The sequence below is a fragment of the Streptomyces sp. NPDC036764 genome (genome assembly GCF_055609385.1).
In genome coordinates, this window is record NZ_JBVJPT010000003.1 from 263,749 (window position 1) to 375,894 (window position 112,146).

At 71.1% G+C, this 112,146-nt stretch carries 107 protein-coding genes and 1 tRNA gene; 51 read left to right on the top strand and 57 right to left on the bottom strand.

All coding sequences use genetic code 11. From position 1 onward, the window contains the following. Positions 1–146 precede the first annotated feature (146 nt). Positions 147–482, bottom strand: a complete 336-nt coding sequence (locus tag ACZ69Q_RS16115) for a Rieske (2Fe-2S) protein (protein ID WP_030945423.1) — start codon at positions 480–482, stop codon at positions 147–149. A 295-nt stretch (positions 483–777) separates the two neighbouring features. On the opposite strand from ACZ69Q_RS16115, the gene ACZ69Q_RS16120 reads away from it, so the two are divergent. Then, on the top strand, positions 778–1,800 hold the full coding sequence (locus ACZ69Q_RS16120; protein WP_471041926.1) for a helix-turn-helix transcriptional regulator: 1,023 nt from the start codon (positions 778–780) through the stop codon (positions 1,798–1,800). A gap of 11 nt (positions 1,801–1,811) precedes the next feature. After that, on the top strand, positions 1,812–2,825 hold the full coding sequence (locus ACZ69Q_RS16125; protein WP_471041927.1) for a helix-turn-helix transcriptional regulator: 1,014 nt from the start codon (positions 1,812–1,814) through the stop codon (positions 2,823–2,825). Here the strand turns inward: ACZ69Q_RS16125 and ACZ69Q_RS16130 are convergent. After that, a complete protein-coding gene (locus ACZ69Q_RS16130; RefSeq protein WP_471041929.1) occupies positions 2,752–3,843 on the bottom strand; it encodes a helix-turn-helix transcriptional regulator in 1,092 nt (363 codons plus the stop codon). The two genes, ACZ69Q_RS16125 and ACZ69Q_RS16130, sit on opposite strands and share 74 nt — an antisense overlap. Before the next feature lie 461 nt (positions 3,844–4,304). Continuing rightward, positions 4,305–5,429, bottom strand: a complete 1,125-nt coding sequence (locus tag ACZ69Q_RS16135; protein ID WP_471041931.1) for a sugar ABC transporter substrate-binding protein — start codon at positions 5,427–5,429, stop codon at positions 4,305–4,307. A gap of 293 nt (positions 5,430–5,722) precedes the next feature. On the opposite strand from ACZ69Q_RS16135, the gene ACZ69Q_RS16140 reads away from it, so the two are divergent. Next, positions 5,723–7,384: a fibronectin type III domain-containing protein gene (locus ACZ69Q_RS16140; protein WP_471041933.1), complete on the top strand. Its 1,662-nt coding sequence runs from the start codon at positions 5,723–5,725 to the stop codon at positions 7,382–7,384. Between the two features lie 98 nt (positions 7,385–7,482). Here ACZ69Q_RS16140 and ACZ69Q_RS16145 read toward each other — a convergent pair whose 3' ends face one another. The 5 genes from ACZ69Q_RS16145 to ACZ69Q_RS16165 all read right to left on the bottom strand — a co-directional run bounded on the left by ACZ69Q_RS16145 (position 7,483) and on the right by ACZ69Q_RS16165 (position 12,805). Beyond that, positions 7,483–7,929: a heat shock protein transcriptional repressor HspR gene (locus ACZ69Q_RS16145; protein ID WP_471041935.1), complete on the bottom strand. Its 447-nt coding sequence runs from the start codon at positions 7,927–7,929 to the stop codon at positions 7,483–7,485. A gap of 6 nt (positions 7,930–7,935) precedes the next feature. Beyond that, positions 7,936–9,117: a molecular chaperone DnaJ gene (gene dnaJ, locus ACZ69Q_RS16150; RefSeq protein WP_471041937.1), complete on the bottom strand. Its 1,182-nt coding sequence runs from the start codon at positions 9,115–9,117 to the stop codon at positions 7,936–7,938. Positions 9,118–9,153: 36 nt separating this feature from the next. After that, positions 9,154–9,798 carry a nucleotide exchange factor GrpE gene (gene grpE, locus ACZ69Q_RS16155; RefSeq protein WP_471041938.1) on the bottom strand — a complete coding sequence of 215 codons (645 nt, stop codon included), beginning with the start codon at positions 9,796–9,798 and terminating at the stop codon, positions 9,154–9,156. Continuing rightward, positions 9,798–11,645, bottom strand: coding sequence for a molecular chaperone DnaK (gene dnaK / locus ACZ69Q_RS16160; RefSeq protein WP_471041939.1), 1,848 nt, complete (start codon positions 11,643–11,645; stop codon positions 9,798–9,800). Before dnaK ends, grpE begins: the two co-directional genes overlap by 1 nt. 95 nt (positions 11,646–11,740) lie before the next feature. Next, positions 11,741–12,805, bottom strand: coding sequence for an MraY family glycosyltransferase (locus ACZ69Q_RS16165; protein ID WP_471041941.1), 1,065 nt, complete (start codon positions 12,803–12,805; stop codon positions 11,741–11,743). 206 nt (positions 12,806–13,011) lie between these two features. Here ACZ69Q_RS16165 and ACZ69Q_RS16170 point away from each other — a divergent pair, with 206 nt between their 5' ends. Next, a complete protein-coding gene (locus tag ACZ69Q_RS16170; RefSeq protein WP_471041943.1) occupies positions 13,012–15,294 on the top strand; it encodes a (Fe-S)-binding protein in 2,283 nt (760 codons plus the stop codon). A gap of 102 nt (positions 15,295–15,396) precedes the next feature. Further along, positions 15,397–15,690, top strand: a complete 294-nt coding sequence (locus tag ACZ69Q_RS16175) for a zinc-ribbon domain-containing protein (RefSeq protein ID WP_471041945.1) — start codon at positions 15,397–15,399, stop codon at positions 15,688–15,690. A 42-nt stretch (positions 15,691–15,732) separates the two neighbouring features. Here ACZ69Q_RS16175 and ACZ69Q_RS16180 read toward each other — a convergent pair whose 3' ends face one another. The 7 genes from ACZ69Q_RS16180 to ACZ69Q_RS16210 all read right to left on the bottom strand — a co-directional run bounded on the left by ACZ69Q_RS16180 (position 15,733) and on the right by ACZ69Q_RS16210 (position 20,847). Further along, positions 15,733–16,440, bottom strand: a complete 708-nt coding sequence (locus tag ACZ69Q_RS16180) for a DUF2637 domain-containing protein (protein ID WP_471041947.1) — start codon at positions 16,438–16,440, stop codon at positions 15,733–15,735. A gap of 2 nt (positions 16,441–16,442) precedes the next feature. Beyond that, positions 16,443–16,583 (bottom strand): hypothetical protein, encoded by a 141-nt coding sequence (locus ACZ69Q_RS16185; RefSeq protein WP_471041949.1) that lies wholly within the window; start codon positions 16,581–16,583, stop codon positions 16,443–16,445. A 156-nt stretch (positions 16,584–16,739) separates the two neighbouring features. Then, entirely contained in the window at positions 16,740–17,930 is a 1,191-nt protein-coding gene (locus ACZ69Q_RS16190) for an MFS transporter (RefSeq protein ID WP_471041950.1), read from the bottom strand. Positions 17,931–18,080: 150 nt separating this feature from the next. After that, entirely contained in the window at positions 18,081–18,227 is a 147-nt protein-coding gene (locus ACZ69Q_RS16195; RefSeq protein ID WP_471041952.1) for a hypothetical protein, read from the bottom strand. A gap of 74 nt (positions 18,228–18,301) precedes the next feature. Then, positions 18,302–18,928: a Chromate resistance protein ChrB gene (locus ACZ69Q_RS16200; RefSeq protein ID WP_471042611.1), complete on the bottom strand. Its 627-nt coding sequence runs from the start codon at positions 18,926–18,928 to the stop codon at positions 18,302–18,304. 84 nt (positions 18,929–19,012) lie between these two features. Continuing rightward, complete coding sequence (locus tag ACZ69Q_RS16205) at positions 19,013–19,930, bottom strand: calcium-binding protein (protein ID WP_471041954.1); 918 nt, start codon at positions 19,928–19,930, stop codon at positions 19,013–19,015. A 248-nt stretch (positions 19,931–20,178) separates the two neighbouring features. Further along, positions 20,179–20,847: a nitroreductase gene (locus tag ACZ69Q_RS16210; RefSeq protein WP_471041956.1), complete on the bottom strand. Its 669-nt coding sequence runs from the start codon at positions 20,845–20,847 to the stop codon at positions 20,179–20,181. 154 nt (positions 20,848–21,001) lie between these two features. Here ACZ69Q_RS16210 and ACZ69Q_RS16215 point away from each other — a divergent pair, with 154 nt between their 5' ends. Continuing rightward, entirely contained in the window at positions 21,002–21,652 is a 651-nt protein-coding gene (locus ACZ69Q_RS16215; RefSeq protein WP_471042614.1) for an FMN-dependent NADH-azoreductase, read from the top strand. Positions 21,653–21,796: 144 nt separating this feature from the next. Here ACZ69Q_RS16215 and ACZ69Q_RS16220 read toward each other — a convergent pair whose 3' ends face one another. Then, positions 21,797–22,282, bottom strand: coding sequence for a MarR family winged helix-turn-helix transcriptional regulator (locus tag ACZ69Q_RS16220; RefSeq protein WP_471041958.1), 486 nt, complete (start codon positions 22,280–22,282; stop codon positions 21,797–21,799). Positions 22,283–22,448: 166 nt separating this feature from the next. Between ACZ69Q_RS16220 and ACZ69Q_RS16225 the strand changes: the two genes are divergently transcribed. Beyond that, positions 22,449–23,762 carry an FG-GAP repeat domain-containing protein gene (locus ACZ69Q_RS16225; RefSeq protein WP_471041960.1) on the top strand — a complete coding sequence of 438 codons (1,314 nt, stop codon included), beginning with the start codon at positions 22,449–22,451 and terminating at the stop codon, positions 23,760–23,762. Positions 23,763–23,790: 28 nt separating this feature from the next. On the opposite strand, the gene ACZ69Q_RS16230 is transcribed toward ACZ69Q_RS16225, so the two are convergent. From ACZ69Q_RS16230 to ACZ69Q_RS16245, 4 genes are read right to left on the bottom strand one after another with little or no spacing between them, the layout of a single operon-like run. Then, on the bottom strand, positions 23,791–24,396 hold the full coding sequence (locus tag ACZ69Q_RS16230; protein WP_471041961.1) for a hypothetical protein: 606 nt from the start codon (positions 24,394–24,396) through the stop codon (positions 23,791–23,793). Positions 24,397–24,410: 14 nt separating this feature from the next. Continuing rightward, the gene (locus tag ACZ69Q_RS16235) at positions 24,411–25,124 is read right to left on the bottom strand and encodes a hypothetical protein (protein WP_471041963.1); all 714 of its coding nucleotides are present in this window, start codon (positions 25,122–25,124) and stop codon (positions 24,411–24,413) included. 23 nt (positions 25,125–25,147) lie between these two features. After that, positions 25,148–26,449 (bottom strand): hypothetical protein, encoded by a 1,302-nt coding sequence (locus tag ACZ69Q_RS16240; protein ID WP_471041964.1) that lies wholly within the window; start codon positions 26,447–26,449, stop codon positions 25,148–25,150. A gap of 5 nt (positions 26,450–26,454) precedes the next feature. Further along, positions 26,455–26,760: a hypothetical protein gene (locus ACZ69Q_RS16245; RefSeq protein ID WP_471041966.1), complete on the bottom strand. Its 306-nt coding sequence runs from the start codon at positions 26,758–26,760 to the stop codon at positions 26,455–26,457. A 275-nt stretch (positions 26,761–27,035) separates the two neighbouring features. Between ACZ69Q_RS16245 and ACZ69Q_RS16250 the strand changes: the two genes are divergently transcribed. The 9 genes from ACZ69Q_RS16250 to ACZ69Q_RS16290 all read left to right on the top strand — a co-directional run bounded on the left by ACZ69Q_RS16250 (position 27,036) and on the right by ACZ69Q_RS16290 (position 38,023). After that, on the top strand, positions 27,036–27,689 hold the full coding sequence (locus ACZ69Q_RS16250; protein ID WP_471041968.1) for a DUF5701 family protein: 654 nt from the start codon (positions 27,036–27,038) through the stop codon (positions 27,687–27,689). 396 nt (positions 27,690–28,085) lie between these two features. Further along, on the top strand, positions 28,086–29,561 hold the full coding sequence (locus ACZ69Q_RS16255; protein ID WP_471041970.1) for an FG-GAP and VCBS repeat-containing protein: 1,476 nt from the start codon (positions 28,086–28,088) through the stop codon (positions 29,559–29,561). A 124-nt stretch (positions 29,562–29,685) separates the two neighbouring features. Continuing rightward, on the top strand, positions 29,686–31,098 hold the full coding sequence (locus ACZ69Q_RS16260) for an FG-GAP-like repeat-containing protein (RefSeq protein ID WP_471041972.1): 1,413 nt from the start codon (positions 29,686–29,688) through the stop codon (positions 31,096–31,098). Continuing rightward, entirely contained in the window at positions 31,095–32,525 is a 1,431-nt protein-coding gene (locus ACZ69Q_RS16265) for a hypothetical protein (protein ID WP_471041973.1), read from the top strand. Before ACZ69Q_RS16260 ends, ACZ69Q_RS16265 begins: the two co-directional genes overlap by 4 nt. Positions 32,526–32,553: 28 nt before the next feature. After that, the gene (locus tag ACZ69Q_RS16270; protein WP_471041974.1) at positions 32,554–33,984 is read left to right on the top strand and encodes an FG-GAP and VCBS repeat-containing protein; all 1,431 of its coding nucleotides are present in this window, start codon (positions 32,554–32,556) and stop codon (positions 33,982–33,984) included. Positions 33,985–34,033: 49 nt separating this feature from the next. Further along, a complete protein-coding gene (locus ACZ69Q_RS16275; RefSeq protein ID WP_471041976.1) occupies positions 34,034–35,485 on the top strand; it encodes an FG-GAP and VCBS repeat-containing protein in 1,452 nt (483 codons plus the stop codon). A gap of 158 nt (positions 35,486–35,643) precedes the next feature. After that, positions 35,644–36,576 (top strand): Yip1 family protein, encoded by a 933-nt coding sequence (locus tag ACZ69Q_RS16280; protein WP_471041977.1) that lies wholly within the window; start codon positions 35,644–35,646, stop codon positions 36,574–36,576. A gap of 167 nt (positions 36,577–36,743) precedes the next feature. After that, positions 36,744–37,520 (top strand): hypothetical protein, encoded by a 777-nt coding sequence (locus ACZ69Q_RS16285; protein ID WP_471041978.1) that lies wholly within the window; start codon positions 36,744–36,746, stop codon positions 37,518–37,520. Then, positions 37,517–38,023, top strand: coding sequence for a DUF302 domain-containing protein (locus ACZ69Q_RS16290; protein WP_471041980.1), 507 nt, complete (start codon positions 37,517–37,519; stop codon positions 38,021–38,023). The genes ACZ69Q_RS16285 and ACZ69Q_RS16290 overlap by 4 nt, the downstream gene beginning before the upstream one ends. Before the next feature lie 42 nt (positions 38,024–38,065). Here the strand turns inward: ACZ69Q_RS16290 and ACZ69Q_RS16295 are convergent, their stop codons facing one another. Both ACZ69Q_RS16295 and dcd read right to left on the bottom strand, forming a co-directional pair. After that, positions 38,066–38,593, bottom strand: a complete 528-nt coding sequence (locus ACZ69Q_RS16295) for a phosphoribosyltransferase (RefSeq protein ID WP_471041982.1) — start codon at positions 38,591–38,593, stop codon at positions 38,066–38,068. 32 nt (positions 38,594–38,625) lie between these two features. Continuing rightward, positions 38,626–39,201, bottom strand: a complete 576-nt coding sequence (gene dcd / locus ACZ69Q_RS16300; protein ID WP_126901625.1) for a dCTP deaminase — start codon at positions 39,199–39,201, stop codon at positions 38,626–38,628. Between the two features lie 547 nt (positions 39,202–39,748). Here dcd and ACZ69Q_RS16305 point away from each other — a divergent pair. After that, positions 39,749–39,822 (top strand) — tRNA-Gly (locus ACZ69Q_RS16305). Between the two features lie 473 nt (positions 39,823–40,295). Beyond that, positions 40,296–42,164 carry an RICIN domain-containing protein gene (locus ACZ69Q_RS16310; RefSeq protein ID WP_471041983.1) on the top strand — a complete coding sequence of 623 codons (1,869 nt, stop codon included), beginning with the start codon at positions 40,296–40,298 and terminating at the stop codon, positions 42,162–42,164. A 403-nt stretch (positions 42,165–42,567) separates the two neighbouring features. Here the strand turns inward: ACZ69Q_RS16310 and ACZ69Q_RS16315 are convergent, their stop codons facing one another. Further along, positions 42,568–45,033 carry a non-reducing end alpha-L-arabinofuranosidase family hydrolase gene (locus tag ACZ69Q_RS16315; RefSeq protein ID WP_471041984.1) on the bottom strand — a complete coding sequence of 822 codons (2,466 nt, stop codon included), beginning with the start codon at positions 45,031–45,033 and terminating at the stop codon, positions 42,568–42,570. A 76-nt stretch (positions 45,034–45,109) separates the two neighbouring features. Here ACZ69Q_RS16315 and ACZ69Q_RS16320 point away from each other — a divergent pair, with 76 nt between their 5' ends. Then, positions 45,110–45,418: a hypothetical protein gene (locus ACZ69Q_RS16320; RefSeq protein WP_471042616.1), complete on the top strand. Its 309-nt coding sequence runs from the start codon at positions 45,110–45,112 to the stop codon at positions 45,416–45,418. Here the strand turns inward: ACZ69Q_RS16320 and ACZ69Q_RS16325 are convergent. From ACZ69Q_RS16325 to ACZ69Q_RS16335, 3 genes are all read right to left on the bottom strand, one after another. Further along, on the bottom strand, positions 45,309–46,091 hold the full coding sequence (locus tag ACZ69Q_RS16325) for a hypothetical protein (RefSeq protein WP_471041986.1): 783 nt from the start codon (positions 46,089–46,091) through the stop codon (positions 45,309–45,311). The two genes, ACZ69Q_RS16320 and ACZ69Q_RS16325, sit on opposite strands and share 110 nt — an antisense overlap. Continuing rightward, positions 46,088–46,618 (bottom strand): SigE family RNA polymerase sigma factor, encoded by a 531-nt coding sequence (locus tag ACZ69Q_RS16330; RefSeq protein WP_399904229.1) that lies wholly within the window; start codon positions 46,616–46,618, stop codon positions 46,088–46,090. Before ACZ69Q_RS16330 ends, ACZ69Q_RS16325 begins: the two co-directional genes overlap by 4 nt. Positions 46,619–46,685: 67 nt before the next feature. Next, positions 46,686–47,291 carry a hypothetical protein gene (locus ACZ69Q_RS16335; protein WP_471041988.1) on the bottom strand — a complete coding sequence of 202 codons (606 nt, stop codon included), beginning with the start codon at positions 47,289–47,291 and terminating at the stop codon, positions 46,686–46,688. Between the two features lie 410 nt (positions 47,292–47,701). Between ACZ69Q_RS16335 and ACZ69Q_RS16340 the strand changes: the two genes are divergently transcribed. After that, positions 47,702–47,995, top strand: a complete 294-nt coding sequence (locus tag ACZ69Q_RS16340; RefSeq protein WP_471041990.1) for a DUF7336 domain-containing protein — start codon at positions 47,702–47,704, stop codon at positions 47,993–47,995. A 397-nt stretch (positions 47,996–48,392) separates the two neighbouring features. Continuing rightward, complete coding sequence (locus tag ACZ69Q_RS16345; RefSeq protein WP_471041991.1) at positions 48,393–51,509, top strand: FG-GAP-like repeat-containing protein; 3,117 nt, start codon at positions 48,393–48,395, stop codon at positions 51,507–51,509. A 491-nt stretch (positions 51,510–52,000) separates the two neighbouring features. On the opposite strand, the gene ACZ69Q_RS16350 is transcribed toward ACZ69Q_RS16345, so the two are convergent. Next, complete coding sequence (locus ACZ69Q_RS16350; RefSeq protein ID WP_471041993.1) at positions 52,001–52,864, bottom strand: LysR family transcriptional regulator; 864 nt, start codon at positions 52,862–52,864, stop codon at positions 52,001–52,003. 147 nt (positions 52,865–53,011) lie between these two features. On the opposite strand from ACZ69Q_RS16350, the gene ACZ69Q_RS16355 reads away from it, so the two are divergent. Continuing rightward, positions 53,012–53,884, top strand: coding sequence for an aldo/keto reductase family oxidoreductase (locus ACZ69Q_RS16355; RefSeq protein WP_471042619.1), 873 nt, complete (start codon positions 53,012–53,014; stop codon positions 53,882–53,884). 20 nt (positions 53,885–53,904) lie between these two features. Here the strand turns inward: ACZ69Q_RS16355 and ACZ69Q_RS16360 are convergent, their stop codons facing one another. From ACZ69Q_RS16360 to ACZ69Q_RS16375, 4 genes are all read right to left on the bottom strand, one after another. Beyond that, positions 53,905–54,870 carry a CU044_5270 family protein gene (locus ACZ69Q_RS16360; RefSeq protein WP_471041995.1) on the bottom strand — a complete coding sequence of 322 codons (966 nt, stop codon included), beginning with the start codon at positions 54,868–54,870 and terminating at the stop codon, positions 53,905–53,907. Then, positions 54,867–55,625 carry an RNA polymerase sigma factor gene (locus ACZ69Q_RS16365; RefSeq protein ID WP_471042622.1) on the bottom strand — a complete coding sequence of 253 codons (759 nt, stop codon included), beginning with the start codon at positions 55,623–55,625 and terminating at the stop codon, positions 54,867–54,869. The genes ACZ69Q_RS16360 and ACZ69Q_RS16365 overlap by 4 nt, the downstream gene beginning before the upstream one ends. 105 nt (positions 55,626–55,730) lie before the next feature. Beyond that, entirely contained in the window at positions 55,731–56,378 is a 648-nt protein-coding gene (locus tag ACZ69Q_RS16370) for a response regulator (RefSeq protein WP_471041997.1), read from the bottom strand. After that, positions 56,369–57,589 carry a sensor histidine kinase gene (locus tag ACZ69Q_RS16375; RefSeq protein WP_471041999.1) on the bottom strand — a complete coding sequence of 407 codons (1,221 nt, stop codon included), beginning with the start codon at positions 57,587–57,589 and terminating at the stop codon, positions 56,369–56,371. Before ACZ69Q_RS16375 ends, ACZ69Q_RS16370 begins: the two co-directional genes overlap by 10 nt. 109 nt (positions 57,590–57,698) lie before the next feature. Between ACZ69Q_RS16375 and ACZ69Q_RS16380 the strand changes: the two genes are divergently transcribed. Further along, positions 57,699–59,327 carry a serine hydrolase domain-containing protein gene (locus tag ACZ69Q_RS16380; protein WP_471042001.1) on the top strand — a complete coding sequence of 543 codons (1,629 nt, stop codon included), beginning with the start codon at positions 57,699–57,701 and terminating at the stop codon, positions 59,325–59,327. A 208-nt stretch (positions 59,328–59,535) separates the two neighbouring features. Here the strand turns inward: ACZ69Q_RS16380 and ACZ69Q_RS16385 are convergent, their stop codons facing one another. From ACZ69Q_RS16385 to ACZ69Q_RS16405, 5 genes are all read right to left on the bottom strand, one after another. Then, complete coding sequence (locus ACZ69Q_RS16385) at positions 59,536–60,555, bottom strand: NADPH:quinone reductase (RefSeq protein ID WP_471042003.1); 1,020 nt, start codon at positions 60,553–60,555, stop codon at positions 59,536–59,538. A gap of 275 nt (positions 60,556–60,830) precedes the next feature. Then, the gene (locus tag ACZ69Q_RS16390) at positions 60,831–61,724 is read right to left on the bottom strand and encodes an aldo/keto reductase (RefSeq protein WP_471042005.1); all 894 of its coding nucleotides are present in this window, start codon (positions 61,722–61,724) and stop codon (positions 60,831–60,833) included. Then, a complete protein-coding gene (locus tag ACZ69Q_RS16395; RefSeq protein WP_471042007.1) occupies positions 61,721–62,278 on the bottom strand; it encodes a TetR/AcrR family transcriptional regulator in 558 nt (185 codons plus the stop codon). Before ACZ69Q_RS16395 ends, ACZ69Q_RS16390 begins: the two co-directional genes overlap by 4 nt. 469 nt (positions 62,279–62,747) lie before the next feature. After that, complete coding sequence (locus ACZ69Q_RS16400) at positions 62,748–63,371, bottom strand: hypothetical protein (RefSeq protein WP_471042008.1); 624 nt, start codon at positions 63,369–63,371, stop codon at positions 62,748–62,750. 255 nt (positions 63,372–63,626) lie between these two features. Next, positions 63,627–64,076, bottom strand: a complete 450-nt coding sequence (locus tag ACZ69Q_RS16405) for a MarR family winged helix-turn-helix transcriptional regulator (protein ID WP_471042010.1) — start codon at positions 64,074–64,076, stop codon at positions 63,627–63,629. Between the two features lie 105 nt (positions 64,077–64,181). On the opposite strand from ACZ69Q_RS16405, the gene ACZ69Q_RS16410 reads away from it, so the two are divergent. Both ACZ69Q_RS16410 and ACZ69Q_RS16415 read left to right on the top strand, forming a co-directional pair. Beyond that, complete coding sequence (locus ACZ69Q_RS16410) at positions 64,182–64,862, top strand: SgcJ/EcaC family oxidoreductase (RefSeq protein ID WP_471042012.1); 681 nt, start codon at positions 64,182–64,184, stop codon at positions 64,860–64,862. Beyond that, positions 64,862–65,323 (top strand): SgcJ/EcaC family oxidoreductase, encoded by a 462-nt coding sequence (locus tag ACZ69Q_RS16415; protein ID WP_471042014.1) that lies wholly within the window; start codon positions 64,862–64,864, stop codon positions 65,321–65,323. The genes ACZ69Q_RS16410 and ACZ69Q_RS16415 overlap by 1 nt, the downstream gene beginning before the upstream one ends. Before the next feature lie 111 nt (positions 65,324–65,434). On the opposite strand, the gene ACZ69Q_RS16420 is transcribed toward ACZ69Q_RS16415, so the two are convergent. From ACZ69Q_RS16420 to ACZ69Q_RS16435, 4 genes are all read right to left on the bottom strand, one after another. Next, complete coding sequence (locus tag ACZ69Q_RS16420) at positions 65,435–65,728, bottom strand: SCO5918 family protein (protein ID WP_471042015.1); 294 nt, start codon at positions 65,726–65,728, stop codon at positions 65,435–65,437. A 177-nt stretch (positions 65,729–65,905) separates the two neighbouring features. Further along, positions 65,906–66,109 carry a cold-shock protein gene (locus ACZ69Q_RS16425; RefSeq protein ID WP_471042017.1) on the bottom strand — a complete coding sequence of 68 codons (204 nt, stop codon included), beginning with the start codon at positions 66,107–66,109 and terminating at the stop codon, positions 65,906–65,908. A 201-nt stretch (positions 66,110–66,310) separates the two neighbouring features. After that, positions 66,311–66,655 carry a MerR family transcriptional regulator gene (locus ACZ69Q_RS16430; RefSeq protein ID WP_471042019.1) on the bottom strand — a complete coding sequence of 115 codons (345 nt, stop codon included), beginning with the start codon at positions 66,653–66,655 and terminating at the stop codon, positions 66,311–66,313. A 142-nt stretch (positions 66,656–66,797) separates the two neighbouring features. Then, positions 66,798–67,331, bottom strand: a complete 534-nt coding sequence (locus tag ACZ69Q_RS16435) for a hypothetical protein (RefSeq protein ID WP_471042020.1) — start codon at positions 67,329–67,331, stop codon at positions 66,798–66,800. A 646-nt stretch (positions 67,332–67,977) separates the two neighbouring features. Between ACZ69Q_RS16435 and ACZ69Q_RS16440 the strand changes: the two genes are divergently transcribed. From ACZ69Q_RS16440 to ACZ69Q_RS16480, 9 genes are all read left to right on the top strand, one after another. Beyond that, positions 67,978–68,379, top strand: coding sequence for a hypothetical protein (locus ACZ69Q_RS16440; protein ID WP_471042021.1), 402 nt, complete (start codon positions 67,978–67,980; stop codon positions 68,377–68,379). A 350-nt stretch (positions 68,380–68,729) separates the two neighbouring features. Then, on the top strand, positions 68,730–69,323 hold the full coding sequence (locus ACZ69Q_RS16445; protein WP_471042023.1) for a DUF5994 family protein: 594 nt from the start codon (positions 68,730–68,732) through the stop codon (positions 69,321–69,323). 409 nt (positions 69,324–69,732) lie between these two features. Then, complete coding sequence (locus ACZ69Q_RS16450; RefSeq protein ID WP_471042025.1) at positions 69,733–70,146, top strand: DUF5994 family protein; 414 nt, start codon at positions 69,733–69,735, stop codon at positions 70,144–70,146. Between the two features lie 111 nt (positions 70,147–70,257). Next, positions 70,258–70,773, top strand: coding sequence for a DUF5994 family protein (locus ACZ69Q_RS16455; protein WP_471042027.1), 516 nt, complete (start codon positions 70,258–70,260; stop codon positions 70,771–70,773). A gap of 197 nt (positions 70,774–70,970) precedes the next feature. Next, positions 70,971–71,336 (top strand): hypothetical protein, encoded by a 366-nt coding sequence (locus tag ACZ69Q_RS16460; RefSeq protein ID WP_471042028.1) that lies wholly within the window; start codon positions 70,971–70,973, stop codon positions 71,334–71,336. A 229-nt stretch (positions 71,337–71,565) separates the two neighbouring features. Further along, the gene (locus tag ACZ69Q_RS16465) at positions 71,566–71,769 is read left to right on the top strand and encodes a cold-shock protein (protein WP_314197735.1); all 204 of its coding nucleotides are present in this window, start codon (positions 71,566–71,568) and stop codon (positions 71,767–71,769) included. A 178-nt stretch (positions 71,770–71,947) separates the two neighbouring features. Then, positions 71,948–73,450 (top strand): DEAD/DEAH box helicase, encoded by a 1,503-nt coding sequence (locus ACZ69Q_RS16470; RefSeq protein WP_471042031.1) that lies wholly within the window; start codon positions 71,948–71,950, stop codon positions 73,448–73,450. A 136-nt stretch (positions 73,451–73,586) separates the two neighbouring features. Continuing rightward, positions 73,587–73,916, top strand: coding sequence for a CBS domain-containing protein (locus ACZ69Q_RS16475; RefSeq protein WP_471042033.1), 330 nt, complete (start codon positions 73,587–73,589; stop codon positions 73,914–73,916). 64 nt (positions 73,917–73,980) lie between these two features. Further along, on the top strand, positions 73,981–74,409 hold the full coding sequence (locus tag ACZ69Q_RS16480; RefSeq protein ID WP_471042034.1) for an STAS domain-containing protein: 429 nt from the start codon (positions 73,981–73,983) through the stop codon (positions 74,407–74,409). A gap of 33 nt (positions 74,410–74,442) precedes the next feature. Here ACZ69Q_RS16480 and ACZ69Q_RS16485 read toward each other — a convergent pair whose 3' ends face one another. The 4 genes from ACZ69Q_RS16485 to ACZ69Q_RS16500 form a co-directional block, all read right to left on the bottom strand. Then, entirely contained in the window at positions 74,443–75,186 is a 744-nt protein-coding gene (locus ACZ69Q_RS16485) for a hypothetical protein (RefSeq protein ID WP_471042036.1), read from the bottom strand. 256 nt (positions 75,187–75,442) lie between these two features. Further along, entirely contained in the window at positions 75,443–76,711 is a 1,269-nt protein-coding gene (locus tag ACZ69Q_RS16490) for a hypothetical protein (RefSeq protein ID WP_471042624.1), read from the bottom strand. A gap of 184 nt (positions 76,712–76,895) precedes the next feature. Continuing rightward, positions 76,896–77,417: a hypothetical protein gene (locus ACZ69Q_RS16495; protein WP_471042038.1), complete on the bottom strand. Its 522-nt coding sequence runs from the start codon at positions 77,415–77,417 to the stop codon at positions 76,896–76,898. 153 nt (positions 77,418–77,570) lie between these two features. Continuing rightward, positions 77,571–78,839, bottom strand: coding sequence for a DUF418 domain-containing protein (locus ACZ69Q_RS16500; RefSeq protein ID WP_471042040.1), 1,269 nt, complete (start codon positions 78,837–78,839; stop codon positions 77,571–77,573). A gap of 262 nt (positions 78,840–79,101) precedes the next feature. Between ACZ69Q_RS16500 and ACZ69Q_RS16505 the strand changes: the two genes are divergently transcribed. The 3 genes from ACZ69Q_RS16505 to ACZ69Q_RS16515 all read left to right on the top strand — a co-directional run bounded on the left by ACZ69Q_RS16505 (position 79,102) and on the right by ACZ69Q_RS16515 (position 84,928). Continuing rightward, complete coding sequence (locus ACZ69Q_RS16505; protein ID WP_471042041.1) at positions 79,102–81,753, top strand: RICIN domain-containing protein; 2,652 nt, start codon at positions 79,102–79,104, stop codon at positions 81,751–81,753. A 261-nt stretch (positions 81,754–82,014) separates the two neighbouring features. Beyond that, a complete protein-coding gene (locus tag ACZ69Q_RS16510; protein WP_471042627.1) occupies positions 82,015–83,181 on the top strand; it encodes a 4-hydroxybenzoate 3-monooxygenase in 1,167 nt (388 codons plus the stop codon). A gap of 49 nt (positions 83,182–83,230) precedes the next feature. After that, complete coding sequence (locus ACZ69Q_RS16515; protein ID WP_471042042.1) at positions 83,231–84,928, top strand: methyltransferase; 1,698 nt, start codon at positions 83,231–83,233, stop codon at positions 84,926–84,928. Positions 84,929–85,002: 74 nt separating this feature from the next. Here the strand turns inward: ACZ69Q_RS16515 and ACZ69Q_RS16520 are convergent, their stop codons facing one another. Genes ACZ69Q_RS16520 through ACZ69Q_RS16540 form a run of 5 tightly spaced genes read right to left on the bottom strand, consistent with a single transcriptional unit; the run spans position 85,003 to position 90,668 of the window. Beyond that, a complete protein-coding gene (locus ACZ69Q_RS16520; protein ID WP_471042043.1) occupies positions 85,003–85,659 on the bottom strand; it encodes a hypothetical protein in 657 nt (218 codons plus the stop codon). Then, complete coding sequence (locus ACZ69Q_RS16525) at positions 85,656–87,134, bottom strand: ATP-binding protein (RefSeq protein WP_471042044.1); 1,479 nt, start codon at positions 87,132–87,134, stop codon at positions 85,656–85,658. Before ACZ69Q_RS16525 ends, ACZ69Q_RS16520 begins: the two co-directional genes overlap by 4 nt. Continuing rightward, on the bottom strand, positions 87,131–87,814 hold the full coding sequence (locus tag ACZ69Q_RS16530; protein WP_471042045.1) for a response regulator: 684 nt from the start codon (positions 87,812–87,814) through the stop codon (positions 87,131–87,133). Before ACZ69Q_RS16530 ends, ACZ69Q_RS16525 begins: the two co-directional genes overlap by 4 nt. 23 nt (positions 87,815–87,837) lie before the next feature. Next, the gene (murJ, locus tag ACZ69Q_RS16535) at positions 87,838–89,475 is read right to left on the bottom strand and encodes a murein biosynthesis integral membrane protein MurJ (protein ID WP_471042046.1); all 1,638 of its coding nucleotides are present in this window, start codon (positions 89,473–89,475) and stop codon (positions 87,838–87,840) included. Next, a complete protein-coding gene (locus ACZ69Q_RS16540) occupies positions 89,472–90,668 on the bottom strand; it encodes a lipid II:glycine glycyltransferase FemX (protein ID WP_471042047.1) in 1,197 nt (398 codons plus the stop codon). Before ACZ69Q_RS16540 ends, murJ begins: the two co-directional genes overlap by 4 nt. Before the next feature lie 218 nt (positions 90,669–90,886). On the opposite strand from ACZ69Q_RS16540, the gene ACZ69Q_RS16545 reads away from it, so the two are divergent. Beyond that, positions 90,887–92,101, top strand: a complete 1,215-nt coding sequence (locus ACZ69Q_RS16545) for a L,D-transpeptidase (protein WP_471042048.1) — start codon at positions 90,887–90,889, stop codon at positions 92,099–92,101. 69 nt (positions 92,102–92,170) lie between these two features. Here ACZ69Q_RS16545 and ACZ69Q_RS16550 read toward each other — a convergent pair whose 3' ends face one another. Next, a complete protein-coding gene (locus tag ACZ69Q_RS16550) occupies positions 92,171–92,764 on the bottom strand; it encodes a hypothetical protein (protein WP_471042049.1) in 594 nt (197 codons plus the stop codon). A 215-nt stretch (positions 92,765–92,979) separates the two neighbouring features. On the opposite strand from ACZ69Q_RS16550, the gene ACZ69Q_RS16555 reads away from it, so the two are divergent. The 5 genes from ACZ69Q_RS16555 (at position 92,980) to ACZ69Q_RS16575 (ending at position 96,654) form a co-directional block, all read left to right on the top strand. Further along, on the top strand, positions 92,980–93,663 hold the full coding sequence (locus tag ACZ69Q_RS16555; protein WP_471042050.1) for a DUF4232 domain-containing protein: 684 nt from the start codon (positions 92,980–92,982) through the stop codon (positions 93,661–93,663). A gap of 201 nt (positions 93,664–93,864) precedes the next feature. Further along, a complete protein-coding gene (locus ACZ69Q_RS16560; protein ID WP_471042051.1) occupies positions 93,865–94,632 on the top strand; it encodes a polysaccharide deacetylase family protein in 768 nt (255 codons plus the stop codon). A 180-nt stretch (positions 94,633–94,812) separates the two neighbouring features. Continuing rightward, the gene (locus ACZ69Q_RS16565; protein WP_471042053.1) at positions 94,813–95,385 is read left to right on the top strand and encodes a dihydrofolate reductase family protein; all 573 of its coding nucleotides are present in this window, start codon (positions 94,813–94,815) and stop codon (positions 95,383–95,385) included. 112 nt (positions 95,386–95,497) lie between these two features. Beyond that, entirely contained in the window at positions 95,498–96,280 is a 783-nt protein-coding gene (locus ACZ69Q_RS16570) for a DUF899 domain-containing protein (RefSeq protein WP_471042054.1), read from the top strand. A 68-nt stretch (positions 96,281–96,348) separates the two neighbouring features. After that, positions 96,349–96,654, top strand: coding sequence for a hypothetical protein (locus ACZ69Q_RS16575; RefSeq protein WP_471042055.1), 306 nt, complete (start codon positions 96,349–96,351; stop codon positions 96,652–96,654). 156 nt (positions 96,655–96,810) lie between these two features. Here ACZ69Q_RS16575 and ACZ69Q_RS16580 read toward each other — a convergent pair whose 3' ends face one another. Further along, entirely contained in the window at positions 96,811–97,866 is a 1,056-nt protein-coding gene (locus tag ACZ69Q_RS16580) for a saccharopine dehydrogenase family protein (protein ID WP_471042057.1), read from the bottom strand. Between the two features lie 116 nt (positions 97,867–97,982). Between ACZ69Q_RS16580 and ACZ69Q_RS16585 the strand changes: the two genes are divergently transcribed. Beyond that, positions 97,983–98,948 carry a helix-turn-helix domain-containing protein gene (locus tag ACZ69Q_RS16585; RefSeq protein WP_471042058.1) on the top strand — a complete coding sequence of 322 codons (966 nt, stop codon included), beginning with the start codon at positions 97,983–97,985 and terminating at the stop codon, positions 98,946–98,948. Here the strand turns inward: ACZ69Q_RS16585 and ACZ69Q_RS16590 are convergent. After that, positions 98,935–99,765, bottom strand: coding sequence for an alpha/beta fold hydrolase (locus tag ACZ69Q_RS16590; protein WP_471042059.1), 831 nt, complete (start codon positions 99,763–99,765; stop codon positions 98,935–98,937). The two genes, ACZ69Q_RS16585 and ACZ69Q_RS16590, sit on opposite strands and share 14 nt — an antisense overlap. Before the next feature lie 227 nt (positions 99,766–99,992). On the opposite strand from ACZ69Q_RS16590, the gene ACZ69Q_RS16595 reads away from it, so the two are divergent. Further along, positions 99,993–100,661: a DNA alkylation repair protein gene (locus ACZ69Q_RS16595; protein ID WP_471042629.1), complete on the top strand. Its 669-nt coding sequence runs from the start codon at positions 99,993–99,995 to the stop codon at positions 100,659–100,661. Here ACZ69Q_RS16595 and ACZ69Q_RS16600 read toward each other — a convergent pair. Together ACZ69Q_RS16600 and ACZ69Q_RS16605 are read right to left on the bottom strand one after the other, a co-directional pair. After that, positions 100,652–101,008 carry an MmcQ/YjbR family DNA-binding protein gene (locus ACZ69Q_RS16600; RefSeq protein ID WP_471042061.1) on the bottom strand — a complete coding sequence of 119 codons (357 nt, stop codon included), beginning with the start codon at positions 101,006–101,008 and terminating at the stop codon, positions 100,652–100,654. The two genes, ACZ69Q_RS16595 and ACZ69Q_RS16600, sit on opposite strands and share 10 nt — an antisense overlap. Continuing rightward, entirely contained in the window at positions 101,005–102,309 is a 1,305-nt protein-coding gene (locus ACZ69Q_RS16605; protein WP_471042063.1) for an APC family permease, read from the bottom strand. Before ACZ69Q_RS16605 ends, ACZ69Q_RS16600 begins: the two co-directional genes overlap by 4 nt. A gap of 72 nt (positions 102,310–102,381) precedes the next feature. Between ACZ69Q_RS16605 and ACZ69Q_RS16610 the strand changes: the two genes are divergently transcribed. Beyond that, positions 102,382–103,389 carry a GlxA family transcriptional regulator gene (locus ACZ69Q_RS16610; protein ID WP_471042065.1) on the top strand — a complete coding sequence of 336 codons (1,008 nt, stop codon included), beginning with the start codon at positions 102,382–102,384 and terminating at the stop codon, positions 103,387–103,389. A gap of 26 nt (positions 103,390–103,415) precedes the next feature. Next, the gene (locus ACZ69Q_RS16615) at positions 103,416–104,615 is read left to right on the top strand and encodes a cysteine desulfurase-like protein (RefSeq protein ID WP_471042631.1); all 1,200 of its coding nucleotides are present in this window, start codon (positions 103,416–103,418) and stop codon (positions 104,613–104,615) included. Here ACZ69Q_RS16615 and ACZ69Q_RS16620 read toward each other — a convergent pair. Together ACZ69Q_RS16620 and ACZ69Q_RS16625 are read right to left on the bottom strand one after the other, a co-directional pair. Next, positions 104,612–105,328, bottom strand: a complete 717-nt coding sequence (locus ACZ69Q_RS16620) for a hypothetical protein (RefSeq protein WP_471042066.1) — start codon at positions 105,326–105,328, stop codon at positions 104,612–104,614. The genes ACZ69Q_RS16615 and ACZ69Q_RS16620 overlap by 4 nt on opposite strands. After that, positions 105,318–105,833, bottom strand: coding sequence for a SigE family RNA polymerase sigma factor (locus tag ACZ69Q_RS16625; protein WP_471042068.1), 516 nt, complete (start codon positions 105,831–105,833; stop codon positions 105,318–105,320). Before ACZ69Q_RS16625 ends, ACZ69Q_RS16620 begins: the two co-directional genes overlap by 11 nt. Positions 105,834–106,130: 297 nt before the next feature. Between ACZ69Q_RS16625 and ACZ69Q_RS16630 the strand changes: the two genes are divergently transcribed. Beyond that, the gene (locus ACZ69Q_RS16630) at positions 106,131–107,210 is read left to right on the top strand and encodes a sigma factor-like helix-turn-helix DNA-binding protein (protein WP_471042070.1); all 1,080 of its coding nucleotides are present in this window, start codon (positions 106,131–106,133) and stop codon (positions 107,208–107,210) included. Continuing rightward, on the top strand, positions 107,207–108,979 hold the full coding sequence (locus ACZ69Q_RS16635) for a transglycosylase domain-containing protein (RefSeq protein WP_471042071.1): 1,773 nt from the start codon (positions 107,207–107,209) through the stop codon (positions 108,977–108,979). Before ACZ69Q_RS16630 ends, ACZ69Q_RS16635 begins: the two co-directional genes overlap by 4 nt. A gap of 328 nt (positions 108,980–109,307) precedes the next feature. On the opposite strand, the gene ACZ69Q_RS16640 is transcribed toward ACZ69Q_RS16635, so the two are convergent. Further along, positions 109,308–110,660: an MFS transporter gene (locus tag ACZ69Q_RS16640; RefSeq protein ID WP_471042072.1), complete on the bottom strand. Its 1,353-nt coding sequence runs from the start codon at positions 110,658–110,660 to the stop codon at positions 109,308–109,310. Positions 110,661–110,878: 218 nt separating this feature from the next. Between ACZ69Q_RS16640 and ACZ69Q_RS16645 the strand changes: the two genes are divergently transcribed. Together ACZ69Q_RS16645 and ACZ69Q_RS16650 are read left to right on the top strand one after the other, a co-directional pair. Further along, positions 110,879–111,058 carry a hypothetical protein gene (locus ACZ69Q_RS16645; RefSeq protein WP_471042073.1) on the top strand — a complete coding sequence of 60 codons (180 nt, stop codon included), beginning with the start codon at positions 110,879–110,881 and terminating at the stop codon, positions 111,056–111,058. Between the two features lie 58 nt (positions 111,059–111,116). Beyond that, entirely contained in the window at positions 111,117–112,145 is a 1,029-nt protein-coding gene (locus tag ACZ69Q_RS16650; protein WP_471042074.1) for a Ppx/GppA family phosphatase, read from the top strand. Position 112,146 lies beyond the last annotated feature (1 nt).

A 112,146-nucleotide genomic window follows, 5' to 3' on the forward strand; every position in this document is an offset into this window, starting at 1 on the left:
TCTATCACACAGCGCACACCACAAAACAGCACGAGAAAAACAACACCCCCCCCCCCCCCCCCCCACCCCCCCCCTCCCCCCCCCCCCCCCCCCCCCCCGCTGCGGGGGGAAGCACCTGAGCGATCTGTTACGACGGGGGAATCGCGTCAGGCACTGCGGGGGGTGGCTGAGATGGTCCTTGGGGCCGGGGCCTCCGGCTCCACCAGCCGGTGGTCGCGTTGATCGAGATTGACGAAGATCATTCCATACCGGACGGCACACCGGACGGGCTGCGGCGCCCCCCGAGGCCGCCGCAGACACCGGTACGCCCGGACGTCCTCGTCCTCGTCCCGTGTCACGACGACCGGCTCTCCGAACACGGTCACCATCAACGAGTCACCAGGGTGGGGGATCGCGGTGACAAGGTCGATGAAGTGCCAGCCGGAGCGGTAGGCGGTCGCCATTTCGCGGCGGAAGGAGCGGTCGTCGGGTGGGGTGGTCACTTCAACTCCCCCGAGTCACCGTCCGCAGGGGTCACCGACACATCCGCACCATCGGCACTCACGACGGCGCCCGGCCAGTGGCTGTCGGCGCTGACGGCACTCCTCGCATCGGGCAGCCCGCTCAGCGTTCCGAAGGTCACAACGGCGGAGAAGGCGGCGACAAGTACCGAGCGAAGCATTTTGTTGCGCATAGTCGGCTTCGTCCTCACTTGAAAGTCTCCTCTTCCCCCGTCGGATAAGACGATGGCTCATTCAGGCACGTGCTGGCCACACAATCGATGCATCATGTTCCTGCATGTTCAGGACCCTGGGGGGTGGAGATTTCGTGGCAAATCCGACTAAGGCGACGCATCCCCATGCGGTGACCGAACTGTGTGACGAGGGTGGCCGACTATATGCGACCGCCCTGCGCACGGGACGTGTCGCCCGTTCGGACGTGGAGTCCGCTCCCTGCCTCCTGGAGCTCGCCCTCCTCCATCCAGACCCCGACGACGCGAACTGGTTGCGGCCGGTTCCCCCGTCGGTCGCCCTGGCCGAGCGACTCCACCCCATCGAGCGGGACATCGCGGAACGCCGACGGCTGTCCATCAAACTCGCCGACACCTTCGAGCCGTTCCTGACTCTCGCGCAGTCCGGCACGACCGATCACTCGATCACCGTGCTGGAGGGCAGCGCCAGGATCAACGCGGCGCTCAACCTGGCCACGGCCCAGTGCCAGACCGAGATGGTCACGGTCCAGCCCAGCGACGACCGCTACTCGGAGCGAAGCCTGCTCCAAGGGCTGGAACGTGACAAGCCTCTGATCGAACGTGGCGTGCGGATCCGAACCCTCTACCAGCACACCGCCCGGCACAGCCCGGAGAAGCTGGCGTACGTGGCCCAGCTCTCGAAGGGCAGGGCGGAGTACCGGACGATCGACGAGCTGGTGGAGCGCCTCATCATCTGCGACGAGACCGTCGCCTTCATCCCCACCCGGGACGACCAGCAGGTCGCTCTTGAGCTGCGACACCCGGGCCTCGTCCGCTACCTGATCAAGGTCTTCGAGTTCATGTGGGTGCGATCCGTACCGCTGAGCGCCGGCGCCCCGTACGAAGCGTCCGCGGGCGGCATCACGGACATCCAGCACTCCATCGCAAAGCTTCTGGTCGAGGGACTCGTCGACGAGGCCATAGCCCGCCGCCTCGGGATGAACGTCCGGACCTGCCGCGCCCACATCGCCAAACTCGCCGCGACCCTCGGCAGCGGCAGCCGCGCCCAGCTCGGCTACCTCATAGCCCAGTCGGGGATCCTCAACCAGGACCCCCCGACGCCGGTATGAGGCAACCACAGGTGACCGAGGCGCACACGCACGGAGCGGAGGAGCTGTGTCCCGCGGGTAGGAAGCTCTACGAGCGCGCCCTGCGCGAGGGGCGCATACCCGCCGATCACACGGAGGCCGCCCCGTGCCTCGTGAGCCTCGGACTGCTGCAACCGGCCCTCGACGACCTCGGCCTGCTGACGCCGGTCGCGCCCGCCGTCGCCCTGCACCGCCTGTTGCGCACCTCCGAGGACCGCATCGCCGACGAGCGTCGCCGCACGGAAAAGCTGGCGGAGACGTTCGAGTCGTTACTGCGGATCGACGGACCTCACCCCGAGGACACGGACGCGCCGACGATCAGGGTGCTCAGCGGCGCCGACCAAATCAACGAGGCCATCACGAACACCATGGCCGAGGCGCAGGAGCTGCTGACCGTCCAGCCCAGCACGCACAGCAGCGAGAAGTTCCAGCTCGCCCAGGCCGCCTCGATCGACCGCGACCAGGCCCTGCTCGACCGCGGCGGGCGCATCCGCACCCTGTACCAGCACACCCAGCGCCATGTGCCGTTCATCGTCGCCCGCTACGAACAGCTCAGGGGCGACGCTCAGGCCCGCACCCTCGACGAGGTCACCGACCGCCTCATCGTCGTCAACCGCGTCGTCGCCTTCATCCCCGCGAACAAGGACCGCACCCTCGCTCTCGAGATCCGCTGCCCGGCCCTGGTCACCTACCTGGCCACCACCTTCGACCGCCTGTGGCGCCTGGCCACCCCCATGTACCCCGAAGCGGTCCGCCAGCCCACCCTCAACGGAGTCACCCCCCGCCAGCGCGCCATAGCCGCCCTCCTCATCGAGGGCCACACGGATGCCTCCATAGCCGACCGCCTGGGCATGAACATCCGCACCGCCCGCGTCCACATCGCCAAACTCGCCGCGACCCTCGGCAGTGAGAGCCGGGCCCAACTCGGCTATCTCATCGGCCGGTCGGGGATTCTTGACCAGGAACCCCATGACCGCCAGGGATCCCGGGCACCCCGGCAACCCTGATCACCGCAGCCTCGGACGACGACGCGCGGGAACGGTCAAGGCCCACCTGCGCTATCCGCACCCCGAGTTGCGTACGGCTGGCCGCCCCCAGCGTCTCCGACAGCCGGGCGATATGGGCCCGGCACGTCCGTACGCTTATCCCCAGCCGTTCCGCGATCACCGCGTCCTGGTGCCCCTCGGCGAGCAGCGCGGCGATGGACTGCTCGCGGTGGGAGATGCCCTCGATGCCGGTGTCGGGAAGGGAGGCCGTCAGCGGGATCGCCAGGCGCCACAGCCGCTCGAAGACCGTCACCAGATAGTGGACGAGCCCCGGATGCCGCAGCTCCAGGGCGAGCGTGCGGTCGGCGTTGGCGGGGATGAAGGCCACCGTGCGGTCGAAGAGGATCAGCCGGTCGATCACCTCGTCCAGCGTGCGCGCTTCCACCGAGTCGCCCATCAGCTCCAGGTAGTTGAGCAGGCCCTGGCCGTGCCGGGCCACGTGCGTGTACAGGTCGCGCATCCGCACGCCCCGCCCTCGCAGCGCCATCGCCCGGTGCAGACCCTCCGTCAGCTCGTGCTCGGGCCGGATGCCGCCGGGCTGCACGGTCAGCACCTCCGTCGTGCACGCCTGTGTCGCCTCGTCCAGCGCGCCCTGGATGCGCGAGTCGCCCTCCAGGACCCGGATCGCCGAGGCCGGCACGACGGAGTCGGCGCCGGACGCCGGTGACGGCTGGGGGCCCAGAGCGGCGTACCACTCGAAGGCCGCCACCGCCGAGCCCATCCGCCGCTGGCTGGCGCTGACTTCGTCGTAGACCCCGCGCAGCAGCCGCGTCATGACCTCCTGCGGGGAGGTCGGCACCAGCCAGTCCATGTCGTCGGGGTCCGGGTGCAGCAGCGCCAGCTCCAGCAGGCAGGGCACCGGGTCCGCGTCGTGGCGCGGCACACGACCACGCCGTACGGCCCGCGAGTACACCCGGTCCCCCGCCTCGCACAGTCGGTCGGCACCGTGTGGATGCTCCTGCGCCCCGTGCCCGGCCATCGCCCATCCACCCCCGGTTCTTGCCTCGGTCGCCGGCTCGCTCGCCTCCGGAGCGCGGTGTCGACACCCCTGCCGGGACGCACCGGCAGGGCGGGGCCTGGTCGACGGACCCACCGTGCTCGGCCTGTCGGCCCCGCGGTTCGCTCGCGCTTCCGCAGCGCAACTATGCGCGGACCGGCCTTGCTCCGCAACACGGCTCCTGCCTGGGCGGCCGCCGTAAGGTGCGGGTTCGCCCCGTTATCTCCAGGCCTCCGCACGTCGACTTGCAACAAGCTGATGGTGGTTTTCCGGCCCTTGGCGGGCACGCGGGGCACCGGCTCGCCTCCGCGGGAGTTCGCGAACAGGAAATCGCATACGACGTCAAGGCGCGGCCGGCCGGTACGGCCCGGCCGGCGGACGGTGCGGACACAGCCAAGTGCCGCCGGAGCGGGGCCCCGGCGGCACTTGACGGAACGACGGTGTTACTTCAGCCCGCGTGCGCTGCAGTCGGCCTTGTACTTGGCGGTGCAGATGTCGGACACGGCGTAGATCCCGTCGGCGACGACGGTCTGCTTGATGTTGTCCTTCGTCAGGGCGACCACGGGGACCAGCAGCGCCGGGATGTCCTTGTCGGTCGGGCTGTCGACCTGGTCCTGGGTGAGCGAGTCGAACTGGATGTCGTGGCCCTGGACCTTGGCGACGGCCATCTCGGCGGCGCTCTCGGCCTCCTGCGGGTACGACTTGTACACGCTCATGAACTGCTCGCCGCTCACGATCCGCTGCACGGCGTCCAGTTCGGCGTCCTGCCCGGTGATCGGCGGCAGCTCGGTGACGCCCGCCGACTGGAGGGCCTTGATGACGCCGCCGGCCATGCCGTCGTTGGCGGAGTAGACGCCCTTGATGTTGTTGACGCCGATGGACTTGATCGCCGCGGACATGTTCGCCTGGGCGTTCTCCGGCTTCCAGTCCTTGGTGTCGTAGGACTTGGCTATGTCCACCGCGCCCTTGAGCTCGGACATGGCGCCCGCCTTGAACTGCTTGGCGTTCGGGTCGGTGGGCGAGCCGTTCATCATGACGATCTTGTCGGAGGAGTCGACCGGGTTCATCGCCTCCAGGAGCGTGCGGCCCTGGACCTCGCCGACGAGTTCGTTGTCGAAGGAGACGTACGCGTCGATCGGCCCCTCGGCCAGGCGGTCGTAGGCGATGACCGGAATCCCCGCGTCCTTGGCCTTCTTCACCCCGCCGGCGATGGCGTGCGAGTCGACGGCGTCCAGCAGGATCACGTCGACCTGGTCGTCGATCATCTGCTGGAGCTGGGCCGCCTGCTTCGAGGCGTCCGCGTCGGCGTTGCGGTAGACGACCTTGCCCTGCTTGTCGGTGAGCTCCTCGACCTTGTTCTTGATGATGGGGTAGTCGAACTTGTCGTAGCGCGTGTTCGCCGTCTCCGGCAGCAGCAGCCCGACGGTGACGTCGTCGCCCTTGGTAGGACTCGCCTCGCTGCTGTCCCCGGTGACGCCCAGAGCCCCGCACGCGGCCAGCGAGAGGGTCATAGTGGACGCGGCGGCCACGGCGGTGGCGGTGCGGCGCAGGGGGCGCAAGGGACGCATAGAGGAGCTCACTTCTGGTGCCTTCGGGACACGGGCGCGTCAACGCGCCCAGATGACTGAAAAGCCAACGCGTCGACTGCCCTCAGCGTCAAGCGGAATCACTTAACGAGTGCGCAACACCACGCTCCGCTGATCATGTAAAGACATAGCGGAATGCCTCCAAACACCCCTTACACACCCTCCACCAAACCTTGATCGAGCGCGCGACCAAGATCCGTACAACCAACCCCATTCCTCACGAGTCCAGATCAGGACAGCGCCCATCGCTGTCCCGCACTCGACCAGAGGATCGAATGAACCCAGCCAGACGCACGACCGCCGCGGCCGCGGCGACGGTCGTGCTCGCCACCGCGGGCACCCTGCTCTCGACAGCCCCCGCGTCCGCCGCAGTGACCTGCGCATCGCCGGTCTTCAAACGGCAGTTCTTCGCGAACACGTCCTTTTCGGGCACCCCGAAGCGGACGGACTGCGACACCGCGATCGACCAGGACTGGGGCACGGGCGCCCCCGCCACGGGCCTCCCCAAGGACAACTTCGCCGTCCGGTGGACCGTGACGCGCGACTTCGGTTCCGGCGGGCCCTTCGCCCTCTCCGCCTCCGGGCTCGACGGCATCCGCGTCTATCTCGACGGCTCCCGCAAGATCGACCTGTGGAAGAACACCTCCACGACCGTCTCCAAGACCGTCAACGTGACCGTCCCCCCGGGCAAGCACACGCTGCGCGTCGACCACGTCAACTGGACCGGCAGCGCCCGCGTCAAGTTCGGCTACACCCCGAGGACTTCGGCGACCGTCGACAAGGTCAACCCGCTCACCCCCACCGGCGCGAAGGTCACGTACGACACGGCCACCGGCAAGGCCAAGCTGACCTGGGCGAAGAACCCGGAGATGGACCTCGCGGGCTACCGCGTCTACCGCCGCCTCAAGGGCGCCTCCTTCGCCAGCGCCCCCCTCGCGACGACCACCTCCACCACGTACACCGACGCCACCCTCCCGGTGACCGGCGACACCTACTACTACGAGGTCCGCGCCTACGACAAGGCGGGCAACGCCTCGTCGGGTACGGCCGACCAGGGTGTGGCCACGGTCGACCGGACGGCCCCGGCGCGGGTCGAGACCGTGTCGGCGCTGGGGACGACGGCGGGCAACTCCCTCACGTGGAAGGCCTCGACGTCGACGGACGTGCACCACTACGAGGTGTGGGGCGCGGAGGGCGGCCAGTCGGACATGGACGGTCCGGCGATCGTCTTCGGCACGTCCTGGACGGACCCCGTGGCGCCCGCCGGCCTGGCCTACAACTACGAGGTGGTGGCCATCGACGCCGCCGGCAACATCGCCCCGGTCTCCGACTCCGCGGTGGTCACCCGCCCCGTGGCGTCGGCCGTCGCCGCCCCCACGGGTCTCACGAGCACGCCGGCCGACGCCTCCACGAAGGTGACGTGGACCGCGGCCGAGGACGCCGGGGTCACCGGCTACCGCGTCTACCGCCGCACTACCGCCACCGGCGCCTGGAGCCTGCTGGGCGCCACGTCCGGCACGTCGTACGCCGACACCTCCGCCCCGAAGGGCAAGGCGTACTACTACGTGGCCGCCGTCGACGCCCAGGACGCCGACTCCAGCCCCTCCGCGGAGACCACGGTCGACCGCCTGACGCCGGCCACCGCGAGCGGCCCGGCCGCGCCGATGCTGACCCTGGTCACCACGGGCGTACCCGCGCGCAGTCCGATCCAGGTCACGGCCGCCCCCGGCACGGGCGACGAGGCACGCGTCCTGAAGGGCTACTCCTGGGAGATCTCGGGCGCCTGCGGCAGCAGCGGCACCCGGTTCTCCGCCACGGGGTCGCTCTCCTGGACCGCCCCCTACAACGGCCCCTGCATCGCCGAGGTGTACGCCGTGGACGCCTACGGCCGCCAGAGCGCGCAGAGCACCTCACTGGAGTTCTTCGTCGGCCGCTGACGGTCGGCCGCTGACGGTCGGCCGCTGACGTTCGCCCACCGACGGCACAGGAAAGGGGCCCGGAGAATCCTCCGGGCCCCTTTTCCCTGCGGGTCTGCCTAGTCCTTCGGCTTCTTCGGCCGCCACACCACAAGCGCGCTGGTCTGCTGCACCTCCTGGTACGGCACCAGGTCGCGCCGGTACGACGCGTGTACCGCCGCCTCGCGCTGCTGCATCGCCGCCGCGGCCCCCTCGACGGCGGCCTGGAGTTCGGCCACCCGGGACTGCAGGGCGGCGACCTGGTTCTCCAGTTCGATGATGCGCTTGATGCCGGCCAGGTTGATGCCCTCGTCCTGCGACAACGCCTGCACCTGGCGGAGCAGTTCGATGTCGCGGGCCGAGTAGCGGCGGCCGCGGCCGGCCGTGCGGTCCGGGGACACCAGGCCCAGACGGTCGTACTGGCGCAGTGTCTGCGGGTGCAGGCCGGAGAGCTGGGCCGCCACCGAGATGACGTAGACCGGGGTTTCCTCGGTCAGTTCATACGGGTTTCGTCGACGACCGTCCATCTGAAGTCATGCTCCCTTCGCGGCCTCGAACAGCTCCGCCCGCGGATCCTCACCCGCAGTCGCCTCGCGATACGCCTCGAGTGCGTCACGAGCCTTCCCCGAAAGGTCCTTCGGGACACTCACCTCGACGGTGACCAGGAGGTCTCCGCGGGTGCCGTCCTTGCGGACCGCGCCCTTGCCCCGCGCCCGCATGGTGCGGCCGTTGGGCGTGCCGGGCGGCAGCTTCAGAGTGACCGGCGGTCCGCCCAGGGTGGGGACCCTGACCTCGCCGCCTAGGGCCGCCTCCGTGAACGTCACGGGGACGGTCACCGTGAGGTTGTCCTCCTTGCGGCCGAACACCGGGTGGGTGTCGACGTGCACGGTGACGTACAGATCGCCGGCCGGGCCGCCGCGCTCGCCCGGCGCGCCCTTGCCGCGCAGCCGGATGCGCTGGCCGTCCGACACCCCGGCGGGGATGCGGACCTGCATGGTCCGGGACGACTTCGCCCGGCCGCTGCCCTTGCACTCCATGCACGGGTGCTCGGCGATCAGGCCGCGCCCCTTGCAGTCCGGGCAGGGGTCGGTGAGCGAGAAGCCGCCGCCCGAACCCCGGGCCACCTGGCCGGTGCCGACGCAGGTCGGGCACACCCTGGGCGTGCCGTTCTTGTCGCCGGTGCCCGCACACGCCTTGCACGGCGACTGCGAGGACATCCGCAGCGGGACCGTCGCACCCTCGATCGCCTCGGTGAAGCTGAGGCTGACCTCGGTGTCGATGTCCTGGCCGCGCCTGGGCTGGGTACGCGTGCCCGTGCCCGCGCCGCCGCGGTTGAACAGGCCCCCGAAGACGTCACCGATTCCGCCGCCGAAGCCGCCGGAACCGCCCTGGCCCTGGGCGCCGCCCCCGAAGAGGTCGCCCAGGTCGAAGTTGAAGGAGCCGCCCGCGCCGCCCGGCCCCGGGCGGAAGCCGCCGTTGCCGAACAGGGCGCGTGCCTCGTCGTACTCCTTGCGCTTCTTGGGGTCGCCGAGGACGTCGTTCGCCTCGGAGATCTCCTTGAAACGCTCCTCCGCCTTGGCGTTGCCCTTGTTGGCGTCCGGGTGGAACTCGCGGGCGAGCTTCCGGTACGCCTTCTTGATCTCGGCCTCGGTGGCGTCCTTGGGGACGCCGAGGACCTTGTAGAAGTCCTTCTCGATGAAGTCCTTGGTGCTCATCCCCGACGTCCCTCCTCTCTCCTCGTCAGTTCAACGTCAGCCCTCGTCCGGGCCACCGCTCTCCTTGTCGTCGGCCGACTCGGCGGAGTCCTCCTTGACGGTCTGCGCGCCCGGCTGGGGCTCGGCGACGGCCACCCGCGCGGGGCGGATGGTGCGCTCGCCGATGCGATACCCCGGCTGGAGGATCGCGACGCAGGTCGTCTCGGTGACGTCCGGCGCGTAGGAGTGCATCAGCGCCTCGTGGATCGTCGGGTCGAAGGGCTCGCCCTCCTTGCCGAACTGCTGCAGGCCCATCTTGGCGGCGACGGTCTCCAGGGACTCCGCCACCGACTTGAACCCACCGACGAGTTCGCCGTGTTCCCGCGCGCGGCCGATGTCGTCGAGCACGGGCAGGAGCTCGGTCAGGAGGTTCGCGATGGCGATCTCCTTGACCGTGATCCGGTCGCGCTCCACGCGGCGGCGGTAGTTCTGGTACTCGGCCTGGAGCCGCTGGAGGTCCATCGTGCGCTCACCGAGCGCCGTACGCACCTGGTCCAACTGGGCCACCAGACCCGCGTCTGCTGCTCCGTCCCCGGCCGGGGCCGCCCCCTCCTGAGGGGCGGCCTTCGACTCGGCGTCGTCAGGGGTCGCGCCGGAGGGGACGTCGGGCTTCTCCTCGAAGCCCGGGGTCTCCTCCGTCATTACGCGACACCGTCCTTGCGCTCGTCGTCGACGATCTCGGCGTCCACGACGTCGTCGTCGGCCTTGGCGCCACCGGCGGCGGCACCCTCGGGACCGCCCGCGGCCTGGCCGGCCTGGGCATCGGCGTACATGGCCTGGCCGACCTTCTGGGAGACGGCCGCGACCTTCTCGGTGGCGGTGCGGATCTCGGCGGTGTCCTCGCCCTTGAGCGCGGTCTTCAGCTCCTCGACGGCGGCCTCGACCTCGGTCTTGACCTCGCCGGGGACCTTGTCCTCGTTGTCCTTGAGGAACTTCTCCGTCTGGTAGACGAGCTGCTCGCCCTGGTTGCGGGACTCGGCGGCCTCGCGGCGGGCGTGGTCCTCCTCCGCGTACTTCTCGGCCTCTTCGCGCATCCGGTTGACCTCGTCCTTCGGCAGCGAGGAGCCACCGGTGACGGTCATCTTCTGCTCCTTGCCCGTGCCGAGGTCCTTCGCGGTCACGTGCATGATGCCGTTGGCGTCGATGTCGAAGGCGACCTCGATCTGCGGGACACCGCGCGGGGCCGGCGGCAGACCGGTCAGCTCGAACATCCCGAGCTTCTTGTTGTACGCCGCGATCTCGCGCTCGCCCTGGTAGACCTGGATCTGCACGGACGGCTGGTTGTCCTCGGCGGTGGTGAAGATCTCGGACCGCTTGGTCGGGATCGTCGTGTTCCGCTCGATGAGCTTGGTCATGATGCCGCCCTTGGTCTCGATGCCGAGGGACAGCGGGGTCACGTCGAGGAGCAGGACGTCCTTGACCTCACCCTTGAGGACACCGGCCTGCAGGGCGGCGCCGATGGCGACGACCTCGTCCGGGTTGACGCCCTTGTTGGCGTCCTTGCCGCCGGTCAGCTCGCGCACGAGCTCGGCGACGGCGGGCATACGGGTGGAGCCACCGACGAGGACGACGTGGTCGATCTCGTTGATGGAGACGCCGGCGTCCTTCATGACGTTGAAGAACGGGGTCTTGCAGCGCTCCAGGAGGTCAGCGGTGAGCTGCTGGAACTGCGCGCGGGTGAGCTTCTCGTCGAGGTGCAGGGGGCCCTCGGCGGAGGCCGTGATGTAGGGCAGGTTGATCGAGGTCTCGGTGGACGAGGACAGCTCGATCTTGGCCTTCTCGGCGGCCTCACGCAGGCGCTGGAGGGCCATCTTGTCCTTGCTGAGGTCCACGCCGTGACCGGCCTGGAACTGCTTGACCAGGAAGTCGACGATGCGCTGGTCCCAGTCGTCACCACCGAGGTGGTTGTCACCGTTGGTGGCCTTCACCTCGACGACGCCGTCGCCGATCTCCAGGAGGGACACGTCGAAGGTGCCGCCACCGAGGTCGAAGACGAGGATCGTCTGGTCGTCCTTGTCGAGGCCGTACGCGAGCGCGGCCGCGGTGGGCTCGTTGACGATGCGCAGGACGTTCAGACCCGCGATCTCGCCGGCCTCCTTCGTCGCCTGGCGCTCGGAGTCGTTGAAGTAGGCCGGGACGGTGATGACCGCGTCCGTGACCTTCTCGCCCAGGTAGGCCTCGGCGTCACGCTTCAGCTTCTGGAGGATGAACGCCGAGATCTGCTGCGGGTTGAACGGCTTCCCGTCCAGCTCGATCTTCCAGTCGGTGCCCATGTGACGCTTCACGGAACGGATGGTCCGGTCCACGTTGGTCACCGCCTGGCGCTTGGCGACCTCGCCGACGAGCACCTCGCCGTTCTTGGCGAAGGCGACGACGGACGGCGTGGTCCTGGCGCCCTCTGCGTTGGTGATGACGGTGGGCTCGCCGCCTTCAAGAACGCTGACGACGGAGTTTGTCGTGCCCAGGTCGATGCCGACCGCACGTGCCATGGTTAATTCCTCCAGGCTGACTTGAGTGGAACGGACTCAAGTGTGCACGACGGCGCGATATGGGTCAACAGAGCTGAGTCGACCTCACTCAACTCTTATCCGTTCCTTACACGCAACGGGGCCCCGACCTGCGACGATGCGACATGGGCGGAGGCTCTGGCAGAGTCCTGCACGGGAACTCTGGGTTGACGCCGAGGCCCGTAGGGCTTGATGTGCAGCAGCGCGAGTACGGCGATCAGCGCGCCGCCTGCCACCCACAACGCCCCGGAGCGCGCCATCCATCCCATGTGCACGAGGACGCCGACGAGCACCCCGCCGAAGGCCCCGACACCCAGCAGGACGGTCACACCCTGCGGAGTGAGCCCGATCCGGCGCAGCCGGTGGGCCAGATGGTCGGGTCCGCCCCGCAGCAGCGGCCGTCCGGCCAGCCTGCGCGACAGCGCCACCAGCACGACGTCGGCGGTGGCCAGGGCGGTGAGCGCATACAGCACGCCCGCGCTCGACACCGGATCGTGCCCGGCCCGCGTCATCACGGCCGACGACGCGAGTACGAAGCCGACGAACAGGGACCCGCAGGCCCCGAGGCCGATCCGCGCGGGATGCCAGTTGTGCATCAGGAACCCGGTCAGGGCGGCGGCCAGCACGCTGAGCAGCACGGCGAGCTCGTCCATCACCTCGGCCGCCGCGCAGATGCCGACACCGAAGGCGGTGAGCACCCCGACGGTGCCGACCAGGGCGTCCGCGTGGTCCAGCGCTTTGAAGCCGACGGCGACGAGCACGATCCAGCCGACGGCCACCAGGCCCAGCAGGATCCCGGTGTCGCCGTACGGCACCACGCAGGCCGCCGCCACCGCCGTACCGCCGACGAGGAAGCGCGCCTTCACCCGCCGCAGGTCGGCGACCAGGCCGAGGCAGGCCACGGCGCCCGCGGCGATCAGCAGCCGCCCGATCTCGGAGCCCAGCGGGGCGAACCGCGTCCACTCCCCGGCGGCGGCCACCAGGCAGGTCACGAGCGCGACGGCCACCCCGCCGAGCAGGGGCAGCGGCCGCTGCCGCCGGCGGTCGACGATGCCGAGGCGCAGGGCGGGCAGGCGCAGCAGCATCGCGAGGAGGGCGGTCACGACGAGTGCGGTGGTGGCGGCGGAGATCCCGTAAAGCACGGGCCTACATTAGTGGCGTATATACCATTTCGGGATGAATAACACGATCCGTTCTTAAGGCAAGCCTCAGCGACTCAGATCACCCCGCGCCTGGCTACAGTGCGACTGAGGATGGGGGTAGTCTCAGACGGACTGCATAAGTTACCGCTTAGTAATGTCGAAGACCCCCTCGAAACCACCACCTCGCAGGCCCGAGGAGCCCCGAAATGCAACTCGCCGCGATCATCGTGTCGCTGGTGCTGACCGTGGTCGGCGTTGCGCTGCTCGCACGCGCCATCGGCCAGTTCGTCCGGTACTTCAAACTCGGCCAGCCGGTCCCGGCCGGCAGCCGGACCGACAACCCCTACGCGCGCAGCGTGACGCTGGTGCGGGAGTTCCTCGGCCACACCCGGATGAACCGGTGGGGCATCGTCGGAGTCGCCCACTGGTTCGTGGCGGTCGGCTTCCTGACGCTGCCGCCGACCCTCGCCCAGGCCTTCGGCCAGCTCTTCGAGGCCGACTGGACGCTGCCGATCATCGGCGGGTTCCTGCCGTTCGAGCTGTACATCGAGTTCATCGGCGTGATGACGATCCTGGGCATCGCGGTGCTCATCGTGATCCGGCTGCTGAGCCTGCCCTCGCGCCCCGGCCGCAAGTCGCGCTTCGCGGGCTCGAAGTCCGGCCAGGCGTACTTCGTCGAGTACGTCATCCTGACCATCGGCCTCGCGATCTACGTGCTGCGCGGCCTTGAGGGTGCGATCCACCACGTGGAGCACTACGAGGCCGCGTACTTCGCCTCGTACCCGCTGGTCCTGGCCTTCAAGGGCCTGAGCCTTTCCACTCTCCAGACGCTGATCTACTTCACCGCGATGGTGAAGATCAGCACCTCGTTCATCTGGATGATCGTGGTCTCGCTCAACACCAACATGGGCGTGGCCTGGCACCGCTTCCTGGCGTTCCCGAACATCTGGTTCAAGCGCGAGGCGACCGGCGGGACGGCCCTCGGCGGCCTCCAGCCGATGACCTCCGGCGGCAAGCCGATCGACTTCACCGACCCCGGTGACGACGACGTCTTCGGTGTCTCCCAGGTCGAGCAGTTCTCCTGGAAGGGCCTGCTGGACTTCTCCACCTGCACCGAGTGCGGTCGCTGCCAGTCGCAGTGCCCCGCCTGGAACACGGGCAAGCCGCTCTCCCCGAAGCTGCTGATCATGTCGCTGCGCGACCACGCGCACGCCAAGGCGCCGTACCTGCTGGCCGGCGGCGGCAAGACGATGGAGGGCGAGGAGAAGGCGTCCGAGGAGCAGCTCGCCTCGGTGCCCGCCGCGGCTCTCGCCGAGGCCGAGCGTCCGCTGATCGGCACCGCCGAGGAGAACGGCGTCATCGACCCGGACGTCCTGTGGTCCTGCACCACCTGCGGCGCCTGCGTCGAGCAGTGCCCGGTGGACATCGAGCACATCGACCACATCGTCGACATGCGCCGCTACCAGGTGATGATCGAGAGCGCGTTCCCGTCCGAGGCGGGCACGATGCTCAAGAACCTGGAGAAGAAGGGCAACCCCTGGGGCCTGGCGAAGAAGCAGCGCCTGGAGTGGCTCAAGGAGGTCGAGTTCGAGGTCCCGGTCGTCGGCCAGGACATCGAGGACCTCACCGAGGTCGAGTACCTGTACTGGGTCGGCTGCGCCGGCGCCCTGGAGGACCGGGCCAAGAAGACCACCAAGGCCTTCGCCGAGCTGCTGCACATCGCGGGCGTGAAGTTCGCGATCATGGGCGGCGACGAGAAGTGCACCGGTGACTCCGCCCGCCGCCTCGGCAACGAGCCCCTGTTCCAGGAGCTCGGCATGGAGAACGTCATGGCGCTGAACATGGCGTTCGGCGAGGAGATGGACGACGAGGGCAACGTCACGCCCGAGTCGAAGAAGCCGAAGTCGGCGAAGAAGATCGTCGCCACCTGCCCGCACTGCCTCAACACGATCGGCAACGAGTACCCGCAGATCGGCGGCGACTACGAGGTCATCCACCACACCCAGTTGCTCCAGCACCTGGTGGACGAGGGCAAGCTGGTCCCGGTCACGCCGGTCGAGGGCATCATCACCTACCACGACCCGTGCTACCTGGGCCGGCACAACAAGATCTACACGCCGCCGCGCGAGATCATCGCCAGCGTCCCGGGCCTTCGGAACGAGGAGATGCACCGCCACAAGGAGCGCGGCTTCTGCTGCGGCGCCGGCGGTGCGCGGATGTGGATGGAGGAGCGGATCGGCAAGCGCATCAACAACGAGCGCGTCGACGAAGCCCTCTCGACGAACCCGGACATCGTCTCCACCGCCTGCCCGTTCTGCCTCGTCATGCTGACCGACTCGGTCAACGGCAAGAAGAACGACGGCAAGGCCAAGGAGTCCATCCAGGTCGTCGACGTCGCCCAGCTCCTGCTGGAGTCGGTCAAGACGCCGGTGGACCCCGAGGACACCGCGCAGACGGAGAGCGAGCCGGAGCCCGAGCCCGTGAAGTAGCCGTCACGGCCGTCCGCGAGACGCCCCCTGTCCCCCACACGGGACAGGGGGCGTCGTCGTGGGGCACGCTGGACGCAGGAACTGATCTGAAAGGATCACCGCGTGATCATCTTCGGCACCAAGAGCTACCTCTACCAGCTCGCGATACTGACGCTGGTGTGCGGTCAGTGCGGCAACCCCGCGGCGCACACGCTCCGCAAGCGCATCACGAAGTTCACGCTGTTCTTCGTGCCGCTGTTCCCGGTCTCGACCAAGTACGCGACGCAGTGCACCTTCTGCGGCGCGGAGCACAAGGTGCCCCAGGAGCAGGCCGAGCAGCTCCAGGCGCAGGCCGCCGCCGGGGGCCCCGGGGGTCAGCAGCCGTACGGACAGCCTCAGCAGCCGTACCGGTCCTGACCGGCCCACCAGGTCGGGAATCCCGGAACCCCGGGCGGCGGTCTACGACTTGGGCTGCTTGGGGCCGTTCACCGTGTCGGCCGCGTGCTTCGGGCCGGGGCGCGACGAAAACTGGCCGACAAGCTCGCGAAAGCAGACCAGGGCGGTGATCGGGGGAATTCCGACGATCACCATCGCGAGCATGGAATGCGCCGACTGGCCGATGCACAGGGCGACCGCGGTGCCGGATGAGATCAGCATGACGGCCCAGGACCGGCGGGCGGTCCGGCGCTGTACGGACGCCCGCAGGATGGACAGGCCTGCCAGCAGCCACGGTCCGTACACCGTCAGCGGCCACCATTGCGCCAGGTCCTCGGAAACCACGAGAAGCGCGATGTCGCGAAGCTGATTGTACGAATACGAGATGGACCATGTGAGCATCGTCACCGCACACAAGGTGATTAACGTGACCAGAACCGAGACGCTCACGATCTTCGGATTTCCGCCGAAGATCTTGGCGCCCGTCTGAGGTCGTTTCCGATGGACCGGGCGGGGCAGGGGTCTGTCCTCGCTCCGCTGGGGCGGCGGAGGCGGCATGAGATCGGCGAGATCCAGGCCCTGCGTCGTGCTCAGCATCTGAGCCAGCTCCGCGTCCAGATCCCAGCCTCCCGACGAGGAGATCCCCTGCTCAGGGGCCTGCCAGAGGTTCTGCATATCGAGCCGCTGAGCGTAATGAGGCTGCTGCTCTACCGCGTCATAGTCGGACCTCATTTCTAGATCTTCTCCCCCTCCAGTGCCGCACGGAGATATTCACTCTCCATCCGGCCGATCGCCCTCAGGAAGTCCTCCAGCAGATCAGAGCAGCCGGTGATGCTTTCCGCAGTGGTCTGATCAGCTACCCGGAACGGGCTCATCGAACTGTCCTCAGATGCATGTTTTTCCCGCCACGTCACATTCACCTAACGAGCACCACGCGGGGCCGGACATCTGGCATTCGGGGGAATACGCGTCAACGGTGATTATCTGGAAGATCCAATGACCGGGACGGCCGAAGAAATTCAGAAGATCTTTTACGTGGTGTTATGGACGGCGTTCCCGGCGCTTTTGCGGAAGGCGAGAAGGGGGCCGACGGCGATGAGCAGGGCGAGGGCCGCGTAACCGTAGGTGAGGGTGGCCATCGCGGCGACGGCCGCGACCAGCAGCGGTCCGCCCGCGTCGCCGAGCTCCCGGCCGAGTTCGGCGGAGCCCATGGTCTGGCCCAGCCGTTCAGGCGGGGTGGAGGCGGCCAGGGCGGCGAAGCCGAGCGGGGTGATCAGGCCGGTGCCGACGCCGATCAGGGCGGCCGCGAGGAGGATGCCGACCAGCCCGGGGAGCATCGCGCAGGCCAGTCCCGCCGCCGTGGTCAGCAGCCCGGCGGTGAGGCCGGCGCGGGTGCTGAGGCGGCCGTCGTCCAGGGCCCGCCCGGCCTTCGGCTGTACGACGGCCGCGCAGGCCGCCAGCACCGAGACCGCGGCGCCGGTGGCGACCGTGCCGAGCCCGGCGGCGGCGCCGGAGACCGGCAGGAAGCCGACGCCGACGGAGAGGGCGGCGGTCGCGGCGGCAAGGGCCGCGGTCGGCCGCAGGAAGGCCGGGTCGGCAAGGCGCCGGGCCAGGTCGACCACTGTCTGCCGCTGCTTGGGCAGTGGCGGTACGTGCGGGACGGCGACGGCGGCCCACAGCGCTACGGCGGCACCGAGCACCGCCAGCACGACGAACAGCAGCCTGAGGCCGCCGGCCCACACCAGGACGCCGCCGAGCAGCGGGCCGAGGGTGTAGCCGATGGACTTGTAGAAGCCGTAGCTGCCGAACGCCCGGCCGTGCCCCGCCGCCGGGTTCAGGCGGGCGACCAGCGCGGAGGCGGACGGCGAGAACGAGGAGGCCGCGGCGCCCTGGCCGAGCCGGGCGGCCCAGAGCCAGGCGGGGCTGTCGGCGACGACGTAGGCGGCGGAGGCGAGCGCGAACGCGACCAGTCCGCCGAGCAGCACAGGGCGGGCGCCGATCCGGTCGGCGAGGCTGCCGAAGACCGGCTTGAGCAGCACCTCCGCGCCGTCGTAGAGGGCGAGCAGGCCACCGAGCACGAGCAGGGAGGTCACCGCGTCGTCGGAGTGCCCGCCGAGGTTGGCGGCGATGCCGTGCGCACCGAAGGCGGTGGTGAAGCCGGCGGCGTACAGGGGCCACATCTGGGCGGCGGGGGCGGCCTGCCGGGGTGGGGTCGTGGTCATGGGCCTGGCTCCTCGCCGGGCTCCCGCTTCCCTATCAGGGCCGCGGGGGCAGTCTGCCGGGGCGGGGTCGCGGTCATCGACCGGACTCCTCCCCGGGCTCCCGATTCCCTATCAGGGCCGCAGGGGCAGTCTGCCGGGGCGGGGTCGCGGTCATGCGCCTGGCTCCTCGCCGGGCTCCCGATTCCCTATCAGGGCCGCGGGGGCAGTCTGCCGGGCCTGGGCCGTGATCGTCGACCGGACTCCTCCCCCGGCCATCAGGGCCGCGAGGGCGGCCTGCCGGGCCTGGGCCGTGATCATCGACCGGACTCCTCCCCCGGGCTCCCGCTTCCCTATCCGGGCCGCAGGAGCGGCCCGCCAGGGCTGGGCCATGGTCATCGACCGGACTCCTCCCCGGGCTCCCGCTTTCCCTCCTCGGGCATCCGCTGTTCCGGTACCTGGTGCAGTGCGGTGAAGACGCGTTCGGCGTAGTCCTCGCAGGCCGCCACGCAGATCTTGAGTCGCTCGGTGGCCTCGGTGGACTCGGGGGCGCCAAACACGTCCCGCGCCGTCAGGTCCCGGTGCCAGCGGCGCAGCCGCTCCAGCGACTGCTCCTCTTCCTCCAGTTCGGCGAGCGTGAACTTGGCGATCCGGATCTCCTTGGCCAGCTCCGCCTCGAACTTGCCGCAGTCGGCTATGAACTCGGCCCAGTCGGCGGAGCGGGCGGCCGTGAACATGGCGCGCAGCCGCCGCCCGTCCTGCGCCCCCCGCCCGGTCGCCGCGAGCGACACGGCCTCGCCGCCGGCACGTTCGGTCAACTCCAGCACGCGGCCGATCCCGTCGGCGAACAACGGCACATCCGGTACGGCCCACACCCCCTGCCCCAGAGACAGCGCACCGGTCTTGCGCAGCTCACGCCAGACGGCCACCCGGTGCCGGGAGGGCTCGGCCGGAACCCTGACGACGAGGACGATCCAGCGCGTTCCGTCACGCGCGTCATCGCCCTCGCCGCCGTACTCCATGTCGGTCACACTTCGGAATGTAGCAGCCGTTACATCGGAGCGGGACCCGGCAGGGTGAAGAGGGGTGTGCGGGTACGGGAGGTGTCAGTCCTGGCGTTCGACGTCCGTGCCGGGCCCACCCGAGAGGGTGTCCCTGCCGGGGCCGCCGTACAGCTTGTCGTTGCCGCTGTTGCCGTAGATCGTGTCGTCGCCGCTGTTGCCGTACAGGATGTCGGCGCCCGGGCCGCCGTACAGGAAGTCGTTCCCGGCGCCGGCGCGCACGGTGTCGTTGCCGTCTCCGCCGTTCAGGCGCTGGCGGCCGGCTGCGCCGTAGAGGACATCGTTGCCCGCGCCGCCGTCGGCGTCGCTCTCGTCGCCGAGCAGATGGATCGTGTCGACGCCGCCCTGGCCCAGCACGATGGACGACTCGCCGCCGTAGAGCGTGTCGTTGCCGTCCCCGGCGGCCACCGTCCCCGCGACGCCCAGCCGGACGGTGTCATCGCCGGAGCCGCCCTGGAGCTCGTTGCCGTCGACGCTGCCGGCGTGGGTGTAACCGTCCTTGCCGGAGCCGAGGTCGATCCTGGAAAAGTAGTAGGCCTGGTCGGTGGCGTTGTCGTAGGTGATGGTGTCGTCGCCGTCGCCGAGGTTCACGGACAGCGTGGCGTACGGGTCCTGGCTCTCCAGGGTCTCGACGGTGCAAGAGACCTTGGTGCGGTCCGCGCTGTCGGGGTGGGCGCAGTCCTCGTCGTCCGGGGCGACGGCGATCGGGACCACGTCGTCGATGACGTACGTGATCCGCGCCAGGCCGTCGGACCCGGTCGCCTTGACGGTCACCTTGTTGGTCTGGCCGGCCGCCGCCGTGTAGACGACCGACCGCCCACCGCCTCCGTCCACGGTGGCCGACGACGCCGCGGCACCGGCCACCGCCGGCAGGGCGATCGACGCGGTCAGGCCGGCACCGAGGGCCAGGGTCAGAGCGGATGCGGCGTGTAAGGCCTTGCGGCTGACGGGGTGAAAGGGCATTGCACAACCTCCTGGGCAGCATGTGGAGTGGACCACCACGTGTGACGTGCGGGCTGTGCGGGGGGTTGTGTTCGGGCGGGTGCGGCGGCAGGGCCTCTCCGCACCCGTGGTAAGCCCACGGAAGCCCGCCGACCAGGGATGATCCAACCGCCGTAGGGCGGGGCGTCACCTGTCGGCCGGGCGGGCTTCGCAAGGAATTCACCGGGATCCGCGGGAGCGACGTGAGCGGGCGGCGCCAGCGGGCAGCGTCAGCGGGCGGCGACGAAGGTGACCGTCTCGTCGAGCGGCGCCCGGCCCGTACGGACGTGGTGCGCCGTGTCGTCCTCGAACCCGATCGACATGCCGCAGAACAGGACGAGTTCGTCCGGCGGCACCAGGACCTCGGCGACGCTGCGGTGGTACTTCGCCCACGCCATCTGCGCGCAACTGTGCAGCCCCTCCGCCCGGAGCAGCAGCATGACGGTCTGCAGATACATGCCGAGGTCGGACCACTGGGCCGGCCCCAGGTCGCGGTCGATGTAGCAGAACAGGGCGGCGGTCGCGCCGAAGCAGTCCCAGTTCGCGGAAGCGGCCCGCTGCCGCGCCTCGATGTCCGCGCGCGCGATGCCGAGCGCGCCGTAGCGCTGTTCGCCGAAGGCGGCCCGGCGTTCGCTGTAGGGGGACTTCAGATCGGGCGGGTACTGCTCGTACTCCGGCTCGTCCCAGGGGTCGCCGGCGGCCAGGCGGGCACAGGCGCGCTTCTTGAGCCCGGCCAGGGGCTCGCCGGTCAGCACATAGGTGTGCCACGGCTGGAGGTTGGACGCGGACGGGGCCCAGGCCGCGGTGGCCAGGACGCGCTCCAGTACCTCCCTCGGAACCTGCCGGTCGGTGAACCCGCGTACCGCCCGTCGGCTCGTGACCGCTTCGTAGACGTCCAAGATCCGCTGCCTTCCGTTTGCTCTTGATGCTCATCACCGTTGCATGCGTGATGGTATCAATCGATACCGTCGCGAGTTAAACTATGGCCGATTGCAAGTCACCAAGTCTCCGCCCGCGGCCGAGCCGTTGGGCGACGGTCCCCTGGAGAAGCCCATGGCCACGCTGCTGCACATCGACTCGTCCGTGCTCCCCGGGAAGGCGTCCACGTCCCGCTCGGTCGCCGCCGCCTTCCTCGCGGCCTGGCAGGAGCAGCACCCGCAGGGCACGGTGATCCACCGCGACCTCGCCGCCGACCCGGTCCCGCACATCACCGCCGCCGCATGGTCCGCCGGTAACACCGCCCCGGCCGAGCACACCCCGGAGCAGTCCGCCGCGTTCGCCGCGCGCGTGCGGCTCATCGAGGAACTGGAGCAGGCGGACGCGGTCCTGATCGGCGCCCCCATGCACAACTTCTCGATCCCGTCGACCCTGAAGGCCTGGCTGGACAACGTGCTCCTGCTCGGCCGCACCGCCGGCGAGAGCCCCTCGGCCCAGGGCACCCCGGTCACCGTCATCGCCAGCCGCGGCGGCTCCTACGCGCCGGGCACCCCGCGCGAGGGCTTCGAGTTCGTCCGGAACTATCTGGAGGCCGTCCTCGGGCGCACCCTCGGAATGGACGTCGACTTCATCGTCCCGGAGCTCACGATGGCGCCCCGCAACCCGGCCATGGCCGAGCTGATCCCGCGTTACGAGGCCTCCCGCCGGCGCGCCTTCGAGGACGCCACCGCCAAGGCGAAGGAGCTCGCGAGGCGTCTCGCCGCCTAAGTGCCGGAACGCGTACGCCGTGCGGGACCTCGCCTTCAGGTCTCACACGGCGTACGCGTTCTCACAGGTCGCCGTCAGCCGTCGGCATCCTCGGCGTTGGCGAACCGGGTCAGCCGTCGGCGCCCTCGGCGTGGGCGAACCTGGTCAGCCGTCGGCGCCCTCGGGGTGGGCGAACCTGGTCAGCAGATCGCTCAGTTGCTCCGCCTCGCCGGGCTCCAGCACGGCGGCCAGGCGCTCGGCCGGCTGCTCGGCCGCCGCATGGGCCGCGTCGAAGAGCTCGACGCCCCGGGGTGTGATCTCCACCTGCCGCACCCGCCGGTCGCCAGGCACGGCCTTGCGCACGGCCAGCCCCTTGCGCTCCAGGTCGTCCACGACCCGCATGATCCCCGCCTTGTCGGTCCCCGTAGCCGCGGCCAGATCACGCTGCACCGTCGGTCCGCGGTTGACGAGCACGATCAGTACGGCGAAGTGGCGCAGTTCGATGCCGAGCGGCCGCAGCGCCTCCGTCATCGCCGTGTGCGCGCGCCAGTGCGCCCGGCGCAGCAGCAGCCCGAGCGCGAAGGGTGAGACGTCACCGGGGCGGTCGGTCGCTCGCGAGGCAGCGGTTCCGTGCGGAACGTCGGCGGTCATGTGGCCAGATTACCGCTGTCCAATCACTCGATACGGTATCGATTGAAACCAAATGACCGGTCACGGCTCGGCCGATGGCCCGCGCACCCCCGCACAGGGCTGTCGCCGCTCCTCGAACGCGTGCATCATTACCCAGTTGTTTCCCTTGATGTCGACGAGGTGAGCGGTGCGCGCGCGAAGAAGCGGGAAGTGTACGGCGGCCCTGACCGGCACCCTCGGCGTCCTCGCCCTCGCGGTCGCCGCCTGCGGCCCCACCCCGCACGACGACGCGGAGCCGGCCCGGCACACGCCCGTCCAGGTGGCCGACGCCCCCGCGCTGCTCCCCGTCCCGCAGGGCAGGGGCAGCAAGACCCCCGACGACTTCAACGGCGACGGCCATCGCGACCTGGTCCTCAACGACCTGGTCAAGGCGCAGGCCCACGCGGACGACGCGGGCATCGGCATCGTCTACGGCGGCGAGCGCGGACTCGCCCCGGGCGCACGGCAGTTGCTCAGCCCCGAGCGGCAGGCGGCGCCGACCAAGGGTCAGCTCCCGGCCGTCTTCGACGCGGAGACGACCTGCGACCTGGACGGCGACGGCTTCACGGACCTGGTCGTGTCCACCGACCCGCCCTACGACGGGCAGGGACAGCCCCCGGTGCCGCTCCAGCTCCTCTTCGGTTCCCCGAAGGGCCTCGCCGGCAACGCCGTCAAGCTGGTGATCCCCGCGGGCGCCCGCTTCGGCAACGACTGGCCCGACCAGCCGGTGTGCGGCGACTTCGACGGCGACGGCGCGCAGGACCTGGTGGTGCACGCGTCCGGCGTCCGGCTGAGCTTCCTGCACGGCCCGTTCAGCCGCAAGGGCGCCCCGCGCAAGGCCGGCGCCCCCGTCCAGGCTCCCGGCAACGTCCCCACGGGCCCCGCGGTCGACGTCAACGACGACGGGTACGACGACCTGGTGGTCCGTACGGCGGAAGGCCGGGGCACCTCGGCGGTCGTCCTCGGCGGCCCGGCCGGCCCCACCCGTACGGGAGCCACCCTGCCCGCCGGCATCGACGTGGCCCTCGGCACCTTCGGCAAGGGCAGGGCGACCCTGGACGCGGCGGTCGGCACGATGGGCGAAACGTCCCTGCGCTACGACCTCACGGCAGCGGCCGTACGCGGAACCCTCCAGTCCCCCGGCTCCACGCTCGACGCGGCCGACTTCGACGGAGACGGCTTGAGCGAACTCCTCTCCAGCGGCTCGCAGTTGCGGATCTTCCACGGCCGTACGGCCGGACTCGCGACGGCGGGCATGATCACCGTCCAGCCGCCCGCGCGCGGCACCACGCGCGTCGTGACGACCGGCGACTTCGACGGGGACGGGCGGGCGGACCTGGTGGTGCGGACGTACGTCGGCGAGACCAAGGACACGGTGGCGGTGTACCCGGGGTCGAAGAAGGGCCTGGTGGCGGCGGAGCCGACGGTGACGTTCTCCAGCTCGGAGTTCCTGGCGAAGTAGCCGGACCACCAAGGCCGCCGCAGGGCGTTCAGTCGGCGACGCGTGCGCCGATCGCCCGGGCGCGCTCGCAGGCCTCGGGGCTGAGGCCCTTGCGGCGGGGGGAGGTGCGGTAGCCGTAGGCGGTGGGCTGGGAAACGCAGGCCAGGCCGCGCAGTCCGGGCTTGGCCACCACACAGGCGAAGCGGGGGTCGCCCGCGTACCAGAGAGGCTCGTCGTAGTCCTTCAGGGCGTTGGGGCTCCAGGACCGGAACAGCCCGGCGGCCACCTTCAGCGACACCGTCTTCTCCGGACGGTCGGGGTCGGGCAGCACGAACACGGCATTCCCCTTGGCGACCCGGACGGCACCCGAGTGCTGACGCCAGGGGTAGACGGCAAGGATGCGCCGGATGCGCCACCCCCTCGCCAGCCGACCGAGGGCCCGGACGGTGACGTACATGATCGCGAACAGAACCAGTGTCATCGGCACGACCGCGGCCACGGGCAGCAGAAGCGTGACGTACAGGGCGCCCCACCACAGCGCCACAAAGCCGAGTGACTTGGCCAGATGCCATGCCGCCCAGCGGAGGTACGCGGTCCGGGTGCCGGGTGTGTGCCATGCCGGCGGTCCGTCGAAGACGTGCTTGTTCGTGGTCATCTGCGTATCCCCGGTCACCCGAAGTCGGAGGCGATGTCGTTCGCGCTGCCGCCGGGGCCGTCGGCCGTGTCACCTCGTGCGGCGCGTTCGATCTCGGGCAGCGGATCGTGGAAGGACACCGTGTAGGCGATGCCTTCCATCAGGTCGCGGTAGTGCTTGCGGGAACCCACGCCCGTGGTGCTCAGCGTGAGGACGCCGAGCTGCGTACCCGAGGGGGCCGGGATGTAGAGGTTGCACTGGTAGACCTCCTGGCCGGACATCCCCTCCAGGTCAGGCATGGTGATCAGGGTGTCGGAGATCGCCGCCGGACGGCTGCCCGGAAGCGTCAACAGCGCCACGTTCTCGGCGGATTCGCGCAGCGACACCGCACGCACCGCCGTGATCTTGGCCGGGGCCCACTCGATGTCCCTGAGCGCCACGGTGAACACGGACGAGGCGGAGGAGCCGTCGTCCGCGTGGTGCATGCCGAGCGAGCAGGCGATGACGCCTTCGCTCCGCATCTGCCCGGCCATGAACCGGACGTCCCGCAAGGCGCCCGTGTACCGGTCGCGCTGGGCCTCGGGGGCGAGGTCGAGGATCAGCGCCAGCGCCTGATCGAGGTGGGCCTCCTGCTCGGAGCCCGGCCGGGGGGCGAGTGCGTCGATGGGGACGTCGACGAACCCGCACGGTAGCGCGTACCAGATCTTCGAGCTCGGATCCCTGGCGGAGTCGTCGATGAACAGACGCATCGGGACCTCAGTGGCTTCCCCCGTCATCGCAACGCCCTCGCGACGTCGCCGACGATCGCCAGGGCGCCGGGCCCGTCGAACAGACCCGCGCGGGCCGCGTCGACCCCGGTGGCCGTGTTCTTGCCGCCGTCGCTCTTCAAGGCGTCGATGTTCTCGGCGGCCAGTCCGTAACCGGCGGTGACCACACCCGCGGCCGGTGAGACGAAGTCCATGCCCGCTCTGACCGTCTGGCTGCCGCCCGCCGCCTTGGCCACCAGGTCTCCGACGGGGTTGAAGGAACCCGCGGTCGCAATCCGGCTCGCGGCCGTGACGGTGTCGTCGGCGAACCGGCCGAGGAACTGCCCGGCACTCACTGCCTCGGACGCGAACTTCGTCGACTTGACCGCACCGTTGAGGCCACGGCTCACGGCCCCCACTCCAGGCACCGCGCCCAGCGCGTCACCGACCAGCCCCACCGAGTTCTCCCAGAAGTCCGCGTCGAACTCGCCCTTGGTGAAGCCGTCCGCGAGCGAGGCCCGCACCTTCGGGTCGGCGAGGCGGGAACCCATCGTCGCAAGGCTCAGCGCACCCGCCGCCAGCAGCATCGCGATCCCGAACGGCCCCGTGCACAGCAGCGCCAGCAACCCCGCAACCGCGGCCAGCACGCTCAGGATGTTGGTGAGGTTGTCCCCGATCCAGCTCAGGGCCTTGCTCAGCCAGCCCGGCTCCTCGGGCGCCAGGTCCTTCGTGGCGTCGTTCAGCTTCTTCGCGAGGTCACGCGCCTGGTCCTCGTGGGTCCCCTCCAGCTCGCGAGCCTTGCGCATCACGTCGTCCAGCGCGCCCTGCGCGTTGTTCACGGCGGTGACGGCGTCGTTGAGCCGGGCGTTGGCCGCGTTCAGCCGGGTCTGCGCGGCCTGAAGCTCGGGGCCCTCCTCGAAGGTCTGCCCCGCGAGCTTGAGGTCGGGGTCCTGCCTGGCCGTCTCGTGCCGGGAGTTGGCGGCCTTCAGGTCGCCCTTGTGGTCGCCCGCCTCGACGTCGTACCTGTGCGCCAGCTCCCGGCGGCCGGTCAGCCCGCCATGCCAGGTGCCGAGGTGACCGGCGGCCTGGGTCAGCGACTTGTGGGCGTCCTTCATGTACTTCGGCAGATCGCCGTCGAGGGCCTCGCGGAAGCCCACGGCCGCGTCGCCCTCCCAGAAGCTGGACTCGCCGAGCAGCTTGTCGATCTTCTGATACGCCGTCTGGAGCGCGCTCGCTGAATTGACGAGCTGGGTGCGGAGCTTCTCGACCTCGCCGGGCTCGCCGGGGACCGGGTTCCAGCCGAGGTGCACATACGGGTTCTGGGCCATCGTGGTCACTTCCCCGCGGCCGCGGCCCGCTTGAAGCTCTCCTCCAGGGAGGTCTCCACTTCGCGGTAGTTGTCCGTGTTCTTCTGGAGGCCCTCGGTGAGCTTCCCGATCCGCTCCTTGATCTGCTCGTTGCCGTACTTCCAGCGCTCCTGGAACGCGTCGCACGCCTCGTCCAGCTCCGGGGTCCCGAGCTGGTCGGCCCGCGCGTGCTGGAGGGCTGTTCGCACCTGCTCAAGGGACTCGCCGGCCTCGTCGAGGTCCTTGGTGAAGGCGGCAAGCTGCTCAATATCGGTCTTGAAGTGGTCCCCCACGCAAGTCCTCCCCGTTCGCGCTTCGCGGTCGCACCGGCAAACTGCAGGCCAGTGGCCGAATGGGCCCGATCATGCCACGGGAGGGCAAAGAGGCCGCCCCGGGGTCACGGAATCCACACGAAACACGTGCCTGCCTCCCGAAGGAGCCGACGGGCACGCATCCCGAACGGGAACCTTTCGCCAGGGCCCCGCGTTGCCCCCACGCAACCCAGCACCCACCACGCAGCGCCCAGTACCCGCCACCCAGCACCCACCGCCGCGACCCGAGGAGCACCTTGCCCGGCACGTCGAAGGACGCCGCCCTGCCCGCTCTCCCGCCGCTCGCCGATCAGGCGGAGCGTCTGATCGCGCTCGGGGTGCATGAGTTCGCGGGGGTGTCCGCCGACGAGGTGCGCGGCTTCGCCGAGGGTGCCGGCAGCGGGGGCGGTGTGCTGCTCGCCGTCCATCCCGACCGGGCCCCCGCGTCCGTCCTCGCCCCGCTGCTCCGCCGCGGCGACAAGCCCGGGTTCGTCGTCGTAGACATGCCGGACGTCGACGACTTCGCCCCGACCGCCGTCGAGCTGCCCGACTCGGCCCTCTACCTGGTCACCGGCCTCGACCGCGGCGACCGTATGGCCAACTGGAGCCCGGAGGAGGCGTTGCCCGCGCTGACCGCCGAGGGCCGGACGCCGCTGGTGCTCAGCGAAGGCATCCACTGGGTGCTCCAGCAGCCCGCGGCCCTGGAGCGCAACCACTGCTTCATGACGATCGGCTCCCGGCTGCGCAAGGCCAACGGCACGCTGGACGCCCGTACCCCGGCGATCTGGATCAGCAACGGCACGGGACGCGACGGCCGTGAGCGCCGTGACGCACCGAAGGTCGGCTGGTGCTGGTGGGGCAACCGGCACACCTGGCTGGGCTTCGCCTCCGGCACGGGTCGCAGCCGGTAGGCCGAACGCCCCGGCCCAGCCGCAACCAGTAGGCCGAACACCCCGCTCCAACCGCAGCCAGTACGCCAAACGCCCCCCTCCAACCGCAGCCAGTACGCCAAACGCCCCCTCCAACCGCAGCGCGTAGGCCGATCGCTCCACTCCAGCCACAGCCGGCAGGCCGAACGCCCCCTCCAACCGCAGGCGACGTAAGTGTCGTATCGGCATCAATGCCGGATACCCGCAGCCGCCTCAGAGATTTCCCGAACTCACGTACAACCCTTCCGCCCCATCGCAGGTCTCCTGATCGCCGACCGCGCGGTGAACCCGAGGACAACTCCCGGAGAACCCCGCCGATCGCACCCCACCGTCTGCGGATGCCCGCCAGGCATCCCCGCATGCAGCAGGAGAACCCGCATGCACAAGCACCACCTGCGTCTCGCCCTCGCGACGGCCACCGCGGCCGCGCTGACGGGCGGTCTGCTCACCTTCGCCGCCTCGACGGCGACCGCCGCGGACTCGACGACCGTCCCGCACGCCGACTTCAACGGCGACGGCATCGGCGACGTGGCCTTCTCCGCCGACGGCGCCTACGTCAGCGGCAAGAAGGACGCCGGCCAGCTCGTCGTCCTGTACGGCACCGCCACCGGCGTCTCGTCCGCCAAGCGCCACACCATCAGCCAGAACACCACCGGCTCGCCCGGCACCGCCGAGGCCGGCGACCGCTTCGGCTACGACACCGCCTTCGCCGACTTCAACGGCGACGGCTACGACGACATCGCCGTCGGCGCCCAGGGCGAGGACGTCGGCAGCGACGTCGACGGCGGCGGCCTCGCGATCCTGTGGGGCTCGGCCTCCGGCATCACCGGCAAGGGCGTCACCGTCGCCGACCCGGCCCCGACCGCGCACGACCGCTGGGGCAAGAACCTCGCCGCCGGCGACTTCGACGGCGACGGCAAGGCCGACCTGGCCGTCGGCAGCAACAACGCCACCCTGTACGTCTTCAAGGGCGGCTTCAACTCCTCCGGCACCCCCGGCGGCCGCTACACCATCAAGCCCCCGATCATGGGCACGGACGCGAACGGCCCGCTGAACCTGACCGCCGGGGACGCCAACGGCGACGGCCGCACCGACCTGGTCGTCGACGGCTACGAGTACCAGACCGACTACGGCTGGAACGAGAACTCGTACATCCCCGGCTCCTCCAGCGGCCTCGTCATGGCGAACATCCGCACCCTCAAGCCCGGCGTGATCACCGCGATCGGCGACATCAACCACGACGGCTTCGGCGACATCGTCAGCGGCGCCGCGTGGAACGCCACCGCCGAGGACGGCACCACCGTCCCGAACTCCGCCAAGGGCGGCAAGGTCTGGGTGACCTACGGCACGGTCGACGGCCCCGGTTCGGCCACCGGCATCACCCAGGACACCGGCAACGTCCCCGGCGCCTCCGAGACCAACGACAACTTCGGCTGGGACCTCGACCTCGGCGACATCAACGGCGACGGTTTCCTCGACCTCGCCATCGGCGTCGCCGGCGAGAACATCGGCAGCGCCACGGACACCGGTGCCGTGACGATCCTGTACGGCAACGCGAGCGGCCTGAACACCAGCTCGGGCGCGCAGTCCTTCGCGCAGTCCACCGCTGGCGTCCCCGGCAACGACGAGGACGGCGACATGTTCGGCATCGACCTCAGGCTCGACGACGTCACCGGCGACGGCAGGGCCGACCTGATCGCCGGCTCCGCCGAGAACGCCGGCAACGGCGCGGTCACCTACCTGCCGTCCAACGGCTCGAAGATCACCGCCACCGGCTCCCGCTCCATCGCCCCGAGCACCTCGGGCGTCTCGACGACGGGCACGCCGTACTTCGGCGCCAACTTCGCCGACTGAGCCACCGTACGACTCTCCCGGCCGGGCCCGTCTCCGAACGGGCCCGGCCTCTGGCACACGGGGCGACCCGGGCCCGCCCCCACCGGGCAGCGGACTCGCCCCCTCCTCCCAGGAGCAACCCACCTTGCGCAAGCGCCCCCTTCTCCTCGCCGCCACTCTCACCACCGGCCTGCTCACCGCGCTCCCCGCCACCGGCGCCTCCGCCGCGCCCTCCGGCCTGGCCGGCGACTTCAACGGCGACGGCTACCGCGATGTCGCGGTCAGCGCCATGTGCACCACCGTCGGCTCCGCGTCCTGCGCCGGCGCCGTCGTCGTGCTGTACGGCTCCTCGTCCGGGGTGTCGGCCACCCGCAAGGCCGTGATCACGCAGAACTCCACCGGGGTGCCGGGCACCGCCGAGGCGAACGACCTGTTCGGGTCCTCGCTCGCCGCCGCCGACCTCGACCGCGACGGCTACTCCGACCTCGTCGTCGGCTCCTCCGGCGAGAGCATCGGCGACCGCGACGGCATCGGCTCCGGCACCGTCCTGTGGGGCTCCAACACCGGCCTGTCCGGCGGCAAGGGCCTGCCGCAGCCGTCCACGCTGTCGGAGTACGGCGGTTTCTCGCACGGCGCCGCGACCGGTGACTTCGACGGCGACGGCGACATGGACGTCACGCTGACCGGGCAGAACCACACCCGCCTGTACCTGGGCCCGTTCACCCGCACCGGCGGCCCGCTCAGCCACTACGGCGTCGGCGAGCTCGGCTCGACCTACGACGTGATCGCGGGCGACATGACCGGCGACGGCGCGGCCGAGCGCGTCTACCCGTTCGGCGTGGACGGCGACTCCGGCGGCGAGATCGACTACTACCGCTGGACCGGCGGCGGCTACAAGTTCACCGAGCTGCCCAAGGCGGACGGCCTGTCGGGTTCCATCGCCGACATCAACGGCGACGGCTACGGCGACCTCGTCCTCGGCGACTCCTCCGACCCGAACAGCACCAAGCCCGGCGGCCACAAGGGCGGCCAGATCACCGTCTGGTACGGCGGCCCGAACGGCCCCGACCCCGCGCAGACGCCGACCGTCATCCACCAGGACAGCGCGAACGTGCCCGGCTCCGGCGAGACCGACGACGGCTTCGGCATGTTCCTGAGCACCGGCGACATCAACGGCGACAAGTTCGCCGACGTCGCCGTCGCCGCCCCCGGCGAGGACCTCGGCTCGGCGAAGGAGGCCGGCTCGGTGACCGTGCTGTTCGGCTCGGCGTCCGGTCTGAAGACGTCGGGCTCGAAGTCGTACACGCAGGACACCGCCGGTGTCCCCGGCACCGCCGAGTCCTGGGACCGCTTCGGCTCCGCGGTCGACCTCACCGACATCACCAAGGACGGCAAGGCCGACCTGATCGTCGGCGTCGACGGCGAGAACGGCTCCGGCGGCGTCTGGACCCTGCGCGGCTCCTCCACCGGCCTGACCACGTCCGGCGCCCAGGGCCTGACCGCCGCCGCCGTCTCCCTGAAGTCCACGTACTACTTCGGCTCGGTGATCGCCCAGTGACGCACCGGCGCCTGCCCGGCGCGCTCCTCGCGGCCGCCCTGACCCCGCTCGCGCTCGCCCTCACGGCCCCCGCCGCCCACGCCGCCACGGCCGCCAAGCCGTACGACTTCAACGGCGACGGCCGCGTCGACCTCGCGATCGGCGCGCCCGGCGCCACGGTCGGGGGCAAGGCGAAGGCGGGCGCGGTGTCGGTGGTGTACGGCGGCACCGGCGGCCTGAAGACGGCCACGCGCACCCTCGTCACCCAGAACACGTCCGGCATCCCCGGCACCGCCGAGACCGACGACGCCTTCGGGAGCGCCGTCGCCTCCGCCGACCTCAACACCGACGGCTACGCGGACCTGCTGATCGGCGCGCCCGGCGAGGACGTCAACGGGGACACCAACGACGGTTCGGCCGTCGTCGTCTGGGGCGCCGAGTCGGGCCTTTCCGGGGCACGTTCGGTGCCGAACCCGTTCGACCGGGACGCCGACCGCTACGGCCAGTCGCTGGCGGTGGGCGACGTCGAGGCCGACGGCGACCTGGACATCGTGGTCGGCTCCAACGGGCCGCTCGGAGTCGGCTTCATCAACGGCCCGTTCACCAAGTCCAGCGCGTTCCAGGGCGGTTCCGGCTCCGGCTTCCCCGACCCGTACTCCCCGGCGTACGGCATCACCTCGCTGTCCGTCGGGCCGGTCACGGGCGCCTGGCACACCAACCTGGTCGTGCACGGACGGGGGAGCGACGGTGCCGCGGTCACCCATCTGGTGACCGAGCCGAACATCGGCAACTTCACCGACTGGATGCAGGAACTGCCCGCCGGTCACGTCTCCGCGATCGGAGACATCGACAAGGACGGGTACGCGGACATCGCGATCGGCAACGACCGCGAGACCTCCGCCGACCCGGCCGGCGCCAAGGGCGGCAAGGTCACGGTCGTCTACGGCGGCCCGGCGGGCGTGGACCCCGCCCGTACGCCTCTGGTCCTCACCCAGGACACCGCCGGCGTCCCCGGTGCCGCCGAGTCCGGCGACCGCTTCGGCAGCGGCGTCTCCCTCGGCGACGTCAACGGCGACGGCTACGCCGACCTGGCCGTCGGCGCGTCCGGCGAGAACTCCGGGGCGGGCTCGGTGACCGTGCTGTACGGCTCCGCGTCCGGCCTGCGCACGACCGGCGTCCAGGCCTTCACACAGAACACCGCCGGCGTGCCCGGCGCCTCCGAGGCGAACGACCGCTTCGGCGCCCGCGTCCTGCTCGCCGACCACTCCGGCGACCGCCGCGCCGAACTCACCGTCTCCGCGACCGGCGAGAACGGCGACGGCGCCGTCTGGTCGCTGCGCGGCGCGACGAGCGGAGTGACGACGGGCGGGGCGGCGAGCTTCGGCCCGGGGACCACGGATGTCTCCACGGCGGGCAGCCCCGGCTACGGCACGGCCCTCAACTCCTGAACTCCTTCACTGTGAAAGGGACTTCACCTTGCGCAAGCGCACGCTGCTGCTCGCGGCGACCCTCACCACGGGCCTGCTGACCGCCCTCCCGGCCACCAGCGCCTCCGCCGCGCCCTCCGGCCTGGCCGGCGACATCAACGGCGACGGCTACCGCGACGCCGTCATCACCGCGCCCCTCGCCAAGGTGGCCGGCAAGAGCAACGCCGGCTACGTCGCCGTCGTCTACGGCAGCGCGAGCGGCCTGAACACCGGCAACCGCCAGATCATCAGCCAGGACACGGCCGGCATCCCCGGCGTCCCCGAGAGCGGCGACTACTTCGGCGACCGCGCCACCACCGGCGACCTGGACAACGACGGCTACACCGACATCGTGGTCGGCGTGCACGCCGAGCGGATCGGCTCGACCGACGACACCGGCGTCCTGACGGTGCTGTGGGGCGGCGCGACCGGCATCAAGTCCGGCACCGACATCTCCACGCTCCCCGAGTACCGCAGTGAGCTGGGCTGGTCCGTGGCGACCGGCGACTTCGACGGTGACGGCGACACCGACCTCGCGGCGGCGAACAACGCCGCCCCCGGGCTGAACGTCTTCGAGGGCCCCATCACCCGCACCGGCGGGGCAGAGGAACTCGGTGGCATCGACACCTCCGCGGAGACCGGCATCAACACCGACCAGATCGTCGCGGGTGACGTCACCGGCGACGGCAAGTCGGACCTGCTGGTCATGGGCCAGGAGGAGATCAGCGGCGGCAACCGCACCCGCAGCGTCCTCTACAAGGGCTCGGCGGTCGGCCTCACGCCCTCCAGCAAGGTCGCGGGCGGCTACGCGGCTGTCATTGCGGACGTGAACAAGGACGGCTACGGCGACATCGTCACCGGCAACTTCATGGAGAAGTCGACCGACGAGCCCAACGGCGGCCCCGGCGGCGCGGTGACCGTGACGTACGGCGCCGCGAGCGGCCTGAGCACCCGCACCCCGGTCCGCTTCACCCAGGACACCACCGGCGTGCCGGGCGCGTCCGAGCGGAACGACGCCTTCGGCTGGAGCCTGGACGCCGGCGACACCAACGGCGACGGCTACACCGACATCGCGGTCGGCGTGGCCAACGAGGACCTGAGCGGGAAGACGGACGCCGGTTCGGTCGTGATCCTGCGCGGCTCCGCCGCCGGCCTGACCGGCACCGGTTCCAAGGCGTTCTCGCAGGACACCAGCGGGGTGCCGGGCACCGCCGAGTCGTACGACTACTTCGGTCACTCCGTCCTGCTCACCGACGTCAGCAAGGACGGCCGCGCGGAGCTGATCACCGGCGCCCGCGGCGAGAACGACGGCGCGAGCTCCGCCTGGGCCCTGCGCGGCAGCTCCTCCGGCATCACCGCCACCGGCGCGAAGTCCTTCGGCAGCACGACGCTGGGCGGACCGTCGGGCCTCACGTACTTCGGCGACGTACTGGCGGGCTGACCCGCCGCACGCCCCCACCTCACCCACACCACCGCGGGAGGAACCCCACATGCTGCGGCACCACCGCAACAGCAACCGCAACCGCCTCCACTCCCTGGCCCTGGCCACGGCCACCGTCGCCGCCACCCTGACGGCCGCCCCGCTGCTCACCGCGGCCCCGGCCGCCGCGGCCCCCGCCAAGTACGCCGACGACTTCAACGGCGACGGCTACCGCGACCTCGCCACCGCCGCCCCGTACACCCCGGTCGGCGGCAAGACCGACGCGGGCGCGGTCGTCGTCAACTACGGCTCCGCGAACGGCATCAGCGCCACCCGCCGCACCGTCATCACCCAGAACACGGCCGGCATCCCCGGCACCGCCGAGCAGGACGACGAGTTCGGCCAGTCCCTCACCTCCGGCGACCTGAACCGGGACGGCTACGCCGACCTCGTGATCGGCGCCACGGGCGAGAACGCCGACGCCGGGGCCGTCGTGATCGTCTGGGGCGCCAAGAGCGGCCTGTCCGGCGGCCAGGTCGTCCCCGACCCCGCCCCCTCGGCCCACGACGAGTACGGCATGTCCCTGACCGTCGGCGACTTCAGCGGGGACGGCAAGGCCGACCTCGCCGTCGGCAGCACCGGCAGCGACATCTGGATCCACAAGGGCGGCTTCCTCAAGGCCTCCGGCGCCGCGTCCCGCTTCAAGCTCGCCACCGACCTGTACACGGGCGCCAGCTACGGCTCGCAGAGCCTGGCCGCCGGTGACGTGAACGGCGACGGCACCGCCGACCTGGTCGTCAGCGGCGCCCAGGCGGAGACCTACGACAGCGGCACCTTCGTCTACCTGGGCTCCGCCTCCGGCCTCACCCGCCAGGCGTTCCTCAAGAACGGCGCCTACGAGCTGGCGACGGTCGGCGACCTCAACGGCGACGGCTACGCCGACGTCGTCGCGTCGACGTACGGCGACGACGGCGCGAGCAGCCTCGGCGGCTCGATCCGCGCCTACCTCGGCAGCGCGGCCGGCATCCGCACCCAGCCGCAGGCCACGATCACCCAGGACTCCCCCGGCGTCCCGGGCTCGGACGAGGAGAGCGACTGGTTCGGCAACGCCCTGTCCATCGCCGACATCAACCGCGACGGGTACGCGGACCTGGCCGTCGGCACGATCCACGAGGACGTCGGCAGTGCGGACATCGCCGGCAGCGTCACCGTGCTGCGCGGCTCGGCCACCGGCCTGACCGCGACCGGCGCCCAGTCCTTCACGCAGAACACGGCCGGCGTCCCCGGCACGGCCGAGACCGCCGACCGCTTCGGCGCGTCGGTACGCCTGTCCGACCTGAACGGCGACGGCCACGCCGACCTGTCCGTCGGCGCGGACGGCGAGAACCACCCCGCGGGCGCGATCTACAGCCTGCGCGGCGCTGCCTCGGGGATCACCACCAGCAAGGCGACCAGCTTCGGCCCCGGCTCGCTGGGCCTGCCCTCGGGCTATCTGCGACTGGGCCAGGTCATGCTGCACTGACCCGCCCACCTGGGCCTCCCCCGTACGGCCCAACCCCGACCGACGACCCGGAGGGGGGCCATCGCGCCCCCTAGGGGATGTCACAGGTCGGCCGCAAAGCCGGGCCCTGAGCGCAGGGCCCGGCACACGGATCTCCGGGACCAGGTACGTTCGAAGACGTGGCTGGATTCAGGATCGGACGGGGCAGCCGGAACAACGGCACCCCGCAAACGCGCCCCCAACAACCTCCGTACGGGCAGCAGGCGCCCCAGGGACAGTCGTACGGCTATCCCCCGCCGCCGCAGCAGCCGCACGGCGGCGCCGGCGGCTGGCCGCAGGCGAACAGGGGCGGTGGCCAAGGCGGTTACGGCCCCGGCGGCCACGGCGGTCAGGCGGGTCACGGCGAGCCGGAGTACTTCGGCGACGGCGGCTACCCGCACGGACCCGGCGGCGCCCCGGACCCGTACGCGGCGAACAACCCGGGCCACACCCAGGCGTTCTCGGTCGGTGATGACCCCTACACCCAGGGCGAGACCTACCACGCGGGCTCGGCCCCGGCCGGCCCGATCGGCCCCCGCCTGCACTGGAAGGCCCTGCTGCGCGGCGTCGTCCTGTCCCCCTCGCAGACCTTCCTCCAGATGCGGGACTACACGATGTGGGGCCCTGCCCTGATCGTGACGTTCCTCTACGGCCTGCTCGCCGTCTTCGGCTTCGACACCGCACGTGAGGACGCGATCAACGCGACCCTCTCCAACGCGGTCCCGATCGTCCTGACGACGGCCGTCGCCATGGTGGTGTCCTCGTTCGTCCTGGGCGTGGTGACCCACACCATGGCCCGCCAGCTCGGCGGCGACGGCGCCTGGCAGCCCACCGTCGGCCTCTCGATGCTGATCATGTCCCTGACGGACGCCCCCCGCCTGGTCTTCGCCATGTTTGCGGGCGGCGACGCGACCCTCGTCCAGGCGCTCGGCTGGGCGACCTGGGTGGCGGGCGGCGCCCTGCTCACCCTGATGGTGTCCAAGTCCCACGACCTGCCCTGGCCGAAGGCCCTGGGCGCGAGCGCGATCCAGCTCATCGCACTCCTGTCGATCGTGAAGCTGGGCACGTTCTAGAGCCCACAGACACGAAAAGGGCCCCCGGCATTCTCGCCGGGGGCCTTTCTCATACCTGTCCGCTGCAATGGCGGTCCCACAGCGCTGACCTGACCGACGGGTGCGACCCGCAACTCGAGTTGCATGCTCTCTGAGCTGCGAGAGACTGGCTCTTGTACGCATTTTCTATGGAAAGTGCCCAGGTCATGAGTACTGAACTCCTCGATCTGGCTATCGCCACCGCCGGCGGCAAGGAACTCTGGGAAACCGTGAGCGGCCTGAAGGCCGATGTCTCCATCGACGGTCCGGTCTGGGGGCTGAAGGGCTGGCCACCGGGGACGAGCTTCGATCAGATCCTGACGATCGACACGGCCAGAGAACACATCGTGTTCACCCCGTTCACCCGCCCGGAATGGCAGATGACCTTCGACGCCGCCACCGACAGCGTCACCTTGCAGACACTCGACGGCGAACCGGTCGAGACCCTGGCACCCGCCCGAGCCGCCTTCAAGGGAATGCTGCGCAACACCGACTGGGACGCCGCTCACCTCGGCTACTTCCTGGGCTACGCCTGCTGGAACTACTTCACCAGCCCGTTCCTCTTCACCTATCCGGGCGTGCGTGCCCGCGAGATCGAACCGTGGCACGAGGCGGGGCAGACATGGCGGCGTCTACAGGTGCGATTCCCGCCCGACATCGCCACACACAGCCCGAACGCGGTCTTCTACTACGACGCCTTCGGCATGCAACGTCGCATGGACTACGTCGCCGAGATCAACAACAGCTTCCTCGTCGGCCATTACACCGGCCACCACAAGAATTTCGACGGGCTGGTCATGCCGACGCGACGGCGAATGTTCCGCCGCAACCCCGACAACAGCGTCAACCTCAACTTCCCCTCCATCACGGTCGACGTCCACGGCGTTGAGCTCGTCCGCTCTGACGACGAACAGGTACGGCCATGACGACAGACAGCGTCTTCATCGACCACCCCGCCCGAAGGCTTGTCGTGACGCTCCCGCGTCCGTACGACGCGGCGTGCGAGCACTTCGAGACCCTCGTCCCCGAGGCCGATCTCCACCGCTTCTACCAATTGGGCTCCTGGAAGGCCACGCTCGAACTCGCCGAGATCAACGGCCCCCACGGGTTCATGCGTTACTACCGCGGCGACGTCTGCGCCCTCATGGCCGGCTCGCAGTCCCTCTGGAAGGCCACCCAGTACCTCATGGGCAACCACACCATCGCCGAACGCGCGTTCCGCGAGGATGCGTCGGCCGTGCTGCACGCACCACTGCCCTCCGTGATCTACGCCGACCCCGACGGCGACACCAAACTCGCCGTCGACCAGCCCAGCCTGCTGTTCGACAGCTACGACAACCCGCAGATCACCGAGGCCGGCCGCGAACTCGACGCCCGCCTGGCCAACCTGATCACCCTCCTCGGCGGCGAGGTACCACCCCAACTGTGAGCCCGCGCCCAACAGCGGCGTGACTCCTTGCATAGCAGCACGTCAGAGTGCTTCTTTGTTCACCTTGGCCGCTTCGCCGGACATATGTACCGGAGGCAAAACGCTCCACGGGAAGTTGATCCACTCATCGGTGCGCTTCCACACGTACTCGCACTTCACGAGCGAGTGGGACTTCTCGTAGATCACCGCGGACCGCACCTCGGCGACATGCTCGACGCAGAAGTCGTGGACGAGCTTCAGCGTCTTGCCGGTGTCGGCGACGTCGTCGGCGATCAGCACCTTCTTGTCGGTGAAGTCGATCGCGTTGGGCACGGGAGCGAGCATCACGGGCATCTCCAGCGTCGTCCCCACGCCCGTGTAGAACTCCACATTCACCAGGTGAAGGTTCTTGCAGTCGAGCGCGTAGGCGAGCCCGCCGGCGACGAAGACGCCGCCCCGGGCGATGCTGAGCACGATGTCCGGCTCGTACCCGTCGTCGGCGATGGCCTGCGCGAGCTCACGGACGGCGACGCCGAACCGCTCGTAGGTCAGATTCTCACGTACGGGCTCGTCACTGATGCCACCGCTCATGGCCCCGCTCACCTCTTCACTCACCTCGTCGCTCACACCTGAGTCCGATGGAAGTTCTGGAAGGACCGGGAGGCGGTGGGCCCGCGCTGCCCCTGGTACCGGGATCCGTAGCGCTCGCTGCCGTACGGGAACTCGGCCGGCGAGGTGAGCCGGAACATGCAGAGCTGGCCGATCTTCATGCCGGGCCAGAGCTTGATCGGGAGCGTCGCGAGGTTGGACAGCTCCAGGGTCACGTGCCCGCTGAACCCGGGGTCGATGAACCCGGCGGTGGAGTGCGTGACGAGCCCGAGCCGCCCGAGCGAGGACTTCCCCTCCAGCCGCGAGGCGAGATCGTCGGGAAGAGTGATGACCTCGTAGGTGGAGGCGAGCACGAACTCCCCGGGGTGCAGGATGAACGGCTCGTCGCCCTCGGGCTCGACGAGCCGCGTGAGGTCCGCCTGCTCGATCGAGGGGTCGATGTGCGGGTACCGGTGGTTCTCGAACACCCGGAAGTACCGGTCCAGCCGTACGTCGATGCTGGACGGCTGCACCATGGTCTGGTCGTAGGGATCGATCCGTACCCGCCCGGCGTCGATCTCGGCCCGGATGTCCTTGTCTGAGAGAAGCACGCCCCGAGGATACGCAAGGCGCGCGGGACGACGACAATCGCGCCGCCCGCGCGCCAGGCGTCACTGCTGGTGCTGCTGGGTCCTGCCGGTGCTACCGCTCCCGCTACTGCTTCTCCAACTGCACCGGCACCACACTGCGGAGCCGGGCACAGCGGGGACATCGGACGAGCCGTCCGGGGCCGAGGCGATCGGCCTGCTGCATCGGGAACGAAGCGGTGCTGAACACGTGCCCATCGGCACAACGGACGACGGTGCGCTCCATCAAGTCCTAGAGTCCCTTCCCCAAGAGCCGCGTCTGGCTGCTGCCCGCCTGACGACGGGAGGCCACATTACGGGATCAAAGGGACGGCCCTCCAGGCGGCACTCCGACCCCGCCCGGCCCCTCTCCCACCCCTCCACGGTACGCCCCAACTCCGGTACCCCGCACGCGGATCCGCCCCCTGAAACGCGCCCGGGCCCCGCGGCATCAGCGCCGGGGGCCGGTGATGAGGTACAGTAACCAGGCAATCGGACACCTTCTCCGGATCATCACGGAGAGGCGTCTTACGCGGGTGTAGTTTAATGGTAGAACATCAGCTTCCCAAGCTGAGAGCGCGAGTTCGATTCTCGTCACCCGCTCCACGACTAAGGCCCAGGTCAGAGACCCGGGCCTTTTTGCTGTGTGGGGTGATCAGCGGTCGCGTTTGCAGTACATGCCGTACCCCTCGCACAGGATGCCCAGGGCGAGGGTGTCGGAGATGCCGGCGGTCACGGGTGGGGTCCAGGATGGTGGGCTTCTCGTTGGGCGGCCAGGTGGTCCACAAGCGCATTGGGTGTGGAAGGGCAGCACGGGAATGCCCTGCCGCAAGGTCGGCGAGGCGCTCGGAGCGGCCTTGCCGGGTCGGGATCTCGCTGCCGTCCCCACCTTCCCCGACCAGCCATCAGGCGTTCGCCACCACCGGCGTCAGGCGTGCCGTGCTCCGCAGCGAACGGGAAGCGGTCAAGGCGAAAAAAATCTGTGGATCTTCGCGGCAACCTTTTCGGTCTCTCGGACCACTAAGCGTTGTCCGGCCAAGTGGTCCGGTCAGATGCAACGGCTGAAAGAGAGCACAGGCATGTCCCTGGAACGAGAGCACCGACATGTCCCCGGCCCACCCACGTCATCGGTGGCGTCCCGCGTCGGCGGCCACCGTGCCGACGGCGGCGCGCGCGGTGACCGCCCGAAGCACCGTGGCCGTCGGTTGCTCGCGCGTCGGGGTTTCTGGGCGGGTCTCTCCCTGGTGATCGTGGCCGGCTCGGCTGTCGTGGTCACCCAGGCTTCGGCAGATCAGAAGAAGACCCCGGATCTGAAGAAGTGGTACGTGCTGGTCAACCGCAACAGCGGCAAGGTGCTGGACGACCGCGGCTCCGCCAAGAACGACGGCGCGGCGATGGTGCAGTGGAGCCGTCACGGCGGGGCCAACCAGCAGTGGCGGTTCGTCGACTCGGGTGACGGGTACTACCGGCTGCAGAACCGGAGCTCCGGCAAGGTGCTGGACGACCTCGGCTGGTCGAAGACCGCCGGCTCCGCCATCGTGCAGTGGAGCGACCTGAACGCCACCAACCAGCAGTTCAAGCTGGCCAAGTCGTCGAACGGCTACGTGCGTCTGGTCAATCGCTTCAGCGGCATGGCTGTCGGTGTCAAGAGCGTCGCCGCCAAGGCCAACGGGCGCGGCATCGTCCAGAACCGTGACCAGGCCGCCGCCAACCAGCAGTGGAAGCTCGTCGAGGCCGGCAGCGTCGCCGGCGGCACCGGGAACCCGGGGAACTCCGGCAGCACGCCCACGCCCAGCGCTCCGGCGAGCCAGGCTCCGAGCAGCGCCCCAGCGTCTCCGCCGGCGTCTCCGGCCGCCACCAACGGCACGTCGGCGAAGAGTTTCATGGGCAGTGACAAGGTGTTCATCGGCGGCTCGATGACCGAAGCCTCGTTCAACGCCGCGCCGTTCGACGTGCGCTACGCCTATATACACAGCCAGCCCGCGCCCTCGTCGGACGCTTACACGGCATCGCGTTGCAAGGCTGAGTGGTCCGCCTGGTGGGGCTGCTGGGGCGGCACCAGCACGGCGCCCGGAAACCAGGTGACCTGGCAGGACGCCGAGGCGGCCAAGGCGACCTACCAGGGCAAGTCGCGACCGCAGAAGTACCTGTGGACCTGGTACTCGTTGCGCGACCTCGGGGACATGGCAGGCGAGGGTGACGGCCCGGGCGAGGTCAAGGCCATCGACAGGCGTGACCTGCTCACCAAGTACCTGAACGACTACCGGTTCTTCCTCCAGAAGATCGGCAAGAACCACGACATGATCGACCTGGAGCCCGACTTCTGGGGCTTCGCCCGGACGCTCGGCAATCTGCACCAGGTTCCCGCGCAGGTCACGGGCGCCAACCCGACGGACTGCGGATCGCAGGAGAACAGCGCCGCCGGACTCGCCCAGTGCCTGATCTCGATGGCGCACAAGTACGCGCCGAACACCGCCGTGGGGCTGCACCTCTCCTGCTTCGACTGGGAGAGCAACCTCCAGAAGTGCGTCAAGGACTACGCAGACATCGGGGCGAAGAACGCCGACTTCCTGGTCACCGATGTGTCGGACCGCGACGCGGGCTGGTACGCACAGCCGGCCCACGGCAGCCGTGACACCTTCTGGACCGACCAGAAGGCCGCCGCCTCGCTGAAGTTCTGGAAGACGATGGCCGAGTCCGTGGGCAAGCCGGTGGTCCTGTGGCAGATCCCCGTGGGCAACATGGCGGGGAACAACACTCCCGGCCACTTCAAGGACGACAAGGTGGACTGGCTCTTCGGCCACATGGACCAGGTGGCGAACGCCCACATCGCCGGCCTGCTGTTCGGTGCGGGGTGGACGGAGCAGACGACGCCTGAGACCGACGGCGGAAACCTGATCCGCAAGACGATCGCGTATCACAACTCGGGTGGTACACAACTCAAGTAGGCGAAGCCGGCCATGCCGCCGTCGGTGCGGGCGCCGATCGAGGCAGCCTTGGCGAAGGGGATGATCGTGCTGACGCAGGACCAGGAGCCCACCCAGCCCGACAAGCCTCGCCGAGCCTCCGCCTGGTCCCCAAACGATTGGAACCCCAGCCGGCGCACGGCTGGGGTTCCTCGATGCGGTGAGCAGCGGTCAGCGGGTGGAGGCGCCCACGCCGTAGACCGCTGCTGGGGTTCCTCGAGGCGGTGAGCAGCGGTCAGCGGGTGGAGGCGCCCACGCCGTAGACCGCTGCTGGGGTTCCTCGAGGCGGTGAGCAGCGGTCAGCGGGTGGAGGTGCCCACGCCGTAGACCGCTCGTCTACGCGCCGGTGCACCGCACCGATCGCCATCACCGTGGATCAGGCGGGTCAGCGCTGCAGGGTGAGGACACCCGGCCGCCACGGCAGTCGGTCGTAGGGGCCGGTCGCGGTGGGGGACTTGCCCTGGTAGAGGAACTGCAGGTGGCAGGGGTCGATGGTCATGGTCTGGTCGGGGTTGTTGCGGACCAGGTCGCCGTGGCTGATGTCGTTGGTCCAGGTGGCACCGCTGTTGGCCTTGCCCGCGAAGGGGTTGCTCTCGGTGGCGGCCTGCGGGGTCCAGGAACCGCTCAGGCTGGAGGCCGTGAACGAGCGGAAGTAGCGCTGCTCATTCGCACCCCGCGCCTCGACGATCATGAGGTACTTGTTCTGGCCCTGAACCTTGTAGACCTGCGGCGCCTCGAACAGGTTCTTCTCCGTGTCGCTCATGACCGTCGTGTACGACGGGCCGAAGCTGCCCGGGAAGTTCCCGATCGGCATGCTCGCCCGGTAGATCTTTCCGTTGTCGCCGGCGAAGAACAGGTACATGTTCTGGTCGTCGGCGATCAGGGTCTGGTCGATCGGGCCAGTGCTGGAGCCGGGGATGCTGCCGGTGAACAGCGGCTGCGGCGCGGACCAGCCGCCCGGGTCGGTGGGGTCGCTCGACGTGCGGTAGACGAAGGGCGACGCGCCCCACTGGGACGCCAGCACCCAGATGTTCTTGGGCGCGAAGTAGAACAGTGTGGGCGCCACCGCTTTCTGGCTCATGCCGGTCTGGCCGGCCGAGACCATGTCCGCCCAGTTCGTGAAGGGCTTGAACATCATCGAGCCGTACGACGATCCCGACACGCTCGACGCGTAGACCAGGTGCTTGCCGTTGTACGTCACAGTGGTGAAGTCCTTCACCGCGTCCCACCCGTTCGCCGGCTGCGCCAGCGGACCGGTCGAGCTCCACCGGTACGTCGACGGAAGAGCACACGTGGCGCCCGTCCGCGTGGGCGTTGTCGGGGCCGACGTCGACGTCCTGAAGTTCCAGCGCTGGTTGGCGCCGCCGCCGTTGGAGTCCCAGATCTGGACGGGGGTGCCGTTGGCGGTCTTGCCGCCGGGGGTCTCCAGGGCTCGGCCGCTGGCAACGTTGGTCAGGGTGTAGGAGCCGTCGCTGTTCCGGGCGGCCTTCCAGTGCTGGTTGGCGCCGCCGTTGGAGTCCCACACCTGCGTCTTCGTACCGTTGCCGGTCTGGTTGCCCGGCTCGTCCAGGACCCGGCCGCTGGCGATGTTGGTCAGCGTGTAGGAGCCGTCGCCGTTCTTGGTGGCCCGCCACTGCTGGTTGGCGGCACCGCTGGCGTCCCACACCTGGAGCGGGGTGCCGTTGCCGTTGTACCCCGCGGGCTCGTCGAGAACGCGTCCGGCGGCCGCGTTGGAGAGCGTGTAGACGGTGCCGGAGGTGATGTCCCCGGCCGTCGTACCGCCGCCCGCCGTGCCCCCGCCGCTGCTGCCGCCCAGGGTGGTGAGTACCGCGTCGTAGGCGGGCTTCTTGTTCCCACTGTTGTCGAACAGCAGCGGGTTCTCACCGGTGCGCCAGGAGTCGCTGTCGCGGATGCCCCACACCGTGATGCCGGTGCAGCGAGCGACGTTGAGGCAGTCCTGCACGGTGTTGGCGTACGCGGTGGCGGACGCCTGGGCGATGTCGAGTTCGGTGATCTGTACGTCCACGCCGAGCGCGGCGAACTTGGACAGCGTGGTCTGGAAGCCGGCCGGCGGGCCGCCGGCGCCGAAGTGGCTCTGGAAGCCGACGCAGTCGATGGGCACACCGCGGGACTTGAAGTCCTTGACCATCGCGTAGACGCCCTGCGTCTTGGCGTCGGTCCAGTTCTCGATGTTGTAGTCGTTGTAGCAGAGCTTGGCGGAGGAGTCGGCGTTCCGGGCCGTGCGGAAGGCTTCCTCGATGAAGCCGTTGCCCAGCACGTCCTGGAAGACCGAGCTGCGGTGCTGACCGCTGCCGCCGTCGGCGAACGCCTCGTTGACCACGTCCCAGGCGTAGATCTTGCCCTTGTAGTGGGTCATCTCGGTGGTGATGTGGTTGTCCATCACACTGCGCAGGGTGTTGGCGTCGGTGATGGACTTGACCCAGCCGGGCAGTTGGGAGTGCCAGACCAGGGTGTGGCCGCGCATGCGCTGGCCGTGCGCGGCGGCGTGGCCCACGATCGCGTCGGCCGGGCTGAAGTTGAAGTTCCCGCGGGAGGGTTCGACGGTGTCCCACTTCATCTCGTTCTCCGGGGTGATCATGTTGAACTCCCGGTCGAGAATGGTGGAGTACGTCGAGTCGCCGAGCCTGCCCGAGGACACTGCCGTGCCGAAGTAGCGGCCGCTGCCGGTCGCCGCGGCGGCCAGGGTCGGTGTGCGGGCCTCCGGCGTGCGTGCGGCCAGCGCGACCAGCGGTACGGCGGCACCCGCGGCGGCGAGGACCACGGCGGCGGCGAGCACGCGGCGGGTAGCCGGACGGCGGCGATGAGAGCGGTTCTGATCTGACAACGGCATGTCCTTCTGGCACAGCGGGCCTTGATCCGGACCCGGTTACCTGCCAGTTGCCGCCACGCACACAAAGGTTGCCGCGATCGGGGGAAGAGTTTTCACGGCCGCTGTCACCGTCCGCACCCAGTTCCACGGCGACCCGCCGGCCACCATGGAGGCCACCTACGCCGACGGGACCGACGTCGGCCCGGCCGACTGGACCCCGTCCCAGCAGTGCGGGTACTTGTTCTCCCATCGAGTTGTGCGGCAAGGGGACTCGTCCCCATGCCGCACAGCGGCGTTCACCGGGTCGGGACGAACCCTCCCCGGACCGACGCGGAGCCGCCCGAACCCTGCGCGTCGACGCGGTAGCCGTCGCCTGAGGCACGGCGCACGCCGGTGCCGTTGTTGAACTGGGCGGCAAACTCATAGCTCGCGGCCGGCACGGTCAGGCCCGGCTTGAGGACCCAGCGGTAGACCAGCGCGCCGCCGGCCTCCTGGACGGTGACGGTGAAGTCAGCACTCGGCAGGGTCTGCCAGGTGCCGGTGTTCTTCGCCCCGCCGGTCTGCACGATCCGAATCTCGACCGTGAGCGAGGTGAGCGGCTGGGTCGTCTTGAGGGCGAGGTTGCTCTGCGTCCAGTAGACGGTGCTGCGCGGGTCCACCGAGCCGGCCGACCACAGCGGCCCGTTCTGGCTCTCGCCGGCGGTCGGCGATGGACTGGTGGCCGGCGGAGTCGGGCGCGCGCTGCCCGGGGTGGCCGGGGCCGGCGCGACAGGGGTGGGTCGGGCCGATGTCGGGTGCGGGGAGCTGACGGTCGGGGACGGGGTGGCGGGCACGGTCACGGTGGCCGACGGCGACGGGGTCGCGACGATGGCGGCGACGGCCAGGCCGCCGGTCGTCAGGATGCCGGTGGCGGCGAGCCCGGCGAGCGCGACCCTGGTCCCGGACCTCGCGAACGGCCGCGCGCGGTGACGGACGGCGGGGCCGGCCATGCCGCGTTGCACCCGGGCCAGCATCCGCGCGCGGTCGGGCCGGTGAGCCTCGGCGGCCTCGCGCATCTGACGGGCGATCTCGTCGTTCACCGGTTCCTCCTCCCTGCCACCAGGTCCCCGGCCGCTCGTGCGCCCAGTATCCTTTCCAGCTCGGCCATTCCCTTCGAGGTCTGGCTCTTCACCGTGCCGACCGAGATGCCCAGCGCTGCCGCCGTGTCCTTCTCCGACAGGTCGAAGGCGTGCCGCAGCACCACGCAGGCGCGCTTGCGGAAGGGCAACCGGGCGAGCGCCGCGCGGACGTCCAGCACGGCCGCCATGTCCGGCCCCTCCACCTTCTCGGGGCTGCGGGACCAGAACAGCGTGATCCGGCGTCGCTCGCGCACCGCGCTGCGGATCCGTCCGCGCGCCAGGTTGGCCACCACACCGCGGGCGTAGGCGAGCGGGTGGTCGGCCTGCCGCAACCGGTCCCAGCGCTGCCACAGGGCGACCAGGGCATCCGCCGCGAGGTCGTCCGCCGCGTCGGTCTCGCCGGTCAGGAGGTGTGCCAGACGGGCGAGTTCGGCATAGTGGCGTTCGAAGAATTCGTGGAACTCCGCGGACGCGTCGTCGACGAGCATCCCTCCGTCGCCCTCTCCTGGCGATGATGTGCGCATTAGTTGCATGTTTAACAACAGAGGGCGCAGCCTAACAGTGCCCGGCCCGGGATTCGAACGGCGGTCGTGCTCGGTTGCGGACCGGTGAAGGCTGTCCGGCGGGCTGGTCAATGCCGGGCGAACTGGACGCCCGTCGGCTGCGCGACGTCCGGCAGGCGTGCTTCGTTTGCCCTGCAGAGGACGTACACCCCCGCTCCCGGGGGGACGGCACGCCAGCACAGTCGAGGCCGTCGGCCTGGGCATAGGTGACGCCGTCGGAGGTGAGCTTGTACGAGTACGTGGCGCGACTGTCGATTCCCGAGTGGCCGGTCGTGTCGCCGAAGGTGCTCAGCTCGTACAGCGACATCTTCCCGAAGTTCCGCTTCGAACCGCCCCCTTCCCTGCGCACCGGCTGCAACGGGGCCGCGCCGAGGGTCTCGCCCGCCCCGGTCCCGGCGGACAACGTGCGGTCGGGAAGGTTCAGGCTCAGCTCACCGGTGCCGTAGGACAGCAGTCGGCGGTAGGTGATGCCCGGGGTGGCGTACTCGGTGACCGAACCGGCGACGGGCACCGCGGCGCCGATGTGGACGCCCGCCGACTCGCCGAAGGACGGGACGCTCTGCAGATCGGCCGTCGTCCGTGTGCCCGGGGCGCCCACCTTCGTGACGGTCTTCGCCAGGGCCGGTACGGACCGTCGCGACCGGCGCGGCGGGCACGGTGGTGGTGAAGCTGTGCGTGAGGTCGTACCGGTAGGGGCTCGGCACGCTCGCCGAGGCGCCCTTCTTGCCGAGCACCTCGTGCAGGCGCAGCGCGACCCCGCTCACCGAGAACGGGGTGACGTACACCTTGTCGGCCCCCGAGCCGGCGAAGCCCGCCAGGTCGCCACCCGGGACGTTGATCCACACGGCGGACGATCAGTTCACTTTAAGGGGCCTTCCCGAGATCGCCGGCTTGTTTGTCATGTGCACCGTCGGTGTGGGATTTGAGCCCACGATGACATCGCTGCCACGACGGTTTTCAAGACCGCTGAGGACTTGACTCGGCTCAAGCGCTGATAGCTTCGGGAGCGTGATCGTGTACCCGCTTTGGCATGTTGGCCACCAGAACGAGGCCGGCCACAAACACTCGACCGTCCATGTCGACGAGGGCGGCGTCTTCATCGACGAGCAGGACGGCGACGACGTGAAGCTGCTCGGCATCTACTCGACACGGGAGCGGGCAGAGGAGCGGATGAAGCGAGCCCGGCTGCTGCCGGGCTTCCGGGACGAGCCGGAGTGCTTCATCCTCGACGGTTACGAACTCGACGAAGACACCTGGACCGAGGGCTTCGTGCGGATCCCGCCGGGCGAACAGCAGCAGTGACCACCGCGAGAAGTACAGCAACCCCACCAACCGCAGCCGACCGTCACCAGCCCCAGATGACCGACTGATCAGGCGGGCAGACCCAGCCAGTCATGAACATGCTGTTAGGCTCCCGCCACGCGCGTGGGGGGAGCGGCCGGGGGGCCGGGGGAAGTGCCAGGGCGTTGCCGTACGTCCCGCCATGCCTTCTTCTTGCCTTTCAGGAGGAACGGTGGCCCGACTCGGCCGACCCGGACACAGACCCGGACACAGACACAGACCGACTCTTGGTTCACGCTCAGTACGCCTCGGCCCGCCGGCGGCCCGTACCGCGGCCGTCCTGGCGACCGCGCTGACGCTCGGCCTCCCGCTCGCCGCCGTCCCGTCCTCGGCGGCAGCCGCGCCGCAGTCGGCCGCCGTGGCAGGGGAGTTCGTGCTGCCCGCCGCCCCGCGTGCCGTCCCCAGGGCCACGCAGATCCTCAACGCGGGGACCAGCGGCTTCCTTTGGGCCCAGGAAGGCGACGACCGGCTCCTGTGGACGGACTACGCCACCGGCACCACGACCGCACTGGAGCAGCGGCTGGACGTCCCGGTGCAGTACGACATCGACAGCGGCTACTTCCGTGAGGCCGCGTCCTTCCAACCCGGCTACTACGGGGACGGTTCCGACACCGTGGCCCTCTACTCGGAAGAGGACTCGCAGGTCACCCTGCTCCAGGGCGCGGGCACCTCGGGCGGCACCACCGTGGTGCCGGTGCCCGAGTACCACACCTACCGGGGGACCTTCGGCAGCAACGTCCTCACCAGCACCAGCGGCGTCAACGGGAACCCGAACGCCTACCAGTTGTGGCGCGTCGAGGACGGGGGCGGGGTCGGGCAGACGCCCGTGACCGGGCTGCCGGACGGTGCGGGCAACATCGTCGTGGAGGACGGTGACGCCCGGTCGGTCATCCTCCGCTACGACACCGACGGGGATAGCTGGGGCCACTGGGGCATCGTCGACCTCGCCACCGGCGCGTTCAGCGCACTGCCGGACCGGGTCAACCCGGAGGACGGCTGGGAGGTGACCGGCTTCCGGCTGGGCGCCGACTCGGTGCTGCGGCTGCGCAGCGGGCGCGGCAAGGCGGACCTGTACGACCGCGACGACCTGTCCGCCGCGCCCCGTACCTTCGACACGGGCGCCCTGACCTACCAGGCCGCGTACGGGATCGTCGGTGACAAGCCGCTCGGCCTCGAACCGGTGGCGCCCGGTGACAACAGGTACCGGGGCCAGCCGCTGTGGGCCCTCACGTCCGACGGCACGGACACCGACCTGACCAAGGTCATGGACCCGGCCGCCCATGGGATCGTCCAGGCGCCGGACGGCTCCGTCCTCGTGGCGGGCGCCGAGCAGTACGTCGAGCGGGGCGACCTCGACTGGGGCGTGTACCGGATCGCCCCGGCCGCCGACGGCTCGCTCACCCGCAGCCGCCTGGCCGCCGTGCAGTCGATGCCCGCGCAGGTCAACGGCCTCTCGCTCGGCAGCGGCATCCTCACCACCGCCGACAACAGCACGCTGTACGAGCCCGGCACGATCATCGGCGCCTATCGCAGCACCTGGCTCACCACGAGCGGCACCCCGGGCGTCGCCAAGACCACCGTGGACGGACTGGTCAGCGGGCGGGACGGCGACTGCGCCGCCGGCGCCACCCGCTGCATCCCGATGTTCGCCGACGGCACCGGCCACCACGGCCGCCGCGACGCCACCGAGTCCGGCCTGACCATGCTGCGTACCAACGGCACCACCGCCTGGGGCCCGGCCCTCGACACGGGCGACGACAGCCCCGAACTCAAGGACCTCTCCGGGCGCTACGCGGTCGTCGACGGCGCCTCCTCCGGCGATCAGTACATCGGCGAGTTCCCCGACGGTTCGGCGGGCAAGGTCCTGCAGAAGCGCGACCGCGTCGCCGCGGCCGTCTGGGGCAACACCCTGTGGAGCGGCGCGGCCACGGGAGGCAAGGTCACGGCCACCCGGCTTCCGTCCGGCACCGCCGTGGAGTCCTTCACCACCCGCAACGGCTGCACTCCGTCCAGCCTCCAGGCCGTGGGCCGCTGGGTGTACTGGACCTGTGTGGACTCCTGGGGCGACGTCAAGGGCTCGGGCGTCTACGACCGTACGGCCCAGCGCACCGCCACCGCCCCGGCAGGCAGGGTCCTGCTCGGCGACGGCTACCTCGTCGAGCGCGTCGGCGGCATCCAGTCGGGCAGCGGGCTGATCCTCATCGATCTGCACAACGGACTGCCGTCCAGCGGGAATCACACGGACCTGCCGAGCCGCAAGCTCGCCGACTGGACCGACCTCGGCCGGGACAACCTCAGGGTGGGCACCACCTGGACCGTGGACCGATTCGGCGGCGGCGTCGCCTACGCCGACCGCGAGCAGCGCGTCCACCTCGTGCCGACCGGCGTTCCGGCATCCGCGCTGTCGGCCATCGACTCCACGGTCACGTCCGGGGCCGCGAGCTGGTCCGGCACCTGGTGGCTGTCGAAGCCCGCCGCCTCCTGGAAGGCGACCGTCCGGCACAAGGCGTCCGGCGCCACCGTGCGTACCGTGTCCGGCTCCGCCGCCCGCGGTCTGCTCAAGGCCGCCTGGGACGGAAAGGACTCCGCGGGCCGCCTCGTCACCAACGGCGCCTACACCTGGACGCTCACCGCCCAGCCCGCCGACGGCCAGGGCGCGGCCCTCTCCCTCTCCGGCACCACCACGGTGACGGCCGGAGCGGCGGCACCGCGCGACTACGCGGGCAACGACGGCGTCGGCGACGTCCTCACCCTCGACTCCTCCGGCACCCTCACCGTCCAGCGCGGCACCGGCACGGGCACGCTGGGCAGCAAGGTCTCCGGTGCGGGCTGGCCGACCACCTCGAGGTTCGTGCCGTTCGGCGACCTCAGCGGCGACCGGTGCAACGACGTCCTGGTCCGGTCGAGCAGCGGCGCCCTGCGCGCCTACCGCCCCGCCTGCGGCAAGGCGGCGACGCCCTCGACGCCGTACACCTCACTCGGTACCTCGGGCTGGGGCCAGTACGACGTGCTGACCTCGCCGGGGGATGTGAGCGGTGACGGCCGCCCGGACCTGATCGCCCGCAACGCCTCGACCGGCACGGTCTACCTGTACAAGGGCACCGGCACGGGCACGCTGTCGGCGCGCGTGAAGCTGTACGACAACTGGAAGACGTACAAGAAGGTCGTGGGTGCCGGAGACCTGAACGGCGACGGCTTCGGCGACCTCCTGGCCCAGGACACGGCGAACAACCTGTACCGGTACGACGGCACCGGCGGGGGCACTTTCAAGGCCCGCGTGAAGGTGTTCTCGAACTGGGGCGCCTCCTACAACGCGGTCGTCGGAGTCGCAGACATCACCGGCGACGGCAGGGCCGACCTCGTCTCGCGCGATACCAGCGGCAACCTGTACCGCAACAGTGGTGACGGCAAGGGGTCGTTCGGCGGTCGTACGAGGATCGCGACGGGCTGGCAGGGGTACAAGGCCGTCCTATAAGGGACACCGACCTCGTGGCGCCCGCTGCCGGGCCCAGGCCTCTCGGCCTGGGCCCGGCGATTCGCCGCTCGGCTTCGGAGTGAGGCGGAGTCCTACGTGGGCGAAGGGACGGGGTCCTACGCCGTGGCCAAGGCCGCGGAGTGGAACATGACCAACGGCGTGCGCCTTGAGCTTGCCGGTCAAGGGACCCTTGTCCAGGGCGTGCACCTGGGCGCCGCGGACACCGACATGATGGCGGGACGCGACGTTCCCATGATCGACCCGGCCGATGTCGCACGGGCCAGCCTCGACGGCATACAGGCCGGGGCCATCGAGGTACTGGTCGACGACCCCAGCCTTGCGTACGCCGGCGCCATGCCGCTTCGTCAAAGCAGCCCTCTCGGGCGACCCCGCGCAGCTCTACAACTCCCCGTCCGGGAACTGATCCCTCCCGCGTTCTGCTCGTCGTGGGGGCCGGCGGGCAAGCGGCGGCGGTGCAAGGCCCGAGAGGGTCACAGTCGTGCGGCTGTGCGGATCAGCCCGGCGAGGGCGAGGGAGCGGCTGTGCGCGGGCCAGGCGATGTGGGTGACGACGGGGGGTGCGTCGGTCAGGGGGACGGCGGCGTGCTCGGCCCACAGCCAGGCGCGGGCGGAGTCGGGGAAGACGGCCACGGTGCGTCCGAGGGCGATGAGCTGGGCCAACTGCGTCTGGTCGCGGATCTCTGGGCCCGGGCCGGGTGGGTAGGTGCCGTTGCGGGGCCAGCGGGCCAGCGGAAGACCGGGGATGTCGCCGACGTCGGCCAGGGACAGAGTGCTGCGCGCGGCGAGGGGGTGCCCGGCGGGCAGGATGGCGATCTGCCCCTCGGTCAGCAGTTCCTCGCTGTCGAACCCGGCGAGGGAGTTGAACGGCGCGTGCATGAGCGCCACATCGGCGCGGCCGTCGCGCAGCAGCTCCTCCTGCTCGCAGAAGCCGCACGGCAGCACCTCGAGCTCGGCGGCATCGGGCTCGGCCGCGTAGGCGTCGAGAAGCTTCTGCAGCAGTTCGTGAGCCGCGGCGGCCTTCACCGCCAGCACCAGGCGGTTACGGGGGCCGCCCGGACCGTCGCCGCCACCGGCACGACGGGTGCGGCGGGCGGCGGCGGCGGTCGCGTCGAGAGCGGCGCGGCCCTCGTGCAGCAGCATCTCTCCGGCGCCGGTCAGGGCGACGCCGCGCCGGTTGCGTTCCAACAGGCGGACGCCGAGGCGCCGTTCGAGCTGCTGGATCGCCCGGGACAGCGGTGGCTGGGCCATGCCGAGGCGCTCGGCGGCGCGGCCGAAGTGCAGTTCCTCGGCGACGGCCACGAAGTACCTCAACTCGCGGGTCTCCAAAGTGTCCACGGCCACAGCCTAGCCCGGTGATACCTGCCGGGTATGACAGAGCACCGAGCCGGTATTGGATGCGCCGCTCGTGGGCGGGCGAACATCGACGGCATGAGCGAAACGAAGAACGCGGGCAGTACCCGGCACAGCAGGAAAGACACCGGCATGAACACACCCTCCGCGTCACTGCCCGGCGGCACCTGGACCCTGGGCGACCTGACCCTCACCCGCTTCGGCTACGGCGCCATGCAGCTCGCCGGCCCCGGGGTGATGGGCCCGCCCGCCGACCGCGACGGCGCGCTCGCCGTCCTGCGCGAGGCCGCCGCCCTCGGGATCACCCACATCGACACGGCCGGCGCATACGGACCACGCGTCACCAACCGACTGATCCGAGAAGCGCTGCACCCCTACCCCGCAGCGCTGCACATCGTGACCAAGGTCGGCGGGGCCCGCGATGACCAGGGCGGCTGGCTCACCGCCCGGCGGCCCGAAGACCTGCGCCGCGCCGTCCGCGAGAACCTCGATGACCTCGGACTCGCCTCGCTCGACGTGGTCAACCTCCGGCTCGGCGACGCCCAGGGTCCCCGGCCCGGCTCGCTCGCCGAGCCCTTCGAGACCCTCGTCGAACTCCAGCAGCAGGGCCTGATCCGGCACCTCGGAGTGAGCAACGCGACGGCGGAACAGGTCGCCGAGGCGCAGACGATCGCGCCGATCGTGTGCGTGCAGAACCTGTACAACCTCGCCCACCGCCAGGACGACGACCTGATCGACGATCTCGCCGATCAGGGCATCGCCTACGTGCCCTTCTTCCCGCTCGGCGGCTTCACCCCGCTGCAGTCCACGGCACTCTCCACCGTGGCCACCCGGCTCGACGCGACACCGATGTCGGTCGCCCTGGCCTGGCTGCTGCGGCGGTCGCCGAACATCCTGCTCATTCCCGGCACTTCGTCGGTGGCGCACCTGCGCGAGAACGTCGCCGGCGCGGGTCTCTCGCTCTCCGACGAGGAACTCGCCGAGTTGGACGAGATCGGCCACTAGCGGGACGGTCTGAATCAGAGTCACGCGGCCGGCGTCTCGCCCGCCTTGTCCGCGATCCCGACATCCACCAGCGCCTCGTCCGCCGTGCCCAGGAAGTCGAGGGACTTCTTGTCGAAGACCCAGACCGTGCGGCCGTCGCGCTCCTTGAAACTCAGGCCGATGCCGGAGCGGCCGGTGTAGTCCTCGGCGTCGGTGACGACCGAGACGCCCGGGATCTTCGCGGCCGCGCGGTAGAGCGCGGCGTCCAGTTCGGGCAGGAGCGCGGCGTCGGGCAGCATGTCGCCGATCTTCTCCAGCGCCGCACTCTCCCTGGTCTGCCCCTCCCCCTTCGTGTCGGCGTAGATCTTCTCCAGCAGCGAATCGGGGTCGGTGGGCAGCGCCTGAAGCTCACGGAAGGTGGTGACGTTCGGGTCGGGGCTCAGCCGCATGTCGTGAGTGCCCTTGGAGTACGAGGAGAACGGGTCCCGGGGCCGGAACGGCGGACCCACCAGCACCGTGACCCGGCGCAGTCCCTCGCGCTTGCCATCGACGGCGGTCCAACTCGCCTCGCGCAGGATCCGTATGTCCTTCGCCGAGAACTTCATGGAGCCCTGAGTGCGGACATATACGTACTGGTCGTCCCTGACGGGCACGGACTTCTTCGCGGCGGCGGCCTCGGCGATGCGATTGAGGAGGTCGACCGCTTCCGCATCGGTCGTGGCGGTCCTGGACCCGACGCCGCCGGCGAGGACCACGGCGACGATCGCCGCCGCCGTGGCGAGGGGTACGGCGATGACGGCGAACCGGCGGCGGGGGGCGCGCGCTCGCCCGCCGGGTGCCGTCGCGACGTCCGGGCGTTCCGGGGCGGCCGGCTCGGTGAACTCTCTGAACTCGGTGAGCTCTCTCATCAGATGGTCCTTCAGCAGGTCGTGGCGGTCGCCCGTCAGGACCGGCTCACCCGGGCTCGGCAGCAGCCTGGCCAGTTCCTCGCGCTCTTCGGGGTTCATCGGTGCTTCTCCTGGGTCGACCGGGCCGTTTCGGGACGGCCACCCGGTACCTGTCCGGTGCGCGGGCCGAATCCCGGCTTCTCCTGCTGAGGTGGAACATCCGGTATCGCGGCGGCACTTGGCGCCCCCGAGTACCTGGCCGGGCGCCCGGCGGACGTGCGCCGGGCCAACTCCGCCTCCGACAACGTCCGTAGACGCTGCCTTGCCCGCGCGAGCCGCGACCGTACGGTGCTCGCCGGCACGCCGAGGGCCTCGCCCGCGGCCGCGTAGCTCAGTCCCGACCAGACGCACAGTGCGAACACCTCACGCTCGGCTCTGCGCAGCCGGCCGAGCGCGGCCTGCGCGGCGGCGAGCCGCTCGGCTTTCTCCATGCGCCCGACGACGTCGTCGGCGAAGTCGGGCAGGGTGTCACGGTCCGCCGGGCGCTCGGGGAGCCGGGCGAGCGCGGCGCTGTGCCGGCGGGCGGCGCGGCGCGTGTTGCGCAGAACGTTGGTGGCGATGCCGTACAACCAGGGGCGCAGTCCGTCGTCGCCGGGCGCGTCGGCGTCGTCGTCCAGGGCCGCGGCTTCGGGTCTCAGCTTCTCCCTGAGCCGCCAGGCTTCCAGGAAGGTGAGGGACACCACGTCCTCCGCGGTGCCCCGGTCTGCCGACAGGCGGGCGGCATGACCGTAGACGGCCCGGGCATGCGCGCCGAACAGTTCGGCGAAGGCTTCCGGATCGCCGGCGCGTATCCGGTCACGCAGGGAAAGTTCCACAACCGGCCCTGTCCGCTCGGCACTCGGCGTCTCTGTGGCGGCGATCACATCACGAGCGGATCCTCCCGTCGGCCGGGCCGGCCGGTGCCGACCGCCACTCGCCGGTCACGCGCGGAGGTAGGTGAGGACGGCGAGGACCCGGCGGTGTACCTGGCCGTCGAGGTGCAGGTCCAGTTTCTGGAGGATGTTGCTGACGTGCTTGTTGACCGCCGCTTCGGTGACGTACAGCTCGCGGGCGATGGCGGCGTTGGTACGCCCTTCTGCCATCAGTGCGAGGACCTCGCGTTCGCGTGGGGTGAGGCGTTGCAGGGGGTCGCGGCGGCGGTTGAGGAGTTGGCGGACCACTTCGGGGTCGACGACCGTCGCGCCCGCAGCGACCTGGGTGACCGCGTCGACGAACTCGCCGACGGCGCTGACGCGGTCCTTGAGGAGGTAGCCGACCCCGGTGTCGCTGCCCAGGTCGAGCAGGTGGGCGGCGTAGGACTGCTCGATGTACTGGCTGAGCACCAGGACCGGCAGGGTGGGGTGCTCTTGGCGCAGGGCGACGGCGGCGCGCAGGCCGTCGTCGGTGTTGTCCGGTGGCATCCGCACGTCGGTGACGACGATGTCGGGGTCGTGTTCCCGCACCGCGCCGATCAGGGCGTCCGCGTCGCCGACGGCGGCGAGCACTTGGTGGCCGAAGCGGGTGAGCACACCGACCAGGCCGTCCCGCATCAGCGGGGAGTCCTCGGCGAGTACGACGGTCAGCGGCACGGCAGCTCCACATGCAGCAGGGTAGGCCCGCCCTGAGGGCTGGATATACGGAACCTGCCGTCCGCCACGGCGACGCGGTCGGCCAGGCCGATGAGGCCCGTGCCCGCCTCCGGGGAAGCGCCTCCGACGCCGTTGTCGCTGACGGACAACACGAGGACGTCGGTGTGCAGGCGGGCATGTACCTCGGTCCGGGTCGCCTCACTGTGCTTGGTGGCGTTGGTCAGGGCCTCGGCGATCACGAAGTACGCCGTCGTCTCCACGGAGAGCTCCAGACGACGCGGCAGACGGATGTCGACGTTGACGGGGAGCGCGGAGCGCCCCGCCAGGTTCTCGACAGCGGCGGCCAGGCCATGGTCGGTGAGCGCCTTCGGATGGACGCCACGACTGAGTTCACGCAACTCGTCGACGGCGAGCCCGACCTGCTCCTGGGCCTTGGCGAGCTGTCCGGCCAGCGTTGAGTCCGGTTCGGCGTCGAGGGCGGCCAGGCCGAGCATCACATTGAGGGAGACCAGCCGCTGCTGCGCCCCGTCGTGCAGGTCCCGTTCGATCCGGCGCCGCTCCGCGTCGAAGGCGTCGACCAGCCGCGCCCGGGAAGCCCGTACGTCGGTGAGCTCGCGGCCCAGTTCGCTGTCGCGCGGCGCCAGCATGAGGCGGGTGACGGCGGCCCTGGCGCCGGCCCAGGCGGTGATGGTGTACGGCGCGGCGGCGAGCAGGCAGAGGCCGACGATCACCAGCGGCCAGGCCCCGGGATCGTCGATCGGCGACATGATCACCAGCACGGGGAGGACCAGGGCGAAGCCCAGAACGAGGAAGTCCATCCACCACAACGCGGTCGCCGACACGGCCGTGAAGCCCAGCTCACGCCAGGTCGCCGGCTCCCGCAGCCGGGTTCGCACCCAGTTGGCGGGCCCCGCGCGTTCCGGGGCCTGGTGCGGGTCGGGCACCGGGTCCAGGTCCACCAGCCGCAGACGCCACCGCTCGAAGCGGGTGACGGCGACGCCGGACACCACGACACCGAGCAGGATCGGCGCCCCGACCAACACCACCAGCGAGACGATTCCCGCGACGAGCGCGGCCACGAGGACGACGCTGGTGACGGCACCGAAGACGACACCGGACAGCAGGTATACCAAGGACCGCCAGGGCCAGCTCGAGCCGAGCACCTTGAGCGGGTTCTGGCCGAGCGCCTGCCACGCGGTCCGATGTCGCATCGGTCGACCCTAGCGAGCCGGAGATCTTGAAGCAGTAGTGCAAGCACTACCCCTGGACTCTCATGTGCGCCAGTGCGCCGGCAGGGGGCGGACGGGTGCACTGGGTTCCATGAAGCCGTTCACCGTCCTTGCCGGTAGGCGTCGCCGACTCGGCACCGTGCTGGCCGCGCTCGCTGTCGCGATCGTGGCGACCGCCGTACCGGTCTCCTCGGCCACCTCCTCGGCCACGCGGTCCACCGCCACCGCCACCTTGGATCCAGCCTCGATCGACCGATTTGTACGCGACTACCTGGAGCAGACCCGTCTGCCGGGCGCGGTGGTGGCCGTGACCAAGGGCGACCGGGTCGTCCACACCGCCGGGTACGGGCACACCGCGGCCGGGCGGCCCATGACGGAGCGGACGCGCCTGCCCGTGGCGTCACTGTCGAAGTCGATGACCGCACTCGCCGTCATGCAACTGGTCGAGGCGGGCGAAGTCGACCTGGACCAGCCCGTGCACCGCTATCTGCCCGAGTTCACGATGGCCGACCGGCGCTCCCGGGAGATCACCGTCCGGCAGATCCTGACCCAGACCTCCGGTATGGCCGATTCCGCCTACCCGGATCTGACCCGCGCCCAACCGCACACCCTCAAGGAGGCCGTCGCAGCGATGCGCGAGGCGCACCTCGCCACCGCGCCGGGCACCCGGCACCGCTACCACAACCCCAACTACTTCGTCGCGGCACGGCTGGTCGAGGTCGTCAGCGGACAGCCCTTCGCCGACTACCTGTCCGCAAAGCTCTTCGGCCCGCTGCACATGACACACACCGCGTCCGTCGACACGACCACCGAGATGCCGGACCAGGCCCGCGGCTACGTCCGCGCGTACGGCACGACGTTCGCCCGTGCGCACCCCCGCTGGTTCACCGCCGGCGGCCACGGTGTCGTCACCACCGCGGACGACCTCTCCCAGTGGCTGATCGCCCAGAACAACCAGGGCGTGTCGGCCGACGGCCGCCGCATCGCCACCGCACGCACCATCCGGCTCACCCACACCCCACCGCGGGTGCCGGGCGACACGGACTACGCGATGGGCTGGGCGCGGTACCGGCACGACGACGGGACCGAGGAGATCCAGCACAACGGCCAGCTCCTGACCCACAACTCCATGGCCACCCTGCTGCCGGACGGCAAGGTCGGCATCGCGGTCGTCACCAACACCGGCCTGATCTCCGGAGACGACGCCGCCCAGATCTCGCTGGGCCTCGTCGACCTCGCGCGGGGCAAGAGTCCCGAGGTGGCAGAACCCTTCTCGATGACGGCCGACTGGGTCCTGGCGGCGCTGACCCTGCTGGCGACGGGCCTCGGCATCCGCGGCGTCCTGCGGGCGCGTCGATGGGCGCGGCACACGGCACGGCGACCGTGGTGGCGTACGGCACTGCGTTTGCTGCCCCAGGCGCTCCCGATCCTCTTCCTCACCCAACTCGCCTCGCTTCTGGGCCTGCTGATGAACCGCTCCGGAACGCTGGCGCAGACCACGTACGCCTGGCCGGCGCTTGTCGTCATGGCAGCGGCCGGTGCTCTCGCCTCCCTCTCGGTCACCACCGCTCGGGCCCTCGCCCTGTTCCGCTACCGCCTACGCGCCCGGCGCGGGGCCGGGGGCGACGACGGGGCCGGGGGCGACGAGGGGGCCGGGGGCGACGAGGGCGTCACACCACTCGGCGCGGAGAACGAGCACGAGGCCCTCCGCCCCGCCTGACGCCGGATCCCCACGGGTTGCGTGACCTCTGCGCGGGAGAGGCGGCGCCGTCACTTCCCAAGCTGAGAGCGCGAGTTCGGGTTCTCGTCACCCACCCACTCCAGCGAAAAGGCCCAGGTCACTGACCCGGGCCTTTTCGCTGCCCGTCGTGATCAGATGGCGGGCACCGGGTTCGTGGCGCTTGGCTCGCACGACGGCCGACTGAGCGTCACGACGTGACGTCCACCAGGACCTTGCCGACGGCGCCGCTCTCCACCGCCCGGTGCGCGTCGGCGGTGCGGTCGAGCGGAAAGCGGACCAGCGGCAGGCCGTGCTCCTCGCCGACCGGCAGGGCTCCATCGCGAACGGCGGCGGCGACGTCCTCGACGGCTGCGGCGCGCGCCTCCGGACCGGCGGTGTAGAGCACCAGGAACTGGAAGCGCGCGTTCAGCACCATGGTCTGCAGCACGTTCAACTCGACCGGCTTGCCACCGTCGTTGGCGTAGGTCGCGATCGTGCCGCGCGTCCGCAGTACTGCCAGGTCCAGTGCGAGGTTCGCGCCCAGCGCCACCTCGGCGACGATGTCGACGCCGTCCGGGGCGATCTTGCGGATCTCGGCGGCCGCGTCGCCCTCGCGATAGTTGAGCACGTGGTGGGCTCCGGCGGAGGTGGCCAGCCGGGCCTTCTCCGGGCCGCTGACCGTGCTGATCACGGTGGCGCCGGCCCATCGGGCGAGCTGGATCACCGCGTGCCCGACCGCTCCGGCCCCGCCCGCGGCGAGTACCACCCTGCCGTCGAGGGCCCCGGGCCGCAGACGGCGCGGCCCGTCCTCGGCGACGGTGAGCGTGCGGTGCGCGGTGAGCGCGGGGACGCCGAGTGAGGCGCCGACGTCGAACCCGGCGTCGTCGGGCAGCGGTACGGCCCGCTCGGCGGGCACGACGGTGAACTCGGCGGCGGTACCGGTGGGTCGCCCGGCGGCGGCCATGAACAGCCAGACCCGCTGACCGACCCGGCTCTGGTCGACCCCCTCACCGACGGCGTCGATCGTGCCGGCACCGTCGAGGTGCGGGGTGACCTCGGAGAAGTGCTTGGGGTGGGCGGGGCCTGAACGAGCCTGCCAGTCGGTCGGGTTGACCCCGGACACGGCGACCCGGACGCGAACCTCGCCGGGGCCGGGCGCGGGCAGGTCACGGTCGACGAGCCGAAGAACGTCGGGGCCGCCGTTGTCGCGGTAGATGATGGCCTTCATGATCCGTCCTCAGAAACCTAGGGCCTGGTGAAGGGGGTCCCGGCGGGGCGGGAGTTCCGACAGGGGGGTCTGGCGGCGTGCGGCCGCGGCGTGTGGTCGCGACGTCCGGTCGCGACCCGGGTCCGGCGGCGTGTGGTCGCGACCCGGGTCTGGCGGCGTGTGGTCCTTTTTCGGCGTGTAGTCGCGGCGCGTGATCGCGACTCGGGTCCGGCGGCGTGTGGTCTTTCGGCGAGTGGTCGCGGCGTGCGGTCGCGACCCGGGTCCGCTTGCTCCCGTCAGCCGATGGGGACCTCGTTGGAACGGGACTCGATGGCATCGAGGGTGGCGAGGGTCGCGGCGTCGAGGGTGATCTTGCCGGCCGCCATGTTGGCCTCGAGGTGGGCGGCGTCGGCGGTGCCGGGGATGAGCAGCACGTTCGGGGCGTGGTGCAGCAACCAGGCGAGGCCGACCTGGGCGGGCGTGACGCCCAGGGACTCGGCCACGGCGTGCACCGCCGGCTCCTCGGTCGCCTTGGGCAGGCCGGGGAAGGCGCCGCCGAGCGGGAAGAAGGGCACCCAGGCGATGCCCTGGGCCGTGCACAGGTGCAGCATGTCCTCGTCGTCACGGGAGACGAGACTGTAGGCGTTCTGCACGCAGGCGATGCCCGCCGGCAGGGCGCGGCGCAGTCCGTCGAGGGTGACGCTGCTCAGGCCGATCGCGCCGATCTTGCCCTCGTCGCGCAGAGCGGTCATCACCGCGAGCTGGTCGTCGAGGTCGACCACTTGGTCGCCCTCGGGGCGCAGGCCGGGACCGGAGTCCAGGCGGCGGAGGTTGACCACCTGGAGCTGGTCGACACCGAGGCTGCGCAGGTTGTCCTCGACACTGGCGCGCAACTGCTCGGGCCGCTGCGCCAGACGCAAGGGCAGGCGCCCGCCCGGGTCGGGGTCGGCGCCGACCTTCGTGACCACCAGGACGCGGTCCTCGGGGCTCAGCACCTCGCGGATCACGTCGTTGGCGAAACCGAAGCCGTAGAACTCGGCGGTGTCCACGTGGTCGACGCCCAGCTCGACCGCGCGGCGCAGCAGTGCGACGGCCTCGCCGCGGCGGTCGTGCAGGCGCTCGAGCTGCAAGGCGCCGTAGCCGACACGTAAGACGCTGCGGCCGGCGAACAAAGCGGTCGGGGTGGTCATGGCGTTGCCTCCTCGGTCGGTGACTGCAAGGCGGTGTACAGCAGTTCGGCCTGATAGAGCGCCATGACCCGGTGGGCGATCGGGGCGGCGCGCTCCCGGGCCTCGGCCGGCTCGTGGTGCTCGACCTTGACCAGCCACGCCGTGACGCACTCGTGCAGCATCGCCCGCATACGGTCGGTCATGTCGACGACGATGTCGCGAATGGCCGGGTTGGTGGTCGCCTCGCCCCAGGTCTGCACACCGACCCGGGCCTCGGCGGGGTCGATCGCCGCGACCAGGCGGGCGAGCAGTTCGTCGGGGTCCGGCGGGGCGTCGCTCGCGGCGTGCTCACCGAGGACCTTGGCGCGCTCGGCGAGCACCTCGCGGGCGGCTGCCTGGACCAGGTCGGCCTTGTTGCGGTAGTGCGCGTAGATCGAGCCGGCCGAGAGTCCCGACTCGGCGATGATGTCGGCGATCGAGGTCCGCTCCAGGCCGTTACGGCCGAAGCAGCGCACGGCGGCCTCGGCGATCTGGGCCCGCCGCAGTTCCTTGCGCGCGTCGGTGAGCCGCGGCACCACACCTCCACAAAAAGAATCTCGGTTCTGCTTGCGGGGACAGTAACAGAATGCGCGTTCCTTTTGCGATGGGTCGCCGCGCACGCCCAGGAAATCCCTTGCAGAAGCGAGCACAACCGGAGCCGTACCGGCGCGGTTCCGGTCTCGTCCTCGGCTCCGCGCCCTCCGCGTGTTTTAGGAGTCGGGGGAACCACGGTCAACAGCGATATCCCCCGACACACGGCCACCGCCAGGAGAAGGCATCCGCACAGGTCAGCACGACAGGGCCCGCGAGGGCGTTACCCCGCGAGAGGGAACACGACCGCGTGCTGCGGAGGCACCTGGGACTTGTTGGTCGATTCAGTCGGCTGCAGAGCGGCACGATCGAGAGGGGCAGCCCGTCTCTCGGTGAACTGGGCCTTGGGCCCTGGCCCCGCTGCGCCTTACCGGCCCCCCGCGTACTCGTCGCAGGGCAGCGGTGGCCGTGTGTTCAGGCACCGGGGTGTGCCCCGTCGCCGGCGCCCAGGAGGGGGATCGTGAGCCGGCGTTCGACGGCGGTGGGCAGGTGCCACAGCTCGGTACGCCGCCTTCGGTCCTCGGAGCCCTGGCGGGCGGCGCGGCGAATGCCGGGCACGGCCAAGGTCAGGGCGGCCAGGGACACGGCGAGCCCGGTCCCGAGGAGTACACCGGCCCCTACGGCGCCGTCCGCCAGGGCGAACGGAAGCGCGACCCCCAGGCAGAGCGCACCAAGGCCGCCGAGGATGGAAACCATCCACCACAGCGGTGTGAGCGGGTGCTCGTTGCGCAGGTGGTTGAACAACTGTCGGTCGGTGGGACGCCGCCGCGGGTGCTCTTTGGCGGCGCTGAACAGCTCGGCCCGCCCCCGCAGCGCCCACACAGCGTGCACTCCCACCCATGCGATAGGCAGCACCAACAGCGTCACCAGCACCAAACCTGCCTGAATCGCCCGCGGCACCGACGCCCAGCCGGAGGCGTCGGCGACCACCGACGCCACGGCGGCTCCGACGAGTACGGCACCCGCCGCGCTCGTGGCCACGAGCCATCGCCAGGCCCCACGCACCCGAGCGCTGAGGGGGAACTCGACCGCGTCCACCGTCTTCTCCAATCGATGACCGCGGGTACTCTACGCAGCCCTCCTAGGAGGATGCGCCCCGGTCCGGGCGCCGGTCGAGCGAGGACGCGCCCCGGTCCGCGCGCCCGTCGAGCACGGCAGGCATCCGTCCGTCCGTCAGTCCGTCAGTCCGTCATTCCGTCAGGAGCCGTGGCCGTGCCGGCCACCTCGCTCAGGTCCTGGTCGCGAACGACCCGATGGGACCTGGCCGTCCGGGCGGATCCGGGGCGCCGAGCTTCAGCGGTCGGCGGTGTCGTCGCGCAGTTGCTCGGCGGCTTCCTGGTAGGCCTCGGCGGCGCGGGTGAAGTAGTCGAAGAGGGCATCGAGTTGCTCCGGCGTGCAGCTTCCGAGGATCTCGCCGATTCTCTGCCGCGCGGGGGCCATGACCCGATCAAGTTCGAGGGGCTTTCCGACCGGCTCGACGATGATCTTGCGCCGGTCTCCGGCATCGGGGACGCGACGGACGTAGCCCGCCTGCTCCAGCCGGTCGATCAGGCGAGTGGTCGGCCCCGTCGTCAGGCCGGTGCGTTCGGCCAGTTCGCCAGGAGTCATCGCCCCTGACAACTGGAGGATGTTCAGCGCGTAGAGGTCGGTGGCGCCGAGTCCGCACGCTCTGGCACTCGCGTGGCCGTGCAGCATCACGGCACTCAGGTACCGGCGATAGACCTGGCTCGCGTCGGATCGCATGGACGACGTTGACACAGGCTTCCCCACTCCCTAATCTCTTCTTCAAGGAAGATAAATCTGCAACGCAGCAACTTCTTCTATGAAGTTACCACGAGGGGGAACATCATGAGCGCCGCCGCCGTCGCACCACCCGAGCCGACCATCACCGCCGCCCCGCCCCGCCGTTCCCGGCGCCGTACCGTCAAACGGGTCCTGGGCGCGACCGCGCTGGCCCTGACCGTCGCCGCCGGATCCGCCTACCTGTGGCTGGACGCCACCTCCGACATACAGAACCTCGGCGAGAGCGACTGCACCGTGGTGACCTCGGACGTCACCCCGACCGCCGCCGGAGCCGCGACGGCCGACGACCACCGGGCGGTCTGCGACGTACTGCGCTCGATGACCGAGGCATGGGGCCGCGGCGACGCCACCGCGTACGGCGAGCACTTCACCCCCGACGCCACCTACACCACCTACGTCGGCACCCACTACCAGGGCCGCAAGGACATCACCGCGGCCCATCGCGCCCTGTTCGACGGCTTCCTCAAGGACACCAGGCTCGCCGACTCATTCCTCGGCATCCGCTTCTACGGCCCCGACACGGCGATCGTCACCACCCGCGGCGACACGTACACGGGCACGCCCAAGAAGGCGAGCGAACTGTCCAAGACGCAGACCTACACGCTGATCCGCCAGAGCGGCCGCGACTGGCGGATCGCCGCCTTCCACAACACCGAGCGCCAGTCCGTCATGGAGCGCATCTCGTTCCTGTGGGACCCGTCCACCAAGCCGGAGGCCGAGAAGTGATGACCGACACCGCCCACCTCGCACGCGAAGCGGACGCCAACGCCATCCGCGCCCTCCTGGAGGAAAGCCGCGCGGCCTGGAACCACGGCGACGGCCCCGCCTACGGCCGGTGCTTCACGCACGACGCGTCCGACGTGACCTTCGCCGGAACCGTCTATCGCGGCGGGAGCGAGATCGGCCGCGCCCATCAGGCCCTGTTCGACGGGTTCCTCAAGGGCACCGAACTGACCGTCGAGATCGACGACATCCGTTTCTACGGCGCCGACACCGCGGTCGTCACCACGTGCGGCGACGTCGGCAAACGCAGGCCGAAGCGCCTGGGCAAGCTCGCCACTTACACGGTCGTCCGCGAGTCCGACGGCCGCTGGCGGATCGCCGCCGTCCAGAAGACGCAGCGCAAACGCCTGATGGAAGCCGTCTCGTTCCGACTCCAGCCCGCCACCCGACCTGCCTCGCACTGACACCACGCGCCGGGCGAGCACGTTCGCGACGCGCCGCGCCGCCGAGCACGTTCGCGACGCGCCGCGCCGCCGAGCAGGTCCGCGACGCGACGCGTCTGCCGAGCAGGTCCGTCAGTCGCCCCACCCGATGGGCTGTCCGTACATCGGGCCGGGGGTGGGCGGGGGCTGTTGGGGTGCGGCGCGGCAGGTGAAGCCGAGACGGGTCAGGGCCCTGGTCACCTCACCGATGGTGAAGTCACGGCGGTCCTGGCCCGTGATCACCTCGCCCACCTGCTTGACCGGAAAGACACGGCGCCCGATGACGACGCCGACCCCCGTGACGGGCTCGGGCCGGACGCGTTCCATCGATGTCTCGACATCGATCTTGAAGAGGTCGAAGGGATAACGGGCGATCACGCAGCGCATGGTGCCTCACCGGAAGTCGGGGTGGGTGGTTCGGCGGCGGGTGCCTTCGAAGGGTCCGTTGCCGGAAACAAGAAGGGGCCCGCACCCAAGGTGCGGGCCCCTTCTTCGCCGTATTGGCCTACGGGATTTTCATCGCAGGCACATACGAATGTCCTGGACGCGTGCGGTCCGGGGGTGTCAGGCGGGAACGATGTTCTCGGCCTGCGGGCCCTTCTGACCCTGCACGACGTCGAACGAAACCTTCTGGCCTTCCTGCAGCTCACGGAAGCCCTGGGCGGCGATGTTCGAGTAGTGGGCGAAGACGTCGGCGCCGCCGCCGTCCTGCGCGATGAAGCCGAAGCCCTTTTCCGTGTTGAACCACTTAACGGTACCGGTGGCCATGTCAATTCTCCTGGAGCAGTGCTGGAGACCCGCACCTCGCGGGCCTCCTCATCGCTGCGATGATCGCCTGCCCGGAAATCCGGAAAAACGGCAACCACAACTGCAATTCACATTCAGGGTAGCACGGAATAAATTAGCGAAAAGTTGAGCGGAAAGCACCGGAAAACCGGGTTGAATTCCTGCTCCCGCGCCGACAGATTTTCACTCGCCGCCACTGTCCGCACGCTGTTGCGGACGGCTCAGTTCCGCGTTGGCGTGCAGGGCCTCCTCCAACCGGTCCTCAAGATCGATGATCCGGCAGGCGGCCTCGACCGGGGTCCCCTGATCGACCATCTCGCGGGCGCGGGCGGCGAGGCGAAGCTGGTGGCGCGAGTAGCGGCGGTGGCCGCCCTCCGACCTGGTCGGGGTGATCAGCCCCACCTCTCCGAGGGCCCGGAGGAAGCCGGGTGTCGCACGGATCACCTCGGCGGCACGGCCCATGGTGTACGCCGGGTGGTCGTCGTCGTCGAGCCGGTCGGCGGCATGCGGCCGGTCCTTCGAGGGCATCTGCGCCTTCCCGCGAGCCGCCGAAGTCGCGGCCCGCACCAGGGGGGCGGGTCCCCCTACAGGAACTTTAGTCGCCCCGGCGGAAATCCTGCCGTCGCCGACACAGATGCCCTCCGCCTCTCGTCTCCCGGCCGGCTCCCCGTCACCGCAGGACCAGAATTCGGCAGGGAGGAGCGAAGAGGGGTGTCCCCCGCGCGTCCACCACGTCCGCCAGGACGTACTGCCATCCCCAGGACCGCAGCGCCTCGAGCATCCGAACGTCACCGCGGTTCACCAGCATGACGCCGAGCGCGGCGGCGTGGTCGCTCAGCAGCCGTCTCTGCAGGCGCCGGGCGAGGTTCCACTCGCGGCCCTGGTTCTGTGTGCGCACCCGGTGCCCGACGAGGATCTCGGAGATCGCGAAGAGCCTCCCCGACGCGGCGACACGGAGCAGGCCGTGCGGAAGGTATCCGTCGAGGCCCTGCCACCAGGGCCCGACGCCGCGCACGGGGAAGCCGTGCGCGCATCCCGTCAGCAGTGTGGTGCCCGAGGAGAGCGTGGTCTGCGCGGTCAGCAGGGCGAATCCCGGTCGCCGTACGTCGGTCGCGAGCCGCTCCAGGAAGGCGGAGCGGGCCCAGTTCCACGCCCATGGCTCGCCGCCGGAGGTCTGCGCGTACAAGTCGCCGAGTTCCGGCATATGGTCCTCCACCTGGCGGCGGGTCAGCGGGCGGAGGCATTCGCCCGCCAGGGGCGACGGGCCCTTCCGACCCCTCGACGGGGCGGGGTCTTCCGGTCGCCTCGGCGGGGCGGACTCTTCCGGTCCTCTCGGCGGGGCGGGGTCTTCCGGTCGCCTCGACGGAGCGGACTCTTCCGGTCCTCTCGGCGGGGCGGGCCTTTGCGGTCGCCTCGGCCGGGCGGGCTCTTCCCGTCGCCTCGGGTCCGGGACGGCGCTCGGCCCCAGGTCCGCGGCCGTCGGCCGGTCCGGCACGTTCACGATCATGGGGCGGGGCCCTGCCCCGGGCCCGGACGGATCCGGCTGCCCGGCGTCGTCGTTCGCCGAGAACGGCACCGGTGTGAGAGCCGACGCGCGAGGAACCCTCGGTGCCTTCAGCCTACGCCCGGGCATACGGGCACCGTCCGCTCCGCAGGGCCCGGGCCATACGGGCACGTCCGCTCCGCAGGGCCCGGGCGTACGGTGGACGTACCCGGAGCAGGTCACGCCGGGCTCGCGGGTTTCCTCCCGTCGGTCCGCCCTTCGGACGGAGAACCGTGGGCGGCTTTCGCCGCCGTCCCTCGCGATCACCGGTACGGCGCGGCCTCGCAGAGACCACGGAGGTGGCGCCATGCGCTCGATCTACCACCGCATTCGCGAAGCCGAAAGCGCCCGGGACTCACTCGAAGTACCGTCGGCCTCCGCGTACGCGGACGAAGAGCCACCCATGGTGGACGAGCTCGCCGAGGTCCGCATCATCGCGGCGAACCCCGACACCGCCCAGCGGGTGGCACAGCTCCTGCGGCAGGGCTTCCGCTGCGACGAACCGCGCAGCTATCCCGCGGGCGCGGACGGACGCGGCACCCTGCTCCACCTGACGGTCGACACCGCGCACCCCTCCGTCGCGCCGTCATCGCCACCGCCGGCGTCCTCGACGTCATCGGCGCCGTCGGCATCCTCAGAATCGGTGTCGTCCTGGCTGGCCAGCAGCCGTTCCCACGCGCAACGAGCCCACACGGACGAGCCGGGCTGACCCGACGGCCACCGCGGCACGTCGTACGACCGTCATCGCCGTCCAGCCGAGGCAGCGAACCCAAGGGGGCGCCGAGGCATCGACTGCCGAGACGGTCTACGTTCCGGCGGACTCCCGCGCACGGCCGGACGGCGTCGGCCTAGGCCCGCTCAACCAGGGTGGGAACCCCGGGACAAGGCCCGCTTTCCGCCATGCCCGGACGCGGCGTCCGGGGACCGGTCCGGGAACACAAGGGCGGAGTAGCGTGGCGGACACCGGGAGTTCCCTGTACGCCCGCGACCCGTTGGCGTCGTTCCTGGCGCACCACGGCACCGGTCCGTCGCACGGCGGCCCGGGGACAGGACCGCGACATGGAATCGCGCGCCGACGAAGGTGCGACCCCCGAGCGGAAACACGCCTCCCCGTCCTTGCCCGCCCGGCTCACGCTGCGCCCGCCGACCTTTCCGCCCGGCCCCGTATGCGGCGCCTGGTGGCCCCGATCCCGCGATCTGGTGGCCGAACTGCCCATACTCACCGACGCGTTCGACGCGCTGCGGGGTGAGGTGACAGGTCTCGCCGTACGCCGCGGCACCTGGCCGGAGGCGCCGTACGACCTGCCCGCCACCGGTCACACGGTGAAGGCCGCGTGGTTCGCGTCCGGGTTCGACCCGTACACGATCCGGCTCTACTCATACGGCGTCGGCCGCTGGGACCTGCTGGTCGTCCCGCCCGGGACCGGGGCGGCCGCGGCCGCGCGGCTGATGACGGCAGCGGCCGACCCCGCGCTCCGCCTCACCGCGAGCGCGCTCGTCGCGGCCGAACAGCGTCGGTACGAACAGCGTCGGTACGACCAGGCCGGCGCCCGGGGGGAGCAGGAGCAGATGGAGCGGTGGGAAGGCGACGGCGGTGCGCCGGAGCGACCCTCGTCCGGTCTTTCCTTCTTCCGCGAATGTTACCGTCCGTGACACCCGTATCGCTCTGCGCCCGGTAGGGTGAAAGGGCCGAGGGCCCACCGCATACCGGTGACCGGACCGGTTTCGCTCCCGGAGCACGACGACACCGGGCAACTCGACGCCCGGGACAGGTGCCGCCACATGTCAGCCTCCACTGCCCGCCCTCGACGCCCTCGTTGCGGACGCTGCCCCATCTGACGCCTGCCGCAGGTCGGCGGCCCTGTCCGCCGCCGCCCACGTCCCGGCAGCCGAGCGCCGGGCCGGGCCACCCCGTCGTGCCGACCCGTCGGCCACCGCGATCCACCTCCTCGAACACGTCAGCCGGGTGCGGGCCGTGCACCACGGCCCGCCTCGGGCCGCCGCACCGCCCGCCGTGACCGGCCGGGGACCGCCCGCGCAACCAGCCCACCCAAGGAAGTCCATGATCGCCGCAGTCCCACCCGCTCCGCCCGCCCATCCCCTCCTCAGGCTGCACCTTGCGCCCCACAGCACCCTGTCCCGCCGCCTCGACGGCGCGTGGTGGCCCCACTCCGCAGATCTCCTGGCGGAGCTTCCCCCGCTGCTCGCGGCGCTGCCGCGCGCCTGGGGGCACATCGCCAGTGTCACGGTGAACTCAGCGGCCTGGTCCGCGGCACCGGGCCGGATGTTCGTCTGCAACCAGGTCGTACGACTGCGCCGGGCCGTAGCACCGCACGCGCCGAACACCGTCGTCCTGCTCTCCCCCGGCCACGGCCGCTGGGATCTGCTGGTCGTGCCGCCCGGTACCAGCGCGGAGGAGGCCGGGCCGCTCATGTCCGCGGCGGTGGACGACCGCGCCCGAGACCGGCAGGAGTAGCGTGGAGGCGAGGAGAGCGGGGACGCAGGACGCTCTCCTCGGGCAGCGGCCCGGCCACCGCCGGCACCGGCAGCGGACGGCTCGCCCCATCCGGAGAGACAGGTGAGCGCGATGCCGGACTCCCCCACCCAGCGTCCCGCAGGGCTCCTGGCGGACGGCATACACGAGTCGGTGCGCCCCGGAACGGCTCTCCTGCGGCTCGCCACCACCCACGACCGCCAGGGCATACTCGACGGTGCCTGGTGGCCCCGTTCGAAGGACCTCGCCACCGAACTGCCCGGCCTGCTCAGCGCACTGTCCGAGCGCCTGGGGCCGGTCACCCGGATCGGCCTGGACTCCGGGGCCTGGGACGAGATGCCGACCCGGATGACCATCGATGACCGTGTCGTGCACATCGACGCCTTCCCGGTGGGCGACGGCACCGCGCTCGTGACCCGAGGAGACCAGGACTACTTCTCCCTGCTCGTGGTACCGCCGGACACGCCTCCCGAGGCGGCGCGGGCGGCGATGGCCGAAGCGGTCCGTGCCGACAACCTCAAGCAGGCCGTGCAGATCCTGATCGACACCAGCACGGGCCAGGTCCACTCCATCGAGCCGCCCGCCCGAGGCGTTCGAGGAGGCGGATAGCGGCGGATCCGAATGGGCCTGGTCAGCGGCCTCCGGCAGGGTGCGCCCGGGCAGCCGTCACGTTGACACGTATCGTCGGCGGACGTTGACTTGCAGGACGGCGCAGGGCCGGGAAGGGCAAGGTCGACCGGGTCTCCGGAAGCCTGCGGCAGGCCGTCGAGAAGGCGAACGACGTCTTCGGGCGGTGCCCCCACCCCATGGAAGCGGTGCACACGACGATGTACGACCAGACACGCGCCCAGCAGCCCGCGGACCGGCCTTCGGGCCCCGGCGGACGGCATTCCGCCGGCCCTGAGCCGCTGCTCCCCTCGGACGGACGGGACGAGGTCGTGCGCCGCCTCGGACACGCCGTCAACACCTTCGCGGACAGCCCGCGCGAGGCGCTGGAGGAGGCCGAGGGCGCGTTCGACGAAGCCACCGCCCAGCTCGTGAACGCCCTCGCCGAGCGGCGGCGGGTCCTGCGCGCGGGCTGGACGGACCTGGACCCCGAGACGCAGTCCGCCGAACTCCGGTTCGCGCTGCGGGAGTACCGGGAACTCACCGGACGGCTGCTGCGCGCGTAGAGGGCGTCCGGTGGCCGGCGACCGGCCACCGCCGGACGGTAAATCCGCGTGTCGAACAAGAAAGCGTGCGGAATTATTCCCGGCCCGTGATCGCGCACGCCGTGCTACTGTCGAATCAGGTTGCAGTTGTGGTTGCCAAAAGGGTTCATTTTCCGACGGGTTGATCATCACGGCGACACGGAGTCCGCATAAGGCGCACTCCGAGCACCGTTTCCGAAGGAGAAATGACATGGCCACCGGCACTGTCAAGTGGTTCAACGCCGAAAAGGGCTTCGGCTTCATCGCGCAGGACGGCGGCGGCGCCGACGTCTTCGCCCACTACTCGAACATCGCCGCCCAGGGCTTCCGCGAGCTGCAGGAAGGCCAGAAGGTGTCGTTCGACGTCGCTCAGGGCCAGAAGGGCCCGACCGCCGAGAACATCGTTCCGGCCTGACACCGGCTCTGACACAGATTTTCTAGCTGGGGCCCGCACCTTGGGGTGCGGGCCCCAGCTCGCTGCATTTCCAGGGGGATTCACCCCCGTCGTCTTCGGCCCGTTCTCGCGATTCTCTGCGCCGTTCACCGTGCTGCGGGAATTCCTTGATACGCGCCTGCATCAAGGAAGGTTCCGCATGAACCGAGCACGCCCTTCACGCAGTTCACGCACCACCCGCACCACCCGCACCTACGACCGCTCCGAGAGCTTCGAGGGCTCCGCCGCAGGCCGCTCCGGCAACCGGCACCGGCTCAAGGCCAAGCCCAACGGCCACGGTGGCCGAACCGCCGCGCCCAGCGCCGAGTTCACCCCGCCGAAGACGATCGAGCCCGCGCTGCCCGCCGTAGAGTCGTTCGCCGAACTCGCCATGCCGGCGCCGCTGCTGGCCGCTCTCGGCCACGAAGGCGTGACCGTGCCCTTCCCGATCCAGGCGGCCACCCTGCCGAACTCCCTGGCCGGCCGTGACGTACTCGGCCGTGGCCGTACCGGTTCCGGAAAGACCCTCGCCTTCGGACTGCCGGTGCTGGCCCGTACCGCCGGGCGGCGCGCCGAACCGCGGCAGCCGCTGGCCCTCGTCCTGGTACCCACCCGCGAACTCGCCCAGCAGGTCACCGACGCGCTCACTCCGTACGCCCGCGCCGTACGGCTGCGGCTGGCCACCGTGGTCGGCGGGATGTCGATCGGCAGGCAGGCGCATGCGCTGCGGAACGGGGCAGAGGTCGTCGTTGCGACGCCGGGGCGGCTCAAGGACCTCATCGACCGAGGTGACTGCCGACTGGGCGACGTCGCCATCACCGTCCTGGACGAGGCGGACCAGATGACCGACATGGGGTTCATGCCCCAGGTCACCGCACTGCTCGACCAGGTGCGGCCCGGCGGCCAGCGGATGCTCTTCTCGGCCACCCTGGACCGCAATGTCGACCTGCTCGTACGCCGCTACCTGAACGACCCGGTGGTCCATTCGGTCGACCCGTCGGCGGGTGCCGTCACGACGATGGAGCACCACGTCCTCCATGTGCACGAGGCGGACAAGCACCGCACGACCACCGAGATCGCGGCGCGGGACGGCCGGGTGATCATGTTCCTGGACACCAAGCACGCGGTGGACCGGCTGACCAAGCACCTCCTCGGCAGCGGCGTCCGCGCCGCCGCGCTGCACGGCGGCAGGTCCCAGCCGCAGCGCACCCGGACGCTCGATCAGTTCAAGAGCGGGCAGGTGACGGTGCTGGTGGCGACCAACGTCGCGGCACGCGGCATCCACGTCGACGACCTCGACCTGGTCGTCAACGTGGATCCGCCCGGCGACCACAAGGACTACCTGCACCGCGGCGGACGTACGGCCCGCGCCGGGGCGTCCGGCAGCGTCGTCACCCTGGTGACGCCCGGCCAACGCCGCGGCATTGCCCGGCTGATGGTCTCGGCCGGCATCAACCCGACGGTCACCGCGGTGCGTTCGGGCGAGGCGGAGCTGAGCCGCATCACGGGCGCCAAGGCCCCGTCCGGTGTGCCGGTCGTCATCCCCGCGCCGAGCGCGGAGCCGCCCCGCCGGGCCGCCACGGCCCGTACGTCGGCATCGTCCCGGAGCCGTCGAGGGCGCACCTCTCGCGGCCGGTCCGCGGTTCAGCGCCACGCCGCGTGACGTTCCGGCGGTCCGCCGTCGCACCGCGCCGCGTGACGCCGTCGCACCGCACCGCGTGACATGCCGGCGGTCCGCCGTCGGCCCGGCGGCCCGTCCGCAGCCATCTCGACCAGAAGCCCGTACCGCAGGAGGCACCTTGACACCGGTTCAGACGCATCGCAGCCCGACCGCTCCCGGCCTCATGACCGGGGCCGGCGACCTGGACACGGCCGAGCTGCGGGTCGGTGACGACATGACCGTCGAGGTCGCACTGTCCGTCATGGCCGGCGCCGATGTGGAGTACCTGCTCCTGTGCGACGGGGACGACGAGCGCACCGGCTCGGTCACCCGGGCCGAACTCGTCGTACACCGTGACAGCTCCGCCTACACGGACCGCGTCCGTCTGCGGGACGTACTGGGCGCACTGTGCCGTCCCCTCCAGGTCGCCTCGGAACCGCTCGGGAGCCCCGACCCGCGGGACGCGTGAGTTTCGCGGCGGGCGGTGCTCGCTGACCCGCCGCGAAGCTCCGATCGGACAGGAGATGGGCCGTATGCGCCCTCATCCCGACCCTCCCGAGCGCCACCGGGCGCCCGAACTGTTCGACGAATGCCGGATGGTGCGCGCCCGCGGTCATCTGGGCCTGACCACCGTGGCACCCCTTGCGCACGCCCTGGAAGAGGCCCGCACCGGATCCGGGCGCGTCTTTCTCATCGTCGACCTCCGTGAGGTGAGCTTCACGGACGGAAGCATCCTGCGGCCGCTGTGTGCGGCTTGGGACGACTGCCGGGCCCGGCAGGGCTGGGTCCGGATCGTCCACAGCAGTGCGACGATCGACCTCGTCCTGTTGGGCGCCGGTGTGCTCGGCCGCTTCCCCGCCCATGCCAGCGCCCAGGACGCCTGGTGGGGAAGGGCGAGCGCAGCGCGTGGCGTAGTACCCGCCCCCGCGTCGGGGCATCCCGCCTACCGAGAGGCCCCGTGACGTACGGCAGTCCGTGCCTGGCGCCCGCCGATTTCAGCGGAGCACCAGGAGGCGGCGCGGGGCGAAGCGGGACGCCCCGCCGTCCTCGGCCGGGAGGCAGCGCCAGCCCCAGGCCAGCAGTGCCCGGTAGGTGTCCACGTCATGGCGGTCGACAAGGGTGACGCCGAGCGCGCCGATGTGGTCGCCGAGCAGCCGCTTCTGCAGACGCCGGGCGAGGTTCCACTCGCGGGTCAGGTCCTGGGTGCGCACCCGGCGCTCCACGACGACGTCGGCGACCGCGAAGAGCCTGCCCGAGGCGGCGGCGCGGAACAGGTTCTCCGGGAGATACCCGTCGAGGCCCTGCCACCAGGGCCCGGCGTCGCGCACGGGGAAGCCGTAGGCACATGCCGTGAGGACGGTGACGCCCGAGGGGCGGACGGCCTCCGCCACGAGCAGCTCGAACCCCGGCCGCCGCATATGACCCGCGAGCCGCCGCCGGAAGGCGGCGGACCTGGCCCAGTCCGACGGGTCCAGGGTCCCCGGATCGCCCGGCCGGCCTGGCTGGCCCGGCCGGCCCCGCTCGCCCGGCTCGTTCGACGAGGTGAGCGCGTACAACTCGCCGAGCTCCCATATCCGGTCGTCGACCTGGCGCCGGGTCAGCGGCCGTACGAACTCGCCCCTCTCGGGCGAGGCCCCCTGCCGGCGCCGCGGCGGGCACGGTATCTCGGGAAGCGTCCGGTGCCGGCCCGGCGTCCCGGGGCGGGCGGTCGCCGGGCGGTCCGGCATGTGCACGGTCATGAGGCGAACCCTGCCCCGGGCCGGACGGGGGTCCGGGCCCGGCATCGTCGTTCGCCGAGAACGGCACTCGGCACATGAGCCGGCACACGAGAAGCCCTCGGCGCCTTCGAGGCTACGCCCGCCCCCGTGGCGGACGGGGGGCGCGCCCCGAAGCGGTCGGGAAACCGTCGGGTGCGCGCCTCGTCGGAGAACTGTGCGACTGTGCGGCCCACATTGAGCAGCGCTCGGGCGAACTCCCGCTCAGAGTCCGGCAGTCCTAGGCGGACGCCGGTACGAAGACCGTCTGCGAGGTGGCCGACTGGAAGTTGTTGTCGGCGTCGAAGACGGCCCGGTAGTGGCCGGCACCGCTCTGGTCGAGGTCCGCGGCGAATTCGTTGCCGCTGCCTCCCCAGGTGGCCTCGACCGTGGTGAGCGTCGACCAGCTCGCACCGTCGGGCGAGTACTGGATGTGGACGTCGATCTGAGCGGGCATCCATCCGTCCGGGAAGTCGATGAGCCCCTCGGCGTGGACCTGTCCCGTGTCGGAGCGGGCGGCCGTGAAAGCCGTGAACTTCGACGCCCGGTGCACGTGGACGACGTCGCTCGTACCGGTGCCGGCCTGGAGGAACGGGTCGTCTGAGGTGTCCAGGGCGAGCTGGAAGTAGCCGCCCTGCCATGGCGTGTAGTCCATCGTGAACGTGCCGTCGTCGGCGGTGGTGAAGCCGCCCACGAGGTCGGTCTGAGCGTCGTCGGGGCCGAACAGGACGCCCCCGGAGCGCCCGGCCAGCGGCACCCAGCCGTCCGCGGTCTTCTGCTCGACCTTGCCGCGCAGCGTGACCTGCTGACCGAAGTCGATGTCGGCCGAACTCACCGTGGACGTGAACCGGGTGGGAATCTGGTCGACACCGATCTGTACCGGATCGGACTCCCCGTACAGAACCGTCGGCGTGCCGCCGTCCATCCTGAACACGGCCTGGACGGGCGCGGCGGCGTCGAGCCGCACCGAGGCGGTGAAGTGCCCCTGGGCGTCGGTGGTCACGGTGGCTTGCGTCCAGTAGTCGACATCGATCGCGACCTGGCGTGCCGCAAGTGGCTTCACCTGACGGGTCGGCCACCGCCCGTACAGCGTCCCCTCGACCCGCACGTCACGGTGTTCCCGGTCGATGGCGGTGCGGTCGACGGTGAGCGCGCCGAATTTCGCTACGACGTAGTAGGCGAAGTCCCCCGCGGACTGGCGCACCACGTGACCGCCGTCGGCGTCCGTGAGCTCCAGGTCGATGCGGTAGGAGCCGAACTCGGGCAGCTTCAACGGCTTCTCGGTACGCCAGTTGCCGTCCTGACGGGTGCCGGAGAAGAGCCGGAAGTCCTTGGTCCCGAGCTCGGCGACCTCGGTCTGCGAGGCGTACGAGACCAGGTGCGCCTTGATGCCCGTGATGTCGGCCCCGGACCGGGCGCCGAACTGCAGGATCCCGAGGTCCTCCGACACGCTCCCCGCGTAGGTGACCTCCGGCTGGTCCGCGGCGTGTGCGGCTGTCACGCCGCCCATTCCGAGCGCGGCGGCCGTGACGGCCACCGTGACCCATCTGCGTATCTTCCACAACAACACTCTTGATCCCCACCTCTGACGCGTTCGCGACGGCGGGGGCCTGCGCGGACCGCCCGCCCGGCCGTCCGTCTTTATATCGACCGCCCAGCACGAACGCACGGCAATTAGGAGCGGGACCGAGGACTCATCCACTCGCACACGACGCCGCGGTCTCAACGATGGGGTCCTTCTCGACACGCCCTGTGAACGGCTCACGGCCTTCGCTGAAGGCGGGCAGCCCGAGGTCCCAGTCGCCTGGAGCGTGCAGTCCGTCAGAAGCGCGCTTCCAGTACGCGCCGTCATGGTCTCGAAAGCTCAGGCTCCACACTTGAAGATGTGGGGTGATGCTCTCGGGGAGGTTCTCGAGGTCTCCGCCCTTCGCCGCCCAGACCATCGTGTCCGACTTGTAGATCAACTCTGTGCACGGCGCCAGGCTGTCCAGGGACACCTCCCAGACGATCCACACATCACGGCCCCTTTTCCACATCTCGATGAACCGCGTGTAGAACATGACCGTGACGCCGAAGACCGGATCAGGCGACCGGTTCATCAGATGCAGGCGCGTGGTACCGGCCGGAACTTCATCAACCGTGCGGTGGCAGCCGAACAGGCACGCGGCCTGCCTCGGACGGCCGCACGTTCTCTCCCTCCCGCCGCTGAACCGCACCCGGCCGCCCGGCGTTTTCTGGCGCCGGCGCCTGCGTGGCGACCGTCTGGTGTCACCGGCGCCGCTGTACGACCTCTTCGACCGCGTGCCGGGGCCGGGGCGGGACGCCTTCCGCTGACCGCCGGCCACTGCCTCAGCCCCGGCACTCGAGGGTCACCGGACTGAGTTCGCCAGTTTCGTCGCGCCGCCCAGCAGGTACTCCAGGGGTCCGCGGCGGAAGAAGCGGGACCAGGTCGCCGCGAACAGGGTGGCCCCGAGGACGAAGCAGAACAGGAGCGCGGCGGAGGCGGATCGCGGCGGGGTCGCCGCTTCGCCGGGCAGGGCGAGGATCACCAGGATGTGGCCCACGTAGAGGGTCAGGGACATGGTGCCGACGGCGATGACCGGGGCCGCCACCCGGCGCAGCCACGGCAGCCGGTCCAGCGCCACCGTCAGGCACAGCAGCACGGTGATCGCGATCCCGATGCTGCCGATGAGGTCGAACGTGGAGCCGCTGTGCGGCTCGGCTGCCAGTAGCCCCCATGCGTCGGGGCCCCACAGCCCACCGCCGGTCGGCATGTCGAAGGATCCCGCTGCCATGCCGGAGTCCTTCAGGGCTTCGAGGTCCTTCATGTCGGGCATCGCGGCCGTGATCGCCTTGTCGCCGCCGGACAGCCGCAGCGCCAGCCACGAGACGCCGTATCCGAACGCGATCAGCGCGGGACCGACCACGGCCAGCCGCCGCCGTACCGCGCCGGAGGTCAGATCCAGTCGGCCCAACGCCATGCCGGTGACCACGAACGTCATCCAGGTGATCGCCGGGTAGAGGCCGGTGAGCAGGAGATCGAGCACGCCCACACCGCAAAGGCGCGCGATCGGGTCGTACGCGTCGATGGTGTTCACGATCGACTCGTCGAGCAGCGCTCGCAGGCCGTACGCCACCTGCGGTGCGAGGACCGCGAGCGTGAGGGCGATGATCGCGAGCGTCCTGGCCCGCAGCCGCAGCAGGGGCAGGGCCAGCAGGAAGTACACCGCGTAGAAGTTCAGGATTCCGGCGCCGCCGAAGTCGGTCATCGCCAGTGCACTGCCCAGCACCAGCAGGATCACGGCCCGGATCACGATACGGGCCCTCGCCTGCCGGCCGGCCAGTCCCATCTTCGGCTCGAGGCGGCCGGCGATCAGCATCAGCGAGAACCCGGCGAGGGTGGCGAACAGCGCCGACGCCCGGCCGCTCGCCAGCCCCAGGAACCAGTCGCCGACGCCGCCGCCTGGCGTGGGTGCGGGGCCGACGTGCACGGCGAACATTCCGAACACGGCCAGGGCACGGGCGAGGTCCACCCCGACCAGCCGTGCCATCGGCGCGGCGCCCTTCGCCGCCGCGGCGGACTCGGGTGCGGGTAGGGAACGCAAAGACGCCTTCTCGGCGCTTTCGATCTCAGTCACCGGGACCACGTTGCCGAGGCGTCGATGCGGTCAACCATCCGACGGGCGACGGGAGTTGCCCCGCCTACCGGCCCCGGCCACCCCGCCGACCGGCGGGGTGGGGACAGCCGTACCCGAACGGCACCGCGAGGTCGTCGAAGAAATTTCCGGCTCGCGGCAACCCTGTGCGGGGCCTGTGACCACAAGGAACCGGATCCGGTCGTCCGGGTGCCCGGATCCGCTCTTCCTCCCGTGAACGCCATGCAAGGAGAACACCTCCCCCATGAACAACCCCACGAACGGCGGGCGCCGCGGGCGTCACCGCCGTCGCTGGACCGCGACCGGCCTGGTGCTCGGCGTGCCCGCCGTCGTCCTGCCGTATTTCCTGTTCGTGCAGGAGGACTCGCAGGCCGCGACGGTCGACGGCAACGCCTACTACCGGCTGGTCTCCGTGCGCAGTGGCAAGGTGTTGGACGTCAACGGTTTCTCCACCGCCGACGGCACCCGTATCCAGCAGTGGACGGACCAGAACACCGCCAACCAGCAGTGGAGGCTGAAGCCCGCCGGGGACGGCTACTACGAGCTGGTGAACCGCAACAGCGGCAAGGTGCTGGGCATAGCGGGCGGTTCGACCGCCCAGTCGGCCGCCGCCGAGCAGCAGGCCGACAGCTCCTCCACCGCCCAGGAGTGGAAGATCGACGAGGTGGGCGGTTCCGGCGCCGTCACCTTCACCTCCCGCAAGAGCGGCCAGGTCCTGGACGTCTCCGGGGGCTCCACGGCCGACGGCGCGGCGGTCGTCCAGTACCCGGGCCGGGGCGGCACCAATCAGCAGTGGAAGCTGGTGAAGACGGCCGAGACCCAGCCGTCCGGTACCGGAGCCGCGCAGACCACGGCCGCGGCCGGACCGTACCGGTGGAAGAACGCCCAGGTGGTGGGCGGTGGTTACGTCACGGGGCTGGTGTTCAACCCGCGCGAGAAGGGCCTGCTGTACGCGCGCACCGACATGGGCGGCGCCTACCGCTGGGACGCCGCGGCCGAGCAGTGGATCCCGCTGACCGACTGGCTCGGCGAGAAGGACTGGAACCTGCTGGGCATCGACTCGGTGGCCACCGACCCCGTCGACCCCAAGCGGCTCTACCTCGGGGCGGGCACCTACACCAACGACTGGGCGGGCAACGGCGCGATCCTGCGCTCCACCGACCGGGGCCGCACCTTCAAGCGCACCAACCTGCCGTTCAAGCTGGGCGGCAACGAGGACGGCCGCGGGGCGGGCGAACGGCTCGTGGTCGACCCCGCGAACCACGGCACCCTGCTGCTGGGCACCCGCAAGAACGGCCTGTGGCGCAGCACCGACCACGGCGTGACATGGAGTCAGGTCTCCTCCTTCCCCGTCAAGGACGGGGCGGGCAGCGGCGCGGGCATCTCCTTCGTGACGTACGGCCCGGCCGGCAGCAAGACGATCTACGTCGGCGTCGCCGACAGGTCCACCTCCCTGTACCGCTCCACCGACGGCGGCAGCACCTGGCAGGCCGTCTCCGGGCAGCCCACCGGCCAGATGCCGCAGCACGGTGTCCTGTCCGGTGACGGCTCGCTGTACCTGACGTACACCGACAACCTCGGACCCAACGGCGTGACGGCGGGCTCGGTGTGGAAGTACACGCCGTCCGGCGGGGCGTGGAAGAACGTCTCCCCGTCGCAGGGCAGTTACGGGTTCTCCGGGCTGGCCGTCGACCCGCGCAAGCCGTCCACGGTGATGGTCACCACCCTCGGCCGCTGGTGGCCCGAGGATGAGATCTACCGGACCACCGACGGCGGCACGTCCTGGAAGGCGCTGGCCGACAAGTCGGTGCGGAACGCTTCCGGCGCTCCTTACGTCGGTAGCCACACCGGGCACTGGATGACCGCCCTGGCCATCGACCCCTTCAACTCCGGGCACGTGCTGTACGGCACCGGCAACGGCATCTGGCGCAGCAAGGACGCCAACGCCTCCGACAACGGCGGCACCAGCCACTGGAGCGCAGGGGCCCGGGGGCTGGAGGAGACCGCGCTGATCGACGCGATCGCCCCGCCCGGCGGCGCCACCGTCATCACCGCCATGGGCGACCAGGGCGGTTTCCGCCACGGCTCCCTGACCAAGGTGCCCTCCGGGCGGCTGAAGAACCCGATGATGACCAACAGCACCGACATCGACTTCGCCCAGTCCAAGCCCTCGGTGATGGTCCGCGTCGGCCTCGGCGGCGACAAGGACGGCGCCTACTCCACCGACGGCGGCGGCAACTGGACCGGCTTCAAGTCAGAGCCGGTGGACAGCGCCAACGCCGGACGTGTCGCGCTCTCGGCGGACGGCTCCACCATCGTCTGGACCCAGACCGGTCAGGCCCCGTACCGCTCGACGGACAAGGGGGCGAGCTGGTCGAGGGTCGGCGGGCTGGGCACGGACGCCGTGGTCGTCGCCGACCGCTCCTCGGCCCAGACCTTCTACTCGCTGTCCGGCGGCACGCTCTACGCCAGCACCGACGGCGGCGCGACCTTCACCGCCCGCGCCACCAACCTGCCCGCCGGCCGGCTCGCGGCCGTCCCCGGCGTCGCCGGGGACCTGTGGATCGCCGACAGCGGCAAGGGGCTGCTGCACTCCACCGACGGCGGCCGCACCTTCACCACGCTCAAAACGGTGCAGTCCGCCTCCGCCCTCGGCTTCGGCAAGGCCAAGCCGGGCACCGGCTACCAGGCCCTGTACCTGATCGGCACCGTCAAGGACGTCGCCGGAGTCTTCCGCTCCACCGACAAGGGCGCCACCTGGGTCCGCGTCAACGACAACGCCCACCAGTGGGGCGCCATCGGCGGCGTCGGAGTCATCACCGGCGACCCCGACACCTACGGCCGCGTCTACGTCGGCACCAACGGACGCGGTCTGCAGTACGGCGACCCGTCCTGACCCCAGCACCCCGGCGCGGCCGCAGGCACAACTGACTGCGGCCCCGCCGGGGCTGCGTTCAGCGCGTTCCCGAGGGCAAGGCCGCCAAGAACCCGAGTGCGCTCTGCCTCGACCGAGAAGCGTCGGCGCGCAGCCCTCGGCCTCACGCCCCACCCCACCACCAACGCTCTTCTCGTTCGGGTGATTTCGGTCAACTAAGCCACTTCACGGGACCTACTATCCCATCTCGTGACAGACAGCCAGACCCCGCGAGCGACCGACGTGGTCATCCTCGGCGCCGGACCGGCCGGGCTCGTGCTCGGCAACCTCCTTCAGGACAGCGGGATCGACTGCGTCATCGTGGAGCGTGCCGAGCGCGCGCACATCCAGACGCGGGCGCGCGCCGGGTTCCTGGCCGCCAACACCGTGCGGGTCCTGGAGCGGCACGGACTGGCCGAGGGGCTCAACCGGCACGGACGGGCCCACAGCACCTGCGAGTTCCGCACCGCGGACGGCAGGTTCCGGTTGGACTACAGCGGGCTCGGGCGCGGTGAGCGGCATACCGTCTATCCCCAACAGCGCCTGGTCACCGACCTGTTGACGCGGTTCCTGGCCTGCGGCGGGCGGGTCGACTTCGCCACCGAGGCGGTGGCCGTCCTCGACGCCGACACCGACCGGCCCTCGGTGAGCGTGCGCGAGGCGGACGGGCGGCCCGGCCGATGGCGGGCGCGGTACGTGGCCGGGTGCGACGGGCGGCACGGCGCCGCCCGTCGGTCACTGCCGGCCGACTCGGTGCGCCGGCACCACTGCGACCACGGCGTGACCTGGCTCGGCCTGCTCGCCGAGGCGCCGCCCAGTCTGGACGCCGTCGGCTACGCGGTGCACGAGCGGGGCTTCGCCGGGCACATGGCGCGCACGAGCGAGATCACCCGCTACTACGTGCAGTGCGAGCGCGGCACGGCGGCGGATGCCTGGTCCGAGGAACGGATCTGGGACGAGCTGGATCTGCGGATGCGGGCGGCGGAGTACGGCCCGCTGCACCGTGGCCGCGTCGTGCAGCGGGCCGTCGTCGACCTGGAGTCCGATGTACTCGAACCACTGCGTCACGGCTCGCTGTTCCTGGTGGGCGACGCCGCCGGCCTCATCAGCCCGTCCGCGGCGAAGGGTGCCAATCTCGCGGTCCTGGAGGCGGAGATCCTCGCCGGCGCCCTGATCGACGACATCCTCCGCGACGACTCCGAAGGGCTCGACGCCTACTCAGCGCGGTGCCTGCCGTACATCTGGCGTGCGCAGGAGTTCTCGCACTGGATGATCCGGCTGCTGCACGGCCCGTCCGGCTCGGACGGCACGTCACTGTTCCACAACCGCCTGCGGCGCTCCCGCATCACTTCGCTGCGTACTTCGCGCAGCCACCAGGACTGGTTCGCCGAGCACTACGTCGGCGTATGAGGTCCTTCCTGCCCCGCGTCATCGAAACCCCCGAATGAGGATCCCCGCAATGATCACGACGTTGTCGGGCGACACGTCCCGCCTGCTCGCGACGGTCGACTTCGTCAAGGAACAGGACACCGCCACCCTGCTCCCGCTCCTGTTCCCCGGGCTCGACGGTCCCGAGCTGCGGACTCTCGCGGAGCACTGCCGTTTCGCCCATGCCGCGCTGCTCGTCTTCCCCTCGGACGAGGCGGAGTTGCGCGCCATGCTCACCGACTGCGGGCTCGTCGCGGCCCAGCCACCGCGGCCGAGTGTGGTCGTACGCGAGCGGCTGGCCGTGCGGCATCGGCGGCCGGCGGCCGATCTGGACGTCGGCATCGTGCGCCCCGCCGTGGTCGGCGCGGACGGCGCGGACCGTATGGTCGAGGTGTTCGCGCTGACCGTGCCGCCGGGATCGGGCCTGGACGCGATCGCCGCGGCCGAGCGGGAGCGGCAGCACGAGGCACACGTCGCCTTCGAGGTCGTGGCGCCCGACCCGCTGGTGCTGCGTGGCCTGTGCGCCACCTTCGCGCGCTACGGAGCCACCCCGGACGGCGGCGGCTACAACCCGCACGAGAACGGCACGGTCTTCTACTTCGGCGCGTCCTCCGAAGCCAAGGTCGGTTACCGGCGCGTGGAGCTGTACGTCCCCGGCGACCACCGCGACGTGCTCGCCGCCCACCTCGACGAGCATCGCGCCCGCCAGCCCGCCGAAACGCTCCTTCGCCTGCTGACCGGGGCGTGGACGACACAGGCCCTGGCCGCGTTCGCCCAGCTCCGGGTACCCGACGCCATGGAGGTCGAGCGGGGGATCGGCGTAGAGGAACTGGCGCGGGAGGTCGGCGCGAGGCCGCGGAATCTTGCGACGCTGCTGCGCTATCTCGCGATGCTGGGCGCGGTGGGCGAAGGCCGCGACGGATTCCGGCTCACCGAGCTCGGCGCACTGCTGCGCCACGGCGCACCGGGGTCGATGCGGCCGCTGGCGCTGATGTACGGCGGCCCGTTCTACCGGTCCTTCGCCGGACTGGGGCACACCGTGCGCACCGGGCAGGTCGCCTTCGAGCACCTCTTCGGCGAGAACCACTTCGACCACTTCGCCCGCGATCCCCAACTCGCGGAACTCTTCGATCAGTCCATGGCCGCCGGATCCGCCATGTTCGACCCGGTCCCCACGCATCCGGCGCTCACCGCCGCGGCCGAGGCACCCGCCGGGGCCACGGTGGTCGACGTCGCGGGCGGCAACGGGGAACTGCTCGGCCGCATCCTCGCCGCGCACCCGCCTCTGAACGGGGTCCTGCTGGAGCGTCCGCACGCTGTCGAAGCCGCCCGCCGGCGGCTGGAGGAGGCCGGTCTCGGTACGCGATGCGCCTTCCTGGCCGGCGACTTCGCGGACGTGCCCGCGGGCGGTGACGTCTACGTCCTGTCCCGCGTCCTGCACGACTGGGACGACGAGCGCTGCCGCGAGATCCTGCGCCACTGTGCCCGCGCGATGCCCGAGCACGCCGATCTGCTCGTCGTAGAACGGGTACTGCCCTGCGACGGCTCGGTCTCGCTGGCCACCGCCTGGGATCTGCACATGATGTGCAACGTCGGCGGGCGCGAACGGCAGGCCGGGCACTACGGCAGGCTGTTCGCCGACGCCGGCCTCACCCTGGTGGACCGGACACCGCTGCCCCTGGACGGCCATGTGCTGCACGTCAGGAAGGCCCGGTCGGCCTCGGCGTGACGAGAGGAGCACTCCGGCCGCGGTGTTCGCGGGACGTCGAGGACCCCGGTCGTCCGCCCCTCGGGACGCCCGCCTCAGCCGGGCGTTCCGGACGCCGTGCTCCGTGCTCGGGTCTCGGCCGCCGCGGGTGCGTTCCCGTCGCCGCCGGGAGCCAGTCCGCACCTGTCGGTCCTCGATGCCCCGTCCTGGCCCGTCAGTTCCACCACGACCTGGCCGTCGGTGTCCCGGCTGTAGGCGATCGTGCAGGTCAGTTGGCGTAGGGCGGTGCTGTTCAGGTCTTTCAGGGCGAGGGGCAGGCGGGCGGTGACCCTGCCGTCCCGGGAGTCGACCTTGACGGTCCTGCCGGGGCGGGCGGTGGGGAGGGAGGTGGTCAGGCCGGCGGCGCGGTCCTCGGGCCGTGGGCCGCCGAGCAGCGCCATGACCACCTTCTCCGTCGGCACCGGTCCGGCCTTCTCGCCGGACTTCCGGCCTCCGGAACCCGACTCGGCGTACCCGCCGCCGAACTCGGTCGAGGGCTCGGTCGTCCGGATCACCGGGGCCAGCCCTCCGTCGGGGGCGCGGAAGAAGAGCAGCATGTCGAAGTCGCGGTTGAAGAACGCCTGGAAACTGGCGGGGCCGCCCGCCTCGATGACGTCGGTCTCCTGGATGCCGCAGGCACCGAGCAGCACTGCGGCCGCCGAGACGGCGACGGCAACGGCCGTCGCACGTCTGCGCGTCCGGGCACGCCTCATCCCCCGGCCCCCTCCACATGAAGCGGAATCTCCACGGTGAAGACGGCACCGCCCCCGGGCAGGTTCCCGGCGCGGATCGTTCCGCCGTGCAGCTTCACGTTCTCCAGGGTGATCGCCAGCCCCAGGCCGCTGCCCGCCGAGCGGGTTCGGGCCGCGTCGGCCTTGTAGAAGCGGTCGAAGATGTGCGGGAGCGCCTCGGGGCGGATGCCGCCGCCGCTGTCCGCGACCTCCGTGATCAGTACGGGGGTGTCCGCGGAGCGGGCCTCGGTGCGCAGGCGTACCGTGACCGGCTCGCTGCCGTGGCGCAGGGCGTTGCCGACGAGGTTGGCGATCACGACGTCGAAGCGGCGGGGGTCGAGGCGGGCACGGATGCCGTCGGGGAGGTCGGTGCGGATGCGGTCGTCGGTCCAGTGCCGGTTGTGGAGGGTTTTGCGGATGGCCTCGGCGACGTCGACCTCGTCGGCGTTCAGCTCGGCCGCGCGGGCGTCGAAGCGGGAGATCTCCATCAGGTCCTCGACGAGCACGGCGAGCTTCCCGGTCTCCGCGCTGACCAGCCGGACCGCACGGGCGGTGTCGGCGTCCAGATGGTCGGCGTCCTCGTCGAGCACCTCGGTGACAGCGAGCATTCCGGCGAGGGGGGTGCGCAGTTCGTGCGAGACGTCGGAGGCGAAGCGGCGGGCGCGGGCCTCGGCCTCGCGCAGTTCGCGTACGGAGCGCTCCAGTTGGCCGGCCGATTCGTTGAAGGTGCGGGCCAGGTCCGCCAGTTCGTCGCTGCCGCGCACCGGAATCCGGGTGTCGAGTCTGCCGCTGCCCATGCTCCGGGCCGCCCGGCGCAGTTCCCGCACCGGGCGCAGCACACTGCGCGCGGCGATCAGGCCGGGTATCAGCGCGACGGCGAGGCCGGGCAGGGCGCCGTCCCGGGCGGCCATGAGGAGGGCGTCGACGTTGACCTGCTCGTCGGTCATCCGCATGACGGCGTAGAGGATGAGTCCGCTGGGCAGCACGCTGTACGGGCCCGTCTTGAAGACCATGGGCATGGCGATGGTCAGGTAGGGAACGCCGTCCTTGACGACCCGCTCGAAGCTGCCGTGGGGGTTGGCCCGCGCGGCGCGGCGCAGTTCGGGTGTGATGACGGTGGAGACGGGGTTCTCGCCCGAGGAGGCGCGGACCGAACCGTACTCGGCGAACACCACCCAGGGGTGCGGCTTGCCCTTGCGGGCGATGTCACGCAGGACTTCCTCCAGGCCGCCGCCATCCTCCCGCACGGGCAGCCCGAAGCCCGTCTGCTGGACCTGGTCCCGGAACGACGCGACCGCCGTGTCCTGAGCGGTCTTCAGCACCGCGTTGCGGGCCTCACGGTAGGTCAGCGCGGCCGTCGTGCCGGCGCTGACGGCGGCGACCAGCAAGAACGCGAGCAACAGCCGCGTGCGCAGACCGAACGCCCTGAACCGCGACCGGCGAGGGCCGGTGATCACAGCGGGCCGAAGCGGTAGCCGAAGCCCCGCAGTGTCTGGACGTAGCGGGGGCTGCCGGCCTCGTCCTCGATCTTGCCGCGCAGGCGTGCGACGCAGGCGTCGACCAGCCGGGCGTCCGCGTGGTAGCTGTGGTCCCAGACGTGCTCCAGCAGTTGCTGCCTGCTGAACACCTGCTCGGGGGCGGCGGACAGGTGCATCAGGAGCTTGAGCTCGGAAGGGGCGAGCGCGAGCGGCCGGCCGGCCTTGGCGACGGTCAGTCCGACCCGGTCGATGGTGAGTTCGCCGTAGTTCTCGATGGCCGGGCGGCCCTGGCCGCCGTCGTCCAGGCGGCGCAGTACGGCACGGATCCGGGCCTCGATCACCTCGGTGCGGGCGGGCTTGACGATGTAGTCGTCGGCACCGGCCTCCAGGCCGATGACCACGTCGAAGTCGTCGCCGCGCGCGGTGAGCATGATGATCGGCAACTGGCTGCGCTCGCGAACCTGCCGGCAGACCTGTACGCCGTTCATCCCGGGCAGCATCAGGTCGAGCAGCAGCAGATCGGGGCGGAACTCGGCCATGGCGGCGAGGCCGGCCTCGCCGGTCGCGGCCGCCCGTACCTCATGGCCGCGGCGGCGCAGACCGAGCTCGACCCCCTCGCGTACGGAAGGGTCGTCCTCGATGAGGAGCACGCGGGACATCGGCGGTTCTCCCTCGGTGGTGGTCAGGTCCGGGTCCGGGACAGTCTGCGGCGCAGGCCGGAGAGCAGAGCGTCCAGTTCGGCCAGTCGCAGCGGACGGGCCAGCAGGGCGAAGGTGAGGACGACGGCGGCAGCGCCGGCAACCGTGGAGACCACCGCTCCCGCCGGTGCGGTTCCCAGGACCGTGAAGTGGCCCAGTGCGGTGGCGGGGACGGCGGCGAGCAGCAGCCGCGCGTGGGCGCCGGCGGCGGACGAGCGCAGGGGGCGGTCGACGGCGAGCCGGCGGCTGAGCACCCGGCCGGTCACCGCCCAGCCCGCGCACAGCGCCAGCGAGTACGCCGCCGCCATGCCCGTCACGGCCCAGCGGGCCGGCAGCAGATGTGCGGCGGCCAGGGACAGTCCCGCGTTGAGGGCGACGATCACCAGGTTCAGCAGGAAGGGCGTACGGGTGTCGGAGAGCGCGTAGAAGGCGCGGGACAGGACGTACTGGCCCGACAGGGCGACGAGCCCCGGTGCGAAGGCCATCAGGATCCCGGCCATGGCGGCCGTGTCGGCGGCGCTGGTCCTGCCGTATCCGAAGACCAGGGCCATCACCGGCTGGGCGAGGGCGAACAGCGCGCAGGCGGCGGGTACGACGGCCGAGGCGCTGACGCGCAGGGCGTGGGAGACGTCGCGCCGCACGGCCGCGGTGTCCCCGTCGGCGGCGGCCGCGCTCATCCGGGGCAGCAGCGCGGTCACCACGGAGACGGTGATGATGCCGTGCGGTACGACCCACAGGGCATAGGCGTTGTTGTACGCGCCGTATCCGGGGCCGCCGTCGAGGCCGGCGGTGGTGGCCAACCGGGTGGTGACCCAGTAGGCGGCCTGGTTGGCCAGGACCAGCAGCACCAGCCAGCTTGCCGAGCGCAGCGGGCGGGTCAGTCCGCTGCCGCGCCAGTCGAAGCGGGGCCGCCAGCGGAAGCGGGCGGCGCGCAGCGCGGGGACGAGGGCGAGGGCCTGGGCGGCGATACCGGCGGTCGTGCCCCAGCCGAGGACGGCGGTCTCGGTCGCGGTGAGGGTGTCCCCGCCGCCCATAGCCAGCGCCAGGTACAGGCCGAACATGGCCATGACGACGAGGTTGTTGAGAACCGGCGCCCACATCATCGCGCCGAACCTGCCGCGTGCGTTGAGTACCTGCCCGAGCAGGGTGAACAGTCCGAGGAAGAAGATCTGGGGCAGGCAGTAGCGGGCGAACGCGGTGGTCATGGCCGCCTGTTCGCCGGTGTAGTCGGTGTACGCGTCGATGATCGCGGGTGCCGCCCAGACCGCGGTCGCGGTGATCGCGAGCAGGGCGACTACGCAGACGGTGACGAGCCGGTCGGTGTACGCGGCGCCCCCGTCGTCGTGCTCCTTGGCGGCCTTGACCAGCTCGGGCACGAAGACGGCGTTCATCGCGCCGCCGAGGAGCAGCATGTAGACGATGGTCGGCAGGGCGTTGCCGACCGCGTAGCCGTCGGCGGTCGGCCCGATGGTGCCGAGCGCTGCCGCGACCACGGCGGAGCGGGCGAACCCGGTGGCCCTGGAGACGATGGATCCGGCGGCCATGACGGCGCTGCCGCGGGCGGCGTTCGTGGCTTCCTCGGTGCCGGGTCCGGCCGGTCTCGCCGTCTGCTTCGTCCTCATCGGCGGTTCAGATACGCCTGGAAGGCGCGGTAGAGCGTGTGGTTGGCGCTGCCGGCCAAGGGTTTCTCCCATTCCCCCAACGTCTCGACGACCTGTCCCCCGGTGCCGAGCTTCCAGCGCAGCAGTCCGTACGCACGTTCGTCGGGATCGAGTGTGGAGGGTACCCCGCGCATGTCGTAGACGTGGGCGCCGAGGGCGTGGGCGTCCTGGAGCATCCGCCACTGAAGGGCGTTGGAGGGCCGGACCTCGCGTCGGTGGTCGGCCGAGGCGCCGGTCTGGTACCAGGCCCGGCGGCCCACCGTGATCATCGTGTGGGCGGCGAGGATCTCTCCGCGGTGCCGGGCGAGGTACAGCTTCATGCGGCCCGGTTCCTCGGCGTTGAGCGCCTCGTACTGACGCTGGTAGTAGGCGAGCGAGCGGCCGAGCCGGAAACCGTCACGTCGCTCGGTGATGCCGAGCAGCCGGTAGAACTCGGGGAGTTCCGCCGCGCTGCCCACCACCACCTCCACGCCCTCCTTCTGGGCCCGGCGGACATTGCGGCGCCACTCCTGGTTGAGCCCGGACCACAGGTCCTCGGTGGTGCGTCCGGCGAGCGGGACGTGGAAGACGTGCCGGGGCTGTGCGTCCGCGTCCTCTCCGCTGCCGTCACCGCCGCAGCGGCGCCAGTCCCGGGCCCGCAGCCGTTCGGCGACGGCGGTGCCGAGCGGATCGACCTCGCTGGCGAGGATGTCGCCGAGGCGTCGGCCCGGGCCGGTGAGCGGCTTGAGCCGGGCGGCGTCCCAGCGCCGGTAGGCGGGCGACGGGCCTATGCGTACGGCGAAGGCGCCCGCGCGGCGCAGGTGTTCGAGCAGCGGACCGAGCCAGCCGTCGATGCCGGGGTCGCTCCAGTCGGCGACGGGCCCTTCGGGGAGGTAGGCGAAGTACTTGCGGGTGCCGGGGAACTGCCGCAGCAGCACCAGGGCCACGCCGGTCAGTTCGCCGGCCTCCGGGTCCGGTCCCCAGCCCAGCAGTTGGGCGCGCCAGCCCTCCTTGACGTCGGCCCAGGACGGGCACTGGAGGAATCCGGCGCCGAGCGCCGCGCCCTCGGGCGACGCGAGGAAGGCGCGGTAGGTCTGCGCGGTGATGGTGCGCAGGGCGAAGTCCCGGTTCCCGGCCTGGCGTGAGCGGCTGGGCGGAACGAGCAGCGCTGACACAGTCTGAGCCTCTCCTTCTCCCCGGGCCAGTCGCGGGGACACACAGGAGGCTCACAGCGGTCCATGACCGCTCCGTCCGGCGAATGTGACCGGACCATGACCGTTCCTCACCAGTCGCCGTCACATTGCTCCGTAGCGCCTGACCTCGGGTTTTCCGGCTCTACAGTCACGACATCGCCGACTCGTCCACCCCGCTGCCGTCCTTCCCGGAGGTCTCGTTGTCACGCACCCGTGTCCTCGCCCATGCCCGCGTCCGGGCCACCGTCAGGGCGACCGTCGTGGCCGCCCTGCTGGCGCCGCTCGCCGCCTGCTCGTCGGGCGGTTCTCCCAGCGCCCCGGACGGCGAGGTGAAGCCGAGCGCCGACGACCGCCCTGTCACGGTCACCGTCACACCCGCGGGGAAGCGGGTCCCGGCGGGCGAGCCCGTACGCGTCACAGCCGTGGGCGGCAGACTCACCTCGGTGACCGTCACCGACGGCGAGGGCCACAAGCTCGCCGGCAAGGCCGGCGCCGACGGCCGCTCGTGGGTCTCCGACCGCAAGGCCGTACCCGGCGCGGCGTACGAGGTGACGGCGGCGACCCGGACCGAGAGCGGCACCGCCAAGAGCACCAGGGCCGCCTTCACCACGGCCCCGGCGGAGCAGGTCAACAAGGTCGACTGGCGGCCTGGCGCCGGCTCCACCGTCGGCGTGGCCCAGCCGATCTCCCTGGTCTTCGACCGTCCCGTCAAGAACAAGGCCGAGGTCGAGAAGCAGCTCAGGATCACCACCTCGAACGGCACCGAGGGCTCCTGGGGCTGGATATCCGACTGGTCGGGCCGGGACCGGGTGGACTGGCGGCCCAAGGCGTACTGGAAGCCCGGAACCAAGGTCACGCTGAACGCCGAGCTGAACGGCACCGACTCGGGCACGGACGGCGGCTGGTTCGTACGCGACTACACGACCACCTTCACCGTCGGTGCCCGGCAGGTCGTCAAGGTCGACCTCGACAGCCACCAGCTCGCCCTCGTCCGCGACGGCGGGACGGTCCGGCGCATACCGGTCTCCGGCGGCACGCCCGGCGGCGACAAGCGCTCCTGGCGCGGAACCGCCGTGCTCATGGCCAAGGAGGGCACGATCAACATGAACTCCGAGACGGTGGGCCTCGCCGACGCGTACAACAAGATGGTCGACTACTCGATGCGGCTGACCTGGTCGGGCATGTACGCACACGCCGCCCCGTGGAACGCCCGCTACTTCGGCAACTCCAACCAGAGTTCCGGGTGCATAGGAATGAGCGACGCGAACGCGGCCTGGTTCTACCGGCAGGTACGGCCGGGCGACCCGTTCGAGATCACCGGCAAGGACACCAAGGGCGTGGTCGCACCCGGCAACGGCTTCGGCGCGTGGAACCTGTCGTGGAGCGAGTGGCAGGACAAGAGCGCGCTGGACTGAGCAGCGGTCCGACCGGACAGCGTCGCCCCGGCCCGAACCCCGGTGCCGTCCACGGTGTACACGGGCCGGCTACGACTCCTCCCTCAAGCGCGCCCAGGTATGGGAGTCCAGGCTGTCAAAGGGGCCGATGCGCGAGAGCTCGGCGCCGTCGCGGCCCAGGGCCACGATGAGGGGACGGGCTCCGCGGCTGTTGTAGGGGGAGGTCCACACGGTGATGAGTCCGCGTCGCCCGCAAGCCTCGATCCGGCGGGCCCCGACCAGAACGTGACTCACGTCCCGTCCGACGCGGACCTTGGCGCAACCGATCCACGTGGCCGTGGCGGAGCACGTGGGGTCCGCACGGCGGTCGCCGACGAGCACTCCTCCGCCGTTGCCGACGTCGAGCACATCGACGTCGGCGGGTTCGTCTCCGGAGCCACCGCCGCCTCCCACGTGGCGCCATCGGCCGGCGCGCCGCTCCCAGAGCGCGATGTGCTCACGCGCCCGCCGTGACGCCGGCCGCCACGCCATCCAGATCGCCGCGACACCGGCGGCGGCGTCGATGTCGGCCGACACCACGGTCAGCACCCGCCGGGGCATCCACCACGGGTGCGGCTCATCGCCGGCCAGCGCCCGCCTCAGCACGCCCCGTAGAAAGGTCTCCGACCGGGGTCCCGTCCACACGGCCTCTCCCCATGCCCGCACCCACCGGTGATACCCGGCGCGCGAGGGCCTCAAAGCCCACGCCTCTTCGTGATCATGTCACCAGTCGGTGACAGCGCTGTCCTGGAACGAAGGCACCGGGATCCCCTCCGCCCGCAGCCCCCTCCTAGGGATCGAGCAGCATCGAGCAGCCGAAACCGCTTCGGCCTCAACCAACCGATCACCAAGGGGATTTCATGTTCGGCAACCGTCGCAAGGCCCTCCTCGTCTCCGCGGCCCTCGTGGGCGGCGCCATGCTGATGACGGCGTGCCAGGACACGGACGCGGCCACGGACACCGGCGCCTCCAAGGGATCTTCCTCGTCCCCCGGCCAGGCCGGCGACGCCGCCACCCCGTCCGGCTCGGGCAGCGGCAAGGGCGGCGCTCAGGGCAGCGGCAAGGGCTCCGACGCCTCGGGCAAGGGGACCGGGGACGGGGCCGGCTCGGGCGTCGACACCGGCAACGGCGAGCGAGTGCCGGTCGAGCAGGGCTGCGGCGCCAACGACATCTCCTGGAGCACCAAGTCCGAGAGCCAGGCCGGCGGATACATCCTCGTCATCGCCAAGGCCAAGCCGGGCATCACCTGCTACCTGCCCGCCGAACTCCCGACCGTGGCCTTCGGATCCGACGGCACCCAGGCCGGCCCCGCGGAGCAGTCCGTGGGCGAGCAGATCAAGCTCAGCGGCAGCACCGCCGCCTATGCCGGGGTCAACCCCAAGACCACCAACACGGACGGCGGCAAGGAACTCGACAGCATCATCGTCGCGGTCGGCGACAACGACCCCGACCCCGTTTCCCTGCCCGTCGGCACCATCACCGTCGACAAGCCGATCGTCACCAACTGGCACACCGCGCCCACCGACGCCGTCCCCTTCAACTGAACGGACCCATGGCTCGGCGCAGTCGGCGGCCGCGGGTCGAGGGGGCTGGTCGCGGGTGCCGGTCGTCGAGTTGTCCGCGAACCTCCCCGGGATTGTCCTTGATCGGTAACGGACGGATCCCGCGGCCGCTTTCCGTCGTCCTGCCAGGTGGTCGCGAGTGACCGGGGGATCGGCGAGGAACTACGTGAAGGTGGGGCGGACATGGCACGGCACGGTGGCGGGCGGGGCTGGTACGGCAAGCTGATCGGGGCGGCGCTCGGGGTGACGGTGCTCGCCACCGGTGCCTCGGTGTGGACCGCGCAGGCCGGTGCCGTGGACGGCTCCTCGCCGAAGGCCACGGCGTCGGCCGCGCCCGCGGTCAAGCCGGTCGACGTGTCCATCGTGCACGCCTCCGACAAGGGGGCCCGCGGCGTCAACATCACCATCGACGACGGCCCCGACCCCGTCTGGACCCCTCAAGTACTGGACGTGCTGCGGGAGTACGGGGTGAAGGCCACGTTCTGCATGGTGGGGACGCAGGCGCAGGCCCACCCGGACCTCGTGAAGAAGGTGGTCGCGGACGGGCACCGGCTGTGCGACCACTCGGTGTCGCACGACACCACCATGGACAAGAACACCCAGGCCTACCAGTCGCAGCAGATCCTCGACGCCGAACGCATGATCACCGAGGCGTCCGGGGGCGTGCGGCCGATGTACTACCGGGCGCCCGGCGGTGCCTTCACCCCCTACAGCCGCAAGCTCGCCGCCGACCGGGGCATGCGCCCGCTGGGCTGGAACGTGGACACCAAGGACTTCGAGCGGCCGGGCGCGGACGCCATCGTCGCCACCGTCCAGCGGGAGCTGCCCAACGGGCCGACGCTCCTCTTCCACGACGCGGGCGGCGACCGCTCCCAGACCGTCGAGGCCCTGCGCCGCGTCCTCCCCTGGCTCAAGGAGCAGGGCTACTCCACCGGCTTCCCGGTGCGCTAAAGCCGCGTCCCTGGTCGATCCCGGCGTTCGAGGCGAGTCGCTCCACTCCTCGGGCGCGGTGGGCACAACGATGAGTTCCGGAGGCGTACCGGGTCCAAGGTGTGACGGTCATCGAGGCCGGCACCCGAGGAGAGCGCCGGTCCGCGACCGCATCGAGCCCCCGCACCCGAGGAGAACGCCATGACGGCCACGTACACCTTCGACGTCTTTTCCAGCCTCGACGGCTTCGGCGCCGCCGGCGGCGACTGGACCGGCTACTGGGGCAAGCAAGGCCCTGAACTGCTGGACCATCGCCTCGCGTTGTACGGCCCGGACCAGCGGATGGTCTTCGGGGCCAACACCTATCGGGCGTTCGTCCAGATCCTGGCGTCGAACACCGAGGAGTCCGTGCGTGACCCCTGGGTCACCCGGATGAGGAGCCTGCCGGCGACGGTGGTGTCGACGACGCTGGAAGAACCCCTCGACTGGCCGGACGCGAGTGTCGTCAGCGGTGACGCCGTCGACGTCGTGGCCCGGCTCAAGGCGGAGTCCGAGGTGCCGTTGCGCTCGCACGGCAGCCTTTCGATGAACCGGGCGCTGATGGCCGCCGGCCTGGTCGACTTCGTGCAGGTGACGCTCTTCCCCGTCATCACGGGCCGGACCGGCCTCGACCCGATCTTCCGCGGCGCGGCCGACTTCGACCTGGAACTGGTCGAGAGCCGGACTCTCGACGGTCACATCCAGGAGCTCGTCTACCGGCCGACCCTCCACTGACGGGCGAGGGCGGTGCGATGAGTTCCGGGCCCGCTGTCGGTCTGTTCTGGTGGGCGTCCCTGGACGTCCCGCCGTACCACGCTGCCCGGCACGAGACACCACGGAGGATGTCATGACGAACACGCCGAGCGATCCGACCACCGAGCTGCCCGGACGTCCGCCCGTCGTCGACCTGGCCACCTGGCAGAGCGCCCGCGACGAGCTGCTGGTCCGCGAGAAGGCCCACACCCGCGAGGGCGACGCCATCGCCGCGGCCCGCCGCCGGCTGCCGATGGTGGAGTTCGACGGGACGGTCGAGGTCGTCGGACCCGACGGCCCGGTACCGTTCCTGGACCTGTTCCAGGGCCGCGACGAACTCGTGGTCTACAAGCACATGTGGTACGACGGCGCACCGCACCAGGGACAGTGCGAGGGCTGCACCACCACGGCCTGGCACCTGAACGACGCCGTCTACCTCAACGCCCGCGGCGTCTCGTTCGCCGTCCTGACCACGGGCCCCTGGGAAGAGGTGGCCTCCTTCACCGAGTTCATGGGCTACACCGAGCCCTGGTACTCGGTGCGGGGTGTGCCGGCACCGGCCGGCGGGAACATGGGCCACCTCACCTGCTACCTGCGCGACGGCGACCGCGTGTTCCTCACCTACTCCACGACGGGCCGCGGCAACGAACGGGTCAACTCGGCCCTCGGCCTGCTCGACATGACGCCCTACGGCCGCGGCGAGGCATGGGAGGACAACCCCGAGGGCCGGCCCAAGGGCCGCGACGCGTGCTGGACCTGGCGCTCGGACGCGGACGGCAACGCCACCTGGGGGCCGACCAGCCGCCCGGTCCCGCAGTGGACCCGCCCCGGCGCGCAGCCCGTGCAGACCCTCGGCCGGCACAGCGACCACCACTGAAACACGTCCCCGTCGGGCTTTGTAAGATCCGCTTTGACCATTGCAAGCCCTATCTGGGGGAACAACTCATGACCAAGCGCATCTCCGCCCTGGCCGTCTCCGCGGCCATCGTCGGCGGCTTCTTCGTCACGTCGATGCCCGCTCAGGCCGCCACTTCGGCCGGCCAGGGCGTCTCGGCCAGGGCCGCCATCACCTGCAACCAGGGCCAGCTCCGCCAGCAGATCGCCGACCTCAAGACCAAGGCCGCGAAGCTGAAGCAGCTCGGGGAGACCGCGGCTGCCAGGAAGGCGCTCAACGAGGCGGCCGCGCTTCAGAAGAAGCTCGACGCGTGCATCAAGGCCGACAACGACGCGAGCAAGCCGTTCCCCGGCTAATTTCGCCGAGTTCTCGCCGGTTCACCGTGTGGCGCTGCCCGTCCTGTTCACGGACGGGTGGCGCCACGCGCTTGTTCGCACTGGGCGGGATCGACAAGGGCCTGCGCGGCGGGGCCGGTTGAGGGACCGGGCGTTTCTCGGTCCTCGCCCCATGACTCAGGTGTGCCGCTCGGGCAGTTCGACCGAGAGGTGCGCGGACAGGGCGCGCAGGAAGTCCGGTGCGTCGAAGATCTCGCCGGCGGAGGCGACGCCGGCCGTGCGGATGCGGCCGGTGAGGATGCGGTCGGTCGCCTCCACCGCGAGCGGTGCGGTGACGGCGTAGATGTCCCGGCCGCTCGCCGTGGCACGTCGTTCGGTGGTGCCGGAGCGTACGACGGCGTCGACGAGGAAGGTCTGGTCGGAGCGGCCGTCGTCGGCGGCGGCCGGCGCCGGAGTGTCCGGGGCCGCGAGGTCCCTGGCCGCCTCGGTCGCCATGTGGGTGCGCACTTCGGGAACGGCGAGATGGCTGGGGATGGTGACCACGTCGGCCATCGTGAACTCCCCGACGACCTCCCTGGTGCCCATCGGGTGCGGGAAGGGCCACTTCAGGAGCGTCGGCTCGTCGTCGTGGTACTCCAACCGGGCGTTCGTGTAACGGACTCGGCGGCCGGCCCGGCGGTCCTGGGAGACCGAGCCCGCGGCACGTGTGCCCTCGGTGGGGTGCCAACTGCTCAGGCCGTACGCGATGTTCACCTCGTCGGCCGTCGTCCAGTCGCCCATCGCGGCGGTGGCCAGGAGGTCGCCGAGGCCGCCGTAGAAGGCCATCGCGGGGACGATCACCGCTCCGGCCCGGCGGGCCCGGTCCGTGAAGTGTGTGAACGTGTCGAGGTTGGCCTCGATCTCGGCCGCCACGTCGACGTACGGGATCCCGGCGCGCAGGGCCGCCTCGATCACGGGGGCCGCCGTCTGGGCGAAGGGGCCGGCGCAGTTGATCACAGCCGCCGCTCCCGCCAGGGCGCGGTCGAGCGAGGCCGGGTCGTCGACCGAGGCCGGCCGGATCCCGAGTCCCGGGGTGGCGGCGGCCAGTGCCCGCAGCTTCTCGGCGTCGCGGCCGGACAGGAGCGGGACGTACCCGCGGTTCAGCAGCTCCGCCACCACGAAGCGTCCGGTGTGGCCGTACGCGCCGAACACCGCCACCGTCCGCCCCGATCCCGATCCCGACCCCGGTCCCATGAGTTCTCCCCGCTTCCGTGTCCGAACGTTCCGCTCGACTGCGTCACGAACATCCTGGCCAGGGCGGGCCGTGCACCGTGAGTGTCCGGAACGACGAGACCCGTACACTTTCGGACATGGGAAACTCGCTCGCGCTGGCCGTCACCGAAGGCATGCTGCACTTCGAACTGTCCCTGGCGTACGAGGTGTTCGGCTCCGCTCCGGACGGGGTGAGCGTCCCCTGGTACGACGTCGAGGTGTGCGGTGCGGGCGCGGTGCGGGTCGGACGGTTCCGGCTGGAGGCCGACCGGGGGCTCGACCGTCTGAGGCATGCCGACACCGTGATCGTCCCCGGCTGGGTGGACGTCGACGTCGATCCGCCCGGCGATCTCGTCGACGCGGTGCGCGCGGCCCATGAGGCGGGCGCGCGGGTGGCCTCGCTGTGCACGGGGGCGTTCGTGCTGGCCGCCGCCGGGCTGCTGGACGGCAAGCGGGCGACCACGCACTGGGCGCACACCGAGCTGCTGGCCGCACGCCATCCGCGGGTGACGGTCGATCCCGATGTGCTCTACGTCGACAACGGCAGTGTGCTCACCTCCGCCGGCAAGGCCGCCGCGATGGATCTGTGCCTGCACCTCGTCCGGCTCGACCACGGCTCGTCCGTCGCCAACGCCGTGGCACGGCGTCTGGTCGTGCCGCCGCACCGGGCGGGCGGCCAGGCCCAGTTCGTGGCCGCCCCGGTGCCCGCCCGGGACGACCATCCGCTCGCCGCGCTGCTTCCCTGGGCGATCGAGCGGCTCGACCGGCCGCTCACCGTGCAGGACCTGGCACGCCGGGCGGGGATGAGCTCGCGCCATCTGGGCCGCCACTTCAGGGCGGTGACCGGCACCACCCCGCTGCAGTGGCTGCTGACCCAGCGGATCCGCCGCGCCCAGGAGCTTCTGGAGAACACCGACGACGGTGTCGACGCCGTCGCGGCGGCCACCGGCATGGGCACCGCCACGACGCTGCGCAGGCACTTCAACCGCACCGTGGGCGTGCCTCCGGACGCCTACCGCCGGACGTTCCGCTCAGGGTCGGACAACGGGATCAGGAACGGATGAACGCGAGGATGTCCGGGTTGAGGACCTCGGGGTGGGTCGACAGCATCCCGTGCGGGTAGCCCTCGTAGGTCTTGAGCGTGCCGTTCTTGAGGAGCTTGACCGTCAGGGGCGCCGAGTCGTCGTACGGGACGACCTGGTCGTCGGTTCCGTGCGCGACGAGGACCGGTACCTCGATCTGCCTGAGGTCCTCGGTGAAGTCCGTCTCGGAGAACGCCTTGACGCATTCGTAGTGGGCGTTGGCCGCGCCCGTCATGCCCTGCCGCCACCAGTTGTCGATGAGCCCCTGCGACACCTTCGCGCCGGGGCGGTTGAAGCCGTAGAACGGGCCCGAGGGCACCTCGATGAAGAACTGCGCGCGGTTGCCGGCGACACCCTCGCGGAAGCCGTCGAAGACCTCGATGGGCAGGCCGCCCGGGTTGGACTGCGTCTTCAGCATGAGAGGCGGTACGGCGCCCACCAGCACCGCCTTGGCGACGCGGCCGGGCTTGGCGCGGGCGACGTAGCGGGCGACCTCGCCGCCGCCGGTGGAGTGGCCGATGTGGACGGCGCTGCGCAGATCGAGGGCGTCCGTGAGGGCGGTCACGTCCGCGGCGTAGGTGTCCATGTCGTGGCCGGTCGCGGTCTGGGTGGAGCGTCCGTGGCCACGGCGGTCGTGGGCGATGACCCGGTAGCCCTGCGCGAGGAAGAACAACATCTGGTTGTCCCAGTCGTCGGCGCTCAGCGGCCATCCGTGGTGGAAGACGATCGGCTCGCCGTCCCGGGGACCCCAGTCCTTGTAGAAGATCGTGGTGCCGTCGTCGGTGGTGACTGTACCCATCGCTGATCCTCCGCTCGTCCGTGTGCACCCCGGCCACGTACGGGTGGGTGGGGGTGCGCACGGGACCTACGAATTCACGCCCCAGGGGGCGCGGTCCGGATGTACCCGGCCCACACTACGCGCGGGCCGTGCGGCCCACATCCGCAGATTTTCGGCCTCCGCTTAGGCTGAATTCCGCACGCGAGGGACAGGAGGCCGACGTGGCCGACACGACGGTGACCGAGGCGATGGTGGCCGAGGTGATGGAGGAGCTGGCCGGGCTCGAGGATCCGAAGGCGCGCGCCGTGAACGAGAAGCACGGTGACGATCACGGTGTGAACCTCGGCAGGCTGCGCGCGCTCGCGAAGCGGCTGAAGACGCAGCAGGAACTCGCGCGCCGGCTCTGGGCGACGGACGACACCGCGGCTCGGCTGCTGGCGCTCCTGATCTGCCGCCCCAGGGCGTTCGAGCGGAACGAGCTGGACTCCATGCTGCGCCAGGCACGCACGCCCAAGGTGCACGACTGGCTCGTGAACTACGTCGTGAAGAAGAACCCGCACGCCGAGGAGCTGCGCCTGGCCTGGTTCGCCGACGCGGATCCGGTGGTCGCCAGTGCCGGCTGGGCGCTGACCACCGAGCGCGTGGCGAAGAAGCCCGAGGGCCTCGATCTCGCGGGACTGCTCGACGTGATCGAGGCGGAGATGAAGCACGCCCCGGACCGTCTGCAATGGGCGATGAACCACTGCCTGGCGCAGATCGGGATCGAGCACCCCGAGTACCGGGCCCGTGCCCTCGGCATCGGTGAGCGCCTGGAGGTCCTCAAGGACTACCCGACCTCCCCGGGCTGCACGTCCCCGTTCGCTCCCGTCTGGATCGAGGAGATGGTGCGCCGAAAGGACGGCGGCCGTCAGGGCTGAGCGGGGGGCGAGGCCGGGTAGGCGTCGCCGACCGACCGTGGCACCACCATCAGCCACGCGTCCAGGACGAGCGGGACCAGCTCCTGCCGGGTGAGGGCCGGCATCCGGGCGTGGACCCAGTTGTAGCGCAGGTCCGAGGCGCGCGGGAGCTGGAACTTCCCGGGCTCGGCGGCGATCAGCGAGTCGCGTTCGTCCTTGGGGAAGGCGAAGCCCATCGTCGTCTCGTCCGGGGAGACCGAGGCGTACACGATGCGGCCGACCTTGAACTTCACGTACTCCCGGATCAGGTGCTCCTCGGTGCGGGGCAGGTGCAGTGCCGCCGCCCGCACGTCATCGAGGGTGATCACACGCCGCTCCCCACGGGAGCCTGCGTCCGCGCGCCGTTGCGGCGGCGCCGGGTCAGCCGCAGGTAGAGCAGGGCCGCGCCGGCGACGGCCAGCGGCCACAGCAGATAGAGGCCGGCCATGATCAGCAGTGCCGTGACGGCGACGCACGCGGCCAGCGCGGAGGCGCGGCCCTTGGTGCCCTTCGGGAGCAGTTTCACGGCCGAGGCGACACCGATCGCGTAGACGGCGACGAACGAGCCGGTGGTGAGCAGGACGAGCGGCTCGGTGCCGAGGCCGGAGGCCGCCACGGCGAACAGGGCCAGGAAGGACAGGGTGGACACGACCGCGAGACTGCGCCGCGGCACCTCGCCGGCCGCGCTGCCCCGGGACATCCACGCGGGCAGCGCGCCGTCACGGGCGAGGGCGGCGCCGAGGTTGGCGGCACCGGCGTAGTAGGCGTTCATGGCGCCCGTGGTGAGCAGCAGCGCCGCGCCCGCGGCGAGATAGCGGGCGTCGCCGCCCAGGCCCGCGGCCATCAGGTCGCCGAGCGGCGCGTCGGAGTCCGAGGCCTTGTCGCCGAGGACGACGATGACCGCGAAGGCCACCAGCAGGTACAGCCCGCCCACGATCGCGACGGCCCAGTAGGTGGCCCGGGGCAGGTCCCGTGCCGGGCGCTTGAACTCGCCCGCCAGATGCGTGATCGCCTCCCAGCCCGCGAAGCTCCACACCAGCAGGGCGGCCGCCGGCAGGACCGCGGACCAGCCGTGCGGGGCGAACGGTTCGAGGTTGGCCGGGTCCGCCTTCGGCAGCGAAAGCGCGACCGCGATGAGCAGCAGCGTGACGAGCAGGCCGGCCAGCAGGAACTGGAACCGGCCGGTCACCCGCAGGCCCAGTGTGTTGGCGGCGGTGACCACCAGCATCAGGCCGGCGGCGGTGACGGTCGTGGTGGTGGTGCCGCCGCCCACCGCGGAGGAGACGTAGGCGCCGCCGAAGAGCGCCGCGGCGGCCGCGCCGGGCGGTACGGCGAGGTAGAAGCACCAGCCGACCACGGCGGAGGCACGCTCGCCGAACGCCTTCATGGCGTAGGTGGAGACACCGCCCGCGTCGGGAAAGCGGGCCCCCAGAGCGGCGAAGGCAGCGGCCAGGGGGGCCGACAGGACGACCAGGGCCAGCCAGGCGAGCAGTGACGCGGGGCCGGCCTCCTCGGCGGCGAGTGCCGGCAGGGCGATGACACCGGTGCCGAGCACGGCGCCCACATACATCGCGGTGCCCTGGACCGCGCTGAGGGTTCCCCCGGAGGGTTCTGTCTTGGCTTCGCTCATGCCGGCCAGCATCGCCCGCGGGCTCTCACCGGCACCATCGGCAGTTTTGACATCGTCCGCTAAATTACCGACATGCGTCCCCACGTGATCGCGCTCGCCGTTACGGATGCCACCCCGACGTTCGAACTGGCCGTGCCCTGCGAGGTGTTCGGGACCGACCGCTCCGATCTCGTCGATCCCTGGTACGAGTTGCGCATGTGCGGGGACTCGTCCGGCCCGCTGCGCACCGCGACCGGCCTGGAGGTGCACACCCCCTACGGCTTCGAGGATCTGCTCGACGCCGACACCGTCCTCGTCACGGCCTGCGCCCGGCCCGTCCAGCTCGACCCGCCGCCGCTCCTCGTCGAGGTGCTGCGCGAGGCGCACGGCATGGGCAAGCGGATCGTCTCGATCTGCACCGGCGCCTACGTCCTGGCCACGGCGGGGCTGCTGACCGGCCGTACGGCGACCACGCACTGGATGAACGCCGGGGACTTCGCCCACCGCTTCCCCGAGGTCGACTTCGTCCCCTCCGCGCTCTACACCGACGAGGGCGACATCCTCACCTCGGCCGGCACCGGCTCGGCCATCGACCTGTGCCTGCATCTGGTGCGTCAGGACCACGGCGCGGCCGTCGCCAACGAGGTGGCCCGCCGGATGGTCGTACCCCCGCACCGCGAGGGCGGCCAGTCGCAGTACACCAAGCCGGTGGTCCGGGCGGAGACGGGCGACGATCTCGCGCCGGTCCTGCAATGGGCGCAGGAGCGGCTGCACGAACCGCTGACCGTGCCCCAGCTCGCGCGCGTGGCCCAGTTGGGCGAGCGCACGTTCGCCCGGCGGTTCCGGGACCGGCTCGGCATCACACCGCTGCAGTGGCTGCTCCAGCAGCGGGTCCGCCTCGCGCAGGAACTGCTGGAGACCACGGACGAGCCGGTGGAACAGATCGCCCGGAGTGCCGGGTTCGGTACGGCCGCCAACCTCCGCCACCACTTCGGCCGGGTCACCACCGTGTCCCCGCAGACCTACCGCCATGTGTTCCGGCACCGGGCCGCACAACAGGCCGGCCACTCCCAGCCGGCGCAGAGCGTTCTGACCCCGTGAACCCCGCCCGACAGAAAGCCGAGACCATGGCCATCGACGTCACCGCCCTGCGGGCCCACTTCCCCTCCCTGGACAGCGGCCTCGCCTTCTTCGACGGTCCGGGCGGCACGCAGACCCCCGGCCCCGTCGCCGACGCCATCGCCGCGACGCTCACCGGCCCGCTGTCCAACCGGGGCACCGTCAGCCCGTCCGAGCTCAACGCCGAGCGTGCCGTCGCCGGGTTCCGCGCCGCCTGCGCCGACCTGCTGAACGTGCCCGCGGACGGCGTCGTCCACGGACGCAGCGCCACCCAGCTCACGTACGACTTCTCCCGCCACCTGGCCAAGGACTGGAGCGCGGGCGACGAGATCGTCCTCAGCCGACTGGACCACGACGCCAACGTCCGCCCCTGGGTGCAGGCCGCCGAACGCGCCGGGGTGACGGTCCGCTGGATCGAGATCGACCCGGAGACGACGCAGCTCGACCTCGACTCCTACGAGCGGGCCCTGACGTCCCGCACCAAACTGGTCGCGGTCACCGCGGCCTCCAACGTGCTGGGCACCAAGCCGCCCGTGCGCCGGATCGCCGACCGCGCCCACGAGGCCGGCGCCCTGGTGTACGTGGACGGCGTCCACTACGCCGCCCATCACCTGGTGGACGTGCCGGCGCTCGGCGCGGACCTGTTCGTCTGCTCGCCGTACAAGTTCCTCGGACCGCACTGCGGGGTGCTCGCGGCGGCGCCCGAACTCCTCGGCACCGTGCGCCCGGACAAGCTCCTGCCGTCGCCGGACACCGTGCCGGAGCGATTCGAGTTCGGCACCCTGCCGTACGAGATGCTCGCCGGTACGGCGGCCGCCGTCGACTTCCTCGCCGCGATGGACCCGGGTACGGGAACCGGGCGCAGGCAGCGGCTGACGCACTCGCTCGGCGCACTGCACGAGCACGAGCGGGTGCTGCGGGCGCGGCTCCAGGAGGGCCTGTCGGCCATGGGCGACGCGGTCACCCTGCACTCGAAGGCCCCCGACCGCACCCCGACACTCCTGATGACCCTGGAGGGCCGTGACGCGCGCGAGGCCCAGGCGCATCTCGCGGAGCGCGGCGTGGTGGCGCCGGCGGGGTCGTTCTACGCGCATGAGCCGTTCACCGCGCTGAAGCTGCAGGACCCCGCCCTGCGGGTGGGCCTGGCCCCCTACAACACCGCCGAGGACGTGGACCGCTTCCTCGACGGTCTGAGCGCCTTCCTCTAGCCGCCCGGGGACCGGACCGCTCCCGCCCCGGCGGTCTGAGGGGAACTGGCCGAGGGCGTGGCGGTCGGCGCGGCGACGGTCGTCACCGCGAGGGTCTCGCCGATCCGGGACCGGGCGTAGAACCACGCGGCGTCCGGGTCGTCCAGGCCGACCCAGTCGCTGCTGCTGGCGAAGTCGCCCAACGCCAGCGGCTTGGTGAAGGTGCCGATGTAGAAGGGCCGGTCCTGGTTGTCGCGGAGCTCGACCACGTTGGGCACGTTCACCTGGATGGGGTCCTTGGAGCGCACCTTGAAGGGCAGAAGGCGTGAGGCGTGCTTGGCGGCGACCCTCAGCGGCCCCGAGAGCCCGGTCCGGTCGTCGTACTTCGACAGGACCGCCAGGACCCGGCCGTCGACCGTGAGGGTGTACCGGCGCAGGTCGAGCGTGCCGGCGACGGGCGACGGGGTCGCCGTGGACGGCGGGGTGGAGCCGGAGTGCGCCGCCGCGGGCGGGATCCGGTTCGGGGGCGGGTCGTCCGGCCGCCCGCCGGGGTTCAGGTGTGCGGCGAAGCCCAGGACGACCAGGGCCGCGGTCCCCGCGCCGAGGCCGACGGCCGTACGGCGGCGGCGTCTGCGGCGCATCGCACGGGCCCGGATCCCGGCGCCGTCGACAACGGGTGCGGTCGCCTGAGTCGCCGCCAACTCGCGCAGCGCGGCGGAGAGTTCATCGGACATGGCCGCTCTCCTTCCGGACCGGCCCGTCGGCCTCGTCCCCCGCAAGACGCTTCGCCAGTTCCGCTCGCCCCCGCGACAGCCTCGCCTTGACCGTCCCCACGGGGGCACCGGTCTCGGAGGCTACCTGTTCGACACTCAGGTCGCACAAATGGTGCAGGACGATCGCCATCCGCTGGGCCTCGGGCAGTTCCCTCAGGGCGGCGACGAGCGCGGTGTACTCGGGCCCCGGCCCCGGGGCGGGATCCGGCGGCGGGGTGCGCCGCATCAGTTCGAGCCAGCGCTTCGCCCGCCGCCAGCGGCTCACGGCCAGCCGCATGGCCACCGTGCGGATCCACGCCTCGGGAGCACTGTCCGCCAGGAACTGCCCACGCCGGTCCCAGGCTCGTACGAACGCCTCCTGCACGACGTCCTGGGCCTCGCCGTGGTCTCCGGTGAAGGCGTACAACTGGCCGGTCAGCCGGGGGAACGCGGCGGCGTAGAACGCGTCGAACTCGTCGTCGGTCATGCCCCCACCGGATTCCCTGGCCATTGCGTGCAACCCGGCCACCTCCGCCGTGCGTACAGGTCCCGTAGGTCGCTCCATTCACTCAGGTCGCGCTCCGCGAAACGCAACCCCACCAGGAAGACGGACCACACGCGTTCCCGGCTCCCTCTTCCGCAGGAGGCGTTGGCCACATCCGCGGCGGTGCCGGCCCGACGGCTGTTCAACCTACGGGCACGGGCGGGCAGTTGCCCGTGCCGACCAGGCCGGGCGCCCGCGCGTGCGGCCACGACCGTGTTCCCGAACCGAAGGACCCCCCAGGTGCCCCCGACCCACGACGTGCTCCCCGCCGGCCATGACTTCGCCGCCTACGCCCGCACCCACTGGCCCCGGCTGGTGGTGACCGCGCGGCTGCTCACCGACGACCCCGGTGCGGCGGAAGAGTTGGTGCGGAGAACGCTGGCGCGGATGTGCGCGTCGTGGCGCCGCGTGCCGCGCGACGACGTGGACTTCCACGTACGGCGCTGCCTGGTGCGCAGCCATCTGCGCGGGCTGCGCGGGCGGCGGGCCGCGCGGCGGCGGACCGTGCTGGTGCTGCGGTTCTGGGAAGGGCTGGCGGACGCGGAGATCGCCCAGGTGCTGGGCTGCTCGGCGGGCGCGGTGCGGGCCCACGTCCAACGCGGACTGCGGGCGGCCGGCACCGACGCCGGGCAGCTTCGCGAGGTGTACGCCCGTGCCGTGCGGGACGTCGTCCCGTCCGAGGTGCCGCTGGCCGGCGTCCAGGCACAGGGCTGTGCGCTGCGGCGGCGCCGCCGCGTCGTGGCCGCGGTCGGGTGCGCGGCGCTGCTCGTGCCCGGCGCCCTGTTCGCCGCCGACCGGATGGGGAGCGGCATGGATCAGGACGGGGCGTACGGGGTGCGCGACGAGGGCGGTGCGCCGAGTCCGGTCCGGGTCGTGGCGCCGGGCGAACGGGTGACCGCCGGGCCCGGAGTGCGGGTGTGGCTGACGGCCGACGGCGGGCACTGGGCGGTGCCCGTCTCCCCCACCCGCCCCGGTGAACGGGACGACACCGGCGCACCGCTCGACGAACCGGGCGTCACGCTGCGGATGGACACCGTCAACGGCGGGTTCCTGCTGTCGGGCATCTTCCATGGACTGGACGGCGAGCCGGACCGCATCGAGGTGAAGACCGGCGACCGCAGGAGCACCGCGAAAGTCCTCGTCCTGGCGGGCAGTCCGGGCTGGGGCATCTGGTACGCGAGCGCGCCCGTGTCCGAGAAGAACATGAAGTTCGTCCTGTCCACCGGCGAGGGCGAGAACGACGACGAACGGATCGTCACGGTGTACGACGCCTCCGGCAAGGTCGCCGCACGCTCGGACCGCGAGTGGTGGCGGATATGAACGCGACGACGATGCCGGAATCCCCGTCCGGCGGGCGGCACCGCGAGCGCACACCGTTGCGGATCAGGTTCCGGCGCACCCGGGGCCGGCGGCTTCGCCGGCTGCTCCACGCCTTCCTCGCCCTGGTCGCGCTGCTGTGCGTGGCGGCCGTCGTGGCGTACCACCTGACGACCATTCCGAAGCCGCACCCCGAGACCGTCACCCAGAGCACCGTGTTCCTCGACTCCGGCGGTGCCTATCTGGGCCGGCGCGGGCCGGTCGACCGGCAGGACGTCGCGTTGTCCGCGGTGCCCCGGCATGTGCAGGAGGCGGTGATCGCCGCGGAGAACCGCTCCTTCAGGACCGACCGGGGGATCTCGCCGCGGGCCATCGCGCGGGCCGCGCTGGCCACGCTGACCGGCGGCGACCAGCAGGGCGGCTCCACCATCACCCAGCAGTACGTGAAGAACGCCCTGCTCAGCCCGGAGCGGTCACTGACCCGCAAGGCACGCGAGGCACTCATCGCGATCAAGCTGGACCGCACCCGCAGCAAGGACGAGATCCTTCAGGGCTATCTCAACACCGTGTACTTCGGGCGCGGCGCGGCCGGCATCCAGTCCGCCGCGCGCAACTACTTCGGCGTGGACGCCAAGGACCTGACGGTCGCGCAGGGCGCGGCGCTGGCGTCCATCGTCAACATCCCGTCGTACTACGAGAAGGCGGGCTCCGACGCGGAGGTCACCGCGAAGCTGGCGGGCCGCTGGGAGTGGGTACTCGACGCGATGGTGGCGAGCGGCGCCATCACCGCGAAGCAGCGGGCCGAGGCGCGGTTCCCGGCGTTCCGGTTCTATCCGCCGGGCGAGACCGAGGGGCAGCGGCAGTATCTGATCGACGTCGCCGCGAAGGAGGCCGCCGACCGGCTCGGCATCACCGAGGACCAGCTCGCGAGCGGCGGCTACACCGTGACGACCACCTTCGACCTGGCCCTTCAGGACCGCGCCACGCAGTTGGCGCAGGACCGTCCCGGCGGGAAGCGGGGGGTGCGGGTGCACACCGCCGTGGTGGGGATGGTGCCCGGCGACGGAGCGGTACGGCTGCTGTACGGGGGCTCGGACTATGCGCGCCAGCCGTTCAACGACGCGGTGAGCGGAGCGGTGGAGGCGGGTACGGCCCTGGAGCCGTTCGGCAAGGTGAAGGTGGGTGCCCCGCTGGGCGGACTGCTGAGGACGGCGGCGCCGACCCCGCTGAACCTGACCTCGGCGTACGCGACGGTGGCGGCGGACGGCCGGTACGCCTCGCCGTACACCGTCGCACGCATCACGCGGGAGGGCCGCACCGTGTACCGGGCCCGCCCCGAGGTGGCGCGCGTGCTGGACCAAAGGGAGGCGTTCCTGGCGGGCGCGCAGACGGGGGCCGGGCCCACGCCGGTGATCGTCGACGCCGCGCCGGGCTCCGCCGCCGGCTCCCGCCCGGACTCCTTCCCGGTGGAGGCGAAGGGCTTCGCCACCGGCGGGGCGGGCGGCGGGATCACCCGCCGGACCGTGTGGACCACCGGCTACGACAGCCGACTCGCCCTGACGGTCACCCTGTTCGCCGACCGGGCGGGCAGCAGAAAGGGCACGACGGTCCCGGCCCGGCTACCGAACGACCCACCGCCGACGGAGTTCGCGGAGCGGGTGGCCGCGGGGGTCTGGGGGGCTGCGACGAAGGAAGGGTCGAAGGACGGGGCGAAGGACCGGGCGAAGGACGCGACGAAGAACGGGGCGAAGGGCGGCTCGAAGGGCGAGTGACACGGGAAGGGCTCCCGCCGCCGCGAGCGCCGGGGTCCGGCTGGTCCGGCGGCGGGCGGGGCGGCGCCCTCCGACACCCGGCGGCCCGGGGCTTCGCGGCGGCCGGCGTCACGGTCCGGTGCCCTCCAACACCCGGCGGCCCGGGGCTTCGCGGCGGCCGGCGTCACGGTCCGGCGCCGTCCGACATCCCGAGGCCCGGGGCTTCGTGGCGGCCGGCGTCACGGTCCGGTGCCGTCCGACACCCGGCGGCCCGGGGCTTCGCGGCGGCCGGCGTCACGGTCCGGTGCCCTCCAACACCCGGCGGCCCGGGGCGTCGTGGCGGCCGGCGTCACGGTCCGGTGGTTGCCGCCGCGGGTGCGGGTGCCGTCCTGCCGTCGCGGCCGATCCTGCGGGCCGCGGGAACGAGGCAGATCGCGAGCGCGCCGCCGAGTCCGGCCAGGGCGAAGGTGGTGAAGCCCCAGCTCTCGTTGCCGCTCGCGGCGAGTTCGCCGATCAGCCAGGGTCCGACGACGGCTCCGGTACGGCCGACGCCGGTGACCCAGCCGAGGCCCGCGGCCCGCTCGCTGTCGCGGTAGACGGTGCTGGTGGCGGCGTAGACCATCACCTGCGCGCTGAACAGCCAGACACCGGTGACGGCGACGACGACGTAGGTCACGCCGAGCGGCAGTTGGGCCTGGAGCAGCAGGGCCCCGGCGGCGGTCAGGACGAACCAGATCGCCGACACCCGTACCGCGCCGAACCGGTCGGCGACCCGGCCCGCGATCAGCAGTCCGACGATGCCGCCCGCGTTGATGACCAGCAGGAAGCTGACGGAGGAGTTCAGGCCGTAGCCGGAGGCCCGCATCATCTGCGGCAGCCAGGTGCTGATGCCGTACACCAGCAGCAGTCCGCAGAAGGACGCCAGCCACAGCAGCGGGGTCGCCCAGCGCGACTCGGGCCGGAAGAGTTCCCGTACGGCGGCGAGCCTGCCCGCCGCGCCGGCGGCCGGGGCGGCGACCTCGGTGGGCCGGGGCAGCCCGTAGCGGTCGGCGACTGCGTCGGCCCTGTCCCGCTCACCGCGCGCCAGCAGCACACCGGGCGACTCCGGCAGCAGGCGCAGCAGCAGCGGCACGGCGACCAGGGCCGGGACCACGCCCGCCCAGAAGACCCAGCGCCAGCCGGCGGCCGGGGCGAGCGTCAGGCCGAGGCCCGTCGCCGCCATGCCTCCGAAGTGGTACGACGTCATGAGCAGGCCGGTGGTCAGGGCGGCCCGGCGCGGTGGCGCGAACTCCAAGGCCATGGCCAGACACAGCGGCATGAGCCCGCCGAGGCCGAGCCCGGAGACGAAGCGTCCGGCGCCGAAGAGGCCGATGTCGCCGGCCACGGCGCACAGCGCGGACCCGGCGGAGAACAGGCTCACACTGGCGACGAGCATCAGCCGGCGGCCGAGCCAGTCGGTGAGGTTTCCGGCGGTGAGCGCGCCGATGAGCATGCCGAACGTCGTCCAACTGCCGATGGTGCCCGCGCTGTCCGGGGTCAGTCCGAGGCCGGGGTCGTCGAGCATGTGCGGCATGACGGCGCCGTAGATGTTGACGTCCATGCCGTCGAAGAACACGGCCAGCCAGCACAGGGCGAGGACCGGGAACACGGTGCGGAAGGTGTGCGGGGGACGGGGCGCGGGGGGCGTGAGGGAGCGGGACATCATCGTCCTGTTCGCTAGGTGAAATTTCTTTCGTAGGAGATGGAGCACGAGTCTCAGGTCGGGGCAGTCGGGTGTCAACGGTGCTGCACGGGTTGATAGCTGCTGGACAGCCGAGGGCGGTGACCGGATGTTTTGCGCCCGTGGTCGAGGGGAACCCGGTCGCGGTCATCGGGAGCCGGAACCGGCTCCCTTCGCACTGAGAGAGAAGTTGAAGCGCCGTGACCGCGCCCGCCGTGAAGAGAGAGGTCCTGCACGTGCCCGAGACGGGCTGGACGAAGGCCGCCCGTCATCTGCACGGCAAGGCGATACGCACATGCCTCGCCCCCGTCGAGGACCGAGGTTCCCCGCGCCCGGCGCGTTCGAACACCGAGTGGAACATCGTCCGGGGCGAGGACTGACGGCGCCCAAGTCCCGTTCCCCGCGCATCACCGCTGCCGTTCGGGGTACCTCGGGTCCATGAGGGTGAGCGTGCTCGACGCCGGGTCCAACACGGTCCGGCTGGCCGTGTGCGACGTCGGGGACGGGGTGCCGCTTCCGGTGCACACCGCGAAGTGGAAGCTGCGTCTGTCCGAGCAGGTCGCAACCGACGGCTGCCTCGGGGAAGCGGCAACGGACCGCCTGGTCAAGGCGCTCCACGCGGCCTGCGAGATGTCCCGGCAGTGGGACGCGCCCGAGCCGCTGGCGTTCGCGACCGCCGTGGTGCGCGACGCACCCGACCGGACGGACGTGCTGGCGGCCGTGCACAGCCGGACCGGTCTGCGCCTGCGCGTGCTGCCGGGTGAGGCGGAGGCCCGGCTGACGTTCCTGGGCGCCCGGCGCTGGATGGGCTGGCGCTCCGGCCCGCTCGCGCTCTTCGACATCGGCGGCGGCACCCTGGAAGTCGCCTTCGGCCGGGGCCGTACGCCGGACTTCGCGGCCTCCCTGCCGCTCGGCGCCAACCGTCTCACCAACGAGTTCTTCGGCTCCGCGGACCCTCCCCCGCAGGCGGACCTGGTCGCCCTGCGCCGCAAGGTGCGCCACCAGTTACGGGACGTCTCCGCCCGTATCCGCTGGGAGCACCCGCACACCGCCGTCGCGACCTCGCGGACGTTCCAGCAACTGGCGCGACTGTGCGGAGCCGCTCCGGGACGGCACGGTCCGTTCGTGCAGCGGGCGCTGCGCCGGCAGGACCTGCGCCGGGCGATCGACCGGCTGGCCGGGCTGACCGCCGACGAGCGGGCAGGACTGCCCGGCATCTCCGGCCCGCGGTCCCGGCAGAGCCTGGCGGGAGCGATCGTCGGACACGCCGCGATGAAACTGAGCGCCGTGAAGACCCTGATGATCTGCCCGTGGGCCCTGCGCGAGGGCATCCTCCTGCGCTACCTGGAGGACGGGGCCGACTGGTGGGCCGACCTGGAGCGGCACGACGGCACGAGGAAGGTCCTGGACGGCATGCCGGCCGGCACACGCCCCTTGCGCGTGGCCACGCCGCCGGCGATGACCTGAG

What these genes read in the sequence shown, in the direction of transcription:
- ACZ69Q_RS16120 (WP_471041926.1), top strand. Translation starts at nt 778, where the DNA reads ATGTTCAGGACCCTGGGGGGTGGAGATTTCGTGGCAAATCCGACTAAG.
- ACZ69Q_RS16130 (WP_471041929.1), bottom strand. Translation starts at nt 3,843, where the DNA reads ATGGCCGGGCACGGGGCGCAGGAGCATCCACACGGTGCCGACCGACTG.
- ACZ69Q_RS16135 (WP_471041931.1), bottom strand. Translation starts at nt 5,429, where the DNA reads ATGCGTCCCTTGCGCCCCCTGCGCCGCACCGCCACCGCCGTGGCCGCC.
- ACZ69Q_RS16140 (WP_471041933.1), top strand. Translation starts at nt 5,723, where the DNA reads ATGAACCCAGCCAGACGCACGACCGCCGCGGCCGCGGCGACGGTCGTG.
- ACZ69Q_RS16145 (WP_471041935.1), bottom strand. Translation starts at nt 7,929, where the DNA reads ATGGACGGTCGTCGACGAAACCCGTATGAACTGACCGAGGAAACCCCG.
- dnaJ (WP_471041937.1), bottom strand. Translation starts at nt 9,117, where the DNA reads ATGAGCACCAAGGACTTCATCGAGAAGGACTTCTACAAGGTCCTCGGC.
- grpE (WP_471041938.1), bottom strand. Translation starts at nt 9,798, where the DNA reads ATGACGGAGGAGACCCCGGGCTTCGAGGAGAAGCCCGACGTCCCCTCC.
- dnaK (WP_471041939.1), bottom strand. Translation starts at nt 11,645, where the DNA reads ATGGCACGTGCGGTCGGCATCGACCTGGGCACGACAAACTCCGTCGTC.
- ACZ69Q_RS16170 (WP_471041943.1), top strand. Translation starts at nt 13,012, where the DNA reads ATGCAACTCGCCGCGATCATCGTGTCGCTGGTGCTGACCGTGGTCGGC.
- ACZ69Q_RS16180 (WP_471041947.1), bottom strand. Translation starts at nt 16,440, where the DNA reads ATGAGGTCCGACTATGACGCGGTAGAGCAGCAGCCTCATTACGCTCAG.
- ACZ69Q_RS16185 (WP_471041949.1), bottom strand. Translation starts at nt 16,583, where the DNA reads ATGAGCCCGTTCCGGGTAGCTGATCAGACCACTGCGGAAAGCATCACC.
- ACZ69Q_RS16190 (WP_471041950.1), bottom strand. Translation starts at nt 17,930, where the DNA reads ATGACCACGACCCCACCCCGGCAGGCCGCCCCCGCCGCCCAGATGTGG.
- ACZ69Q_RS16195 (WP_471041952.1), bottom strand. Translation starts at nt 18,227, where the DNA reads ATGATCACGGCCCAGGCCCGGCAGGCCGCCCTCGCGGCCCTGATGGCC.
- ACZ69Q_RS16200 (WP_471042611.1), bottom strand. Translation starts at nt 18,928, where the DNA reads ATGGAGTACGGCGGCGAGGGCGATGACGCGCGTGACGGAACGCGCTGG.
- ACZ69Q_RS16205 (WP_471041954.1), bottom strand. Translation starts at nt 19,930, where the DNA reads ATGCCCTTTCACCCCGTCAGCCGCAAGGCCTTACACGCCGCATCCGCT.
- ACZ69Q_RS16215 (WP_471042614.1), top strand. Translation starts at nt 21,002, where the DNA reads ATGGCCACGCTGCTGCACATCGACTCGTCCGTGCTCCCCGGGAAGGCG.
- ACZ69Q_RS16220 (WP_471041958.1), bottom strand. Translation starts at nt 22,282, where the DNA reads ATGACCGCCGACGTTCCGCACGGAACCGCTGCCTCGCGAGCGACCGAC.
- ACZ69Q_RS16230 (WP_471041961.1), bottom strand. Translation starts at nt 24,396, where the DNA reads ATGACCACGAACAAGCACGTCTTCGACGGACCGCCGGCATGGCACACA.
- ACZ69Q_RS16235 (WP_471041963.1), bottom strand. Translation starts at nt 25,124, where the DNA reads ATGCGTCTGTTCATCGACGACTCCGCCAGGGATCCGAGCTCGAAGATC.
- ACZ69Q_RS16240 (WP_471041964.1), bottom strand. Translation starts at nt 26,449, where the DNA reads ATGGCCCAGAACCCGTATGTGCACCTCGGCTGGAACCCGGTCCCCGGC.
- ACZ69Q_RS16255 (WP_471041970.1), top strand. Translation starts at nt 28,086, where the DNA reads ATGCACAAGCACCACCTGCGTCTCGCCCTCGCGACGGCCACCGCGGCC.
- ACZ69Q_RS16275 (WP_471041976.1), top strand. Translation starts at nt 34,034, where the DNA reads ATGCTGCGGCACCACCGCAACAGCAACCGCAACCGCCTCCACTCCCTG.
- ACZ69Q_RS16285 (WP_471041978.1), top strand. Translation starts at nt 36,744, where the DNA reads ATGGAAAGTGCCCAGGTCATGAGTACTGAACTCCTCGATCTGGCTATC.
- ACZ69Q_RS16290 (WP_471041980.1), top strand. Translation starts at nt 37,517, where the DNA reads ATGACGACAGACAGCGTCTTCATCGACCACCCCGCCCGAAGGCTTGTC.
- ACZ69Q_RS16295 (WP_471041982.1), bottom strand. Translation starts at nt 38,593, where the DNA reads ATGAGCGGTGGCATCAGTGACGAGCCCGTACGTGAGAATCTGACCTAC.
- ACZ69Q_RS16310 (WP_471041983.1), top strand. Translation starts at nt 40,296, where the DNA reads ATGTCCCTGGAACGAGAGCACCGACATGTCCCCGGCCCACCCACGTCA.
- ACZ69Q_RS16315 (WP_471041984.1), bottom strand. Translation starts at nt 45,033, where the DNA reads ATGCCGTTGTCAGATCAGAACCGCTCTCATCGCCGCCGTCCGGCTACC.
- ACZ69Q_RS16330 (WP_399904229.1), bottom strand. Translation starts at nt 46,618, where the DNA reads ATGCTCGTCGACGACGCGTCCGCGGAGTTCCACGAATTCTTCGAACGC.
- ACZ69Q_RS16355 (WP_471042619.1), top strand. Translation starts at nt 53,012, where the DNA reads ATGAACACACCCTCCGCGTCACTGCCCGGCGGCACCTGGACCCTGGGC.
- ACZ69Q_RS16360 (WP_471041995.1), bottom strand. Translation starts at nt 54,870, where the DNA reads ATGAACCCCGAAGAGCGCGAGGAACTGGCCAGGCTGCTGCCGAGCCCG.
- ACZ69Q_RS16375 (WP_471041999.1), bottom strand. Translation starts at nt 57,589, where the DNA reads ATGCGACATCGGACCGCGTGGCAGGCGCTCGGCCAGAACCCGCTCAAG.
- ACZ69Q_RS16380 (WP_471042001.1), top strand. Translation starts at nt 57,699, where the DNA reads ATGAAGCCGTTCACCGTCCTTGCCGGTAGGCGTCGCCGACTCGGCACC.
- ACZ69Q_RS16385 (WP_471042003.1), bottom strand. Translation starts at nt 60,555, where the DNA reads ATGAAGGCCATCATCTACCGCGACAACGGCGGCCCCGACGTTCTTCGG.
- ACZ69Q_RS16390 (WP_471042005.1), bottom strand. Translation starts at nt 61,724, where the DNA reads ATGACCACCCCGACCGCTTTGTTCGCCGGCCGCAGCGTCTTACGTGTC.
- ACZ69Q_RS16405 (WP_471042010.1), bottom strand. Translation starts at nt 64,076, where the DNA reads ATGCGATCCGACGCGAGCCAGGTCTATCGCCGGTACCTGAGTGCCGTG.
- ACZ69Q_RS16410 (WP_471042012.1), top strand. Translation starts at nt 64,182, where the DNA reads ATGAGCGCCGCCGCCGTCGCACCACCCGAGCCGACCATCACCGCCGCC.
- ACZ69Q_RS16415 (WP_471042014.1), top strand. Translation starts at nt 64,862, where the DNA reads ATGACCGACACCGCCCACCTCGCACGCGAAGCGGACGCCAACGCCATC.
- ACZ69Q_RS16420 (WP_471042015.1), bottom strand. Translation starts at nt 65,728, where the DNA reads ATGCGCTGCGTGATCGCCCGTTATCCCTTCGACCTCTTCAAGATCGAT.
- ACZ69Q_RS16425 (WP_471042017.1), bottom strand. Translation starts at nt 66,109, where the DNA reads ATGGCCACCGGTACCGTTAAGTGGTTCAACACGGAAAAGGGCTTCGGC.
- ACZ69Q_RS16430 (WP_471042019.1), bottom strand. Translation starts at nt 66,655, where the DNA reads ATGCCCTCGAAGGACCGGCCGCATGCCGCCGACCGGCTCGACGACGAC.
- ACZ69Q_RS16435 (WP_471042020.1), bottom strand. Translation starts at nt 67,331, where the DNA reads ATGCCGGAACTCGGCGACTTGTACGCGCAGACCTCCGGCGGCGAGCCA.
- ACZ69Q_RS16440 (WP_471042021.1), top strand. Translation starts at nt 67,978, where the DNA reads ATGCGCTCGATCTACCACCGCATTCGCGAAGCCGAAAGCGCCCGGGAC.
- ACZ69Q_RS16445 (WP_471042023.1), top strand. Translation starts at nt 68,730, where the DNA reads ATGGAATCGCGCGCCGACGAAGGTGCGACCCCCGAGCGGAAACACGCC.
- ACZ69Q_RS16450 (WP_471042025.1), top strand. Translation starts at nt 69,733, where the DNA reads ATGATCGCCGCAGTCCCACCCGCTCCGCCCGCCCATCCCCTCCTCAGG.
- ACZ69Q_RS16455 (WP_471042027.1), top strand. Translation starts at nt 70,258, where the DNA reads ATGCCGGACTCCCCCACCCAGCGTCCCGCAGGGCTCCTGGCGGACGGC.
- ACZ69Q_RS16460 (WP_471042028.1), top strand. Translation starts at nt 70,971, where the DNA reads ATGGAAGCGGTGCACACGACGATGTACGACCAGACACGCGCCCAGCAG.
- ACZ69Q_RS16465 (WP_314197735.1), top strand. Translation starts at nt 71,566, where the DNA reads ATGGCCACCGGCACTGTCAAGTGGTTCAACGCCGAAAAGGGCTTCGGC.
- ACZ69Q_RS16470 (WP_471042031.1), top strand. Translation starts at nt 71,948, where the DNA reads ATGAACCGAGCACGCCCTTCACGCAGTTCACGCACCACCCGCACCACC.
- ACZ69Q_RS16480 (WP_471042034.1), top strand. Translation starts at nt 73,981, where the DNA reads ATGCGCCCTCATCCCGACCCTCCCGAGCGCCACCGGGCGCCCGAACTG.
- ACZ69Q_RS16485 (WP_471042036.1), bottom strand. Translation starts at nt 75,186, where the DNA reads ATGACCGTGCACATGCCGGACCGCCCGGCGACCGCCCGCCCCGGGACG.
- ACZ69Q_RS16490 (WP_471042624.1), bottom strand. Translation starts at nt 76,711, where the DNA reads ATGGGCGGCGTGACAGCCGCACACGCCGCGGACCAGCCGGAGGTCACC.
- ACZ69Q_RS16505 (WP_471042041.1), top strand. Translation starts at nt 79,102, where the DNA reads ATGAACAACCCCACGAACGGCGGGCGCCGCGGGCGTCACCGCCGTCGC.
- ACZ69Q_RS16515 (WP_471042042.1), top strand. Translation starts at nt 83,231, where the DNA reads ATGATCACGACGTTGTCGGGCGACACGTCCCGCCTGCTCGCGACGGTC.
- ACZ69Q_RS16520 (WP_471042043.1), bottom strand. Translation starts at nt 85,659, where the DNA reads ATGAGGCGTGCCCGGACGCGCAGACGTGCGACGGCCGTTGCCGTCGCC.
- ACZ69Q_RS16530 (WP_471042045.1), bottom strand. Translation starts at nt 87,814, where the DNA reads ATGTCCCGCGTGCTCCTCATCGAGGACGACCCTTCCGTACGCGAGGGG.
- murJ (WP_471042046.1), bottom strand. Translation starts at nt 89,475, where the DNA reads ATGAGGACGAAGCAGACGGCGAGACCGGCCGGACCCGGCACCGAGGAA.
- ACZ69Q_RS16555 (WP_471042050.1), top strand. Translation starts at nt 92,980, where the DNA reads ATGTTCGGCAACCGTCGCAAGGCCCTCCTCGTCTCCGCGGCCCTCGTG.
- ACZ69Q_RS16560 (WP_471042051.1), top strand. Translation starts at nt 93,865, where the DNA reads ATGGCACGGCACGGTGGCGGGCGGGGCTGGTACGGCAAGCTGATCGGG.
- ACZ69Q_RS16565 (WP_471042053.1), top strand. Translation starts at nt 94,813, where the DNA reads ATGACGGCCACGTACACCTTCGACGTCTTTTCCAGCCTCGACGGCTTC.
- ACZ69Q_RS16570 (WP_471042054.1), top strand. Translation starts at nt 95,498, where the DNA reads ATGACGAACACGCCGAGCGATCCGACCACCGAGCTGCCCGGACGTCCG.
- ACZ69Q_RS16575 (WP_471042055.1), top strand. Translation starts at nt 96,349, where the DNA reads ATGACCAAGCGCATCTCCGCCCTGGCCGTCTCCGCGGCCATCGTCGGC.
- ACZ69Q_RS16580 (WP_471042057.1), bottom strand. Translation starts at nt 97,866, where the DNA reads ATGGGACCGGGGTCGGGATCGGGATCGGGGCGGACGGTGGCGGTGTTC.
- ACZ69Q_RS16585 (WP_471042058.1), top strand. Translation starts at nt 97,983, where the DNA reads ATGGGAAACTCGCTCGCGCTGGCCGTCACCGAAGGCATGCTGCACTTC.
- ACZ69Q_RS16590 (WP_471042059.1), bottom strand. Translation starts at nt 99,765, where the DNA reads ATGGGTACAGTCACCACCGACGACGGCACCACGATCTTCTACAAGGAC.
- ACZ69Q_RS16595 (WP_471042629.1), top strand. Translation starts at nt 99,993, where the DNA reads ATGGTGGCCGAGGTGATGGAGGAGCTGGCCGGGCTCGAGGATCCGAAG.
- ACZ69Q_RS16605 (WP_471042063.1), bottom strand. Translation starts at nt 102,309, where the DNA reads ATGAGCGAAGCCAAGACAGAACCCTCCGGGGGAACCCTCAGCGCGGTC.
- ACZ69Q_RS16610 (WP_471042065.1), top strand. Translation starts at nt 102,382, where the DNA reads ATGCGTCCCCACGTGATCGCGCTCGCCGTTACGGATGCCACCCCGACG.
- ACZ69Q_RS16615 (WP_471042631.1), top strand. Translation starts at nt 103,416, where the DNA reads ATGGCCATCGACGTCACCGCCCTGCGGGCCCACTTCCCCTCCCTGGAC.
- ACZ69Q_RS16620 (WP_471042066.1), bottom strand. Translation starts at nt 105,328, where the DNA reads ATGTCCGATGAACTCTCCGCCGCGCTGCGCGAGTTGGCGGCGACTCAG.
- ACZ69Q_RS16625 (WP_471042068.1), bottom strand. Translation starts at nt 105,833, where the DNA reads ATGACCGACGACGAGTTCGACGCGTTCTACGCCGCCGCGTTCCCCCGG.
- ACZ69Q_RS16635 (WP_471042071.1), top strand. Translation starts at nt 107,207, where the DNA reads ATGAACGCGACGACGATGCCGGAATCCCCGTCCGGCGGGCGGCACCGC.
- ACZ69Q_RS16640 (WP_471042072.1), bottom strand. Translation starts at nt 110,660, where the DNA reads ATGTCCCGCTCCCTCACGCCCCCCGCGCCCCGTCCCCCGCACACCTTC.
- ACZ69Q_RS16650 (WP_471042074.1), top strand. Translation starts at nt 111,117, where the DNA reads ATGAGGGTGAGCGTGCTCGACGCCGGGTCCAACACGGTCCGGCTGGCC.